At 41.8% G+C, this 115,343-nt stretch carries 117 protein-coding genes, 2 tRNA genes and 1 riboswitch (1 of these 120 running past the window's edge); of the genes, 51 read left to right on the top strand and 68 right to left on the bottom strand.

Annotated features, from left to right (window positions below; all coding sequences use genetic code 11):
* Positions 1–202 precede the first annotated feature (202 nt).
* The gene (locus tag Q8J82_RS07735; protein WP_305328067.1) at positions 203–2,335 is read left to right on the top strand and encodes a hypothetical protein; all 2,133 of its coding nucleotides are present in this window, start codon (positions 203–205) and stop codon (positions 2,333–2,335) included.
* A gap of 470 nt (positions 2,336–2,805) precedes the next feature.
* Here the strand turns inward: Q8J82_RS07735 and Q8J82_RS07740 are convergent, their stop codons facing one another.
* The 5 genes from Q8J82_RS07740 to Q8J82_RS07760 all read right to left on the bottom strand — a co-directional run bounded on the left by Q8J82_RS07740 (position 2,806) and on the right by Q8J82_RS07760 (position 6,382).
* Positions 2,806–3,207, bottom strand: a complete 402-nt coding sequence (locus Q8J82_RS07740) for a lysozyme inhibitor LprI family protein (RefSeq protein ID WP_304908437.1) — start codon at positions 3,205–3,207, stop codon at positions 2,806–2,808.
* Between the two features lie 219 nt (positions 3,208–3,426).
* Positions 3,427–3,870: a hypothetical protein gene (locus Q8J82_RS07745; RefSeq protein ID WP_305328068.1), complete on the bottom strand. Its 444-nt coding sequence runs from the start codon at positions 3,868–3,870 to the stop codon at positions 3,427–3,429.
* Positions 3,867–4,460, bottom strand: coding sequence for a hypothetical protein (locus Q8J82_RS07750; protein WP_304908439.1), 594 nt, complete (start codon positions 4,458–4,460; stop codon positions 3,867–3,869). The genes Q8J82_RS07745 and Q8J82_RS07750 overlap by 4 nt, the downstream gene beginning before the upstream one ends.
* A gap of 8 nt (positions 4,461–4,468) precedes the next feature.
* Positions 4,469–5,092 (bottom strand): hypothetical protein, encoded by a 624-nt coding sequence (locus Q8J82_RS07755; RefSeq protein ID WP_304908440.1) that lies wholly within the window; start codon positions 5,090–5,092, stop codon positions 4,469–4,471.
* A gap of 24 nt (positions 5,093–5,116) precedes the next feature.
* Positions 5,117–6,382: a hypothetical protein gene (locus Q8J82_RS07760; protein ID WP_304908441.1), complete on the bottom strand. Its 1,266-nt coding sequence runs from the start codon at positions 6,380–6,382 to the stop codon at positions 5,117–5,119.
* A gap of 593 nt (positions 6,383–6,975) precedes the next feature.
* Between Q8J82_RS07760 and Q8J82_RS07765 the strand changes: the two genes are divergently transcribed.
* Both Q8J82_RS07765 and Q8J82_RS07770 read left to right on the top strand, forming a co-directional pair.
* On the top strand, positions 6,976–7,254 hold the full coding sequence (locus Q8J82_RS07765) for a cupin domain-containing protein (RefSeq protein WP_304890594.1): 279 nt from the start codon (positions 6,976–6,978) through the stop codon (positions 7,252–7,254).
* A 108-nt stretch (positions 7,255–7,362) separates the two neighbouring features.
* On the top strand, positions 7,363–7,638 hold the full coding sequence (locus Q8J82_RS07770) for a cupin domain-containing protein (RefSeq protein WP_304890595.1): 276 nt from the start codon (positions 7,363–7,365) through the stop codon (positions 7,636–7,638).
* 23 nt (positions 7,639–7,661) lie between these two features.
* Here the strand turns inward: Q8J82_RS07770 and Q8J82_RS07775 are convergent, their stop codons facing one another.
* From Q8J82_RS07775 to Q8J82_RS07785, 3 genes are all read right to left on the bottom strand, one after another.
* The gene (locus Q8J82_RS07775; RefSeq protein WP_305328069.1) at positions 7,662–10,316 is read right to left on the bottom strand and encodes a [protein-PII] uridylyltransferase; all 2,655 of its coding nucleotides are present in this window, start codon (positions 10,314–10,316) and stop codon (positions 7,662–7,664) included.
* A 4-nt stretch (positions 10,317–10,320) separates the two neighbouring features.
* Positions 10,321–11,130, bottom strand: coding sequence for a type I methionyl aminopeptidase (map, locus tag Q8J82_RS07780; RefSeq protein ID WP_305327455.1), 810 nt, complete (start codon positions 11,128–11,130; stop codon positions 10,321–10,323).
* 63 nt (positions 11,131–11,193) lie between these two features.
* Positions 11,194–12,030, bottom strand: coding sequence for an HDOD domain-containing protein (locus tag Q8J82_RS07785; protein ID WP_305327456.1), 837 nt, complete (start codon positions 12,028–12,030; stop codon positions 11,194–11,196).
* A gap of 372 nt (positions 12,031–12,402) precedes the next feature.
* On the opposite strand from Q8J82_RS07785, the gene rpsB reads away from it, so the two are divergent.
* From rpsB to rnhB, 15 genes are all read left to right on the top strand, one after another.
* Positions 12,403–13,149 (top strand): 30S ribosomal protein S2, encoded by a 747-nt coding sequence (gene rpsB / locus Q8J82_RS07790; RefSeq protein WP_304891601.1) that lies wholly within the window; start codon positions 12,403–12,405, stop codon positions 13,147–13,149.
* 146 nt (positions 13,150–13,295) lie between these two features.
* Positions 13,296–14,171 carry a translation elongation factor Ts gene (tsf, locus tag Q8J82_RS07795; protein WP_304891602.1) on the top strand — a complete coding sequence of 292 codons (876 nt, stop codon included), beginning with the start codon at positions 13,296–13,298 and terminating at the stop codon, positions 14,169–14,171.
* Positions 14,172–14,375: 204 nt separating this feature from the next.
* On the top strand, positions 14,376–15,092 hold the full coding sequence (gene pyrH, locus Q8J82_RS07800; RefSeq protein WP_304891603.1) for a UMP kinase: 717 nt from the start codon (positions 14,376–14,378) through the stop codon (positions 15,090–15,092).
* 104 nt (positions 15,093–15,196) lie between these two features.
* Positions 15,197–15,754 carry a ribosome recycling factor gene (gene frr, locus Q8J82_RS07805; RefSeq protein ID WP_304891604.1) on the top strand — a complete coding sequence of 186 codons (558 nt, stop codon included), beginning with the start codon at positions 15,197–15,199 and terminating at the stop codon, positions 15,752–15,754.
* A 70-nt stretch (positions 15,755–15,824) separates the two neighbouring features.
* Positions 15,825–16,583 (top strand): isoprenyl transferase, encoded by a 759-nt coding sequence (locus Q8J82_RS07810; protein ID WP_304891605.1) that lies wholly within the window; start codon positions 15,825–15,827, stop codon positions 16,581–16,583.
* A 31-nt stretch (positions 16,584–16,614) separates the two neighbouring features.
* Positions 16,615–17,442 carry a phosphatidate cytidylyltransferase gene (locus Q8J82_RS07815; protein ID WP_305328070.1) on the top strand — a complete coding sequence of 276 codons (828 nt, stop codon included), beginning with the start codon at positions 16,615–16,617 and terminating at the stop codon, positions 17,440–17,442.
* Positions 17,432–18,637, top strand: coding sequence for a 1-deoxy-D-xylulose-5-phosphate reductoisomerase (ispC, locus tag Q8J82_RS07820; RefSeq protein ID WP_305328071.1), 1,206 nt, complete (start codon positions 17,432–17,434; stop codon positions 18,635–18,637). The genes Q8J82_RS07815 and ispC overlap by 11 nt, the downstream gene beginning before the upstream one ends.
* A complete protein-coding gene (rseP, locus tag Q8J82_RS07825) occupies positions 18,631–20,025 on the top strand; it encodes an RIP metalloprotease RseP (protein ID WP_304908446.1) in 1,395 nt (464 codons plus the stop codon). The genes ispC and rseP overlap by 7 nt, the downstream gene beginning before the upstream one ends.
* A 52-nt stretch (positions 20,026–20,077) precedes the next feature.
* On the top strand, positions 20,078–22,378 hold the full coding sequence (gene bamA, locus Q8J82_RS07830) for an outer membrane protein assembly factor BamA (RefSeq protein ID WP_304908472.1): 2,301 nt from the start codon (positions 20,078–20,080) through the stop codon (positions 22,376–22,378).
* Between the two features lie 128 nt (positions 22,379–22,506).
* A complete protein-coding gene (locus Q8J82_RS07835; protein ID WP_304908447.1) occupies positions 22,507–23,010 on the top strand; it encodes an OmpH family outer membrane protein in 504 nt (167 codons plus the stop codon).
* A gap of 49 nt (positions 23,011–23,059) precedes the next feature.
* Positions 23,060–24,097 (top strand): UDP-3-O-(3-hydroxymyristoyl)glucosamine N-acyltransferase, encoded by a 1,038-nt coding sequence (gene lpxD / locus Q8J82_RS07840; RefSeq protein ID WP_304908448.1) that lies wholly within the window; start codon positions 23,060–23,062, stop codon positions 24,095–24,097.
* Positions 24,098–24,142: 45 nt separating this feature from the next.
* A complete protein-coding gene (gene fabZ / locus Q8J82_RS07845) occupies positions 24,143–24,619 on the top strand; it encodes a 3-hydroxyacyl-ACP dehydratase FabZ (protein ID WP_304908449.1) in 477 nt (158 codons plus the stop codon).
* A 3-nt stretch (positions 24,620–24,622) separates the two neighbouring features.
* A complete protein-coding gene (gene lpxA, locus Q8J82_RS07850) occupies positions 24,623–25,405 on the top strand; it encodes an acyl-ACP--UDP-N-acetylglucosamine O-acyltransferase (RefSeq protein ID WP_305327412.1) in 783 nt (260 codons plus the stop codon).
* 9 nt (positions 25,406–25,414) lie between these two features.
* Positions 25,415–26,548 (top strand): lipid-A-disaccharide synthase, encoded by a 1,134-nt coding sequence (gene lpxB / locus Q8J82_RS07855; protein WP_305327413.1) that lies wholly within the window; start codon positions 25,415–25,417, stop codon positions 26,546–26,548.
* Between the two features lie 18 nt (positions 26,549–26,566).
* On the top strand, positions 26,567–27,142 hold the full coding sequence (rnhB, locus tag Q8J82_RS07860) for a ribonuclease HII (protein ID WP_305327414.1): 576 nt from the start codon (positions 26,567–26,569) through the stop codon (positions 27,140–27,142).
* Here rnhB and Q8J82_RS07865 read toward each other — a convergent pair.
* From Q8J82_RS07865 to Q8J82_RS07885, 5 genes are all read right to left on the bottom strand, one after another.
* Positions 27,131–27,853 (bottom strand): SAM-dependent methyltransferase, encoded by a 723-nt coding sequence (locus Q8J82_RS07865; protein WP_305328072.1) that lies wholly within the window; start codon positions 27,851–27,853, stop codon positions 27,131–27,133. The genes rnhB and Q8J82_RS07865 overlap by 12 nt on opposite strands.
* On the bottom strand, positions 27,854–29,236 hold the full coding sequence (locus Q8J82_RS07870) for a DUF4139 domain-containing protein (protein ID WP_370868635.1): 1,383 nt from the start codon (positions 29,234–29,236) through the stop codon (positions 27,854–27,856).
* Between the two features lie 189 nt (positions 29,237–29,425).
* On the bottom strand, positions 29,426–30,007 hold the full coding sequence (locus Q8J82_RS07875) for a Maf family nucleotide pyrophosphatase (RefSeq protein WP_305328140.1): 582 nt from the start codon (positions 30,005–30,007) through the stop codon (positions 29,426–29,428).
* Positions 30,008–30,076: 69 nt separating this feature from the next.
* Complete coding sequence (gene oadA / locus Q8J82_RS07880; protein WP_304908455.1) at positions 30,077–31,933, bottom strand: sodium-extruding oxaloacetate decarboxylase subunit alpha; 1,857 nt, start codon at positions 31,931–31,933, stop codon at positions 30,077–30,079.
* A 60-nt stretch (positions 31,934–31,993) separates the two neighbouring features.
* On the bottom strand, positions 31,994–33,412 hold the full coding sequence (locus Q8J82_RS07885) for an acetyl-CoA carboxylase biotin carboxylase subunit (RefSeq protein ID WP_304892095.1): 1,419 nt from the start codon (positions 33,410–33,412) through the stop codon (positions 31,994–31,996).
* A gap of 96 nt (positions 33,413–33,508) precedes the next feature.
* On the opposite strand from Q8J82_RS07885, the gene Q8J82_RS07890 reads away from it, so the two are divergent.
* The 16 genes from Q8J82_RS07890 (at position 33,509) to Q8J82_RS07965 (ending at position 46,285) form a co-directional block, all read left to right on the top strand.
* Positions 33,509–34,036: a DUF177 domain-containing protein gene (locus Q8J82_RS07890; RefSeq protein WP_304908456.1), complete on the top strand. Its 528-nt coding sequence runs from the start codon at positions 33,509–33,511 to the stop codon at positions 34,034–34,036.
* Positions 34,037–34,189: 153 nt separating this feature from the next.
* Positions 34,190–34,369: a 50S ribosomal protein L32 gene (gene rpmF, locus Q8J82_RS07895; RefSeq protein WP_304892093.1), complete on the top strand. Its 180-nt coding sequence runs from the start codon at positions 34,190–34,192 to the stop codon at positions 34,367–34,369.
* A gap of 208 nt (positions 34,370–34,577) precedes the next feature.
* Positions 34,578–35,633: a phosphate acyltransferase PlsX gene (plsX, locus tag Q8J82_RS07900; protein WP_304892092.1), complete on the top strand. Its 1,056-nt coding sequence runs from the start codon at positions 34,578–34,580 to the stop codon at positions 35,631–35,633.
* On the top strand, positions 35,630–36,580 hold the full coding sequence (locus Q8J82_RS07905) for a beta-ketoacyl-ACP synthase III (protein WP_304908457.1): 951 nt from the start codon (positions 35,630–35,632) through the stop codon (positions 36,578–36,580). The genes plsX and Q8J82_RS07905 overlap by 4 nt, the downstream gene beginning before the upstream one ends.
* A 107-nt stretch (positions 36,581–36,687) precedes the next feature.
* Positions 36,688–37,614 (top strand): ACP S-malonyltransferase, encoded by a 927-nt coding sequence (gene fabD / locus Q8J82_RS07910; protein WP_305328074.1) that lies wholly within the window; start codon positions 36,688–36,690, stop codon positions 37,612–37,614.
* 48 nt (positions 37,615–37,662) lie between these two features.
* Entirely contained in the window at positions 37,663–38,403 is a 741-nt protein-coding gene (gene fabG / locus Q8J82_RS07915) for a 3-oxoacyl-ACP reductase FabG (protein ID WP_304892089.1), read from the top strand.
* Between the two features lie 131 nt (positions 38,404–38,534).
* Positions 38,535–38,771 carry an acyl carrier protein gene (gene acpP, locus Q8J82_RS07920; RefSeq protein WP_015832083.1) on the top strand — a complete coding sequence of 79 codons (237 nt, stop codon included), beginning with the start codon at positions 38,535–38,537 and terminating at the stop codon, positions 38,769–38,771.
* Between the two features lie 140 nt (positions 38,772–38,911).
* Positions 38,912–40,144 (top strand): beta-ketoacyl-ACP synthase II, encoded by a 1,233-nt coding sequence (gene fabF, locus Q8J82_RS07925; protein WP_305252539.1) that lies wholly within the window; start codon positions 38,912–38,914, stop codon positions 40,142–40,144.
* A gap of 108 nt (positions 40,145–40,252) precedes the next feature.
* The gene (gene pabC, locus Q8J82_RS07930) at positions 40,253–41,086 is read left to right on the top strand and encodes an aminodeoxychorismate lyase (protein ID WP_305328075.1); all 834 of its coding nucleotides are present in this window, start codon (positions 40,253–40,255) and stop codon (positions 41,084–41,086) included.
* On the top strand, positions 41,083–42,078 hold the full coding sequence (mltG, locus tag Q8J82_RS07935) for an endolytic transglycosylase MltG (protein WP_304908460.1): 996 nt from the start codon (positions 41,083–41,085) through the stop codon (positions 42,076–42,078). Before pabC ends, mltG begins: the two co-directional genes overlap by 4 nt.
* Before the next feature lie 25 nt (positions 42,079–42,103).
* Positions 42,104–42,724: a dTMP kinase gene (gene tmk / locus Q8J82_RS07940; RefSeq protein ID WP_370653584.1), complete on the top strand. Its 621-nt coding sequence runs from the start codon at positions 42,104–42,106 to the stop codon at positions 42,722–42,724.
* A 15-nt stretch (positions 42,725–42,739) separates the two neighbouring features.
* Positions 42,740–43,753, top strand: coding sequence for a DNA polymerase III subunit delta' (gene holB, locus Q8J82_RS07945; protein WP_305328076.1), 1,014 nt, complete (start codon positions 42,740–42,742; stop codon positions 43,751–43,753).
* 44 nt (positions 43,754–43,797) lie between these two features.
* Positions 43,798–44,169, top strand: coding sequence for a PilZ domain-containing protein (locus Q8J82_RS07950; protein ID WP_304892084.1), 372 nt, complete (start codon positions 43,798–43,800; stop codon positions 44,167–44,169).
* 15 nt (positions 44,170–44,184) lie between these two features.
* Positions 44,185–44,964 (top strand): TatD family hydrolase, encoded by a 780-nt coding sequence (locus Q8J82_RS07955; RefSeq protein WP_304892083.1) that lies wholly within the window; start codon positions 44,185–44,187, stop codon positions 44,962–44,964.
* A gap of 31 nt (positions 44,965–44,995) precedes the next feature.
* Positions 44,996–45,760, top strand: a complete 765-nt coding sequence (locus Q8J82_RS07960) for an MBL fold metallo-hydrolase (RefSeq protein ID WP_304892082.1) — start codon at positions 44,996–44,998, stop codon at positions 45,758–45,760.
* A 129-nt stretch (positions 45,761–45,889) separates the two neighbouring features.
* Positions 45,890–46,285, top strand: a complete 396-nt coding sequence (locus Q8J82_RS07965) for a hypothetical protein (RefSeq protein WP_304892081.1) — start codon at positions 45,890–45,892, stop codon at positions 46,283–46,285.
* Between the two features lie 177 nt (positions 46,286–46,462).
* On the opposite strand, the gene Q8J82_RS07970 is transcribed toward Q8J82_RS07965, so the two are convergent.
* The 9 genes from Q8J82_RS07970 to Q8J82_RS08010 all read right to left on the bottom strand — a co-directional run bounded on the left by Q8J82_RS07970 (position 46,463) and on the right by Q8J82_RS08010 (position 49,724).
* A complete protein-coding gene (locus Q8J82_RS07970; protein ID WP_305328077.1) occupies positions 46,463–46,786 on the bottom strand; it encodes a hypothetical protein in 324 nt (107 codons plus the stop codon).
* 300 nt (positions 46,787–47,086) lie between these two features.
* Positions 47,087–47,518, bottom strand: a complete 432-nt coding sequence (locus Q8J82_RS07975; protein ID WP_305328078.1) for a VC1465 family Xer recombination activation factor — start codon at positions 47,516–47,518, stop codon at positions 47,087–47,089.
* The gene (locus tag Q8J82_RS07980) at positions 47,515–47,736 is read right to left on the bottom strand and encodes a hypothetical protein (RefSeq protein ID WP_305328079.1); all 222 of its coding nucleotides are present in this window, start codon (positions 47,734–47,736) and stop codon (positions 47,515–47,517) included. Before Q8J82_RS07980 ends, Q8J82_RS07975 begins: the two co-directional genes overlap by 4 nt.
* 2 nt (positions 47,737–47,738) lie before the next feature.
* Complete coding sequence (locus Q8J82_RS07985) at positions 47,739–48,005, bottom strand: hypothetical protein (RefSeq protein WP_305328080.1); 267 nt, start codon at positions 48,003–48,005, stop codon at positions 47,739–47,741.
* A gap of 214 nt (positions 48,006–48,219) precedes the next feature.
* Positions 48,220–48,486: a hypothetical protein gene (locus tag Q8J82_RS07990; RefSeq protein WP_305328081.1), complete on the bottom strand. Its 267-nt coding sequence runs from the start codon at positions 48,484–48,486 to the stop codon at positions 48,220–48,222.
* A 2-nt stretch (positions 48,487–48,488) separates the two neighbouring features.
* Positions 48,489–48,776 carry a hypothetical protein gene (locus tag Q8J82_RS07995; RefSeq protein ID WP_305328082.1) on the bottom strand — a complete coding sequence of 96 codons (288 nt, stop codon included), beginning with the start codon at positions 48,774–48,776 and terminating at the stop codon, positions 48,489–48,491.
* A gap of 44 nt (positions 48,777–48,820) precedes the next feature.
* Positions 48,821–49,237 (bottom strand): VC1465 family Xer recombination activation factor, encoded by a 417-nt coding sequence (locus Q8J82_RS08000; protein WP_305328083.1) that lies wholly within the window; start codon positions 49,235–49,237, stop codon positions 48,821–48,823.
* Positions 49,234–49,437, bottom strand: coding sequence for a hypothetical protein (locus tag Q8J82_RS08005; protein WP_305328084.1), 204 nt, complete (start codon positions 49,435–49,437; stop codon positions 49,234–49,236). Before Q8J82_RS08005 ends, Q8J82_RS08000 begins: the two co-directional genes overlap by 4 nt.
* Positions 49,434–49,724: a hypothetical protein gene (locus Q8J82_RS08010; RefSeq protein ID WP_305328085.1), complete on the bottom strand. Its 291-nt coding sequence runs from the start codon at positions 49,722–49,724 to the stop codon at positions 49,434–49,436. Before Q8J82_RS08010 ends, Q8J82_RS08005 begins: the two co-directional genes overlap by 4 nt.
* A 175-nt stretch (positions 49,725–49,899) precedes the next feature.
* Between Q8J82_RS08010 and Q8J82_RS08015 the strand changes: the two genes are divergently transcribed.
* Positions 49,900–50,256 carry a hypothetical protein gene (locus Q8J82_RS08015; RefSeq protein WP_305328086.1) on the top strand — a complete coding sequence of 119 codons (357 nt, stop codon included), beginning with the start codon at positions 49,900–49,902 and terminating at the stop codon, positions 50,254–50,256.
* A gap of 212 nt (positions 50,257–50,468) precedes the next feature.
* On the opposite strand, the gene Q8J82_RS08020 is transcribed toward Q8J82_RS08015, so the two are convergent.
* From Q8J82_RS08020 to smc, 18 genes are all read right to left on the bottom strand, one after another.
* Positions 50,469–51,377, bottom strand: a complete 909-nt coding sequence (locus Q8J82_RS08020; protein WP_305328087.1) for a hypothetical protein — start codon at positions 51,375–51,377, stop codon at positions 50,469–50,471.
* Positions 51,374–51,841 carry a hypothetical protein gene (locus Q8J82_RS08025; RefSeq protein ID WP_305328088.1) on the bottom strand — a complete coding sequence of 156 codons (468 nt, stop codon included), beginning with the start codon at positions 51,839–51,841 and terminating at the stop codon, positions 51,374–51,376. The genes Q8J82_RS08020 and Q8J82_RS08025 overlap by 4 nt, the downstream gene beginning before the upstream one ends.
* Positions 51,841–52,185 (bottom strand): hypothetical protein, encoded by a 345-nt coding sequence (locus tag Q8J82_RS08030; protein ID WP_305328089.1) that lies wholly within the window; start codon positions 52,183–52,185, stop codon positions 51,841–51,843. The genes Q8J82_RS08025 and Q8J82_RS08030 overlap by 1 nt, the downstream gene beginning before the upstream one ends.
* Positions 52,186–52,251: 66 nt before the next feature.
* Positions 52,252–52,623, bottom strand: a complete 372-nt coding sequence (locus tag Q8J82_RS08035; RefSeq protein ID WP_305328090.1) for a hypothetical protein — start codon at positions 52,621–52,623, stop codon at positions 52,252–52,254.
* A 171-nt stretch (positions 52,624–52,794) separates the two neighbouring features.
* Positions 52,795–52,995, bottom strand: coding sequence for a hypothetical protein (locus Q8J82_RS08040; RefSeq protein WP_305328091.1), 201 nt, complete (start codon positions 52,993–52,995; stop codon positions 52,795–52,797).
* 41 nt (positions 52,996–53,036) lie between these two features.
* On the bottom strand, positions 53,037–53,405 hold the full coding sequence (locus tag Q8J82_RS08045) for a M15 family metallopeptidase (RefSeq protein ID WP_305328092.1): 369 nt from the start codon (positions 53,403–53,405) through the stop codon (positions 53,037–53,039).
* Between the two features lie 102 nt (positions 53,406–53,507).
* On the bottom strand, positions 53,508–54,074 hold the full coding sequence (locus Q8J82_RS08050) for a hypothetical protein (RefSeq protein WP_305328093.1): 567 nt from the start codon (positions 54,072–54,074) through the stop codon (positions 53,508–53,510).
* A gap of 169 nt (positions 54,075–54,243) precedes the next feature.
* Entirely contained in the window at positions 54,244–54,465 is a 222-nt protein-coding gene (locus Q8J82_RS08055) for a hypothetical protein (protein ID WP_305328094.1), read from the bottom strand.
* Positions 54,450–55,979, bottom strand: coding sequence for a replication endonuclease (locus Q8J82_RS08060; RefSeq protein WP_305328095.1), 1,530 nt, complete (start codon positions 55,977–55,979; stop codon positions 54,450–54,452). Before Q8J82_RS08060 ends, Q8J82_RS08055 begins: the two co-directional genes overlap by 16 nt.
* Positions 55,976–56,317, bottom strand: coding sequence for a hypothetical protein (locus Q8J82_RS08065; protein WP_305328096.1), 342 nt, complete (start codon positions 56,315–56,317; stop codon positions 55,976–55,978). The genes Q8J82_RS08060 and Q8J82_RS08065 overlap by 4 nt, the downstream gene beginning before the upstream one ends.
* A 135-nt stretch (positions 56,318–56,452) precedes the next feature.
* On the bottom strand, positions 56,453–56,971 hold the full coding sequence (locus tag Q8J82_RS08070; protein WP_304908461.1) for a DoxX family protein: 519 nt from the start codon (positions 56,969–56,971) through the stop codon (positions 56,453–56,455).
* A gap of 136 nt (positions 56,972–57,107) precedes the next feature.
* Positions 57,108–57,755 carry a sulfite oxidase heme-binding subunit YedZ gene (locus tag Q8J82_RS08075; protein ID WP_304892073.1) on the bottom strand — a complete coding sequence of 216 codons (648 nt, stop codon included), beginning with the start codon at positions 57,753–57,755 and terminating at the stop codon, positions 57,108–57,110.
* 26 nt (positions 57,756–57,781) lie between these two features.
* Positions 57,782–58,828, bottom strand: a complete 1,047-nt coding sequence (gene msrP / locus Q8J82_RS08080) for a protein-methionine-sulfoxide reductase catalytic subunit MsrP (protein WP_305252525.1) — start codon at positions 58,826–58,828, stop codon at positions 57,782–57,784.
* Between the two features lie 110 nt (positions 58,829–58,938).
* Positions 58,939–59,841 (bottom strand): lipopolysaccharide assembly protein LapB, encoded by a 903-nt coding sequence (locus tag Q8J82_RS08085; RefSeq protein ID WP_305328097.1) that lies wholly within the window; start codon positions 59,839–59,841, stop codon positions 58,939–58,941.
* An 83-nt stretch (positions 59,842–59,924) separates the two neighbouring features.
* The gene (gene cysQ, locus Q8J82_RS08090) at positions 59,925–60,737 is read right to left on the bottom strand and encodes a 3'(2'),5'-bisphosphate nucleotidase CysQ (protein WP_304908465.1); all 813 of its coding nucleotides are present in this window, start codon (positions 60,735–60,737) and stop codon (positions 59,925–59,927) included.
* Between the two features lie 20 nt (positions 60,738–60,757).
* Positions 60,758–62,779 carry an NAD-dependent DNA ligase LigA gene (gene ligA, locus Q8J82_RS08095; protein ID WP_305327422.1) on the bottom strand — a complete coding sequence of 674 codons (2,022 nt, stop codon included), beginning with the start codon at positions 62,777–62,779 and terminating at the stop codon, positions 60,758–60,760.
* A 49-nt stretch (positions 62,780–62,828) separates the two neighbouring features.
* On the bottom strand, positions 62,829–64,349 hold the full coding sequence (locus tag Q8J82_RS08100) for a cell division protein ZipA C-terminal FtsZ-binding domain-containing protein (protein ID WP_305328098.1): 1,521 nt from the start codon (positions 64,347–64,349) through the stop codon (positions 62,829–62,831).
* 73 nt (positions 64,350–64,422) lie between these two features.
* Positions 64,423–67,968, bottom strand: a complete 3,546-nt coding sequence (gene smc / locus Q8J82_RS08105) for a chromosome segregation protein SMC (RefSeq protein WP_305327424.1) — start codon at positions 67,966–67,968, stop codon at positions 64,423–64,425.
* Between the two features lie 94 nt (positions 67,969–68,062).
* Between smc and queF the strand changes: the two genes are divergently transcribed.
* The 5 genes from queF (at position 68,063) to Q8J82_RS08130 (ending at position 69,860) form a co-directional block, all read left to right on the top strand.
* Positions 68,063–68,509: a preQ(1) synthase gene (gene queF / locus Q8J82_RS08110; RefSeq protein WP_305327425.1), complete on the top strand. Its 447-nt coding sequence runs from the start codon at positions 68,063–68,065 to the stop codon at positions 68,507–68,509.
* A gap of 162 nt (positions 68,510–68,671) precedes the next feature.
* A tRNA-Ala gene (locus Q8J82_RS08115) sits at positions 68,672–68,747 on the top strand.
* 88 nt (positions 68,748–68,835) lie between these two features.
* Positions 68,836–68,911: transfer RNA gene (locus Q8J82_RS08120), tRNA-Glu, on the top strand.
* A 297-nt stretch (positions 68,912–69,208) separates the two neighbouring features.
* Entirely contained in the window at positions 69,209–69,535 is a 327-nt protein-coding gene (locus Q8J82_RS08125) for a type II toxin-antitoxin system RelE/ParE family toxin (protein ID WP_305326218.1), read from the top strand.
* A 4-nt stretch (positions 69,536–69,539) separates the two neighbouring features.
* Complete coding sequence (locus Q8J82_RS08130; protein WP_305328099.1) at positions 69,540–69,860, top strand: DNA-binding protein; 321 nt, start codon at positions 69,540–69,542, stop codon at positions 69,858–69,860.
* A gap of 237 nt (positions 69,861–70,097) precedes the next feature.
* On the opposite strand, the gene Q8J82_RS08135 is transcribed toward Q8J82_RS08130, so the two are convergent.
* The 22 genes from Q8J82_RS08135 to Q8J82_RS08240 form a co-directional block, all read right to left on the bottom strand.
* Positions 70,098–71,372, bottom strand: coding sequence for a cyclopropane-fatty-acyl-phospholipid synthase family protein (locus tag Q8J82_RS08135; RefSeq protein WP_305326216.1), 1,275 nt, complete (start codon positions 71,370–71,372; stop codon positions 70,098–70,100).
* A 2-nt stretch (positions 71,373–71,374) separates the two neighbouring features.
* Entirely contained in the window at positions 71,375–72,154 is a 780-nt protein-coding gene (locus Q8J82_RS08140) for a DUF1365 domain-containing protein (protein WP_305326215.1), read from the bottom strand.
* The gene (locus tag Q8J82_RS08145) at positions 72,141–73,394 is read right to left on the bottom strand and encodes an NAD(P)/FAD-dependent oxidoreductase (RefSeq protein WP_305326214.1); all 1,254 of its coding nucleotides are present in this window, start codon (positions 73,392–73,394) and stop codon (positions 72,141–72,143) included. Before Q8J82_RS08145 ends, Q8J82_RS08140 begins: the two co-directional genes overlap by 14 nt.
* Positions 73,395–73,417: 23 nt before the next feature.
* Positions 73,418–74,347, bottom strand: coding sequence for an acyl-CoA desaturase (locus tag Q8J82_RS08150; RefSeq protein ID WP_304909175.1), 930 nt, complete (start codon positions 74,345–74,347; stop codon positions 73,418–73,420).
* A gap of 8 nt (positions 74,348–74,355) precedes the next feature.
* Complete coding sequence (locus Q8J82_RS08155; RefSeq protein WP_304909176.1) at positions 74,356–74,907, bottom strand: lipocalin family protein; 552 nt, start codon at positions 74,905–74,907, stop codon at positions 74,356–74,358.
* 8 nt (positions 74,908–74,915) lie between these two features.
* Positions 74,916–75,545, bottom strand: a complete 630-nt coding sequence (locus Q8J82_RS08160; RefSeq protein ID WP_304909177.1) for a DUF6134 family protein — start codon at positions 75,543–75,545, stop codon at positions 74,916–74,918.
* Positions 75,542–76,324, bottom strand: coding sequence for a DUF1295 domain-containing protein (locus tag Q8J82_RS08165; protein WP_305326213.1), 783 nt, complete (start codon positions 76,322–76,324; stop codon positions 75,542–75,544). Before Q8J82_RS08165 ends, Q8J82_RS08160 begins: the two co-directional genes overlap by 4 nt.
* Positions 76,321–76,839 (bottom strand): DUF2878 domain-containing protein, encoded by a 519-nt coding sequence (locus tag Q8J82_RS08170; protein ID WP_305326212.1) that lies wholly within the window; start codon positions 76,837–76,839, stop codon positions 76,321–76,323. Before Q8J82_RS08170 ends, Q8J82_RS08165 begins: the two co-directional genes overlap by 4 nt.
* Before the next feature lie 3 nt (positions 76,840–76,842).
* On the bottom strand, positions 76,843–77,901 hold the full coding sequence (locus tag Q8J82_RS08175; protein ID WP_305326211.1) for a cyclopropane-fatty-acyl-phospholipid synthase family protein: 1,059 nt from the start codon (positions 77,899–77,901) through the stop codon (positions 76,843–76,845).
* A 332-nt stretch (positions 77,902–78,233) separates the two neighbouring features.
* Positions 78,234–78,488: a SemiSWEET transporter gene (locus Q8J82_RS08180; protein ID WP_304892199.1), complete on the bottom strand. Its 255-nt coding sequence runs from the start codon at positions 78,486–78,488 to the stop codon at positions 78,234–78,236.
* Between the two features lie 35 nt (positions 78,489–78,523).
* Positions 78,524–79,351, bottom strand: a complete 828-nt coding sequence (locus Q8J82_RS08185) for an HAD-IB family phosphatase (RefSeq protein WP_305252858.1) — start codon at positions 79,349–79,351, stop codon at positions 78,524–78,526.
* 443 nt (positions 79,352–79,794) lie between these two features.
* Positions 79,795–80,151, bottom strand: coding sequence for an amidase (locus Q8J82_RS08190; protein WP_304908982.1), 357 nt, complete (start codon positions 80,149–80,151; stop codon positions 79,795–79,797).
* Between the two features lie 77 nt (positions 80,152–80,228).
* The gene (atzF, locus tag Q8J82_RS08195; protein ID WP_304891505.1) at positions 80,229–81,551 is read right to left on the bottom strand and encodes an allophanate hydrolase; all 1,323 of its coding nucleotides are present in this window, start codon (positions 81,549–81,551) and stop codon (positions 80,229–80,231) included.
* A gap of 4 nt (positions 81,552–81,555) precedes the next feature.
* Positions 81,556–85,188 (bottom strand): urea carboxylase, encoded by a 3,633-nt coding sequence (gene uca / locus Q8J82_RS08200; RefSeq protein WP_305328100.1) that lies wholly within the window; start codon positions 85,186–85,188, stop codon positions 81,556–81,558.
* A 127-nt stretch (positions 85,189–85,315) separates the two neighbouring features.
* A complete protein-coding gene (locus tag Q8J82_RS08205) occupies positions 85,316–85,963 on the bottom strand; it encodes an urea amidolyase associated protein UAAP2 (RefSeq protein ID WP_304891361.1) in 648 nt (215 codons plus the stop codon).
* Positions 85,964–85,972: 9 nt separating this feature from the next.
* Positions 85,973–86,701, bottom strand: coding sequence for an urea amidolyase associated protein UAAP1 (locus tag Q8J82_RS08210; protein WP_304908657.1), 729 nt, complete (start codon positions 86,699–86,701; stop codon positions 85,973–85,975).
* 45 nt (positions 86,702–86,746) lie between these two features.
* On the bottom strand, positions 86,747–88,108 hold the full coding sequence (gene glnT, locus Q8J82_RS08215; protein ID WP_304908658.1) for a type III glutamate--ammonia ligase: 1,362 nt from the start codon (positions 88,106–88,108) through the stop codon (positions 86,747–86,749).
* Positions 88,105–88,887, bottom strand: a complete 783-nt coding sequence (locus tag Q8J82_RS08220) for a creatininase family protein (protein WP_305328101.1) — start codon at positions 88,885–88,887, stop codon at positions 88,105–88,107. The genes glnT and Q8J82_RS08220 overlap by 4 nt, the downstream gene beginning before the upstream one ends.
* Positions 88,888–88,896: 9 nt before the next feature.
* Entirely contained in the window at positions 88,897–89,850 is a 954-nt protein-coding gene (locus Q8J82_RS08225) for an ABC transporter ATP-binding protein (protein WP_304908678.1), read from the bottom strand.
* A gap of 22 nt (positions 89,851–89,872) precedes the next feature.
* Positions 89,873–90,838, bottom strand: coding sequence for an ABC transporter permease (locus Q8J82_RS08230; protein ID WP_304908660.1), 966 nt, complete (start codon positions 90,836–90,838; stop codon positions 89,873–89,875).
* Between the two features lie 33 nt (positions 90,839–90,871).
* Positions 90,872–91,873, bottom strand: coding sequence for an ABC transporter substrate-binding protein (locus Q8J82_RS08235; protein ID WP_304891898.1), 1,002 nt, complete (start codon positions 91,871–91,873; stop codon positions 90,872–90,874).
* Between the two features lie 52 nt (positions 91,874–91,925).
* Positions 91,926–92,031, bottom strand: a riboswitch (guanidine-I (ykkC/yxkD leader).
* 205 nt (positions 92,032–92,236) lie between these two features.
* The gene (locus Q8J82_RS08240; RefSeq protein ID WP_305252846.1) at positions 92,237–92,965 is read right to left on the bottom strand and encodes a proteasome-type protease; all 729 of its coding nucleotides are present in this window, start codon (positions 92,963–92,965) and stop codon (positions 92,237–92,239) included.
* 201 nt (positions 92,966–93,166) lie between these two features.
* On the opposite strand from Q8J82_RS08240, the gene Q8J82_RS08245 reads away from it, so the two are divergent.
* Both Q8J82_RS08245 and Q8J82_RS08250 read left to right on the top strand, forming a co-directional pair.
* Entirely contained in the window at positions 93,167–95,746 is a 2,580-nt protein-coding gene (locus Q8J82_RS08245; RefSeq protein ID WP_305328102.1) for a circularly permuted type 2 ATP-grasp protein, read from the top strand.
* Between the two features lie 15 nt (positions 95,747–95,761).
* The gene (locus Q8J82_RS08250; RefSeq protein WP_304908663.1) at positions 95,762–96,661 is read left to right on the top strand and encodes a transglutaminase family protein; all 900 of its coding nucleotides are present in this window, start codon (positions 95,762–95,764) and stop codon (positions 96,659–96,661) included.
* Between the two features lie 31 nt (positions 96,662–96,692).
* On the opposite strand, the gene ppc is transcribed toward Q8J82_RS08250, so the two are convergent.
* The 6 genes from ppc to Q8J82_RS08280 form a co-directional block, all read right to left on the bottom strand.
* Positions 96,693–99,488 carry a phosphoenolpyruvate carboxylase gene (ppc, locus tag Q8J82_RS08255; protein WP_305328103.1) on the bottom strand — a complete coding sequence of 932 codons (2,796 nt, stop codon included), beginning with the start codon at positions 99,486–99,488 and terminating at the stop codon, positions 96,693–96,695.
* A 73-nt stretch (positions 99,489–99,561) separates the two neighbouring features.
* Positions 99,562–102,930, bottom strand: coding sequence for a DUF2126 domain-containing protein (locus Q8J82_RS08260; protein ID WP_305328104.1), 3,369 nt, complete (start codon positions 102,928–102,930; stop codon positions 99,562–99,564).
* Positions 102,931–102,933: 3 nt separating this feature from the next.
* The gene (locus Q8J82_RS08265) at positions 102,934–104,166 is read right to left on the bottom strand and encodes a hypothetical protein (RefSeq protein ID WP_305328105.1); all 1,233 of its coding nucleotides are present in this window, start codon (positions 104,164–104,166) and stop codon (positions 102,934–102,936) included.
* Between the two features lie 85 nt (positions 104,167–104,251).
* Positions 104,252–105,082, bottom strand: a complete 831-nt coding sequence (locus Q8J82_RS08270; RefSeq protein ID WP_305328106.1) for a transglutaminase family protein — start codon at positions 105,080–105,082, stop codon at positions 104,252–104,254.
* A 22-nt stretch (positions 105,083–105,104) separates the two neighbouring features.
* Positions 105,105–106,103 carry an alpha-E domain-containing protein gene (locus Q8J82_RS08275; RefSeq protein ID WP_304891388.1) on the bottom strand — a complete coding sequence of 333 codons (999 nt, stop codon included), beginning with the start codon at positions 106,101–106,103 and terminating at the stop codon, positions 105,105–105,107.
* Complete coding sequence (locus Q8J82_RS08280) at positions 106,097–107,533, bottom strand: circularly permuted type 2 ATP-grasp protein (protein WP_304891389.1); 1,437 nt, start codon at positions 107,531–107,533, stop codon at positions 106,097–106,099. The genes Q8J82_RS08275 and Q8J82_RS08280 overlap by 7 nt, the downstream gene beginning before the upstream one ends.
* A gap of 384 nt (positions 107,534–107,917) precedes the next feature.
* Between Q8J82_RS08280 and Q8J82_RS08285 the strand changes: the two genes are divergently transcribed.
* The 9 genes from Q8J82_RS08285 to Q8J82_RS08325 all read left to right on the top strand — a co-directional run.
* Positions 107,918–108,640 (top strand): cytochrome b/b6 domain-containing protein, encoded by a 723-nt coding sequence (locus Q8J82_RS08285; RefSeq protein ID WP_305328107.1) that lies wholly within the window; start codon positions 107,918–107,920, stop codon positions 108,638–108,640.
* Positions 108,641–108,736: 96 nt separating this feature from the next.
* Positions 108,737–109,534 carry a transglutaminase family protein gene (locus Q8J82_RS08290; protein ID WP_305328108.1) on the top strand — a complete coding sequence of 266 codons (798 nt, stop codon included), beginning with the start codon at positions 108,737–108,739 and terminating at the stop codon, positions 109,532–109,534.
* Positions 109,535–109,539: 5 nt separating this feature from the next.
* Positions 109,540–110,394, top strand: coding sequence for a transglutaminase family protein (locus tag Q8J82_RS08295; protein ID WP_304908670.1), 855 nt, complete (start codon positions 109,540–109,542; stop codon positions 110,392–110,394).
* Positions 110,395–110,566: 172 nt separating this feature from the next.
* Positions 110,567–111,070 (top strand): hypothetical protein, encoded by a 504-nt coding sequence (locus tag Q8J82_RS08300; protein WP_305328109.1) that lies wholly within the window; start codon positions 110,567–110,569, stop codon positions 111,068–111,070.
* 105 nt (positions 111,071–111,175) lie between these two features.
* Positions 111,176–111,454, top strand: a complete 279-nt coding sequence (locus Q8J82_RS08305; protein ID WP_304891394.1) for an integration host factor subunit beta — start codon at positions 111,176–111,178, stop codon at positions 111,452–111,454.
* A 314-nt stretch (positions 111,455–111,768) separates the two neighbouring features.
* The gene (locus Q8J82_RS08310) at positions 111,769–112,290 is read left to right on the top strand and encodes a DUF3617 domain-containing protein (protein ID WP_305328110.1); all 522 of its coding nucleotides are present in this window, start codon (positions 111,769–111,771) and stop codon (positions 112,288–112,290) included.
* Between the two features lie 413 nt (positions 112,291–112,703).
* Positions 112,704–113,792, top strand: a complete 1,089-nt coding sequence (locus Q8J82_RS08315; RefSeq protein ID WP_304891396.1) for a hypothetical protein — start codon at positions 112,704–112,706, stop codon at positions 113,790–113,792.
* A gap of 14 nt (positions 113,793–113,806) precedes the next feature.
* A complete protein-coding gene (locus Q8J82_RS08320) occupies positions 113,807–114,634 on the top strand; it encodes a 1-acyl-sn-glycerol-3-phosphate acyltransferase (protein WP_304891397.1) in 828 nt (275 codons plus the stop codon).
* Positions 114,631–115,343 carry the 5' portion of a glycosyltransferase family 2 protein gene (locus Q8J82_RS08325; protein WP_305252832.1) on the top strand. 61 nt of this gene lie beyond the right edge of the window, so 713 of the gene's 774 nt are visible here — the first part of the coding sequence; it begins with the start codon at positions 114,631–114,633; the stop codon falls past the right edge of the window. The genes Q8J82_RS08320 and Q8J82_RS08325 overlap by 4 nt, the downstream gene beginning before the upstream one ends.

The following is a 115,343-nucleotide window of genomic DNA, read 5'->3' on the forward strand; positions in this document are numbered from 1 at the left end:
CATCATGCCACCATCATTCAGTGTGAAGGAGGCAGCTACCGAAGAAAATCATCTATGCAAAAACAGTAGTAAAAATCTCAGCGTCAACTAGACAAGATAATTGTCGCTGAACTGGACAAGATAGTTGACGCGCTACAGATATCTGCCTTTATGATCAATCATCTGACAGCCCCCGCCTAAAACTGCTACTTCTGTGTGCGATTTGTTAGGTGAAAATGCTGGATTGAACCTATTGTTAAGTCACTGGAATATACCTAGTGATAAATTAGAACCTCAAATTAGAAGTCAGCTAAGTTATCGTCAATATTCTAGCAATATCGGTGTTTTAATTAATTTTGCTAAAAAGTATGGTTATAAACCTGTCACTGGTAGTGCAAGAAGTAAACTAGAACCCCAACTAAGTAATATTCAATTGGAGGCTTTATTATGTCCAGCTGAAGCAGCTACAAAACTTAAAACTGCCATCGATAATTTTTTTTCATTCAACCAAAATACATATATCAGTGTTACAGCAGGGGCTGGTAAAACCAAATCCGTAATAAGCATTTTAGCTGATGCTGTTATGACAGGTAAAAAAGTGCTTTTCTTGGCAAAAGAACATAAGTTTGGTCAGCAGGTTGAAAGCGATTTAAATGTAGAAATTCTAAAGCGAAAAGCTCAGTTCATGGTTTTTTCACGTGAAAAATTCCAATATACAAATAGTGTGATAAGAATTAAAGGTAAGTCCCAGCCATTGTCAGAGGAGTCAGATATTAAAATTTGTTCAAATGAAGAACTTAGTAAAAGGCCATCTATAGCGCCTAAAGATTGTATCGAGCACTGTTATCTACAGGGTGAATGTAACTACACCACGCAGTTTTCCAGTAGTGCCAACATACGCATTATGACTCATAACGAATGGTTTAATAATCCTTCTAAATGGTTCAAAGGTTTGGAATACAAAACTGAAAAAATATATGGCACGCCATATGGTGAGAAGGAGCAATATTCAGTCAGCCCATCTGTAGAGGAAAGCTATTGGAAACCTGATTACATTGTCATTGATGAAGACATAATGACGCATGATGATGAGATTAATCGGGTTTTTGAAGATGAGCATTCCCCATATGCATCAATTCAATCAATATTAAAAGATTTGAAATTAACTAATAATTTAGAATCAGCGATAAAGCGTAACCAAAATTTAATCCTGCAAGATGCAACTCATAACTATAAAACTACTAATAGCGGAAAATATACAGAACTAAATCCGAAGTACTCGGAAATTCTTGCTTGCTTTAATAGTTTTATAAATTCAACTCAAATGTACTGGTTAGATGGTATTTATTTCAAAGATGACAAACTACACATTAATCGGCTAAAGCGAGTTGCCGAAAGATATAGAAATGTTCCAACATTGATATTAGATGCTACAGCAAATGGGCAAGTAATTAGAAAGGTTTATCCAAATTATAAGTACGATAAAATTGCAGTAAAATCAAACTCAGATATTAATGTTTACCAAATGTGTAATGCTAATTTGACTAAAAATCATCTTCAAAACCAAAAAAATATGGCTACATTAATTACAGGCTTTAAAACGATAGTCCGAAAGTATAGAAATGTTGGGTTGATTAGCTATAAAGCAATTAAAGGAAATGAAAACTTTATTGAAAGTTTGGCTAATGAATTAGGTGTTAGTATTTATGCGCATTTTGGCAATCTACGTGGACTTAATTTATTTGAAGATGTTGACTGTCTGCTTATTGTTGGAAGGTATTCATTACCACAAGAACGTACACAAGAAATTGCTCAGGCCGTGTATAACGTGAGTGAATTTGATAATATTGAACGCTCATATTTAGATGTACCAGTGCGGATGAAATCAGGACAGGCGAAGATATTAAACAACTACGTTTACAACAATTCAATGCTTCAATCTATATATGAACAAAAATCAATAGCTGAAACGATTCAGGCTGTAGGTAGGGGGCGGACGATATTCGGGGAACCTAAGGATATTTTCCTTTTCTCTAATGAGTCGCTTGGAGCTGATATAGAAATTACTGAATTTTTTAAATATGAAGACTATTTTGAAAAAAACAGATTAGACGAATCTACCGTTAATAAGCTACTTGATATTGGATATATCTTTATTAATAATAAAAACATTGTAAAAGTTTTAAAAGAAGTTAATTTTACATCCAAAAACAAGATTGAAAATTATGTTAAAAACCATAAGGATGAAATCATAAGTCAGCTAAAGGATGCTGGGTTTAGGTTACATCATGAAATGTCAAAGTGTCTTGTATCTAATATATTGAAGTTTGAGGAGTTTTTGCTGAAGAACAATTAGCCTCCTACTTATTCTTCTAGGTAGTCTATTTTAAATGTATAGATATTAAATCACCTAGAATTTATGTAGAAATCTGATTTTTTCAATTTAATTGCATATTCTGGAGCATCGTGAACACCCATTATGGTCGAACGTGAACGCTTTTTGCCTATTCACCAGAATAGGTGTTCACGATGGCAGAATGACCGTTCACGATGGCAGAACCTAGCGTGAATTGTGCTGGAACTTAACCTGTAAATGCTGGAGCATCTCCAAGTTTGGAGTTGTGATGCCAGCAGCAAGGAGTTCCATGCGCCAACGTCAGTGGTTCGATGGGGTGTGGGATAAGTCAAAGTCCTTCGACCTGCCAGTCACCTTCAGCCCTGTTTTTACGCCTTGAAAAATCCTAATGGAAAATCTGGGATTATACGAATTAATAATTGTATTGTTGAATTGCACTCAGAATTGGAGGGCGTCCGAGACTAAATTCTTTATCTAGGTAGTGTATTTTGGAGATATTTAACTCTTTCAGCAATAATTCCAGCCTTACAACTCCCGTATTGTAAATATGTGCCTTCCTGACCAAATGCAAGTGCACCATCGTTTTCTGCCAAAAAGTAATTGCATGCACTGTCTTTATATTTAATCCATAATCTTTGCTCAGTGAGAAGCTCATTATATGCATTTAAAGATATTTCTTTAATTTCCTTTGATATATCTGACCATGCTTTAGTAAGCATTTTTTCTTGATAACTCATTTCTTTTTCAGTGCATGTTCCAAAGTTTCTATTAGTTCCCGCCGATTTCATACATCTATCAAACTCATTGGATAAATCACTAGCGTATGAGTTGTTAGTTAATAATAAAAATACTATTAATGAAATTTGCTTCATGTTGGCCTCGTTGTATATTAAATAATAAAATGCAGAATGCACTTATAGGCTTATTTTCTATTCTTTGCTTTATCCAACCTACAAAATATAGATTTTGAAGTGTTTTAACAAAAATTAATGAAAGTCGCTTTCTCACTAGACCTGCTCACAGATTATACTTAACTGAACATATCGATATAATTCAGGGGTGGTGCAGACATATCGTTATACAACGTTATTTTATAAAGGATAAGCAATAGCAGTGTAATAAAAATTATCATTTACCCATTCGCCTAGATAGATATAAACACCCGTATCAGCTCCAGCATGTTCACTCTGAATACTTTGATAAGAATCATTTCTTTCATTATTACTCTGTGCTACTTTTGAATGTTCTTGAGTCGTAATTTTAGACCCTTCAAAGAATTTTATTGCGCCTTCCTCGGCACTTAGTTTAGAAGTTCTAATCGCATTGAGCTTAGATTTTTTTTGACCATCTTTTAAATCTGCCACACCTACTGAAATTAGGTATCGTCGGTCATTAATAGTTGTTAATTCCACGTTGGTTGATTTCAATATTTCACTAGACTGCGCTTGTTTTAAAAGCGCAGTTGTTACGTCTCCCGCATGTAATTGGGATAACGGCATGAGAATTGCTAGCATCATGATGTAATAGCGCATCATTGTGCGAATTTCAAACTCATTACTCTATCCATTGCTGAGTTAGCTTTATCCAAGTCACCAGTAGTGAAATAAAGGTTAAATAAATTCTTCCAAGCGTCTATAGCACTCGGATTAGTTTTTACTTTTAATTCCGATTCCGAAATTTCTTTAACAATGCTACTTTCTACAACATTTGCATCCAATGTATTAGAGGTGTTTGCTTTAGATAATGATGGGGTAATATTTGCAATTGGTATTTGTGATACTTGGTAATAGGCACCCTCATTTTTACCTAATTCAAGTATTTGCATTCCGCTTAATTGGAACTTTGAAGCGCCTTTATATTTGCGCTGTAAATGCTTTAATAACGTGAATCGTGTCAATAAGTTAAGCTTTGACCTTCGATACTCGACTGTCGAATTAAGGTTTCCATCTGAAAATATTGCTTGTATGAGATAGCAACTCTTTCCGTCTCGTACCAGCTCTGCTACAGCATTTTTATTATCATTAAGAAAGTATTCTGCTTTAATTGCTTCAGCATTAGCGTACAGCGGTTGAACCAATAAAATGCCAATGCTGAGAACGGTTACCTTAACTAATTGTTTGGTCAAACAACGCATTAGAAGTTATTGTAATTTTTGCTACGTTTTATCTCGTCGCCTACTTGGACTGACTCACTAGCGGAACTATTATTAGCTGAAGTAGCATTACTCATATCACTCTTAATATGGGCTTTAATTGAATCTGCTGCACCCATGCTTTTTCTGCTGATACCTACGGTTACTTTAACTACACCATTTTTAGTATCCACTTTTTGTTCCAGCGTCAGTACGCCTTTTAGAATTTGGTCTGCTGAGTTATGAATTTCAGTACTCATCGTTTCAACACTCTTACGTGTAGCTGACTCCGCGTCCGAACCATTTTTTTCTGCCAGCACTTTAGTTATGTCACTAATTGAATCTTGTGTTGATACCCGCTCATTGAGGAATTTTACAATTTCAGCTTTCGCTGACAATGTTGCTTTTTTTGTAGATAGAATCACATCCTGACGGTCACCAAATCTTAATGCAGCCTCGCCAACAGAACGAATCTTGAGCCAACTTGATGCATCATCAGCCATTTCTAATGTAACACCAGTAATGTCTTCATAGACAACAAATTTGTCATCAGCAGCTTGAGCAAAGTTTGAATTCAATGCAAAAAGCATTGTTAAAGTGATTGCTAATTTATTTTGTTTAAACACTTTATTTCCTTTATTAAACGTTAATTACGAACCATAGTGAGGGCAATCACCAATTACAATATCTACTGTTTTAAACTCTTTAATTATGTCCCGCTTAACAACCTCATTTATATGAAGGAAAAATTCATCACTATCTTTCGCCTCTAGCCAATATTTACGGCTTTCATAGTATTGTTTTTGTCTTATATCTAATTTAGAGCTATAAAAATCTAAACGCATATCCTTATATGGAAAACCATAAACATTCACACTGCCATTAATTATAAATGGGTTTGTTGCTTCCTTTTTATAGTAGTAATCCTTTGACAGGCAACTACTCACTTGATGAACAACTTGTCCAGCAGAGTTTTTTATATCGAGGTTAATTGACAGGCTCTTATTATTCTCACGAACCAGTTGGAAAATTTGGTGTAGTAAATTCTTATCATTTACTTTCAAGGATACGGGTCTGTCTTGAGATGTGTATCCCAGGCCAAGTAAAGCATCATGTTCACCATTAGAAATATCACCCGTATTTTTCATGATACTAATAAATTCATCACGGAATTTAGGTTCCCATCCAACCAGTGTAGTAAAGGCTATACGCACATCATCATCTTTAATTGGGTCTATTTTAGGTTTTCCAATTAGAACAGCCCTTACAGCGGACTGAGGAAATTTTTTCATCATACCAGCCCATAGGTCAAGTGTTGAGTTTGTATTATCAAGCTTTGTTAATGCCTCACCAAATAAACTTTCGGAATCAAGGTCGGTAGTAGCAATATTTTGGTCTTCAAGCGCTCTTCGTAATTTGGTGGATGTTACAGTCGCCCTGATTTTTGTTTCAAACAAACCGTCTTCACGCTTATTTTGTGAGATAACTTCTGTTTTTTCAACAAACGCAGCACTCAGGCTGATGACCTTATCTTTAATCACATCATCATTTTTAGTAATCAAATCTGATGAAACATAGCTTCCAACTGCTTTTTGAACAGCTTGTCTTATTGCATCTTCTTTAGAAGTTTCTAGAGATTCTCCAACACCAGAGACTTCTATTACTTTATTTGTTTGAGCTTTGTCTGAGGTTTTATTAGTGGATTTATCAAGATTAAAATCACTAAGTGTTGAATTGGAAGACGCATTGTTACTTTGCGTATTTGTTTGAGTTTTAATGCTTGGAGCAATGCTACCTATACTGTCCTGTAGCTCTTTCAAACCCTTTAAAATGCCTTCTAATCCACCAGCATAAGTTAAATTTGGGCTAAAAAAACACAGAAACCATGAACACAATAATATTTTTCTTATTTTCATAAATTATTTTCATATATTAATGAACGACTATATCAGACACAACTTGGTAATGAATACATTATGAACATAAATTTTTCAAATATATTCAGCAAGATAAGTCATTACTTCATTTTATTTTTAAAGTACTTTTGTTAAGCTCTGTTAAGAGCTTGAGAGGTATTTAATGATGCACTCTAGTTTTATATATTATTCAACTTAATACCTAAATTTTAGTACAAAAAATTTTTCAATAACACGCATGCCCACTAAAGGGCAACTTTGTATATGGGCTATAAGCTTTTTTCTAATAGCTTAACTATATTGCTTACTCTTAAAAGTTGCCTTTCTAAGCATTCAACAGAGTCTTTTTCGTATTATTTTAGTGTATTTAATAGTTAATTAATTTATAATTGCATCTTACGGAATAGGTAAGACATATAATTTTTTATATTTGTTGGTATTTCTGTTGGTATATTGTAACTAGAGTGCATGCTAACTAATTGGTTTTGTTAGTAATTATAGAGATTTATCACGGACACCTCTTCCGCCAAATTTTTAGTGCCGCTTAAAGCCAAGCGGCATTTGTTTTTAAGCCAACATTTTAAGGATTTATCATGAGCCAAATCATCATCGACCATAACCCATCACAAGAAAAATTAAAAGAACTAGGCGTTTCTAGCTGGTCAATTTGGGATTGCGCACCATCAAAATTTCCGCTTAACTTTGATTCAGCAACAGAAAGTGCATATTTGCTAGAAGGCGAAATCCACGTGACTCCAGTAGGTGGCGAAACAGTTGTAGTTAAAGCAGGTGACTTTGTTGTATTTCCTAAAGGTTTGAAATCAAACTGGGAAGTGACAAAACAACTGAAAAAACACTACAAGCACTCATAATTGCAATTTAGTAAGAGTGGAATACAATAAGCCTTGATGATTCAAGGCTTTTTTATTGCTTTTGATTTTTAGAGCTTTGATTTTTGCTGATCATTTCAGGAGAGCACTATGAGCAAAATTATTGTAGAAAAACCTACGCCAGAAAAATTAGCATCGCTTGGCGTGGCTCGCTGGCCAACTTGGTCAAAAGAAGCCTCGCAATTTCCATGGAGCTTTAGCACACAAGAAATTGCCTATATTCTTGAGGGTGAAGTAACCATTACGCCAAATGATGGTAGCGGTGCTGTGAGTTTTCAAGCGGGTGACTTAGTGACGTTTCCAGCAGGATTGTCTTGCACATGGCATGTTAAAAAAGCGCTAAGCAAACATTATCAGTTAGGATGATTGCGTACATAAGCGCTTAGTGTCTAAATTTCGCTAATAAGTGCTTCTTTAAGGGCTAGTATGCGAAGCGCATCAAGTTTTTGACCTTTTTTCGCTGAAATTAAAAAGGTGTCTTCAGCACGATTGCCCAGTGTATTGATTTTTGCATTATGTAATTCAATTTCATGCACCAAGAATTGGTGCGCCAGCGTGGCAAGTAAGCCTGGGCGGTCGTTGGCAATAATCTCCAGCTTATGATTGTTATTATCAGCCTCCTGCGTAATAGTGGCTTGAGCCAGTATGGGCATATGCTTTACTTGACGGCTAATACGACCTTGGAGTGGTGGCTCAAGCAGGCAATTTTTATCAAGTTTTTGTGTCAGTTCAACCTCGATAAATTTTAATAAACCACTATAACTAACTGACTTACCTGATTGATCTAAAACAATAAAACTATCTAAGGCATAGTCATGTTCTGTGGTGTAAATCTTAGCTTCTACGATGTTATAACCCATGCGATCAAAAAAATTACATATTCTGGCAAACAAGTCATTTTGGTCTTTGCTGTAAATCATCACTTGAATGCCATCACCGCTCGGACTTAATCGCGCACGGACAATCGGTTGGTTGGTATTTAAATGCGGGGTTAGAAGTCTGCTGTGCCACGCAATTTCATCACTTTCATGGCGAATAAAATAACTAGAACCGAACTTCTCCCATAAATGTTCATAGGATTGTGCACTTAAGCCGAACTTTTTTAATCTTTCTGCGGCTTCAGATTTGCGCGTTGTAATAGCTTGTTGTACATATAACAATTGGTTTGTTAGTGCGTGTTTAGTCGCGTTGAATAAGCTTTCAAGCAGCTTCGCTTTCCATGCGTTCCATACCAGTGGACTGGTTCCTCTAATGTCAGCAACGGTGAGCAAATAAAGTGCAATCAATCTGCGTTCATTAAGCACAAAGTGCGAAAATGTTTCGATAACAGCTGGGTCTGATAAATCAGATTTTTGTGCAGTAGAGGACATTTTTAAATGCGCTGCAACCAGCCATGCAACCAGTTCACCATCCGCTTTGGGTAGTCTGTGCAACTTGCAAAACCGAATGGCATCGATGGTACCTAGCTCAGAATGGTCGCCACCTCGACCTTTTGCAATGTCATGAAACAGCGCAGCTAGATATAATAAATGGGGTGCGTCAAATTCGGCAAATAATTGACTACACAGAGGAAATTCATGTTTAAGCTCAGGCTTTGCAAAGCGCCGTAAATTAGCCAGTACATTTAAAATATGTTCATCTACGGTATATACATGAAATAAATCATGCTGCATTTGGCCAATTATTTTACCAAATGCAGGAATATAGCTACCTAAAATACCATAACGATTCATGGCGCGAAGCGCATGATTGACCCCATTTGGCTGCGATAGTACTTCAATAAACAACTTCTTGTTATGTTGACTTTGTCTAAAGTCACGATTTACTAAACGTTTTACGCGTTGCAGATTACGCAATAAAGTTGCGCCCATCCCTTTAAGTTCCGGATGTTTCTGCAACAATAAAAAGGCTTCGAATATAGATGAAGGTTGTTGTTGTAATAAGCCCGCAGTTTTAGCTTCTAATAACTGATCACACGACTCAAAGTGTTCATTGATTGAAATAATCACTGGTGGTGTAGTAGAAATCATTTGCTGAAAAGATTTGAGCAGGACTTCATTTATTAAGCTGACGAATTTAACGCTGCGGTAATAACTTTGCATCATTTGTTCGCTGGCGCGTTTACGAGGTGTATTCACATAGCCTAGTGAATCAGCTAATTCATTTTGAAAATCAAACAACAATCGGTCTTCGCGGCGATTGCTCAAAAAATGTAATCGTATGCGTAGTAATTGAAGATTTCGTTGATGTTGCTGAATTTGACGGGCTTCAAGAGGCGTAATAATGTTTTGTTTTGTTAATAATGCCCAGGTATTACTTGACGTTGTTAGGCGTGAGCCACCCATATTTAAGCACTGCGTAACCCACAGTATCATGTGTATATCTCGCAAGCCGCCCGGGCTTTCTTTGATATTGGGTTCTAAATTATAGGCGGTGTCGTTAAATTTGTAATGACGGTTGTTTTGCTCTTTTAGTTTGGCGGAAAAAAAATTGGCTATATCTGTTGGTTTTTCAAGTGTGCCATTCACTCGGTTCAAAAAACTTTTGTAAAAATTAGTTTCGCCTGTCAGTAGCCGAGATTCAAGCAAATTGGTTTGAACTGTAATGTCTTTTTTTGCTTCATCTACACATTCGTTTAAACTGCGAACACTATGACCTACATTTAAGCCTATGTCCCACAACAAGCCTATTAGGGCTTCAAGCTTGTTATTGATGGAATTGCTTTGCTCAGTATCAGGTACGTTATCAGGCAACAAAATGAGCAGGTCGATGTCCGAGTAAGGATAAAGCTCACCACGACCGTACCCACCAACGGCAATTAAACAGCAACTTTCATCGATATTTGCTTTCGACCAAATAGTAATGAGCAGTCTATCGATTAGCTTACAATGCTGCCTAAATAGGTGCGTGTTATTAGGTTTTTTTAAGAAGTCTGCTTTTATTGCAGAAAAACCATCTTTTAGATATTGCCGCCAAGCGGCTATATTATTTTTATCAGACTCTTTTGACGTATATTCTTCAGTATATTGATTACCAGAATGCATAAAGTCAGACTGTTTTTTGGACAAACTCAGGAATAGCAGGCGAGCCGCTAGACAAGGTCATCACTTCATAACCTGTTTCAGTGACTAAAATTGTATGTTCCCATTGCGCGGATAAGCTACGGTCTTTTGTGACGATAGTCCAACCATCTGGCATATGTTTAATATCGCGTTTACCGGCGTTAATCATAGGTTCTATGGTGAACATCATGCCTGCCTTTAGTGTAGCACCCATGCCGGGCTTGCCGTAATGCAACACTTGCGGGTCTTCATGAAACACCTTGCCGATACCGTGACCACAAAACTCACGAACCACGCTATAACCACTTTTTTCGGTAAAAACTTGAATAGCCGAGCCAATATCACCCAATGTCGCGCCAGGCTTCACTTTGGTAATGCCTAGCCACATGGCTTGATAAGTGATTTCGCACAAACGCTTGGCTTGGGCTGTGACTTCACCCACATAAAACATGCGGCTGGTATCGCCATGGTAACCATCTTTAATGACAGTAATATCAATATTGACTATGTCACCATTTTTTAACTGTTTGTCACTCGGCACGCCGTGACAAATCTGCTGGTTTATTGAGGTGCAAATAGATTTAGGGTAGGGTCTATGACCATCTGGAGCATAGTTTAGCGGCGCTGGAATGGCGTGTTGTACATCTACAATGTAATCATGACAAAGTTTATCCAGTTGATCTGTTGTGACACCATGTACAACGTAAGGGGTGATAAAATCTAGCACTTCAGAAGCGAGCTTACCCGCGATGCGCATTTTTTCTATATCTTGCTGGTTTTTAATTGAGATTGCCATGAACTTGCTATTTTAAGAATGTGAAGCATATTTTAGCATAGCAATTATTCATCATTTATATTTCTATTGAATTCTTGGGACCCCTACGATACGCATCACTCTGTCAATATCCATCCGTAACAGTGCGGCAATATCACTGTAATCATCAGGCAAAGCTGCATCATCCCAACCATTTGCAGAGTGGCGTGCAAGGTTAATCGCTAGTATTACATTACGCACACGCTGTTCGCTTGAGGCATTGTCTTGCATTAGTTTAGAAAGTAGGGGGGGCAGCTGAAATATCTCCACTAGCTCCTTTTGTAAATCCTGCAATCTAAAACCCAGCACATCTTGCTGAACTGCGACACTTCTGAGTGTTTTGTCAGCATGCTGCATAGCATATATCGCATTCATTTTGTCCGGTGCGAAGCACCACATTAACATCTCAGCTAAATCGTGTAGTAAGGCGGCAGTTCTAACTTCCTCTGCATGAAGGTCTGCCAGATGGGTTGCCCAATCCGCAGCAAAATGTGCGGCTTGATGCGCACGTCGAACAAGCCTAAGCAGGTGCATTAAAGCGGGTAGATTAGACTTCAGTATATCTTCAACCAATACTTTGGGCTGTAGATTTAGGAAAAACGAACTCGTCCCCATCATTAATATGGCTTGGTCGGCTTGCACAAGATCTTGAAGTTGTTTTTTACCTTTATGCTTCTGTGAAAAAGTTAATACCTTAAATACCATCATTGGATCATTCAAAACAGCTGATGAAATAGCGCGAGCACTTAAGTTATCTTCATCTTCTTTCAAGCGTGCAATTTCGCGTGCAGTATGTTTAAGTACCGGAATTTCAGCCTTTCTAATAAAATCAATCCAGGCACTTATATCCCTGGTGACTAATTCTTGGGGTGTTGATGACATTTAACAATCTCCTTTGCTAGCTTCACAACATACAGGTTGTCGTAATGATTAAAAGCATTAAAAAGAACTATAAAAATAGCGCTTATTATTCAATGGCAAGGTTTATAGTGAATTTGCATTCAATATCGAGCCAAAATGAATTGGCGGTTAATCATTTGAAGTAATAAGCTAGCAAACTCAAATGCTTAGTGGTATTATTTCGCCTCTGCAATTTAGCAGAAACGTATTGAGAAATACGTTGTTTAAAATTTACATACAACCCAATCAAGGGTGCCTTAGACTTAAACCTAACTTTAATTAGAGTAAGGTTTTGTAAAATAAGGTGTTTTTGGAGTTGTGTGAATATATAACCCTTTTGAAAAGAGAAATATTATGTCAGTCACTATGCGTGATATGTTGGAAGCTGGAGTTCACTTCGGCCATCAAACCCGTTACTGGAATCCAAAAATGGCACCGTTTATTTTTGGTGACCGCAACAAAATCCATATTGTTAACCTTGAAAAATCATTACCAATGTTTGAAGATGCGCTTAAACACGTACGCACATTGGCTGCAAACAAGGGTCGTATCTTATTCGTAGGTACAAAACGTCAAGCACGCGATATCGTAAAAGAAGAAGCGAGTCGTTCTGGTTGTGCTTATGTAAATCACCGTTGGTTAGGCGGTATGCTGACTAACTTTAAAACTGTTAAACAATCTATCAAGCGTCTTCATGATTTTGAAGCGATGTTGCTGGATGGCAGCTTAGAAAAGTTTGGTAAAAAAGAAGCATTAGGCTATAAGCGTGAAATTGAAAAATTAGAGCGTTCAATTGGCGGTATTAAAGAAATGGGCGGTTTGCCAGACGCTATTTTTATTATCGACGTTGGTCATGAAAGCGGCGCGATTACTGAAGCGGCTAAACTAGGTATCCCTGTGATTGGTATTGTAGATACTAATAACTCACCTGATGGCGTTGCATTCGTTATTCCTGGTAATGATGACTCAAGTCGTGCGATTCGCTTGTATGCGCGTGGTATTGCTGACGCGGTGCTTGAAGGCCGTAACTCTGTTATTACCGAGCTTGTTAAATCTGCTAGCGAAGAAACTGCGGAAGCGGCTGAAGTAGCGGCTGCGTAATAGAATATACCTTAAAAGGGGCTTACAGCCCCTTTTTTAATTTTAGAATAGAGCTTTGACTTTCTTCTAAAATATTAAAAATATACATTTAAATCAATAAATTAAATCATAACTTTAATGTGATTTATGGAAATTAGGAGCTTAAAATGGCTGAAATTACCGCAAGCATGGTAAAAGAATTACGTGAGCGCACAGATGCGCCTATGATGGATTGTAAAAAAGCATTGACTGAAGCAGAAGGCGATATGACGCGTGCTGAAGAAATTTTGCGCGTACGTTTTGGTAATAAGGCAAGCAAAGCGGCTGGCCGCGTAGCTGCTGAAGGTACTGTGGGTATCAGCATTAGCGCAGATGGTAAATCTGGCGCGATGATCGAAGTGAATTCTGAAACGGATTTCTGTGCTAAAAATGAAGACTTTTTGAAATTTGTTAACGAATTAGCGGCTATTGTTGCGGCTAATACGCCAGCAGATATCGCTGAAGTTAGCACGTTAAAAATGCGTGATTCTACTGTTGAAGAAACGCGCGCGCAATTGGTTGGTAAAATCGGCGAAAACATCACGCCACGTCGTTTCGTTCGCCCTGCAGTACAAGGCAAACTTGCCAGTTATGTTCATGGCAGCAAAATCGGTGTGTTAGTTGATCTAGTGGGTGGCGATGACGCTTTAGCTAAAGACATTGCAATGCATATTGCCGCAGCTAAACCAAAATCATTAGATGCTTCAGGTATTGATGCCAGTTTGATTGAAGCTGAGCGCCGTGTCGCCATTGAAAAAGCTAAAGAGGCTGGTAAGCCTGAAGCTATGTTGGAAAAAATTGCGGACGGAACAGTACAAAAATTCCTAAAAGAAGTTACTTTATTGAGTCAAACATTTGTTAAAGATGACAAACTTACGATTGAGCAATTGCTTAAATCTAAAGGCGCATCAGTGGCTTCATTTACCATGTTTACTGTTGGTGAAGGCATTGAGAAAGTGGTCGTTGATTACGCGGCAGAGGTTGCAGCAGCAGCAAAAGTATAATCTTGAATATAAATTTTATTCAAAATACGAAATATCGTGACTTGAAAATATAATTTGTTAATATCAATTTGCAAGACCGAAAATGGATTAAGCATATTGCTTAATCCATTTTTTTTAGCAAAGATTTAATAATTTTTACACTTAATTTTGGCATGAATAGTGGTTTTTATGCTTAAATAAGCAAACTTAAAAAAGAGGAATATTATGGCTGCACCTGCCTATAAGCGCATCTTACTCAAACTTTCTGGCGAGGCCTTGATGGGCGATGATGCCTATGGGATTAACCGCGCTACTATCAGTCGCATCGTTGGAGAAGTGAAAGAAGTTGTTGATCTGGGCGTGCAAGTTGCCGTGGTAATTGGTGGTGGCAATATATTCCGTGGTGTAGCGCCAGCAGCTGAAGGTATGGATAGAGCGACTGCAGATTATATGGGTATGCTTGCTACGGTGATGAATGCTATGGCATTGCAAGATGCCATGAAAAATATTGGGCTCAACGCACGCGTGCAAAGTGCACTGAATATTGAACAAGTAGCAGAGCCTTATATTCGCGGCAAGGCAATTCGTTATTTAGAAGAAGGGCGTGTGGTTATTTTTGGTGCCGGCACAGGAAATCCATTCTTTACTACAGATACTGCAGCAGCACTTCGCGGTATGGAAATGAATGCTGAAATAGTCATTAAGGCCACTAAAGTGGATGGTATCTATACAGATGATCCTAAAACCAACCCCGAGGCGATGCGCTATAAAACTATCACGTTTGATGAGGCGATTACTAAAAATCTTAAAGTGATGGATGCAACGGCACTCACTTTATGCCGTGATCAAAAACTACCTATTTCAGTATTTAGTATATTTAAACAGGGTGCACTTAAAAAAGTGGTCATGGGTGAAGATGAAGGCACTATGGTTACTCCCTAAGGGTTACACCTTTATGGCTACGCCATAAGCAGTTTTTTGAAAGTTGAAGCTATAGCATCGTCAAGAATGTGTAAAAAATTATAAGTATTAAGTTGGAGAAAGAAATGTTAGACGAAATTAAAAAAACCACAGAACAAAAAATGTACAGGTCTCTAGAAGCGTTAAAGGCGGACTTAGCAAAAGTGCGTACTGGTCGTGCTCATACTGGTTTGTTAGATCATGTGATGGTCGAGTACTATGGCTCTATGGTTGCCGTCAATCAAGTTGCTAACGTTAATTTAGGCGATGCCCGCACAATTAACGTACAACCTTTTGAAAAAAGTATGATTGGTAAAGTTGAAAAGGCTATTCGTGATTGTGATTTGGGCCTAAATCCTGCCACTAATGGCGATTTAATTCGCGTTCCTATGCCTATGCTTACTGAAGAGCGTCGTCGTGATATGACTAAGATTGTACGGTCTGAAGCGGAAAGTGCAAAAGTTTCGGTGCGAAATGTCCGCCGCGATGCCAATGACACATTGAAGAAGTTATTAAAAGATAAAGAGATTTCTGAAGATGATGAGCGCCGTGCACAAGACGACATTCAAAAAGCTACAGATAAAGCTGTAGCTGAAATAGATAAAATGTTGCAAGCCAAAGAAGTAGAGTTAATGGCTGTATAAGCATCTATGGCTTCTGAAACTTCTACTACGATTAACTTTAAAAACTTAAACTCATCTGACTGGAGCGTGTGTGGCTTTTTTTACTAGCGCTACTCAGAACATCCCATCTACCGCTGAAATTCCTAAACACATCGCTGTTATTATGGATGGCAATGGACGCTGGGCGCGCAAGCGCTTTTTACCTCGAATAGCAGGCCATAAACGAGGCGTTGAAACTGTACGTGACCTGGTTAAATATTGCGCGAGTCTAAAAGTTGAGTATTTAACATTATTTGCCTTCAGTAGTGAAAATTGGCGCAGACCAGCAGAGGAAGTCACTTTTTTAATGGGCTTGTTTATGCAGGCGTTAAAACGTGAGGTAACAAAGTTACATCAAAACAATATCAAGCTGATTATGATTGGCGATCGTAGCCGTTTTGATGCAGAACTGGTCTCCCAAATTGAAGCATCCGAACAACTCACTGCTGGCAATACTGGTTTAATATTGACAATAGCCGCTAATTACGGTGGTCGTTGGGATATTCTACAAGCGGTTAATAAAATGCAATTGGCTACACCCCAACTGACAGGGTTTTATCGCGAAGACCATCTTAGCCAATATTTATCAATGAATTATGCGCCAGAACCTGATTTGTTTATCCGTACTGGTGGCGAAAAACGCATTAGTAATTTCCTGCTTTGGCAGCTTGCTTATACAGAGTTATATTTCACTGATACCTTATGGCCTGACTTTAACGAAGAAGCCTTTAACTTGGCCATTCAATCATATCAAAAACGTGAGCGTCGATTCGGTCGTACAAGTGAACAACTCACTGAAGCTAAAATTTAGCTTCATATAAATTATTTAACGCCTAAAAATCATGCTTAAAACTAGAATCATCACAGCCATTGTGCTTATTGTTGGCTTTACCGCAGCATTATTTAAAGCTTCTGACATGGCGTGGGCTTTTATTACTTTGGCGGCAACGCTCATTGCAGTTTGGGAGTGGTCAAATCTGATTAAGCTAGCAAAGCGTCAAATGTATCTCAATATGACCATTGCTTTGAGTCTTGGCTTGATGGTGATTTTTGCATCAAATATACCATTGGGTCATTACAAGGATGAGTTGGAGTTTGTTCTGTTATGTACTTCCGCTCTATTTTGGATAGTTTTAGCCCCCGTTTGGCTTATTTCAAGAAAGAAAGTTAGCCAAAAATTTATATTGAGCCTGCTGGGATTATCCCTGCTACTAGCTTTATGGGTGGCTTTGAATGGTTTGCATAGTATCAGTCCGTGGTTGTTATTGGGGGTGCTGGCAACAGTCTGGTTGGCTGATAGTGCAGCCTATTTTGCAGGAAAGTCTTTTGGGCGCCATAAACTTGCACCTGAAATTAGCCCTGGAAAAACATGGGAAGGTGTTGCTGGTGCAATTTTGGCTGCAACTTTTTATGGACTATTACTCTGCCACTACTTACATTACAGTCATTGGTTGATTGTAGGTTTATGGCTCATTGTTGTGCTTAGCGTGATGGGTGATTTGTTTGAATCACTATTGAAACGGCAGGCTGGCGTTAAAGATAGTAGCCAGCTACTGCCAGGCCATGGCGGTGTGCTTGATAGAATAGATGGGTTGATTCCCACCTTGCCATTGGTCTTGTTTTATATTTATTTCCCTCTTTTTTCAAATCTGCAATTACATGTTCGATAAACTCTCAGGCCAACAATCACAAAGTGTAACGATACTTGGTGCGACTGGCACTATTGGTTCGCAAACTTTAGACGTAATTTCACAGCATCCGGAACGTTTTAGTGTTTTTGCTTTGTCTGCAAATAATAACGTAAAAGGTTTATTCAGTTTATGCGAGAAATACACACCTAAATTTGCAGTGATGTTGCAGGAAGCCGCCGCCGCAGAGCTAAGTTTACAACTGAAGGCTATTCACTCAAATACTGTTGTTTTGCATGGCGAAGCGGCACTAAATGAGATATCTTCGCATGAACAAGTCGATATTGTAATGGCTGCTATCGTAGGCTCTGCTGGCCTGCATCCAGCCATGGCCGCAGCAAAAGCAGGCAAACGTATATTGCTTGCAAATAAAGAAACCTTGGTGATGGCAGGCAACTTGTTTATGCAAGCGGTTATAGATGGTGGTGCTACTTTACTGCCTATAGACAGCGAGCATAACGCTATATTTCAAGTGATGCCTCAACAACGTAGTAGGCAACTGGCAAATATGGGTGTAAAGCGAGTATTGTTAACTGCATCTGGTGGGCCATTTCGGAATGCCAGCCTGCAAGAGCTTAAAGTGGTGACCCGGGCACAGGCATTAAACCACCCCAACTGGGTAATGGGACCTAAAATTACCGTAGATTCTGCCACAATGATGAATAAAGGATTGGAAGTCATAGAGGCACATTGGCTATTCAATGCGCTGCCTGAGCAGATTGATGTGGTGGTACATCCTCAAAGTGTGATTCATTCTATGGTGGAATATATTGATGGCAGTGTGCTAGCACAGTTAGGTAATCCAGACATGCGCACACCAATCGCCTATGGACTTGGCTATCCTGAACGGTTAACCAGTGGTGTTAGCAGCTTGGATTTACTGACAGTTGGAAGATTGGATTTCTGCCCACCTGACTTAGAGCGCTTTCCATGCCTGAGAATTGCTTATGATGCATTGAATATGGGCGGCACTGCACCAGCCATTTTGAATGCAGCGAATGAAATTGCAGTGGAAGCATTTTTGGCGGAAAAAATTGGTTTTATGGATATTCCGCATATCATTGAGAATGTGTTAACCGCATCCAGTATCGGGCAAGTGGAATCCATTGAACAGTTAGTGGCTATAGATGTTCAGGCAAGACGAATTGCTAAACAATACATAAGCACCTTATGTTAACCGCACTCGCTTTTATATTTACGCTGGGCTTGTTAGTGACTGTGCATGAATTTGGTCACTATCAGGTGGCCAGATGGTGTGGAGTGAAGGTGCTAAAATTCTCTATTGGATTTGGTAAGCCGCTTTGGTCTAAACAATTTGGGGTAGATAAAACAGAGTTGGTGATTGCAGCAATCCCATTAGGTGGTTACGTAAAAATGCTCGATGAGCGCGAGTTTGCAGATGAGCCGAATGCAGACTTGCAGTTATCACAAACAATTTACTCAGAAACCGAGTTGAAACGAGCGTTTAATCGGCAATCAGTCTATAAGCGCATTGCCATTGTGCTTGCAGGGCCGCTGGCAAACTTATTGCTCGCTATATTTTTATATTGGCTTTTATTTATGATGGGAATCGTTGGCATAAAACCCATAATTGGTAAGGTTATTGAAAATAGCCCAGCCGCTGCAGCTAACTTTGTACTAGGTGACACTATACAAAAAATCAATGGAAAACATGTTGCTTCATGGCAAGATGCCGGTTGGATTTTGTTAAATGAATCATTTAAGAGTAAAAGTGTAGAAGTGGAAGTGTTAAGCCGCAGTCAAAAAACGCATACGCATCAACTTGATATATCTAACATTAATTCCGAAAGTAATAGTAAAGATGTTTTGAGTGGACTAGGGTTAGCTATTTACCAGCCTGATATTCCTGCAAGAATAGATGAAGTGATTAAAAATAGTCCGGCATATTTAGCTGGATTTAAATCACAAGACTTGGTGCTTAGCATCAATAAAATCAAAGTGAGTACAAGGGATGATTTTGTTCAAGAGGTTAGGCAGCATCCTGACGCGACGTTGGATGTAGTAGTCGAGCGCGATTCGGTAGAAGTTCAACTTTCAGTTACACCAGAGCAGGTAATCGAGAATGGCAAAATAGTGGGGCGTATTGGCACTTCGTTCAAGCAAGAACAACGTGTGATTGATGAGTTTTTTGTCACCACACATTATTCCACGCTCGGTGCATTCGTTAAAGCGACTGAGAAAACTTGGGACAACTCAATATTTACTTTAAAAATGCTTGCTAAAATGTTAACGGGTCAAATTTCATGGAAAGGTGTAAGTGGCCCTGTGACTATTGCCAGTTATGCTGGACAAAGCGCCAACATGGGCTTGAAGGTATTTATTGGTTTTTTAGCGATAATCAGCATCAGTATTGGTGTACTTAATCTACTGCCTATACCGGTATTAGATGGCGGACATTTGATGTATTATATAGTTGAAATTTTTACTGGAAAACCGACACCTGAATCAGTCATGATTATCGGGCAAAAAATTGGGTTTTCCCTGCTAGGTTTTATGATGATCTTAGCGCTTTATAACGATATCAATCGATTGATAACAGGCTGACTGCATGGCAACATTAAATTTAAAAAAACTAAAAAAATCAGACAAGTCATTTATGAATTTTAAGCTTAAGTCTGCTCTTGTCTTGATTTCTGGCTTATATGCAAATTCTGCATTAGCGCTTGAACCCTTTGTCGTTAAAGACATCCGTGTCGAGGGTATACAGCGCACCGAGGCTGGTACGGTATTCACTTACCTACCAGTAAAAGTCGGCGAAACCATGAATGATGAGCTTGCTTCTCAGGCTATTAAGTCGTTATATAACACTGGCTTTTTTAAAGACGTACGTATCGAAGCTGAAAATGATGTCCTAGTGGTCACGGTACAAGAGCGTTCATCCATTGCTCAGATTGATTTTAGTGGTAATAAATCATTTCCTACGGACAAAATGAAAGAAGGTCTCAAGCAGATTGGTATCGCTGAAGGCCTGATATTCGATAAGTCACAACTTGACCGCGCTGAGCAAGAGGTCAAACGGCAGTATTTATCTCAAGGTAAATATGGTGCAACTGTTAAAGCGGTGGTATCACCGCTAGAGCGTAATCGCGTAGCGGTTCGTTTTGATATTGAAGAGGGTGCTGTTTCAAAAATTCGCAACATTAATATCGTCGGTAATCAAACATTTTCCACCGATGATTTACGTGCAGAGTTTTTACTTACTACGCCCAATTGGATGAGTTGGTGGAATAAAGATGACCAATACTCCAAACAAAAATTAAACGCAGATCTTGAAACGCTGCGATCATTCTACTTAAATCAAGGTTATCTTGAGTTCAATATTGATTCAACGCAAGTGTCAATTTCACCTGATAAAAAAGATATATACATTACCGTGAATGTCACTGAAGGTGAAAAATATACTATTTCAGAGGTGAAGATTGCTGGTGAAACAATAGTCTCGGATGAGGAAATACAACAACTCATTACCATCAAAAAGGGCGATACCTTTAGCCGTGAGAAGGTCACACAGTCGAGCAAGGCGATTAGCGATCGATTGAGTAATGATGGTTATGCATTTTCAAATGTAAATCCAGTGCCTGAAGTAAATAAAGAGCAACATACTGCCGCATTTACTTTTTTTGTTGATCCCGGCAAACGGGTTTATGTAAGGCGTATCAATATTGCAGGCAATACCAGAACACGTGATGAAGTGGTTCGTCGTGAAGTACGCCAGTTAGAGTCTTCTTGGTACGCTTCAAATAAAATCAATCGTTCTAAAGAGCGCTTGATACGTACGGATTTCTTTTCGGATGTGAATGTAGAAACGCCTGGCGTTCCAGGCACAACGGATCAGGTGGATTTAAATATCAGCGTGACTGAAAAATCTACTGGCAGCATACAATTTGGTGCTGGATTATCAAGTAATGAAGGTGTAGTGCTGGGTATTACCGTTAACCAGAATAACTTCTTAGGTACTGGTAACCGTGTCAGTGCGCAAGTAAATACGGGTAAGGTTAATACCACATACTCTCTATCCGTCACCGATCCCTATTTTACGCCAGATGGTGTTAGCCGAGGGTTTGATGTATATCGTCGTGATGTGAACACAAGTTCGCTTAACGTTGCTTCTTATAATACATCTTCATATGGTGGAGGTGTGCGATTTGGTATACCCTTAAATGAGCGTGATGGTATCAATTTTGGCCTTGCAGCAGACTTTACAACGGTAGATTTAAACACTCAAAGTCCTACTCAGTATCAAAAATTCTGTGGCAATACTACTGGATGTAGTAGTAACTCTGTGGTTGCATCAGCGGGTTGGGCACACGATACGCGCGACAATATTATGTTCACCACAAATGGCGTATTGCAAAAGTTGTCTGGTGAGATTTCATTGCCAATATTAGATTTAAATTACTATAAAATTGATTACAAACAAGCGTGGTTCAAGAACGTTTATAAAGATTTTACTTTTATGTTAAATGGTGAAATTGGTTACGCTGATTCATATGGTAATAAAAATTACCCATTCTTCAAGAACTATTTTATGGGTGGTGTAAACTCTGTTCGAGGTTATGATAACGGATCACTTGGCCCTAAAGATATTGACCCAATTACGGGCCAAGACTTTGCAGTGGGTGGTACTAAGCGTTTGTTAGGCAATGCGGAGTTATTTTTTCCAGTGCCAGGTTTAAAAGACTCTAAGCAGTTTAGATTAAGTGCCTTTGTTGATGGTGGTAACGTGTGGGGTACTGAATCAGGCTATAGTTTGAGTGATTTACGTTATTCAGCAGGTGTCGGTATTAGTTGGCTCTCACCATTTGGCCCTTTGAAACTGGTCTTTGCTAAGCCGTTGAACAGTAAAGATGGCGACAATACCCAGAACCTGCAATTCCAGCTAGGCTCTCAATTTTAGAGCTAACTAAATTCTGATAAGTAAATTGCAGGCATAATATTATTCGGTTAAATGTTGCAGCATAATTGACCATGTGTCTTGTGGCATAATAATAGAAATAAAGAAGTAGTTGTTTTAGGAGATTTTAAGTGAGTAGTATCTTAAAAAAATTAGTGTTAGCTAGCTTTCTGACGTTTGCAGTCATTGCACATTCTGCTGAATTAAAAGTTGGGTATGTACAAGTTGATAAAATCTTACAAGAGGCACCGCAAACTGCCGAAAGTGGTAAAAAGCTAGAACGTGAATTTAGCCCGCGCTCACAAGAGCTAGATCGTATGGCTAAACAGATTAAAGACTTGGAAACTGCTTTAGATAAAGACGGTTTGACCATTACTGAGGCAGATCGTCGTAGTAAAGAACGTGATATTCAAAATATCAAGACAGAGTTTCAACGTAAGCAGCGTGAACTGCGTGAAGACATTAACCTGCGTAAAAATGAAGAGCTTGGAAGTTTGCAAGATCGTATCAATAAAGCGGTTCAATCTGTTGCTAAGGCTGAAAATTATGATTTAGTAATGTATAGCGGTGTAGCCTATGCAGCAGACAAAATTGACATCACGGATAAAGTGCTGAAGTTATTAGGTAAAAAATAATCTACCTTAAGTTTTTTAGTCATAAGATTTATTTTTCAAGGCCATACTAATGAGTAAAAATTACTCACTTAGTGATATTGCAAAGGCGTTAGGTGGCCGCATAGTAGGTGATGAGGCCACTTCAATATCCCGTGTTTCATCACTGCTCAATGCGCAATCTGGCGACATTTGTTTTATTAATGACGCCAAATATCAAAAGTCGCTTGTTTCAAGTCTGGCAAGTGCTGTTGTATTAAGAGAAAAAGATTCAGCTTTAACAACGCTGCCTAGAATTATTGTAGAAAATCCTTATGCTTATTTTGCTAAGCTATCTGCGTTTTTAAATCCACCAGCTATACATCAATTGGGTGTTGCGTCTAGCGCAGTTGTAGATTCTACAGCCAGCATTCCTGCATCATGCAGCATTGCGCCGTTAGCGGTGATTGGTGCAAATGTAGTGCTGGGTGAACATGTTATTATCGGTAGCGGATGTGTTATTGAAAATGATGTATCGATTGCTGATAATACTTGTTTAGAGCCTCACGTCACCATTAAGCATCATTGTAATATCGGGAGAAATTGCCATATATTTTCAGGTGCGATTATTGGTTCTGATGGTTTTGGTTATGCTGAAGAAGCTGGAAAATGGCTAAAAATCCCTCAAGTTGGACGGGTTTTCATTCATGACAATGTTGACATTGGCGCAAATACTACAGTCGATCGTGGTGCATTAGATGATACGATTATCGAAGAGGGCGTTAAGCTCGACAACCTGATTCAAATAGGTCATAACTGTGTCATTGGCGCGCATACCGTAATTGCTGGATGCACTGGCATAGCAGGTAGTGCCAAAATCGGTAAGCACTGTAAAATAGGCGGTGCCGCCATGATATTAGGTCATTTAGAGATTGCTGACCATGTGACAATCTCACCTGGCAGCATGATTACCCGATCTTTATCAGTTTCAGATACTTACACGGCACTTATGCCATTTCAAACGCATAAAGCATGGTTAAATACCGCTGCAAAAATTCGTCATTTAGATGAACTTTCGGATAAAATTAAACAACTTGAAAAAGAGGTAGCTCTGTTAAAATCTAACAAGTGAAAACTATAAAATATAGTGAACCAAAAGAAATGAGCTGAGACAAAAATGACCAATAATACCGAATCTAGCAGTATGGATATTCATGAAATCCTTGATCACCTTCCGCATCGCTATCCTTTTGTACTGATAGACCGTGTTATTTCTATGAAAATAGGTGAGGAAATCACTGCATTGAAAAATGTCACAATTAATGAGCCTTTCTTCCCTGGCCACTTTCCTTACCACCCAGTGATGCCAGGTGTATTGATTGTTGAGGCGATGGCGCAAGCTGCCGCAATATTGTCATTTAAAACCATGGGTGTGAAACCGAGCGATGATTCAGTATATTATTTTGCAGGTATCGATAGCGCTCGTTTTAAAAAACCCGTATCACCAGGTGATCAAATCATCCTTAATGTAAAAATCGACCGCATCCTAAAGGGAATTTGGAAGTATTCTGGCGTAGCCCGAGTAGATGGCACAATAGTTGCTGAAGCACAAATGATGTGTATATTAAAAGCTATCGATAAAAAAGAGAAGTAGGCAATGCCAGCATCAAAAATTCATCCAACGGCAATCATCGATGCCACAGCCGAACTTGATTCTAGCGTAGAAATCGGTCCTTATTCAATTGTTGGTGCTAACGTTAAAATAGATGCAGGCACACGCGTAGCTGGCCATGTGATAATCAACGGGCCTACGATTATTGGTAAGAATAATCATATCTTTCAATACTCATCTCTTGGCGAAGCGCCGCAAGATAAAAAATATAAAGATGAACCCACGTTACTTGAGATTGGTGATAACAATACCATTCGAGAGTTTTGTACATTTAATCGCGGCACGATTCAAGATAAAGGCACCACTAAAATCGGCAACGATAATTGGATCATGGCCTATGTACATATTGCGCATGACTGCCAAATAGGTAATCACACGATTTTCGCTAATAATACATCTCTTGCGGGCCATGTAGATATTGATGACTATGCCATTTTAGGCGGATTTACGCTCATTCATCAATTTTGTAAAGTTGGCTCGCATGTAATTACCGCTGTTGGTTCGGTGGTATTTAAAGATATTCCACCTTATGTGACTGCAGCTGGTTATGACGCTAAACCGCATGGCATCAATGCTGAGGGATTAAAACGCCGTGGCTTTAGCGCTGAGAGTATTTTGCAAATTAAACGCGCCTATAAGGCTTTGTATCGGAATGGTCTTACATTAGATGAGGCTAAAATTGAACTTGCTGCAATGCAAAAAACCACGCCAGAAATTGGTTTACTCACTGATTTCTTGAAAATTTCCACTCGCGGCATCGTCCGTTAAGTTGCTATCATGGTAAGAATTGGTATTGTCGCTGGAGAAGCTTCGGGTGATTTGCTTGGCAGTCACCTTATTCAAGCATTAAAGTCAAAACGTTCAGACATTGAGTTTGTTGGGATTGCAGGCCCTAAAATGATGGGAGAAGGCGCTCAATCTCTTTTCCCTATCGAGCGCTTATCAGTACGTGGTTATATAGAAGTTATCAAACACCTATTTGGCCTGCTTAAATTACGTCGCCAGCTGCTTAAGCACTTTTTAACTAACCGCATTGATTTATTTATTGGCGTTGATGCCCCGGATTTTAATTTTTGGCTGGAAAAAAAGCTTAAAAATAAAGGTATCAAGACTATTCATTATGTTAGCCCTTCAGTTTGGGCATGGCGAAAAAATAGAATCAAAAAAATCAAACATGCTGTATCACATATGCTGGCATTATTTCCATTTGAACCCGCGTTATATCAAGGTGCTGGTATACCTGTCACTTATGTTGGCCATCCTTTGGCGGACATATTGCCAATGGAACCAGATACTAACGCAGCGCGTGACGGTTTAAGACTAAAGTCATCTGCCTTGGTCATCGCTATGCTGCCAGGTAGTCGCCAAAGTGAAGTGCAGCAACACGCAGAACTATTTGTTAAGACGGCAAAGCTGATTTACGCCGACTATCCAAATGCAATTTTTTTAGTGCCTTTAATTACGCGTGAAACTAGACAGATTTTTGAATTGGCCATTTTTCACGAGCATGAAAACTTGCCTATTCAGATATTATTTGGGCACGCACATGATGCCATGGAGGCCGCCGATGTCGTGATTGTAGCGTCTGGTACAGCTACGCTTGAGGCGGCGCTTCTGAAAAAACCTATGGTTATTACCTACCGTATGTCTAAATTAAGCTGGCAAATCCTTAAACGCATGCGTTTGCAACCTTATGTGGGTTTGCCCAATATATTGGCAGATAAATTTGTGGTGCCAGAACTTTTACAGGATGATTCTACACCTGAAAAACTTGCTGAGGCTACAATAAAGCTGATTAGTGATACTGGTTACGCCGCTGAAATTAAAGCAGAATTTACAAAAATTCACCTCAGTTTACGACAAAATACCGCAGAAAAAGCAGCGGTGGTTATTCTCTCTCATTTAGCATAAATATCAGCCGCAAAACTAATGCAGCTAATTTGTGGTGTAGATGAAGCAGGACGAGGACCATTGGCTGGTGCGGTTTACGCGGCAGCAGTTATTTTAAATCCTGAACGTCCGATATTCGGTTTGGCAGACTCAAAAAAGCTATCTGAAAAAAAACGCGACTTATTAAACGTTGAAATCAAACAACATGCGCTGGCTTGGGCAATTGCTAGCTGTAGCGCTCAAGAGATTGATGAAATCAATATCCTGCAAGCTAGCTTATTAGCCATGAGGCGCGCTATTGAAACTATGCAAACACAGTTCGATATCATTCCTGATTTAGTACAAGTTGATGGCAATCAATGTCCCGAAATCAGCTTACCTTGCCAAGCGATAGTGAAGGGAGATAGTAAAGTGCAAGCCATTTCAGCGGCTTCTATACTGGCAAAGGTGGCGCGAGATGCTGAGTTATATGAATTAGATAAAATCTATCCGCAATATGGCTTTGCTCAACATAAAGGCTACCCAACTGTCTATCATTTAGAAATGTTGAATTTGTATGGTATTACGCCACAGCATCGCCTCAGCTACGCCCCAGTAAAACGTTTATGCCAATAGTAAAAATACCGTTGGCCTTTTGTGTAAATCTGGCAATGGTGATTTTTTCCAAGTTGCAATTGATTTGGTTACTATCTTCTCAGCCGCTAAACTAATATCACAAGCTAAACACAACCTGGTATTAGGCTGGCAGACGCTTAGTATAGCTTCCAGCATATGCTGGTTACGATAGGGCGTTTCAATAAATAACTGCGTTTCTTTGTGCGTAAGTGAGCGTTTTTCAATTTCTTTGAGCTTTTGGTTGCGTTGAGATTTATCCACTGGCAAATAGCCTAGAAACGCAAATTGCTGTCCGTTAAGGCCTGAAGCCATTAAACTCAATAAAATCGAGCTAGGGCCTACAAATGGCACAACGCGGATGCCTTTTTGATGGGCTAGTTCGACTAGTTTTGCACCTGGGTCTGCAACACCAGGACAACCTGCGTCGCTCATTAAACCTATATCTTTGCCAGCTAATAGTGGTTTGAGTAAATCAGGTAACGATTTGTCTTCGGTATGTTCATTCAGCAGGTTCAGGCTTAGTTCACGGACTGGCTTAATGGTTTTAATGGTGCTTAAAAAATGACGCGCTGATTTTTCGCTTTCCACCACAAAGGTATCCAGTTGCTGTGAAATACTGACGACGTCAGGCGGCAACACTTTGGCGATGTTGTCTTCACCAAGGGTTACAGGAATTAAATACAACGTGCCTAATTGAGGTGATTGCGCCATTTAGTACTTAACAATCGCTCTGTAGCTTAAAGTGGTACTGCCCTCAGCTGGAATCTCGACTTTCCAAACTGCTAAATGGCTATTCACTTTTTTGTGTGCTTGGCTCTCTGAAGTAATCGTCCAATCACCTGAAATGGGCTCTTGAACGGTGACTGTTATTTTTTCCTTTTTTGCGTTTTTTAAGGTGATTTCATAAGCACTCTCAAATGCACTATTGCCTTTAGAGGGACGTGGCAGCGTTTTGAAATCAGTTTGTTTCTTATCAGCAGTGACATCAAAAGATTCACCTAATTTGAGTCTAATCACTTCATTTTTTGGCGTGTGGTCTATATTGTCTTCGCCCACAAATTGCGCGTTGCCAGCACTATCCTTTTTGTAGACGCGCATGATTCCTTTGGGTAAGGGCATGCCTAATTTTGCTGCTTCTTTGTTATCAAACTCAACAAACACAGCAACTTTCAGTTTTGAGCCCAAGTCACCGTAGCTACTTTGATAGTAATAATCTGCGCCACGCAATACCAGTTCTTTGCGTGCTGGTATATTAGTTGCTGAGAGTAGGGCCACTTGTTTGGTTTGATTTTCGGCAATTGTCGTTGGCCGATCCAATGAATATAAGTGATATTCCAACAGAGACTCTTCTGCCATTGGCGCAGCTGCCTCTGCCATCATTACCAGATCTTTACGCATGGTCTTCGCACGCGGATAGTGTTCTTGCACTCGATTTACATCCCCGGCCACTAATTGTAACTTAGCGTTTTTGTAACTCGTACCGCTAGTATTGGTAAGCGTTACCCAACCTGATAAATCCAGCATATTTTCTTTGCTATTGAGTTCAGCAACGTAATCTGCCTTCCAGCCTAACCCCCCTGTGAGGTAGCTCAGTTCTATAGTTTGGTCAGTTGCGCCTTTATTGTTTATTTGAGTAACTAATGTAGGTCTGTCACGAAGACTTTCTGGCACATCGTTATACACAATACGATTGCCATGGATACCTGATTCAATGCGGTTACCTACTTTTAAAACCACACCATTATTGGCTGATAGTACTGTGGCTTGCTCTGTGGTTTCTAAACCAGTTGCCGGGTGTGTTTTAACCAAACTTACTGTTTTACCTACATACTTTTCAAGTAATTTTTCAGGTGTAAGCAAATCGAAATCAAAATTCTGTTCAATTAAAGTCAAGCTGCCAGGTGCGTTTATGCTCCGTAGCAATGCAGTTTCCGGCCGGATTTGTGCACTTACATCGCGCAGTGCCAGTGCATTTAACCCAGTTTTTAGTTTCACATGACGAGTGTCTTTTACTAATGCCAAATCGCCGTTATAGATTGTTACCGCTACATTTTGCTGATCGCTTAATGAGCTTCGTGTTTCATCAAGCTCCATTGCGATAGCACCTGTATAAATAGTTGAAAGTGTAGCGAGCAACATTAGCTTGTGTTTATTTAGCTTAGTCTCAAATGGCATGTTTAATCTCCAAAATTGTTCAAATATTAGCGATTGGGAGTTCTACCCAATACGCTACGAATCACTTAACGCATCAACATGCAAAAGGGGTTATTTTTAAGAGATTTTTTATAAAACTGCTATTTTTTCATTTTTTAACATATTTATAAGCTTGATGAGCGGCAACCCTATGAGTGCGTTCGGGTCTTCGCCTATCATGCGCTCAATCAGTGCAATACCTAATCCTTCTGATTTTGCGCTACCTGCACATTGGTAGGGTTGTTCTTTATTCAGATAATTTTCGATTTCTTCGTCACTAAGCTGCCTAAAGCGCACTAAATAGGGTACTACTTCAGCTTGCATATTACCTGTAGCGGCATTATATAAGCAAAGTGCGCTATGAAAAGTGACCTCTCGACCACGCATTAATTGTAATTGCTTTGTTGCGTTTTGATGATTAAGTGGTTTGCCAAGTTGCTCGCCATCCAGCGTAGCGACTTGATCACATCCAATAACTAATGCATGCGGATATTCACTGCCAATTTTTCTGGCTTTAACTTGCGCAAGCCTTAAAGCGGTTTCGTGTGGTTTTTCGTTTGCTCGAGGTGTTTCATCTACGCGTGGTGATATGCTGCTAAAAGGGATTTGCAGCTTTTGTAAAAGATCGCGCCTGAATTCAGAAGAAGAAGCTAATATTAAAGTTTGTTTTATCATTTTATTTAAAAAAATAAAAGCCGACAGAGTCGTTTCTGTCGGCTTTTGGTTTAAATTTCAAACCATTTATTCAGGTTGAATTTCAAGTAGCGATTCATCAGGGGTGACGGTATCACCTTTGATGACATGCACTGCAACCACAATGCCTGAAGTCGCTGCTTGAATTTCATTTTCCATTTTCATCGCCTCAATCACCAAAACACCATCACCAGCATTTACTTTATCACCCACTTTAGCTTTAACGGCTACCACTGTACCAGGCATTGATGTTGTTACATGGCCAGCATGAGAAGGGCGCGGACGACCGCTTTTTGCTGAGTCCGACACTGCTTTCTTTTTACCTCTACCATTGCTACCACCTGATACTTCAATTTCACTCAAGGTTTCAACGATTACTTCTTCAGCAATACCATCAATAGACACATAGAATGGACGTTTCTCTTCGCCTGCGTGGCCACTTCCAGTAAGGTTGATATGGAAAGTTTCACCATGAAGCGTAATTTTGAACTCGGTAGGCGCAAAGCGTGAGGCAGAGGCCTTCATCGCGGCTTTGTCATGTAACGCTTCAGGTACTAATGAGCCTGCATTGCGTTCTTGTAAGTAAGTTTTACCAATGTCTGGAAACATTGCATAGGTCAGCACATCTTCTTCAGATTTGGCAAAACGTTCCGCTTCACTTGTGAGTTTAATCATTTCAGGTGTCAATAAATCTGCTGGCCTGCAGGTAATAGGTTCTGCATCACCAATCGCCAGTTTCTTAATATCGGCATTAACTGCGCTTGGTGCTTTACCGTATTGGCCTAAGAAGTAGTTTTTGACTTCGTTGGTGATGGATTTATAACGTTGACCTGTCATTACGTTCAACACAGCTTGTGTGCCAACAATTTGCGAAGTCGGCGTCACCAAAGGGATATACCCAAGATCTTTCCGTACCAAGGGAATTTCAGCCAATACAGCATCCATCCGGTCTAGCGCACCCTGATCTTTCAGTTGATTGCTAAGATTTGAAATCATGCCGCCTGGTACTTGGTTTAATAATACGCGCGTATCTACACCAGAAAACTCACTTTCAAACTGCCAATATTTTTTACGGACTTCACGGAAATAAGCCGTTACTTCTTGCATCGCGGCAATATCTAGCCCTGTATCAAATTCAGTGCCTTGCAATGCTGCAATCATGCTCTCGGTTGTTGGGTGGCTCGCACCTTCTGAGAACGCTGCACTACAGGTGTCTATCATCACTGCGCCATTTTCAAGCGCGCGTAGCATATTCATACTTGCTAAGCCACTGGTTGCATGGCTGTGCATGTGAATAGGTAAGTTAACATTCGCGCGCAAGGCTTTTACAAGGTCAACTGTGGCTTGTGGTGTGAGTAAGCCTGCCATATCTTTAATAGCAATAGTGTCAGAACCCATGGCTTCAAGTTCTTTAGCGATGCCTACAAAATGCGCGACATCATGCACAGGACTAGTGGTATAGCTAATTGTACCTTCAGCATGTTTACCGGCTTTTTTTACAGCTTCAATAGAAACTTGTAGGTTTCGGGTGTCGTTGAGCGCATCAAAAATACGGAAAACATCAACACCATTATCAGCAGATTTCTGCACAAATGCACGTACCACATCATCAGAATAGTGACGATATCCTAACAAATTTTGGCCACGCAATAACATTTGAATGCGGGAGTTTGGTAAGGCCTTACGCAATGTTTTTAAGCGCGCCCAAGGATCTTCTTTTAAATAGCGCACACAAGCATCAAAAGTGGCGCCGCCCCAAGCTTCTAGAGACCAAAAGCCAATCGCATCCAGCTTGCTGCAAATAGGTAGCATATCTTCTGTACGCATGCGTGTGGCAATGTGGCATTGATGGCCATCTCGAAGGACCAGCTCGGTGACGTGTACTTTTGGGGTTTGTTTTGTCATATTTAACTCTTTACTTTAATTTATATATTCAATTTATTGTTTTAATTGACTATTCTTAATCTAAATTCCTTCATGTGCGGCTATTGCTGCTGAAATAGCCGCAGCAATCATTTCGGGTGGTATCTCATTTGCATAATTTGTTAGCTCCGGGTGCGACTCAACAAAACTGGTGTTGAAATTAGCATCTCTGAAATCCTTATGCTTTAAAATCTCTTGATAGTAAGGAATGGTCGTTTTAACCCCATAAATCAACATATCATCTAGTGCACGGCGGCCACGCTCAATCACACTATCCCAATCCAGAGCCCAAACGGTGAGTTTGGCGCACATAGAGTCATAATAGGGCGGAATGACATAGCCACTATAAATCGCTGCGTCCATACGCACACCTGGTCCGCCTGGGGCATAGTAGCGCGTGATCTTGCCAAAGCTCGGTAAAAAGTCATTTTTTGGATCTTCCGCATTGATGCGAAACTCCATGGCGTAACCCCTAAACTGCACTTCTTTTTGCTGGTATTGCAATGGCAGGCCATAAGCAACACGAATTTGCTCTTGTACAATATCAATGCCGGTAATGGTTTCTGTCACAGTATGTTCAACCTGCAGGCGCGTGTTCATTTCCATAAAGTAAAATGTATTATCTGAGTCTAATAAAAACTCTACAGTTCCAGCATTCTCATAACCGACGGCTTTAGCTGCTTTTACCGCTAAACCACCAATGTATTCGCGTTGCGCTTGTGTAAGTTGCGGAGAGGGTGCAATTTCAATCAACTTTTGATTACGCCGTTGAATTGAGCAGTCACGTTCAAATAAATGAATGACGTTACCTTGTGAATCCGCCAGAATTTGTACTTCAATATGGCGAGGCGTTACAACACATTTTTCCAAAAATACTTCAGGTTTACCAAAAGCCTTACTCGCTTCAGAAATGACGCGGTCATAATTGCTTAAAAGTTCTTTTTCGCTATCACAACGGCGTATGCCACGCCCACCACCACCGTTGGTAGCTTTTAACATCACAGGGTAGCCAATTTTTTTAGCCAAAGCTACCGCCTCTTCCAAATTGGCTAAATTGCCATCACTGCCAGGTGTGCAAGGGATTCCAGCGCTAGTCATGGCGTTTCTAGCCTGAATTTTATCGCCCATTTGACGAATGACAGATGCGTTAGGTCCAATGAACTTAACGCCACGGCGTGCGCAGATTTCAGCTAATTCTGGATTTTCTGATAAAAATCCATAGCCTGGATGAAGCGCGTCGCAACCGGAGGCTACTGCAAGATTCACAATCTTATGGGCATTCAAATAACCAGCAACTGGATCCGCACCAATGTTGTAAGCTTCATCTGCCTTTTTAACATGAAGCGCTTGACGATCGGCATCCGCATAAATCGCCACAGACTTAATACCCATTTCTGAGCAAGCGCGTACAATACGCACTGCGATTTCACCGCGGTTAGCTACAAGAATTTTTTTGAACACGTTACAACCCTTAAATTTGATACTCAAACTCAGCAATTGTAACATGCGTATTCTTATTGCTAAATCCCCAACACTAATTTTTAGGGTACTAAAAAAATGAGTATGCATTCAATATTGATAGACAATCTTGCTTTTTCTAAAAAAAATGAATACCTAAAAGGCGAATTGTCCTTAGAAGACTGCCCTCGATTGTATGAACTTTTAAAACCTTCGAACGCCACTTCCGTGCAAAGCTCGAGCACCCTTGGTTCAATTGGCTACATATTGCAAGGTAAGTCAGATGCGGCTGGGCAGCATTTGTTGCATCTGTCATTAACTACAAATATAACGACCATTTGCCAGCGCTGTTTAAGTAAGATGCCACTTAAACTAAACCTAAGCTTCAATTATTTAATTGGTAATGTAAGTGATACCGATGCAGAGGCTGTTGATATTGATAATAGTGACGATTTTGACTTGCAGCAAGCCAGCAAGTCTATGGATGTTGTTGCGTTAATCGAGGATGAAATTATCATGGCCATGCCAATTGCACCCAAGCATGAAGAAGGTTGTATAGAGCTGGTAACCCAAAGCGGGGAAAACCCAAATCCATTTGCGGCATTAAAAGGTTTAATTAAGCCTTAAAAGCTGATTAAAAGCTGACAAAAGCTACGTTTTATATTATAGTGCCGCTCTAGCAGTTTAACGTAATCTTAAATTAGTGATGCAAAGTAGTATTTTATGCATTAGTTTGTATGTAATTGAGATGATGTTTTAATCATTTTATTGGAGTTTAATATGGCAGTTCAGCAAAACAAAAAGTCACCATCAAAACGTGGTATGCACCGTTCACATGACTTTTTAGTCAACCCAGCTTTAGCAGTTGAGCCTACAACAGGCGAAACTCACTTACGTCACCACATTAGCCCGAACGGTTATTATCGTGGTCGTAAAGTAATGCCGTCAAAAGGCGAATAACAGTACTATCGAATTTGATTTTCAAATTATATCTAACTAGAAAAATCTAGAATTAGAAGTTTGAATAGATACGCATCGATCTCATTAGCGCCGCGCCATTATTGGGGCGGCGTTAGTGTTTTTAGTGCGCTAATTAATACAGCTCATTGAATCAGCAAGTAGCTTGTATTAGCTAATGGCAAACTGAGTATAACTACCGAGTAAAATTATGGATATTACGCTCGCAATAGATGCAATGGGTGGCGATCATGGCCCACATATCACCATTCCCGCCGCGCTTAAAGCGCTTATAGAAGATGATGAACTCAATATTGTATTGGTTGGCTTAAAAGACGCTATCGAATCTGAGCTAAAAGCCCGTAAAGCGACTACAGGTCCCAGGTTACGTATTCATCATGCAAGCGAAGTAGTTACTATGGATGAGTCACCACAGCTTGCGCTTAAGAATAAAAAAGATTCTTCCATGCGCGTGGCTGTTAATTTAGTGAAGAGTGGCGAGGCGTCTGCTTGTGTCAGTGCAGGCAATACAGGGGCCCTTATGGCGACCGCACGCTTTGTGTTAAAAACCTTGCCTGGTATTGATAGGCCAGCGATTGCAGGTATATTTCCCAGTCAAAAAGGTAAGACTTATATTTTGGATTTAGGTGCAAATGCTGATTGTACAGCAGATCAGTTATTGCAATTTGCCGTGATGGGTAGCATGTTGGTTTCTTGTGTTGAGCACAAGCCGAATCCTACTGTAGGCTTGCTCAACATTGGCTCTGAAGAAATTAAAGGCAATGAAGTTGTAAAGCAAACAGGCGAGCTGCTGAGAAAAAGTCACTTGAATTTTTATGGCAACATAGAAGGCAATGATATTTTTAAAGGTACTACAGATGTCGTGGTATGTGATGGTTTTGTAGGTAATGTTACACTTAAAGCTTCAGAGGGTTTAGCTCAAATGATGGGGCGTTTCCTTTCGCAGGAATTTAAGCGTAATTGGTTAACCAAGCTCATGGGCTTGGTAGCTATGCCAGTACTTAAGGCATTTAAAAGTCGTATGGATCCCCGTAACTACAATGGCGCCAGCTTTTTAGGTTTGCGTGGTATCGTAGTGAAGAGTCACGGTGGTGCTGACGTCGTTGCATTTTTAAATGCTATTCATACGGCAGTTGAGGAATCACGTAGTGGTGTGCTAAAACGCATTACAGAGCAACTTGAAATAGAGCATATACAATCGCAACACGCCATTGCGTCCAATACAGATATTGTGGATAACGAATGACACACTCACGAATTACAGGAACAGGAAGTTATCTTCCGAAAAAAATACTCACCAATGCTGATTTAGAAAGCATGGTCGACACCACCGATGAGTGGATTTTTACACGTACCGGCATTCGTGAGCGTCACATTGTGGCAGATGACGAATCCACTAGCGATTTAGCGCTGCATGCTGCACGTAACGCCATTGAGTCCGCAGGAATAGTAGCTAACGATATTGATTTGATTATTGTAGCTACCACAACACCAGATAAGATTTTCCCTAGTACGGCTGTGATATTACAAAATAAACTGGGCATTGCTGGCTGCCCGGCATTTGATATACAAGCCGTGTGCAGTGGATTTGTATACGCACTTGCAACCGCTGATAACTTTATTAAATCTGGTGCTGCTAAATGTGCTCTGGTGATTGGAGCAGAAACTTTTTCCCGTATCGTTGATTGGACTAACCGTGGAAACTGTATTTTATGGGGTGATGGTGCTGGTGCGGTGATATTGCAAGCCAGTTCAGAGCCGGGTGTTATTTCTACTCATTTGCATGCGGATGGGAATTATGAAAAAATGTTACATGTGCCTCGAAACGATGACCCCAACGGTCGTGATACCGTGGTAATGGAAGGTAATGGTGTTTTTAAAGTCGCAGTGAATACGTTAGACGCAATCGTGGATGAAACTTTAATCGCCAATGGCATGCAAAAATCAGATATTGACTGGTTGGTACCACATCAGGCAAACATTCGTATTTTGCAAGCTACCGCAAAAAAATTAGAGATGAGTATGGATCAAGTGGTGGTGACGGTAGATAAGCATGGTAATACCTCTGCTGCCTCTATACCGCTGGCACTGGATGTAGCCGTTAGGGATGGACGTATTAAACGTGGTGAGATTGTTCTGATGGAAGCTTTCGGTGGCGGATTTACCTGGGGTTCTGCCTTAATTAAGTTTTAAACATCGAATTAAATGTTTAAAACGAAAAATCTATTTACACCAGTCTGTTAATAGCTACTGCAACTAAATTACTAGCACATTAAAATTACTAGCACATTAAAAATCATATGAAAAAATTAGCATTTCTATTCCCTGGTCAAGGCTCGCAATCAGTAGGCATGATGGCTGGTTTCGGAGACTCGGGTATTATTCGCAATACTTTTACCGAAGCCTCTGATATTTTGGGGCTTAATTTTTGGTCGATGGCTACTGAGCCGAATGAAGGCATTAACGAAACCACTAATACACAGCCCATTATGCTCATTGCTGGCGTTGCTACATGGCGTGCATGGCAAGCGACTACAGGCAAGCTCCCAAGTGTGCTTGCTGGTCATAGTCTTGGTGAATATACTGCGCTGGTTGCATCTGGCGCTATTTCATTCGCAGAAGCGCTACCCCTGGTTTCTTATCGGGCAGAAGTGATGCAAAGCGCTGTGCCTGCTGGCGTCGGTGCAATGGCGGCAATATTAGGCTTGGATGACGATGCTGTGCGTGCTGTCTGTGCTGAAGCTGCGTTAAGTGAAGTATTAGAAGCTGTTAATTTTAATTCACCTGGTCAAGTGGTCATTGCTGGCAACAAAACGGCGGTAGAACGCGGTATGGAGCTTGCGAAAGCAAAAGGTGCTAAACGCGCACTCCCATTGCCGGTAAGCGTTCCTTCGCATTGCGCACTTATGAAGCCTGCCGCTGTAAAACTTGCAGAATACTTAAAAAATGTAACTATACTTACGCCTCAAATACCTGTCATGCAAAATGCAGATGTCGTTGCATTTCAAGATGGCGATAAAATTAAAGATGCTTTAGTTCGCCAGTTATATAGCCCCGTCCGTTGGGTGGAAACTGTACAAGCCATTCACGCACAAGGTGTAACGCAAGCTGCAGAATGTGGGCCTGGTAAAGTATTGGCAGGTCTGACTAAGCGTATCGTCGCTGAGTTGCCATGCGTCGCATTAACGAATAATGAAGCTTTATTTGACTTGCAAGGTCAGTTGTAATTTAGCGCTGCTAATAATTAGTAAATATAATATATTCAGGGGATTACCATGTTAACTGGACAAATTGCTTTAATAACAGGCGCAAGCCGTGGCATAGGTGCAGCAATTGCGCTGGAACTTGGTGAACAGGGCGCAACTGTTATTGGAACGGCAACTTCAGCCAATGGAGCGGCGTCTATCAGCAAAGTTTTGGCTGGTGCCAATATCAAAGGTGAGGGCATGGCCCTAGACGTTAACGATGCTGCACAAGTGGAAGCTACTTTGAAAGCGATTGCTGAAAAGTACGGTGATGTAAGTATTTTGGTTAATAATGCGGGAATCACTCGTGATACTTTACTGATGCGCATGAAAGATGAAGATTGGGATGCTGTTATCAGTACCAATTTAACCTCAGTATTTCGTATGAGCCAGGCGGTATTGCGCCCGATGATGAAGGCACGTACGGGCCGTATTATCAGTATTTCATCAGTAGTAGGCCATATGGGAAATGCTGGTCAGACTAACTATGCCGCGGCAAAAGCTGGCATGACTGGTTTTACAAAATCTTTGGCCGCTGAAGTAGGTAGCCGTGGAATTACTGTTAATTGTGTTGCGCCAGGTTTTATTGATACTGATATGACCGCAGAGTTGCCTGAAGATATCACCAATAAAATGCTGGCGCGTATTCCTGCGGGGCGGTTAGGCAATGTTAAGGAAATCGCCGCTACGGTGGCCTTTTTAGCATCTCCAAATGCAGCTTATATTACCGGTGAAACGATTCATGTAAATGGTGGTATGTTAATGGTTTAAATCTGTTGATTAATTCATCAAATTAATTCAGATAAAATTTTTGTATTGATTAAGTTTTTGGTATTCTGTTCGAGTTTTGGTAGAATACTGTCTTAGCTGATAAAGCTATTTTTAATAAAAGGGGTAATTAGATGTCTGACATCGAACAACGCGTTAAAAAAATTGTTGCAGAACAACTTGGTGCAAATGAAGCTGATGTTAAAAACGCTTCATCATTTGTAGATGATTTAGGTGCTGACTCACTTGATACAGTTGAGCTTGTAATGGCACTTGAAGAAGAATTCGATTGTGAAATTCCTGATGAAGAAGCAGAAAAAATCACAACTGTTCAATTAGCGATTGATTACATCAATACTAACCTCAAATAAATATACGTAAGTTGTAAGCGCTTTTAAAGCTAATTACTTTGAAGCCATTTACAACGATGCAATCGCTTCAAAACCCAGTAACCATTTCACAATTTTTTGTAAAAGGTTTCTGGGTTAATCATTTTTAAGAGACTTTCTTTATGTCTAAACGCAGAGTCGTCGTTACTGGTCTTGGTGTGGTTTCACCTGTAGGTATTGGTGTTAAAACTGCATGGGATAACCTTATTGCTGGTAAATCTGGCATTACACAAATTACCAAATTCGATGCGAGTGCTTTTGCATCCACCATCGCAGGTGAGGTAAAAGACTTTAATCCAGAAGATTTTATAACCGCAAAAGACGCCCGACGAATGGATACGTTTATTCAGTTTGGTCTTGCTGCCGCAATTGAGGCGGTAAAAGATTCCGGAATAGTCGCTACAGAAGAAAATGCGGAGCGCATCGGTGTTTCGATTGGCTCTGGAATTGGCGGAATGCAATTTATTGAAGATACTGACATCCTTTATCAAGAGTCAGGTCCTCGTAAGATATCTCCGTTCTTTATTCCTGGCACGATTATTAATATGATCTCCGGTAACCTGTCAATTATGTTTGGCTTTAAAGGCCCTAATGTCGCCATTGTTACTGCTTGTACAACTGGCACGCATTCGATTGGCGATGCTTCTCGAATGATTGAATATGGTGATGCAGATGTAATGATTGCTGGTGGTGCTGAAGCTGCGATTACTCGCTTAAGTGTGGGCGGCTTCGCTGCCTCACGTGCACTTTCAACACGTAATGATGACCCTGCAACCGCAAGCCGCCCATGGGATAAAGACCGCGATGGGTTTGTTATAGGCGAAGGAGCAGGCGTAATGGTGCTTGAGGAGTATGAGCATGCAAAAAAACGTGGCGCAAAAATCTATGGAGAACTCAGTGGTTATGGCATGAGTGCGGATGCGTATCACATGACTGCGCCTAATATGGACGGGCCACGTAGGTCCATGCGTAACGCCATGAGCAACGCGGGTATTGACCCAAGTGCAGTGCAGTTTATCAATGCACACGGTACCTCTACGCCACTGGGAGACTCTAACGAGACCAACGCAATAAAAGCTGCATTTGGGGAACATGCCTACAAACTGGTGGTCAATTCAACCAAGTCTATGACTGGACATTTACTGGGTGGTGCGGGCGGTTTGGAGTCAGTATTCACTGTGCTTTCTATTTATAATCAAGTGTCACCACCTACAATTAACATATTCAATCAGGATCCAGAATGTGACCTGGATTACTGCGCAAATACCGCAAGAGATATGAAGATTGAATATGCGCTAAAAAATAACTTTGGTTTTGGCGGAACTAACGGTAGCTTGGTTTTTAAAAAAGTTTAAGCATTTAATAAAGATACACTCACTTTTAGCCTGCGAATAAAATCGCAGGCTTTTTTATTCTGCTTACATGTTGGTTAATTGACCTTTGCTATGGTTTAATTAGGGCTTATGAATAGCGCACATTCTTATATAATTAATGGTGATTTCAATCAGGTGATTACACCGCTAGATCGCGGTTTTGCTTACGGCGATGGGGTTTTTCGTACGATGTTAATGCGTAATGGGCAACCTGAATGCTGGCCATTACATTACCAAAAACTGGTGGCAGATTGTGCCGCAATAGGTATCGTTTGTCCAAGTGCAGAGTTGCTGATGAATGATATGCAGCAATTAATTTCAATCAAAGAGCTTACGGATAATCTATCGAGTGTCATTAAGGTGATTATTACTAGAGGCGAAGGCGAGCGGGGTTATGCCGTGCCAGCTGTTACAAACCCTACACGAGTGATAGTCAAATCAGCAATGCCGAGTTATGCGAAAGAAAACTTTGTGATAGGCGTCAATTTGCATGTGTGCAAAACGAGGTTGGCAGTGCAAACTAAACTTGCTGGTATAAAGCACTTAAATCGCCTTGAAAACGTGATGGCACGCATGGAATGGCATGATGAAAACATATTTGATGGTGTCATGTTAGACCAGTATGAGAACGTTATTGAATGCACTATGAGTAATATTTTTGCTCGTTTTGATAAGGTATTAGTCACTCCGGACTTAAGTCAGTGTGGCGTGGCGGGTATGACGCGACAGCGTATTATGGGGCTGGTTTCATCACTTAATTTAACAGTTGAAGTTGAAGCATTGCCCTTGATAAAGCTAACTCAAGCTGATGAAGTGATTATCTGCAATAGTTTATATGGCGCATTTCAAGTAAGTAAAATTGGTCAGAATACCTGGTCACTGCAGTCGTTAGCCAAAAACATCAGAAACCTTCTAAGCTCATGATAAAAATTATAAAAAAATGGTTTTTACTAACCCTGATAGCTATTTGTATATTGGGTGCATTGCTTGCTTATTATGCAGCTTCACCTTTAAGACTACAGCCTAACAGCCAGGAAATCGTCATTCAGCCTAACAGTGGGCTTAAAAGCATCGCGAATCAGTTAGTTGAACAAGGGGTATTAACTGAGCCTTGGCGCTTTATCATTATCGCTAAATTGCTTAATAAGGAAAAAAATTTGCAGGCGGGTAATTACACCTTAAATAGAAATGTTACGCCTTATCAATTATTACTTTCGCTAAATCACGGTAAGGCAACGCAAGGCAGCGCTACCTTTATTGAAGGCCGTACCTTTCAGCAAATGCGTGATAGAATTAAAAAAAATGATGCTATAAAACAAACAATTACAGTGTTATCTGAACCTGAAATATTAAAACTTATGGGCTCAGAATATAGCATTGCTGAAGGGTTATTCTTTCCTGATACTTACTATTTTGATCGTAATACTGCAGATACCGTTATTTTGAAGCGTAGTTATGATGCTATGCAAAGTAAGCTGAAAGTGGCTTGGGAAAGACGTGAAGCTGGATTGCCCTACAAGAATAGTTATGAAGCATTAATTATGGCTTCTATTGTTGAAAAGGAAACAGGTAAAGCGAGTGAGCGGCCAATGATTGCCGGTGTATTTATCAATCGACTACGTATTGGTATGCGCCTACAAACTGATCCAACCGTTATTTACGGTATGGGGGCGCAATATAATGGAAACATCCGTAAAAAAGATTTACTAACAGATACCCCTTATAATACTTATACGCGTAACGGATTGCCACCTAGCCCAATCGCGATGCCAGGTATGGCTGCCATTGAAGCGGCTTTGCACCCAGAAAAAACGAAGGCGCTTTATTTTGTTGGTAAGGGTGATGGTAGCCACGCTTTTTCGAACAATTTAGAAGACCATAACCGGGCAGTAGTTAAATACCAATTAAAAAAATAAGTTGATTAGAAAAAATATACGAAATATGACAGCTAAATTTATTAAACCTAAATTCATTACACTGGAAGGCATGGATGGCGCAGGTAAAAGCACGCATATTGCTAACATTATCGAGATTTTAAAATCACAAGGGCGCGAAGTCGTATCAACACGCGAACCAGGCGGTACCGCCCTTGGCGAGCGTTTACGAGAACTATTACTACATGAAAATATGCATGCAGAAACGGAGACGTTACTTATGTTTGCTGCCAGACGTGAGCATATTGCAACTGTGATACAACCTGCGCTGATGAGAGGTGCTTATGTATTGTCTGACCGTTTTACAGATGCTACTTATGCATATCAATCTGGTGCAAAAGGTGTTGCTGCCAGCAAAATCCAATTGTTAGAACAATGGGTGCAAGGGAGTCTGCAGCCAGACATCACACTTTTGTTCGATGTACCTGTAGAAGTGAGCATGGAAAGGCTAGCCAGCGCACGTACACCAGATAAATTTGAACGGGAAGGTGCGGATTTTTTTACCCGTATTAGGGGAGCTTACTTGCAGCGAGCCAAAGATAACCCAGTAAGATTTAGAATAATTGACGCTAACAGGCCTTTAGATAAAGTTAAGAAATCAGTTGAAGATATTATTTCAACCTTATGATTAATTTTAAAATAAATGAATAGTTTAACTAAAATTTACCCTTGGCAAGCTGATGTTTGGCGGCTTGTTAATCAAGATGATAAGCGCAGGGCACATGCTTTACTGTTGCATGGTCGAGCTGGAATCGGGAAGTATGATTTCGCAAGATGTTTAAGCCAAGCGCTTTTATGTGCGCATAAAGATGATTTGGGTCATGCTTGCGGAAAATGCTCAAGTTGTAATTGGTTTAATGAAGAAAGCCACCCTGATTTCCGTTTGTTAAGCCCGGAACAAGAGGCCGATACTGATGAAGAGAGCTCAGCTTCCAAAAAAACTAAGAAAAAAACACAAATTTCAGTGGCGCAAATTCGTGAGTTGAGTGATTTTTTAAGCCTATCCAGCCATCGTAGCGATGGCTTACGTATTATATTGATTCATCCAGCAGAAGCGTTGAATTTGGCTTCTGCTAACGCTTTATTAAAAATGCTCGAAGAACCAGCAGAAGGTGTCGTTTTTATTTTAGTGGCGCATCAATTGCAACGTTTATTGCCAACTATTATAAGCCGTTGCCAAAAAATCAATATGCCTATGCCTTCAGATATGCAAGCATTGGCTTGGCTTAACGAGCAGGGCGTAAAAAATGCCAAGGAACAACTAGCTTATTTGGAAGGTTCGCCAATCAAGGTGTTTTCTGAGCAATTACAGTTTGCGCAGCTTACAGAAATATGGCGGTTATTAGCCCTTGGAAGCAAATTGCAACCACATATTGCAGCACCAATGCTTATTGCCAGCTCAGTAGAAATAGGTGTAATTGCTTTGCAAAAATGGATTTATGATATTGTCGCTATTCGATTTTCTCAACAATTACGTTATCACGCAGCGCATGCAACAGCTTTGCAAGCACTGGCAGACAAGGTAAACTTAGCTAGCTTGTTTCAACTGCAAAAAAAAGTAGATAATTTACGTAAGTTGGCGCTTCATCCACTCAATCATGAATTGCAAATGGAAAGCCTGTTGCTGGAATATACTCGAATTTTTCAACCTAATTAACAGGTTAATTCACATTGCTGCATTTTAATTAGTAGGAAACAATAATGGCTGAAAATCTAGCAGATAATATTACAACCGCCCCGAAACCAGGAGTTCTATCACTCGCGATTAAAGAAAAAGCGGCGCTGTATGCCGCCTATATGCCTTACCTTAAAGGTGGAGGGTTATTTATTCCGACCAGTAAATCTTTTAAAATTGGTGAAGAAGTATTTATGCTATTAAGTTTAATTGATGACCCTATGAAACTAAAGGTTGTTGGGCATGTGGTTTGGGTTACACCAGCTGCTCAGGCAGGTAGGCCACAAGGGGTCGGTGTGCAGTTTAGTGATAGAGATGGTGGTTTAGAAGCCAAAAATAAAATAGAAAACTTATTAGGAAGCGCACTCAAATCATCACGTCCTACTAACACGATGTGATTTTGATATTTAGCCATGCTTGTTGATTCACACTGTCACCTTAACTTCCCTGAACTTTTAGAAAAACTGTCAGACATTAAGCAGTCTATGCTTGATAATGAAGTAGGGTATGCATTGTGTATTTCAGTCACATTACCGGATTTTCCGCAAGTATTAGCTTTGGCAGAAGCCAATGACAACTTTTTTGCCTCTGTAGGGGTGCATCCAGATTACGAAGATATAGATGAGCCGACCGTAGATGAGCTATTAAAGCTGGCAAATCATCCTAAAGTGATTGCTATAGGTGAAACAGGTTTAGATTACTTCAGGCTTACAGGTGATTTAGAATGGCAGCGCTTGCGTTTTCGTAACCATATTCGCGCTGCAATAGCATGCGGTAAACCTTTAGTGATACATACGCGCAATGCAGCTGAGGATACGTTACGCATCATGCGTGAAGAGAATGCACAAAAAATCGGTGGAGTAATGCACTGTTTTACTGAAAGTTTAGATGTTGCCTTACAAGCAATTGAGCTAGGGTTTTATATTTCATTTTCTGGAATTGTTACCTTTAAAAATGCGTTATCAATCAAAGAGGTAGCTCAGAAAATTCCTTTAGATAGACTGCTGGTGGAAACAGACTCTCCATATCTGGCCCCTGTTCCATATCGGGGTAAAATCAATCAACCAAGCTACGTCAAAAATGTAGCTGAAGAGATTGCAAGGTTAAGAGACATATCGTTTGAAGAGATTTCGATAGCTTCCACGGATAACTTCTTTCGTTTATTTAGCCATGCAACCGCATACAAAACATGACTAAAAATGCTGATATGAAATCGAGCGTAAAGTGCAATTAACCATGTTGGGTGTTGGTTCAAGCGCGGGAACACCAATGGTTGGATGTCTATGCGCAACCTGTACATCTAGCGACCGACGTAACAACAGAACGCGTTGTTCTAGCTTAATTCAGTTAAATAATGGCAAGGTAATATTGATAGACACAAGCCCAGACCTGCGGCAACAAGCATTGAGAGAAGGACTTACGCAAATAGATGCGGTGCTATACACCCACACGCATGCTGATCACTTGCACGGTATTGATGATTTACGCGGGTTTTGTCAGATTCAACGCAGTCAAATCCCCCTTTACGGCAGTTATGATGCCATGTCACATATATCTGACAAGTTCGGCTATACATTACGTGAGGCTAGTAACTTTTGGGATTTACCAGTACTGAAAGTTAATCCGATAGATGCACCATTTGAGCTATTTGGACAGCTCATAATCCCAATACCACTCAAACATGGTAACAGTGGTATTTACGGATACAGGATAGGTGATATGGCTTATCTGACCGATGTTTCAAGCATTCCAGAAAGTTCACTAGCGCTATTGTGTAACTTAAAAATATTGCTATTGGATTGTCTAAGATATACGAAACACTATACTCATATTAATGTTGAACAAAGTTTGTACTATGCTGGTCTTATACGTGCGAAATCAACTTATCTGATACATATGACTCATGAGCTTGAATTTGCAGCTTTAAGTAAACAGTTACCAAACAATGTTTTTGTAGGTTACGATGGACTTAAATTATTTATGGAATAGGTCAGCTAAACAAATTTATGTACGTTATGTAGGGTGATAGTTTTTATGTTTTAAGTACCTTTTTTGTTTTAATTAGGACTATTTAAAATATAAATGAGATAATTACAGCTTAATAGGGAGATTTAATAAATGCAGTTTACTTTGAATAATATAATATTGAAATTATGTATAAGTATTGCTACAGCAATATTTTTTACTACGGCTGTAGGTCAAGTTAACGCAGCACCAGTTAGTAAAACATATACTGAGGATCAATTTTTAGATACCTTTAGTGGTAAAACAAAAAAATTAGTTACTGCAAAATTAGGTGCGCCATTTAAAAAAGAATTATCTGTAAAACCAGCAGGCGCAGCTGGTTTTCTGGGTAAGGTTGGTGCCGATGAAAAAAACTCTAAGCGCGTGAATGTTGAAATGTGGTACTACAAAAATATAGTTAAATACGACCCTAAACGTACTTACAAAGAAACTGAAATTACATTTGTTAATGATAAGGTAATGAACATCGCTTTTTTCAATAACAGATAATTTTCTGGTATCGATTAGGTGGAACATAATAAAGCCAGTGCTAAACACTGGCTTTATTTACATGCAACTTACTTCGTATAATGTATAGGAATACAAATTCAATTTAACTGCTTTTAGTGCCTATTTTTAAAAATACAGGGTTAAATTTTCGATTGGTCATCAGCCGTTGAAAGATTTTCAGGCTCCCTTCGTAAAAGCGGAGTTTTCAAAATCGTTAATGTTCCGACTTTTTATACGCCTTTCGTATCGGTTATAACCCAGCATCGGACCGCGTTTACCCATGACGATTTGAAACGGGTAATTGATACGCCAGAGCTTGCCAAACTTAGTGCCTTTCAATTTCCCATCCAGCAGCATCTGACGGACACGCCGCGTTGAGGTGTGAAACAGCTTGGAAGCTAAGTCCACATTGACTGCAACCAGCTTACCATCAAGCATAAATTCACCGTCCCTTGTCGGCTTTGGTGTTTCATAGTTTGAGGCGGAATAGTTTTTTAGCATAAGAAACCCCTGAGAGCTAATACTGGCAACGGATACAAAGGGGTTGCCAGTAAATATGTTTTAACCCGTGGGTGAAGAAGTGTGCATGTTATAAGACACGCACACTGCCTAAAACACCAGGTTAAACCCAAAACCTTAAAACCGTCGGCAGGGCGCGCAATGACCTTCAGCAAGCTACCAACCTTAACCGCACGCGATAAACTGCGCCTCAATGCGAAATGGCGCAAGTCTACATGGGGGAACCGAGTTCCCCCATACCTCATAACACCATTTAAGGCGTTTTGAAGCGTTTTTAGGGGGTTAGTCATGTTTACCCCCTAACACCAAGCGTAAAAGCGGTTTAAAGTCGATTACGTGCGCCGCTTGCCGTTTTGTATTTCGGCGTTCATAATCCGCTTGCCAGTAACGCGCCATCGTAAAGTAATGAGAAATGTAAGTGAGTTCATGTTGTCGGAAAGGTCTACCCACGGGCGACCAAAGGGTGTCACCTTTGATTACCCAACCTTTCCAAGCCGACGACAACAATGCACCATTGGCAAGGCAGCGCAGCAGCTTAAACGCAGAATAGGGGATGCGGGTCGCACCGCATTCCCAATGCGCTATCGTTCTACTGGTCACCTGAAGCAACTTGGCAGCATCTTCAACACTCAATCGATTCATCAATCTAACTTCCTTAAATTTTTCTCTATCAATGGGCTTGTATGGCTTGCGTTTGTACTTTTTGCGCTTCACCAACGAAGTTGACTAGGCACAATTTTGGCGGGCGGGTAAATCCACCAATGCTTAGTCCTGACGTGTTGACGGGCACCAATAACGCGACCTTGATTGCAATATTTGCGTAGTAGATTGTATGAAAGACCGTTGCTATCAGCAAAGCTGCGCAGGCTAACTGGCTCACATTTGGAAGATTGGAAGGCAGCGTGATTAAGCCTAGATTCAGCGATAATCATAATCAAGCCGCCTTGACCAGATTTACGTCAGCTATGCGCTTGACGTAAATCTGGTCAATCCAGCTTTGCATGCGCATAAGCTTTTCTTCGGGGGACGGTTTCAGATGCTCCCAGAACACATCACAGGTGCGTTTTAGAAGCTTGGGGTTTTTGTGAGGAAATCCAGATTCATGAGCGTAAAGCCCTTCATCAATTAGTTTAGCGAGTAACTCTAATTGAAGTCTAGAAAGCTGAATATTGTAATTTTGTTGCGGTGTAGCGTTTGCCATTTTGGCTCCTTTTGGAAGAGACCAAAAGCAGGGTTGAAAATGAATAACTGTTCCGCAAAATAATATACTGTACTTCGTATAATGTATAGCGATTCAAGTTTAAATTTCCGCTTTTGGTGCATGGTTTAAAAAATACTGCGATTAAATTTTCGTTCGGTAATCAGCCGTTGAAAGATTTTCAGTCCTTTCGTTTTTTTTCTTTTGGAGTTCACTATCAAGTGTTCCGTTTATTCTTTGGCACATAATCCCTAAACAATCGACCTTCATTCTGCCTTTGAAGCATGTGTGGCCCACGTCGGCCAGTGGTTAATCGGTAGGGGTAGAGAATCTGCCAAGCCTTGCCCCTTTTATTGCCAGCCAAACGACCGTCGCTTAATAATTTGCGGATGCGTCGAGTAGAAACCGAGAAATAAATAGAGGCTTTTTCAACCGTCACAAAGCTAAATTGAAACAGATTATTTGCGGAATAGTTTTCTAGCATAGTTAAAAGCCCTCAAAGTCAATATTGGCAGGGATTACAGCAGGTTTTAAGAGCTGGTACAGGTTCTCCCGAGGGAGAACTTGTACGGGTGTTACAGTAAACCCGTCGCCCCAATTCTGCCCGCCGTCTAAAGCCGTCGAGCAACCCCTCAAACCCTTAAACCCAAAACCGCTAGCAGGGCGCGAAATTACCTTTGGCAGAATACGCCAGGTCAACTCACGCGAAATAATGCGCAGAAGGCCGTTATAGCGCTGTCTACATGGGGAACTGCGTTCCCCATACCCCAGCATCAAATTCGCGCCTTCACCCTGCGGGAAGGCAACAACAGCAAAGTTCATACAGCACCCCCAATAATCAAGCGAAGCGGAGTTTTTTTCGGGTCTTGTCTTGCGGTGTTTCGTCGTTCATAATCAGCTTGCCAGTAACGCGCCATCGTAAAGTAGTTAGAAATGTAGGTGAGTTCATGTTGTCGGAACGGTCTGCCCACGGGTGACCAAAGGGTGTCGCCTTTGATTACCCAACCTTTCCAAGCCTGAGGCAACAAGGCACCATTGGCTAGGCAGCGCAAAAGCTTAAACGCGGAATAGGGGATGCGGGTCACTCCGCTTTCCCAGTGCGCTATCGTTCTGCTTGTCACCTGTAACAGCTTGGCGACTTCATCAACACTTAATCGGTTCATCATTCTCACTTCTCTGAATTGCTCTCTATCAATGGGTTTGTATGGCTTGCGCTTGTATTTTTTGCGCTTCACCAGCGAAGTTGACTAGGTACAATTTTGGCGGGCGGGTAAATCCACCATTGTTTAGTCATAACGTGTTTACGAGCGCCAACGATACGACCTTGCAGGCAGAACTTGCGGAGCTGGTCGAGCGATAAGCCAGTGGTAACAGCAAAAGTGCGTAAGCTAACAGGTTCACATTTGGGAAGTTTGGGCGCATGGTTTGTCATCATGCAGCCCCAGATAATTCAGCATGTGCGCATACGCCCGCTGACGCGAATCGACTGCGCCCCCGCTGAATTTTTTTGACCCAGTTCTCAAAACGTTTTTGTTTTTCGTCGGCAGAGGGTTGGAGATGTTCATAAACCGCATCAAAGGTGCGTTTTAATAACTGGGGATGCGGATGTGCATAGCCGGATTCAAGAGCAAAAATTTCTTGCTCAAGCATTTTTTCAAGAAGCTCCAATTGTGAGCGAGTGAATGAAACATTAAATCTTTTTTGCGGTGTAGCGTTTGCCATTTTGTACTCCTAGAGGCATACGCCAAAAGCAGGGTTAAAAATGAATAACTGTTCCGCAAAATAATATACTGTACTTCGTATAATGTATATTATGTAAAATAATACACCTTCAACAAAATCACATAAAAGGGATTATTTTATGTGCTATCACACCGACTTATTCGGCGATGTTATCGTGTTAAAAAGTGACGTTCTATTATGGCTTGATGAGGTTGCGCATTTGCGCAACCGCACTAAATCCACGCTAGAACAATACTTTAAAAACTTTGATGTAATAAATAAAATAAAGTTATCAAAACTTAATGGTTTATTCTATTCTGTTATATCAAAATATGAATCATCCGAAAAATATAACGATTGCGAATTACAAGTGCTTGAAACTGTTTATAAAAAAGTTTTAGACGAAAAAAAACCAGCTTGTCCTAGCTGGTTCCATGTGTGTAATAATTTTGAATGTGTGGTATTTAAACAACAAATAAAACGCGATAAAGCCCGCGCTAAATATTTAAAACGTACTATTTTAAAGTCTTAGTTTTTTTTGCATTAGTTCTATATTCTAATAGCTTATAAAACGCCAGCATTGATATAAGGTAACACCATATAAATGATTGTTTAGTATCACACTCATAGAGGTATATTGCTGATAAAAACAATGTAGAAAATATAGCTATCGTTGGTAACACCACACTAATTATAATTTTATTTAGTTCCATTTTTATATTTTAACCCTTGTTTTTAAAAATACTATCCCTTAACCCATCGCCTTTGTTCTCTATGTGTTTCCCTGTATTTTCTCTGCCTAAGTTTATTGCCTTCACGCCTTGTTAATCTCTGACCGTATGCCGATGATGTTAGTTTATATCCAAAAATAGTTTTAGTGTCCATTTTATTCATTATCGCCATGAATGTATTTTCTGCTAATGTCCAGTATCTGAGAAACTCTTGAAAATCTTTAATATATTTCTTTTTCGCCGCCGCCAAGAGTTTGCCTTTTTCTCTATAGGCAACTTCCGATATTTTTAAAGAGAACTTATCTATCATCTGAGTTTTAACTTCTCTAATTAGTTGTGTTGGCGGCGTTTCTAATATGCTTCCTACTTGTAAATTAAGTCTTGTATTTAATTCTGCCACTAAAAAACTATCTATATCGCTCTTTATGTTGTCAGGCGGGAATAATGGGCTAAATATTATTGTTTCTTTTCCCATGGCTTTTGATATTTTCTCGTTTACAATGTCTGCCATCCATTCACCTAATTCCTCTGCTAGGGTTTCACTGTAAAAATTATCAATGTCGCAAGTTATGCCATATTTTAATTCTAGTTTTTCTGAAAAAGTTTTAGCCGCCGCCGCGCCCGCCGCCGTTAATATCGCCTCTTTATCTAAACTTTCTACTACGTTACCCAATATCTTAGAAAGCCACTTTCTAACCGCCTCTTTCATATTTAAAATTATTTCAGATCCCTCTACAGCCCCTTTTACATAAACAAGTGCCTTTAATCCTGCCTTGCCCGCGCCTCCAAATATAGGCGCGATTACATCAAGAGTATCATTCACCGCCGCGTCGTGGTCTTCTTTAGATGAATACGGATACCATCTTTGCTCTTCGGTTAGTTCTTCTTTCCTTGTATATAATTTTTTAAACGGGTTTATCATAATGGTTTAGCTACCAAAATTAAATCCCATGATGCTAATACTACCGTGCCAGTTCCACCCCCTTTTAATAATAATACCACCGAAGAGTTAGAGGCTGATTTGCTTATATATAAATTTGTTGAGTCTGCCGATACACAAATATTAGCTGTTGTTGTTGGTCTTGCTAAATCCCCTACAGAATAGCCTAATGCCGCCACTTTACATTCAGCGTAGATCTCTAATGACAATGGTCGCCCACCCATTCCATGCGCCATTGATGTTTGCAGGGCTGTTGATGTTAAAGGCATTTTTAATATAACCGCCGCTCCTGCCAAACCCACTAATTGATTCCAATTGTTAACGCCATTGCCTATTTTTAATAGCTTTCGCGTTTCGTCATATGCCAATTCTCCATCCTGCAAAATTGGATTGACGCTTGAAAGATTAACTCCACTATCGCGCCTTAATCTTATTATGTTTGCCATTAACCCGCCGCCCCGCCGCCGTCAATTACAATTAGCGTTAAATCAGGCGCGTTTGTTAAATTTAAATAATTGCCATCAAACAATTCAGGTTTGCCTGTTAAATTTGCATAAGCACCATCAAACAATTCAGGTTTGCCTGTTAAATTTGCATAAGCACCATCAAAAGCTGTTAATGCGGGTGCATTTAATAAATCGTTATAATCCGTTTTTAGCCACACTAATTCATTCCATGTGGTTGACCCATCCCCGACCTTCTGCCTCTTGCTCGTTTTATCGTAACCGATTTCTCCATCCTGTAAAATCGGGTTTTGCGCCGACCAGTTAGTATCACTATCTCTTCGCATTCTAATTCTTTGACCCATTTTCATTTTCCTCTAGTTAATTATAAAATATTGCTATTTACTTGATTTTTAATTTATTGCATTGCCGCCATCAATAAAATAATCTTCATTATCTTGCCACTGCCCTAAATTTCTATCTGTTAAAGTTTCAATCTCTAATGCCAAGTAATCTTTTGGAGTGTTTGCGTTTTTGACTGTTAGCGCATCAATGTGAACCTGTTTCGTTAATCTGCTTTTACTTGCGCGTATAAGGTTGCTCTCAATCCAGTATTTTGCATTTACTTCATTTTTAAACGAAAACTCATTGCCGTTACTACCCACTAAAATATAATTTATGCTTTCTAACTGCCAAAATCCATTTTTCTCAATTGGCAAAAAAACTTCATTCTCAAAATGTAATTTTAGGCATGTGAACGGTAAAACTTTTATTTTTAAAGCCATTTTTTTCCCCGTATTCAAAACTATTAAAAAATCACTTTAAATTTTGAAAAATTATGTTTTTTTTCATTTTTTTAAATGAAGCCAGTTGTCGAGGGATATTAAAATTGTATCGTTACGCGTAACGAAGTTTTAAACAAGTTCCTAGGGACGATTTTTCGCTTGCTTGCTTATTTAATCATTATTATCATTCCGCGCTATATCAGTCACGCCTAAAATAGTGCCTATCGCCCCTGCAATTAGTGTGATTTGTTCAGGGTTTGAGAAAATACCTAAAGCACCGCCTAATAAAGCAATTCCGCGCCATGTTGAATGTTGTTTTGATTGCCTAATCGCCCAAGGACATACGGACGCGCAAAATGTTGGTATTTTCATATTTTATTTTTCACTTTTTATTGTAATTTTTTATTAAAATTCTAAACTTCAAAATGTCCTGTTTCCTTTAATTTGCCAGTCCATCGCCCCGCCCAAAGCAAGCCCACACTTTCGCCAATTTTTCCAGCCTCTAAGAATGCGTCTTTATTATTCCAGTCGCACTTTCCATTTGCCAAAACGCAAAAATCGAAAGCCAGCCCAAAATTATGCTTACTTTTACCGCCTTTTAAATTTGTTAAAATTTTGCCCGCTTTTGTTCTTCCACTTTGCCAAAGTTCGTCTTGTTCTTCACTTGTTCGCAACGTGCATACTATCAATATATCTATGCCTTTCTGCTTGCATAGCTCGACAAACCTCAAAGCCTTCATTTTAATCTCTGGCTTTAAATCGTTAATATCTCTTGATGACATAAACTACCTATTTATTCCTAAATAAAAAAAGTGGCGAGTCCCTTTGTTTTAATCGCTTTCACTCGAAAAACGCCAATCCCCGCCACTTAATACCGCACCTACTTAAACGATTGCGTTAAATCGCGCAATTTCATTTGTATAGTACGTTTCAATTGCTAAAACGGCGTTCTTTTTAGTAACTAAGCTTGCGTACAATGCCAATAATGCCGCATTTGGGCTTGTGTGATAGCCTTGCGCCTCTGCCGCTTGCACTTTAGCAAGTGCATTTGTTTTATTGTCTAATAAGCCATCTTTAAGTTTTTGAAACTTAGTTTTTTGTTTTAGCGCATCTGCAATAGGGTCAGTAGGTGGCACAAAAGCTTTAGATAGCTTCACCGCTTCATCTATGTTAATGCTTATTGTCTGAACATCATTAAACGCGCCATTAACCCATTTGATAATGTCATCAAGTGCGCTAAATGTCTTAACTTCACCGTCATCCGTAGAAGGCGTGAATGTTTTATATGGTGACGCAACATCGCCAGTTTGAAATGTTACATTTGCTTGAAACTTTAAATTTTTAATATCTGTTACTTTGGCATCAATTGCAATTCCACCACTAAATAACCCACTTGATAACCCAATTGCGCTTTTCTGATTAGCGCGGTTTGCTGACAATACCATAGGCATATAAATCCTTTTTTAAATTAAAATTATTTTACATCTGCCTATTTTTTAAGCAGTTGTAAAGTTAATCTATCCTAACAAATAAAAATGATTTTGTGTAAGTTACAGTTATTTACACAAGTCCGAGGGCGCAAGCGGCTTTCGCCGCTCGCTTAAAAACAAAGTCAAAACCTTAAATACAAAACAATAAATATTGATATTCTGCTAATTTTTTACGAAAATTGTTAATTCCCATTACAACTATCACATAGTCAATATCTTTGTTTTGATATAACCTGTTATCCCCATGTTCTACTTTTCTATACCCCGTCATACCAATTGCAATAAGTTTTGCCAACAATAAATCTTCGGCGCTTATATAAACTTCCATTTTTCTCCTCATGCCTGCACCCATTCCGCTCGATTAGTTGCCACTACTTCAAACCCAAATCGCTCCCCCACGCCTAGCACTTTAAACGATAGCGTATCACCATACCGACCATGCACATTTAAAACGTCATAATCAACCATAAACAAACTTTTACGCGGCGGCGTTTCAAGCCCGCCCATACTTTCAATAAATTGCGCAAAGTTTGCCTTTATGTCGCCGTTCTTTTGGCACGCTTGCCATGCTTTTACAAATTCAGGTCTTTTGCCCTCCAGCTTGCCCTCATCCACTCGACGCAACTCTCTCCACACTGAAACATAGTGCCCGCCAATCTGCTGAAACTGCCTAATGCGCCAACACGCCGCCCACGCTTCAACACGCTCGTACAAGGTCTCACTCGAATGCATCTCACTTTCATCCGACTTCTCTCCATCGCCTAACCCTCCGATATTTTTTAATACATACTTAAGAACATAACCAGCCGCGCTACCTTTAAGCGGGTTAATACTCACAAATTTAACTCTATTCTGTTTAGCTCCTGCTTCATCACCACTATCCGCCAAAAAATGCAACCTAAAAGCCCCGCGTATTTTTTCTTTCAACTTATCGCACTTGCGATAAAATAAAATTAAATGCCAGTGTGGTGTTCCATCATGATGCGGCTCTGCAATTCTCAAACCATAAAATCTAACGCCATTTTTTGCCAGTAAAGCCCTAACCCGCGCCCAGCATTCAACTAAATACTTTTGCGCATCGTCTGGCTTAGTTCCATCATATTTTTGATTAGCTTTTCCATTTGCAAGTACCGCGTGCATTCTTGAGGGAGTTGTCACCGTTACAAATTCAGAGCTATGCCCATACTTTGTTGCTAATTCCTCAAACCCTCGCATGCGGGTAACAAGTTCCGCTCGTCTATTCTCATGGTTAGACGTGCCAGTCGCCGCTATTGCGCCTAAACTCATTACTTCACCATTTGCCGTGTTTACCATATTGATATTTTCTAGAGTTTCAATATTGCGCCTACGTTGTGCCTTTCGCCTTTCTAACGCATCGTCTGAACAGTAAACTTCCGCTCTTTTTGAAACTAAACCCGCGTTCAATGCCGCACCCTCTGCTCTTTTATTATGCGCAACCCGCAACCCGCGCAACCACCAAGATGCATCACTTAACCGCGCCAAAATCTGCTTTCTATCGTGTTCAATTGGATAGCGCACGTTTAACTCAAAACATAAAGCCTCTAGAGTTTCATATAGGTTAAATGCTTTAGACACACCCCCCCTAGTGGTTTGCTCGCTCATAAGAACCCTAACCCGCGCTACCATATCAACCGATAATAAGATTAAATCGTCATCTGACGCACCAATATCAATAGACCCCTTAGTGGCATCACTTAAATCCAGTAACCATAAGTTTGCCTCTTTTAGGCTTTTTTCAGCTTTTATAGCGTGTTGCTTGCGTGCGGTATTTCCCCACTTTCTAGGTAATTTCAAAATGATATTATCAACAAATTGCACTTGTTCACGTTCACGGTTGTATTTCATTTCGCGCTCGCTTTATTGCTATACGCGTAATTCGCAACTCTCTTGTTTTTCTCTAAAGATAAAGTTGTATCTAAAATGTATATATAAGAATTGATAGTGTTAAGCGCAAGTAAAAATGACCTATGTTCTATCTCGTTACCCTTCAATATTGGAATTATCGGTAATAATTGCGTTAAGTTATGGCGCATCAATTCCACAGCTTCAGCTAAATATGCCGCGCCTCTAATATCTAATGTAGGGTGATTGCTGTTATTCATGGGTGAAAGATTGTTACCCATGTTTAAAGCTGGTATTTTTTCAGGTGATAAAACTTTGTAAACTGCACTATCTCGCAACATAAAAGCCTTTCTTATGTCGCTTTACAAGCCCGCATGATTAGCGCACTATTTAATGCTTATTACAAGATTTTGCTGTGTGTGTATATTATGTAAAATCACGCACTTACACTAAAATCGCATATAAAAAGGTAGTCGTTAATTAATTTTATATTTTATGAGTCGATCAATACTAAGTTTACCCGCCCCGCCGAAAAAGAGTGGCAAAAGCATCACAAGATATATTAGGGGCAATTTGTAATTTCCAAATCCATCACCTTCTTCATCAATAAATCGATAGCCATTCAGCAGTTCGTTCAAGCTAGTCAAATTCTCAGGCAAGTGCACCGTTACTATAGCGACAACTGTAAGAATCATTAATGACAGTGTAAAAAACCTTGTGGCGAAACCGAATACCAAAGCAAATGCGCCAACTATTTCAAAAAATGTAGCAATACCCCAGCTAATATCTGGAGGTAATAAGTTAAATGGAAACGGGAAATCTAAATCAGCAAACCAATTTGTACCATGCAGCTTTTCAAAGCCAGCTTCGCCAAACTCCCATGCTAAAAATAAGCGCACTAATAACGGGGGGATGCTATCTGAAATGGCAATAAAATAGTTTATGACTGTTTTGTATAGGTTGTATCCAGTTAATAATAATTGGTTATTGAGCATTTATGTCCCCTTGCATCTCTCTAATAGTGAATTAACCCGAGTAAGAAGATTTATTTACTCGTGTGATGCAAATTAGTCGGTGGGAAGTCTATATACTTACAACATATTTTGATTTGAGTTAAGTACTAACTAGAATTTACACTTGGCTAGTTCGAACTTTATTGACGGATTTCGTGGCTTTTAAATATTTATAATAGATTCTGATACCTAGCAGAACTACTAAAATAACTGCATAGAATAATGGCTCGCGTATATCTTTTTTTACTAGCCACCAAAAATGTACTACGGCTAAAATTGCAATAACATAAACTAACTGATGTAATTGCTTCCAGTGATTGCGTAAGCGCTTCATCATGGCGTTATTGGATGTTATTGCAAGCGGAATCGTCAAAATAAATGCGGCAAAACCCACTAATATTCGTGGGTGCTTGGCTATGTCTTTAGTGATTTCAGCCCAATCAAAAGAAAAATCAAGCCATGCATAAGTAATAATATGTAAGCACGCATAAAAAAACATGAATAAACCTAACATACGCCTAAGTTGAATTTGCCAACTGCGTCCAGTAAGCAGTCTAATGGGCGTTAGACTTAAGGTTGTCAATAGTATGAATAATGCCCAAAATCCCGTGGAACGCTCAATAAACTCAACTGGGTTGGCAGACAAATTATCTTGGTAACCTAACCAAATCAATCGAGAAAATGGGATAAAACAAAGTATAAAAACAGATACTTTAATCCAGAGTATTTGCCTTTTACTAGGGATATTCGACAAAGAAGTTAACATGTCTGGCTGGTTTTAAAGTTTTTAATTCAGAAGTTTTTACGCAGATCTAAACCCGCGTACAACTGCCCTACTTGTTCGTTATAGCCGTTAAACATCTGTGTTTTAATGCGACCTGCAAACAAACCTGCACCAATACGTTTTTCAGAGGATTGCGTCCAGCGTGGATGCTCAACTTGTGGGTTTACATTTGCATAAAACCCATATTCTCTTGGTCCAGCTTTCATCCAACTTGTCATTGGCATTTTTTCAACAAAGCGAATTTTTACAATCGCTTTTGCTCCTTTAAAGCCATATTTCCAAGGTACCACCAAGCGCATAGGCGCACCATTTTGATTGGGCAGTTGTTCACCATATAACCCAACAGCCATGATGGTTAGTGGATGCATTGCCTCATCCATGCGAAGCCCTTCTATATATGGCCAGTCAAGCACTTGAAGATTTTGACCTGGCATTTGCTGTTTATCTGCTAGAGAGATAAATTCAATGTATTTAGCATTTGCATTGGGTTCAGCCCATTTCACCAATTGAGCCAAAGGAAAGCCTATCCATGGAATCACCATAGACCAGCCTTCAACGCAACGCATACGATATATGCGTTCTTCTAGCGGAGCAAGTTTATAAATATCTTCAATGCTAATGGATTTATTTTTTTTAACCTCACCCTCAATGCTCACTGTCCAAGGATGAGGTTTGAAAAGTTTGGAGTTATTAACTGGCTCACTTTTATCGGTGCCAAATTCGTAATAGTTGTTGTATGTGGTTACATCTTCATAAGCTGTAAGTTTTTCGCCCATACCATAAGTTGTTTTTGTATACCCCATAATTTTCTGGTGTCGAGCGAACTCAGTAGCTTTTATTATAGCAGGCGCATTTGCCCGGCCTAACAGTTTTCCAGCCCCTTCAGACGTAGTGCCCGAGTTTAATGTAGCGGCTTTAAGAGGATTGCTAAGTATGGACGCAGTACCAGCAATTAAGCCAAGGCCAGCTTTTTGGATAAATTCTCTACGGTTATCAAAAACTGATTTAGGTGTGATTTCAGATGGGATGATGTCAGTTTTTGTTTGGATAATCATGGCCGCTCTCAATTAGGTTTGTGGTGAGATAGTGCTAGTGCCGTTTAGTCGAACTGAAATAGACTTCCTTACAAAAATGCCATGATTATTTAGCAGACAATCTATACAAGCTAAAATAAACCAGCAGTCTCTTGATCTATCTCTTGGGCTAAAGCTTTGTCATTGGTAGTTTTTGCGATGGATTTGGCATATTCAACTAAAGTCTTCGCTGCTGGAATTTCACCTTTAGCCACTTTAACTTTAGCTAACACATAACTACCTTGTGCTTCATAATATGCACCGCCCTGCTCTTTTGCGAACTTTATGATTTTATTCAGCACATTTTCTGCACTCGTATAATTTTTAGAAATATTGTAATAACGGCCGAGTTCTATGCTCGAATGAGCGTATTGATCTAATGTTCCAACTTTATCGTACATTAGATAGGCCTTGATTTGATATTCAAGCGCTAAATCATTTTGGTTCATTTTATGATGTGTCAATGCAGCTTTCTCATAACTCTCCCCACGCTCGTTATCATTGGCTGCCAGCTTGCTACCTAGCATATATTCAGCCAAAGCCTGTGCTAATTGATTGCTTTCAAAATAAACATCTCCGATTTCATTATGCCCCATACGCTCAAACGCTTGATTCTTTGCTGCTTTTGCATTGATTATGGTTTGCTGAAAACTGGCAATTGCTAGCTCATTTTGCTTGAGTGAGCTGTAAGTACGGCCTATTAGTAAAGCAGATATTGTTTTATCAAAAGCATCAGTTGATTGTGCGTCAGCTGATTTGTATGAAGCCAATGCAGCGTCAAAGTCATTTTTGGCAGTCAATGCGCGACCTTGGCAAATTAAAGCATCTTTGTCTGAATTATTATTACTTAACGCTTTTTTTGCCTGAATTAATGCGTTATTTAAGTCGCCCTTTTGAACAGCCTGATTACAAGCATCTACTTCACTAGATGCAGCATGAATACTATTAAAAAACAATGTGATAATTATAGAACTTAAAGTAACTTGTAACTTCATTTTTGTATCTCTTTCTGATTATTTTTTATTGAAATCAAACTTTTCATGTATCAGGAAAACAATTTCGCACAACATTTTAAGTCTTATAAGTACGTAGCCCAATTATGCATACTGCCACTAGCAAAAAAGCTTGGGTTCAACAAAGAACTCTTGCTGTTATAACTTAAACTAGCACCAGCTTCATCCACAATATCTCCACCAGCTTCTAGCAATATGCAATGCGCTGCGGCTGTGTCCCATTCTGATGTAGGCCCTAATCTAGGATAGACATCCGCTAGCCCCTCTGCCACCAAGCATATTTTTAGAGAGCTACCCAAGCGGATTAGTTCAGGTTTTTCTCCAGTGGCATTTTCAAGATTCCTCATAAAATTTTGCATTTTTTCATTAGAATGCGAGCGGCTACCAGCGATGATTGGTATTTTTATATTTAACAATCTAGTTTGAATTTTTTCCGGATTATTTGATTTTGCGTGTTTGTAAGCACCGTATGATTGGCTGGCAAAATATAACAACTCTGTTACTGGTGCATATACCACGCCTAATACGGGCTTTTTCCCATCAATCAGGGCGATATTAACGGTAAATTCACCGTTACGTTTTACAAATTCTCGCGTTCCATCCAGTGGGTCAATCAACCAATATTGCTGCCATTTGCTGCGTATTTCATAATCTATTGCTTCAGACTCTTCAGTCAGAATTGGAATATTTGGTGTGAGTTTACTTAATGATGCAACTATTACATGATGCGCGGCTAAATCCGCTTGAGTCAGCGGTGAATTGTCATCTTTTCTGACTACATCAAAATCCGTTGAATATACTTGCATGATTGCATCACCAGCAGCTTTAGCAATAGCGATGGCTTGTTCTAGATATTGATGATAGTTTTGATTACTCATTGTTGTCATTTAATGGCAATTTAGCCCAGTAACTCAAGTAAACCTGCTTCATCTAAAACAATTAAGCCTAGCTCTTGAGCTTTATCTAGCTTGCTCCCGGCATCGCTGCCAGCAATCACATAATCAGTTTTTTTAGAGACGCTTCCACTCACCTTGCCGCCGGCAGCTTCTATAAGCTCTTTTGCGCTGTCACGCGATAATGTCGGCAATGTGCCAGTCAGCACAAATGTTTTGCCTATAAGATGACCTGAAGCTGTTTGCCTGCCTTCGCTTTCAGACCATGCAATGCCAGAAGCCAACAACTGCGAAATTACTGCCTGATTATGTGCCTCTGAGAAAAAGTTACTAATGGACTCTGCAACTACAGGACCAACATCATTCACGGTTAATAATTCATCTATACTGGCCTGCATTAACGCAGACAAATTACCAAAATGTTTAGCTAAATCTTTGGCTGTGGCCTCACCGACATTTCGCATACCAAGCGCATAGATAAAGCGTGCTAGCGTGGTTGCCTTATTGCTTTCAAGTGCATTTAAGATGTTTTGTGCAGACTTTGTTGCCATGCGATCCAGGTTGCTTAAAGTGTGCAAATCTAAATGATAAATATCAGCCAACGTGTGAACTAAATTGGCTTCCACTAATTGATCTACCAGCTTTTCACCTAAACCTTCAATATCCATCGCACGACGCGAAGCAAAATGAGTGATAGCCTGCTTACGTTGTGCGGGACAAAATAATCCACCAGTGCAGCGCGCCACGGCTTCGTCAGCCTGCTTTAAAATATGCGATCCACACTCTGGGCAGGCGATGGGCATTTCAAAACGGCGGGCATTGATAGGCCGTTTTTCTTGCACTACGCCCACCACTTCAGGAATCACGTCCCCTGCCCTGCGTACGGTTACAGTATCGCCGATATGCACGTCTTTTCGTCTCACTTCATCTTCATTATGCAGAGTGGCATTAGTGACAGTCACGCCGCCCACAAACACTGGTGCCAACCTTGCAACAGGGGTAATTGCCCCTGTGCGGCCAACCTGAACGGTGATATCTTCAACTATGGTTAGTGCTTCCTGGGCAGGAAACTTGTGGGCTATTGCCCAGCGTGGTGCACGTGACACAAAACCTAGTTCATTTTGCTGATTGAACTGATTAACTTTATATACAACGCCATCAATATCAAATGGTAATTTGTCGCGCACCTGCCCAATTTTTTGGTAGTAAGTAAGTAAGCCAGCTAATCCAAGCACCACGGTTCGCTCGTTACTAACAGGAAAATATAATCCTTCCAGATAGTCCATGGCGGCGCTATGGCTGTTTAATGTAGGTAGGCCTTCTGATGCACCTAAGCCATATGCAAAAAAGCTTAAAGGACGTGTTGCGGTAATTTTGGCATCTAATTGACGAAGGCTACCAGCTGCGGCATTTCGTGGATTAGCAAACAATTTTTCGCCCTTAGCCAGCTGTGCTTTGTTGAGTTTTTCAAAATCACGCTTAAACATGAGCACTTCTCCACGCACTTCCAGTAACTTAGGCGGCTGTACACAATTAAGTCGCATTGGAATTGAACGCAAAGTGCGTAGATTGTGCGTGACATCTTCACCTGAGTAGCCATCACCACGCGTTGCTCCTTGAGTAAACAGGCCATTCTCATAGGTAAGTGTAATTGCTAAACCGTCAAATTTAGGCTCTACTGCATATTCAATAAGGTCTTGCCCAAGTGCATCGCGTATACGTTTGTCAAAGGCCTCCAGTTCGTTTTCTGCAAATGCATTATTGAGAGATAGCATTGCTTGTTTATGCGTAATACTATTAAAAGCATTGACTGCAGAGCCGCTTACCCGTTGGGTTGGGGAATCTGTAGTAATTAAGTTTGGGTGTTGATTTTCTAGCGTTTGTAGCTCGCGATAGATGCGATCATATTCACTATCCGGCACAGTTGGCGCATCTAGCGCATAATATTCGTGGTCATATTGCGCAATAAGTTGGCGTAACTCCTGACAGCGCAACGCTAAGTCGAGTTGCTCTACATTGTCTAACATGTGATTTGTACCATCTGAAAATTGTAATTAATTTACAACGGTTGAATTTTTAAGAAAATAATCTGTGTGCGCAATCAGAGCCTGGAACGATACCGCGGACTAACATAGTGGCTTGAATCACTTTAAGTTGCTGACGGATTTTTTCAATCTGGATATCACCCAATACTCTATTGTTATCATCGACCAGTACAGAATTTAAGCCTATTTCCATCTGCCTTGCGACTTGCACCATATGACTGAATACTTCTGCTGATTGTTTTACATGTGGAATATCCAACTGGAAGGTCACGCCTTTTACAACGGAAGTTCTTAGCATTTCAGGGCTAAATGGATTGCCATCGCGGTTAAACATCACAAATGATGGATGTAATTGAGGATTAAGCGAAGCTTGCGTATTACTTGGTTGATTGTCAGATAATTCATCAAAATATTTAAAACCACCATCTGCAGTCAGTTTAAGGCCTTGAGACTCAGCTAAACCTCTTAGTTTAGTGCCTGTGAACGCGCCGCTTTCACCATGTACTAAATGGAAACCTATGGTTTTATCAACCTCTATACAAAATAAATCTAGCGCATTTGCTACTGTAAGTGCATCGCCAGCTCCTTGCCATTCCACATGGCCGTTTATATCCAGACCTAATGTTTCAACAGCCAACTGAAAGCGATTTAAAGTGTTACGCGTCACTGCTCCACCACGATCTGCCAGTTGCATGCTACACGCCACTTTTGATATTTGTTGATTGAGGGCTTCTTGACTGGATTGTAAGTCTTTAAGTAGATGCCATTGTTTGTTCGAATCCAGTACATGTACAAAAATGGGTTTATCAAAGTCGTCAAATAATGAATTCAGCGCATTATTCAATGTGCTGACCGAAGTTTCTGTCGCCAGATACAATAATGCTGTTAAGTCAATTTGTCCATGCAACATGGAAGGTAGGCTTACTGCTGAGTCTGAGGTGTCTTTTTGTTGGGCATTAACTTCAATACTCGCACCTGTGTTTTTAGCAACCTCATTGTTTTTAGTAAACTCATTTTTTGGATTAATTTCTTCATCAAACACAGCTCTAAACGCATTTGTTTGCTCGGGATTGACTTTAATTACCGATTCTTGATGATGGCTAGCAATAGATTCTGCATTATTGGGAGACAGTTTTTCTAACTTGGATTTTTCTAATTTGGAATTGACGAGCTGATTGTAAGTTGCTTCTATAGATTCATCTTCGCGCAATGCGGTTTCAGATGCATCGCCTTGAGTTAAGTGAACAAAACGTTCACGGTCATCATGCTTCACTGGTGCTTGATACTTGGCTGACTGTTGCGTTGCAATTTCAGCCGGAATTGTATCAATAGAAAAGTGATCGGTCGCCCGATTATCAAAACGGTCACTTAAAGCGTCATTAAAATCACTGGTATCTAAAGCTGGATCATCTAATAAAGCATCTCTTTGCATCGGAGCAAAATTCTCCTCCACTTGACGATGAAATCGTCTCTCTTGCCACCAATTAATAATGAGCACTGCTAATATAATCAGTGCACCAATGGCTATTAGCGCTATTTGCAAATCACTCATTTAAACTTAACTTTCAAAGTTGCTGTCATCATTCAGGCTTTCTACTTTTTAGGTGTGTGGCATTAACTCATCATCAAGCCGTTACTTCGTCTATCATACGCACCGCCGCTTCCATGTCTACATCTACAATACGCGATACGCCAGACTCTTGCATAGTAACACCTATCAATTGCTGCGCCATTTCCATGGTTATTTTATTATGACTTACGTATAAAAACTGTGTTTTTTCAGACATTTTTTTTACCATCGAACAAAAACGTTCGGTATTACTATCATCTAATGGCGCATCCACTTCATCCATTAAGCAAAATGGTGCCGGATTCAATCTAAACAAAGCAAATACCAAGGCCAACGCGGTTAAAGCTTTTTCGCCGCCAGATAACAAATGGATAGTGCTATTCTTTTTGCCAGGCGGCTGTGCAAATACCAGCATGCCTGTATCTAAAATCTCTTCACCAAGCAGTTCTAACCTTGCCTGCCCACCACCAAAAAGTGTAGAGAACAGTTCACTAAAATGTCGATTAGCCTCATCAAAAGTTGCTTGTAAACGCCCTCTGGTTTCCCTGTCAATTTTACGAATCGCATCTTCAAGCGTTTCGCTGGCTTCTCTCAAATCTTTACATTGACTATCTAGATAGTGTTTGCGGGTTTGTTCGGTATCCAGCTCATGAATTGCCGCCAAATTCACAGCACCAAGCGCTTCTATCTCAATCGCTAAATTATCCCGCTTTCTTTCAAAATAAGGCACTTTAAGCTTATCTTCATTACCGTTTGCCATTAGCGCTTCTAAATGTTCAGCAAGATGTAATTCACTAATATTAGAAGCTGTTAGCTCAGCTTGGCAATGCTCAAAATATAAACGCGATTCTTGTTCTACTAGTCTGCTTGCTTCTAATTTGTCTCTTAATGGGTGCAGCAATTGTTCATTCTGCATACGGGAACGTTCTTGTTGTTGTAATGCCGTTTCAGTCTCACTCATTTGATTGCGTGCTGACGCCAAGGCCAGCTCGTGTTGTTGCTTGTGATTCAGTGCATTTTCTAAATTGGTTTTTAATGCTTCCATTTTGGTGGCAGATAAAGTGGCTTCAACTTCATTGCAGCGTAATTTAAGGCTGGTATTTTCTTCAAGTAAAGAGTTAATTTTATTACTTAATTCTTTGATATTGTTATTATTTAATCTTATATTAAAAGTTTTTTCTTGATGTGCCCGTTCTAGTGTTTGTAATTGATTACGCGCTTCATTAAAAGCAGTTTCAGCAGTAATCTTATATTCATTCGCAACTGTTTTCTCGCTCTGCAAATGGTCTAAACTCTGTGAAATTTCTTTAATCAACTGCGCTTTAAGTGCAGACTCAGCAATAAGTTTTAACCGTTTTTCATCAGCTAATGCAATATCGGCTTGCAATACCTTTTGCCTTTGCAGCGCATTTGATTGCTGCTGCTTGAGTTGCTGAAGTGCCAAATTGAATTGGTGTGCCTGCTGAGTAGCAGTTTTTAGTTGCTGATTACGTGTTTGATGTTCTGCACGTAACGAATGTAGCTTTTGTTCCAACTTAATGACATGCTGATTAGTCTGAGCTAAACTTTTCTGTAAATCAGGTAGCTTTATCTGTAGCTTATCAAGCTGCGCTTGTCGCTCCAGCACACCATGCAATAACGATTGTGCACCAAAGTAGCTAACGCTTTGCTTGGTGTAAATGTCGCCTTGCCTATTCACCAAATATTCACCGCTTGCTAAGGATTTGCTCGCAGCAATTGCATCCACGCCATCTTCAAGAAAATACGCATTTGCGAGCCAGTCTTGCAATACGGCTTGCAAATTTGGCTCAATTTTCTCCACCAATGAATAAAGTGGTGATTGTTCAGTTTTAGCAGATATTTTATTAGTGACAACAGGGTTTGTTGTAAATGCCAGGCTTAACGCGCTTGGCGGCCTGTCTGCCTTAGCCATTTCGTACGTTGCAAATGCGTTCAGCCTAGCCCCTAATGCTGATTCAAATGCGGTTTCCCAGCCTGACTTAATACTAATCTTTTGCCAAATACGGGCACTATTATTTAATCCGGCAGTTTTTAGCCATTTGGACAATGCAACCTCATTGTTGCCATTTTGCATGGCTTGCTGAATTTTCATCAGCGAGCCAATCTCAGCTTCAAGTAAATTTAGCGCTCTTTGATTTGTTCCATGCAAATCGCGACCTTCTTTAAGTGCCAAATTAATGGAATGCTCATTTTGCAGCAGCTCTGATACATGTTTTTCGATAGACGTAATTTCTGCCTCGGCTAAAGCAAGCTGCGCCTCTTTTTCCGCAAGTGCCTCGTCTGATGGAAATTGCAAATGGGTTAAACTTTGCTGCAAGCGCAGTAAATGTTCGTTAGTTTCAGTCACCGTACGTGTTATATGCCCAATATTCGCCTGCTCCAGGCGTAATCGCTGTTCTGCATGGATAAGTGCCGACTGGCTAACATTAAATGCAGCCAACGCTAGCTGATATTGATTTGATAATATTGGGACGGCATCTCTTGCCATCTTAATCACTTGCTCGGCAGCTGAAAAATCAGTGTTTGCGGCCTGTATTTCATGTTGGGCACTTAATAAACTGTCTTGAAAATGATCATGCTGAGCGATATTTTTATCCAACTGTGCCGTAAGTTGCTGCAGTTGCAATTGCATACGTTCTCGAGCTTCAGCGGTATTTTTAACCTGATTCTCAAGATTAGATACTTCGGCATTAACTTCGTAATACTTAGTTTGTGCCTGATTTACGGTTTCTGCTGCATTAAAATTTTGTTGCCGTGCAAGCTCTAATGCGCTTTCGTTATTACGCAAACTTGCCATTTGCGCTTCTAGCTCATTAACTAGCTTTTCAACATGACGTTGCGCTTTTTCCCATTGCGCACTGGCATCACGTTTTTTTAGAAGCCATACTTGGCCTTTGGTAATATTTAATGCGTCCTGTAAACGGTGGTATTGTTCTGCCACCACCGCCTGAGACTGTAAGTGCAAAATCTGCTTGTCCAACTCACGCAGAATATCTTCTACCCTGGTTAAGTTTTCACGTGTGTCACGCAAACGCGATTCGGTTTCGCGCCGCCGTTCTTTATATTTACTAATGCCTGCGGCTTCTTCTAAAAAAATACGCAGCTCTTCCGGTTTGGCTTCAACGATGCGGTTTATAGTATTTTGACCAATAATGGCATACGCTCTACCGCCCAAGCCTGTCCCTAAAAACAAATCAGCTACATCGCGACGGCGAACAACGGTGTTATTGATATAGTAAGTAGAGCCTTTGTCACGCTCAATCACACGTTTGACTGATATTTCAGCGTATTGTGACCATTCGCCTGAAGCGCCGCCCAAACTGTTATCAAATACCAGTTCAACACTGGCACGGGAAATGGGCTTGCGATTACCAGAGCCGTTAAAGATGACATCATCCATGCTATCGCCGCGCATTTCTTTGGCAGATGATTCGCCCAGCACCCAGCGTACAGATTCCATAACATTGGATTTTCCGCATCCATTGGGCCCAACAACGCCCACGCGCTGACCATGAATATGCAGCGTCGTTGGATCAACAAACGATTTGAAACCGGCAAGTTTTAAGTGAGTTAAACGCAAATTGAATTTATAAAGTTAACAGTAATTTGTTAAGCTAAAATTTTTATAGAATTTTATAAGCTAGTATAATAACTTTTTTTAAGCAAAAACACCTATGACAACACAATCAATTGGCGGAAAACCAACCGCGCAACCCACTAAAACTTTAGAAACGTTTGATAACCCCAACCAAATGCGTGATTTTCATATTCATATGGAGATCCCAGAGTTTACATGCCTATGCCCAAAAACTGGCCAACCTGATTTTGCGGTAATTTATTTAGACTATATTCCTGATCAAACCTGCGTAGAGCTTAAAAGCTTGAAGCTATACATGTGGTCTTTCCGTGATAAAGGCTGTTTTCACGAAGCTGTCACCAATACTATATTAGATGATTTAGTGACAGCAACAAATCCTAAATTTATGCGAGTAACCGCTAAATTTTATGTGCGCGGTGGCGTGTTTACTAATGTAGCAGCAGAACATCGCAAAGCGGGATGGCAACCATTACCACGTGTTGAACTAACGCAGTTTGAGAGTCAATCAAATACACGTGGTTAATTTGCAACTTCAACTTGATTTAATTTTCGAAATTAATGAGTGAGTAAATATTTAGTATTGATTCTTAAAATCACAGTGAAAATCATTGACAACACAGCGCGCCATCTTTAATATGGCGCCTCGCTGACAGTACAAGCAATTAATAGCGAAGGATGTAGGTACGGGGGTATAGCTCAGCTGGGAGAGCGCTTGCATGGCATGCAAGAGGTCAGCGGTTCGATCCCGCTTATCTCCACCAAAATGTAAAGATTTACTAAAATCCGCTTAAATAAATGAGTGTTTTGTAGTAGAATGCTGCACTTGTAATACGGTATAGAAATTCTTAGGTCCCCATCGTCTAGAGGCCTAGGACACCTCCCTTTCACGGAGGCGACCGGGGTTCGAATCCCCGTGGGGACGCCAATACAACCTTAAGTGGTTGATTCGCAAGCAAAATCACACGTAGCAAGCCTTTTAGAGCATCTTATTGGATACAAAGCTGGATACATTCAGCTACAATAAGGTATGAATTCTATGTCTACTCAAGGTCTTTTAGAGCGTTCAAACGGCTATTACTTCCAGGCCCGTATTCCCAATAGTAACTTAATTTATAGCCTACATAGTTAGCTACGTCCTACAAGATGCTAAAAAGTCAGTTTAAATTTGCAATATTACATGATGTGACTTGTTATTTGTTTAAAATTGAGTCAATACAGAGTCATGGAGCTGAAGCCAAACTATAAACCACCGTTTAGTAAATTTGTTAAAAAGGCGCATAAGCCGTTACAGCTTGCTATTGAGGATGCTACAGAGGATATTTGCGCGGACCCAGAGATCGGCGAGGCTATGTTAGGCGATCTCATTGGAATAAGAGTTTATAAGTTTCGCTTTAATCGCCAAGAATACCTTGTTGCTTATCGTCCACCATTACAGGGGTCGATTAACAAAGGGGTCGATCTGGAATTATTGTTTATCGACTTCTATCAGGTTGGTTCGCACGAAAACTTTTATGATGAACTTAAGCGGTATTTAAAATTAGAGGAGTAGAGAAATGGCGCACACAATGACCGCAGAGGATCTATTTCAAGATCTAAAACATATGCCAGCTAACGAGAGGCAAAAATTCTTCGTCATACTGTCCACGAATGCTTTCCGTGATGAGGATATGAGTCATGAGCAGCTATTTGGCCAATTGGCTGGTGACGAATTCACCGCGCAGGAAGCTGTTGAATACTTGGATATTTCAATGTCTACATTTCGGCGTTATGTAACTGCGAGTAAATTAATTCCGAGCTCAAACGTTGGTCGGAATCAGATGTTTGCTGTACTAGATTTAAAGAAACTTAAAAAAGTATTAACGGCATATAGGTAGCAGCCATCCAGCACATAACAGCATTTGATTGACATTCATGCGACGCAATAACGATTGCGCCCTACACGGGCTGATTTCAGAATTGTGAACCTCCAGCTAAACACTGGATGGTGACATACTGAGGTGGAAACTATTGGACACTGTTTCCACCTATAATCTGGAAAGTATTGCACGCTGATTAACAAATATGAATCTTTTTGGCATGTAAAATAAGGCCTAATTGAAAAATCAAACCTGCTACACCCTTAGTCGAACACTTCGATTAAAAGGTTTGGCTAATAGTAAATGCATATCACCTAAAGCCCGTTCCTCAAAACCACCTTCGCAATAACAAAAGTAGAACTCCCACATTTTAATGAACTCTTGAGAGTATCCCAGTTTGCTGATCTGCTCTATGTTAGTGAAAAAATTTTCACGCCACATACGTAAAGTAGTTGCGTAATGCGGGCCAATATCTTCCAAGTCGACCAGGCGCATATCTGTCATGTTTGTAATGCTATTCAACATAGCAGTATTAGACGGAATACATGAGCCTGGGAAGATGTAGCGCTGAATGAAATCTACAGATTTTTTAGCGCTTTCGTAGCGTTGGTCAGCAATTGTAATTGCCTGAATAAGTGCCAGGCCTTCGGGCTTTAACAGTGAGCTGACTTTTGAGAAATAGGTATCATAGAACTGATAACCGACAGCTTCAATCATTTCAATCGAAACCAGCTTGTCAAATTGTCCGCTTAGGTGCCGGTAGTCATCCAGCAACAGAGTGATTTTGTCGCTTAAGCCAGCCTCTTCTACCATTTCTTTAGCGAGTTGGTGCTGCTGCTCTGATATTGTAGTGGTAGTAATCTTGCAACCGTAATTTTTTGCGGCGTAAATTGAAAATCCGCCCCAGCCAGTACCAATTTCAAGCACATGGTCCGTTGGCTTGAGTTTCAGCTTGTCGCAGATAGTTTTCAGCTTCAGCTCAGATGCTTGCTGCAATGTTTTTGTGTCTTCAGTAAACATGGCGCTGGAATACATCATGGTTGGATCCAAAAACAGCTGGAACATCTCGTTGCCAAGGTCATAATGGGCTGCAATATTCTTACGACTGCCCTCAGTGGTGTTACTGTTGAGCCAGTGCAGCACGCGCATGATTGGTTTCGTCAGCCATTGATAGCCACCCTCAAGGTTATCCATCACCGACTGGTTGATACACATCAGGCGAATCACGTTGGTGAGGTTATCCGCACTCCAGTAACCCAGCATGTAAGCCTCCCCTGCACCAATGCTGCCGCCAAAAGCGATCTCGCCGTAAAAGCGCTGGTCATGCACATGGATAATCGCATGCAATGTATGGCTTGGATTGCCAAAAAAATAGTTTTCGTTACCATCAACCAACGTCAGGCGGCTGGCTTGCAGATTGCCTAGATGGCTTAATATTTGTGATTTGGCGAAACGTGCAACCCATTTTGCACGGCTCTTCTCTTTAAGACTGCTGGTGAGTGTTTCTTGCTGTAATACTGAAATGGACATAATTATTTCTTTTTCAGGTTAGGATTTTCGTAAAAAGGAACACGCTTTAGCCATAACAACAAAGCATTCCAGTAAATACCTGCAATTACCTTAAGTGTCATGAACGGGTAGGCAAACAGCGTTTTGTTTAATGTGTATTCACTGAGTTCAGTGCGCTTCAGGTTCAGTAACGCATTGAAAGTCTGCTCACCGTTCTGCAGGTTAAGCATGTGGATAAGGATTTGCTCGCTTTCCAGTTTGAATGACCATTCATATTGAACGTCCATCGACATAAAAGGCGACACATGAAAGGCTTTACTGAATTTGAATGTAGAAGTTGCGCCATTTTTCATGGCCGTCTTTTCAAAGTCATGCACGTAAACATGGTCTTCACCCCAGGGCGTATTGGTAATATGACTGACTATGTACTGAATTTTTTGACTTTCAGGCTCAAAGCAATAATAAAATGTGACCGGATTAAAGCAGTAGCCAAAATAGCGCATATTAGTGAGCATGCATATCTTGCCTTCAGGACGCTTGCCGGTTGAATGGTGTACTAGATTAGAGATGGACTCTTTGAGGGGTATTTCAGGATGTCCGTAATAATCGGCACGGTTGAACCAGGCAATATTTTTGCGCTGGTAAGACCAGAATCTAAAGCAGGTAAACAGGCTAGGAAGTTCATCCAGATTTAAAAACATCATAAACACTTTATAGTTAAATTTATGCCGTTTTGGGTGGCACCTCTGATGTGACACCCAGCCGCTATAGATCGCACTCCTCGGGTTATTAGCGTTTGCCATTACAGTAGCGTTCAAAATGTTTCAGAGCTTGTAGTGCACTGACTACGCCATCCTCGTGGAAACCGTTGTGCCAGTACGCGCCGGCAAAACCGGTGCGGTTTACTCCGCTAATCTCAGCATGCCTTGCCTGAGCGACTGAACCAGCCACTGTATAAACTGGGTGCAGGTAATCAATACGTTTAATTACCTTTTTAGGGTCGATCTTGCCCGTGTGATTTAACGTCACCAGCAATGGCTCACGTGTCTGCAACCCTTGCAGGATGTTCATGTTGTAAGTAACGGCAACACGCTCTGACGCTGGGTTGGTGACATGATAGTTCCATGCCGCCCATGCCAGCCTGCGCTTAGGCAACAAAGTCTTGTCATGATGCAGGAATACGGTGTTGTTCTGATAGGGAATGGCGCCAAGAACTTCAGCTTCGGCTGATGACTTGTCACTTAATATGTTTAGCGCCTGATTGCTATGGCAGGCAAAAAACACATAATCAAAACGCTCCTCCTCGCTAAACTTAGGCTTTAATATAACCGCATCCTGCAGGCGACGAACGTTCTCAACCGGGGTATTCAGGCGTATGGATTGCTTAAATGGTTTCGTAAGTGCTTCTACATAGTTGTCAGAGCCGCCAGCAATGGTGCGCCATTCCGGGCGGTCATTCACAGTTAGCATGCCATGATTATGGAAGAAACGCACAAAGAAGCGTGCCGGAAAGTCCAGCATCTGCTTGGCATCTGTCGACCATATCGCAGAACCCATCGGTATGATGTAATAATCGATGAATTGCTGACTGTAACCGCCATGCTTCAGATAATCGCCTAGCCTGATCTCGCTGCCGTCCTTCAATAACTCAAGAGAGTTTTTGTTGAACTTCAGAATGTCTCGAATCATGCGGTGGAATGAAGGTTTGAAAAGATTGATGCGCTGTGCAAACAGACTGTTCAATGTCGTACCATTATATTCAAGACCGGTATCCTCGCAGCGCACACTAAAGCTCATACTGCTGGAACGCCAAGCGACGCCGAGTTCATCCAGCAATGCGATGAAATTGGGATAGGTGCGGTCATTGAATACGATGAATCCGGTATCAACTGAGATAGCCTGACCCTCATACCGGATCTGGTGGGTATGAGTATGCCCGCCGATGTAATCGTTAGCCTCAAATACCGTAATATCATGTTCTTTATGCAATTTGTAGGCAATCGTATTTCCCGCTATGCCGCTACCTATAATGGCGATCTTCAATCTTGTCGTCTCTGAAATAATGGTTAATGAATATGGATTTTTTTAGACTCGCGGATTGCAACTGGAACTGTTCTAAGTTTCCAGATTAGCCCAAGTGCTGAGAGTACTTTCAATCCGTAATAAGTGAGGTCAATCTCCCACCAGTAAAACCCCTGGTTTGCAGATGCTGGATAGTGATGATGGTTGTTGTGCCAGCCTTCGCCTAGTGTCAACAATGCAATCAGGAGGTTATTCCTGCTCTGGTCTTTAGTTGCATAGCGGCGTTTACCCCATACGTGTGCTAAAGAGTTGACGCTAAACGTGGCGTGATAAAGCACCACTGTCGAGATGACGAAACCCCAGATGAAAAGCTGCATACCGTTAGTGCCGAGACTAGGATGCGCAATGGCAAGCCAGTCGCCAAAGTGATAGATGCCAATACCCAACAGAATCGGCACGACACTATCGAAACGATCTAACAGGCGCAGTTCTACGAAAGCCGACAGTTCCTTGACCCTGTGTGTTTGCGTAGAAAAATTCCTGGACGCTAAAAACCAGCCAATATGGCTCCAAAAAAAACCATGCTGCAATGGAGAATGTGAATCTTTATGGTTATCCGAATATGCATGGTGATGGCGGTGATGAGAGGCCCACCAAAGCGGACCGCGCTGCACGGCAGTCGCCCCCATAACGGCCAGAATCAGCTGGAACGCCCGTGATGTATGGAAAGCCTTATGTGAAAAGTAGCGATGATAAAACCCTGTTACGGCAAACATTCGTACACCATAAAGTACAATGGCAAAGCAAAAAGCAAACCAGCTAAAGCCTACCCAGAACACAGCAAAGCAGGCAAGGTGAATTAGCACGAACGGGATTACCCGAAGCAAGTCAATGTCAGACCAATTGCCTTCTGCAACCGAAGAGTCAGCATGCACAACCTTATTGTCAAACCATGAGATTATTTTATTAAACATAATGCGTTCTATCTATTTTCGCGTTGATTGTGAGGGACTTTGCGCAGTTGCGTAATGTCGTAACCCATATCAGCAACTTTTTTCCTCAGAGTTGCATAGGCCTCATCGCTGATTTGGGGCGTTCTCGCCATAATCCATACATAGTCTCGGGCGTTTCTGGCGATAATGGTCTGTGTATATCCCTCATCCAGATGTGCTATCAGAAATTCCGATTTGATTGGCCAGATGAACTGCATGCCCCAGCGTGCATTTCCACTACCCTCAACAACAAATCCACGAGGCGTATAGGTCTTCATTTTTCCACCAAAACTGCCTTTGTTGAAAGTGAACGTCGTTGCAATGGTGCCATCAGCATCCAGTCTGTAAGTCTCGATCGCATTAAAAGACTCTGTTTCTATTACTGTCGGAATCGCTGCTATCACATACCATGCGCCCATGAATCTTGGGATATCCACTTGCGGTACCGTAGCTATCTGCGGTTTTTGATTGGTAGCACATGCGCCCAATAGGCTTGCGAATATCGTCATAATCAATAGATTCTTTAAGATTTGAATAGTCATTATATAAATTACCTGAGTTTGTAATTGATGGTATAGCCTTCAGGGGTAATCGACTTGAGGGCGACCCACTCCTGATTGTCAGCCCGATACCACAGGTCGATATTGAGTTTAGGTTTACCAGCAAGGCTGGCATCTAATTTATAGCGCAGAGCCTCAACTTTATTACCTTTCACATCAAGCATCTCGCTACCGATCCTGACGATCCTAGTGTCAAGCCATTCTGCATTCTGCGGATTGAGCAACTTCGTCTGTTCCAGTACCTTCTGGTTCCAGTAAGCGAAAGTCATCGGGCAACCTGGTAATACTTGCTTTGCCTTGCCGTCATTTACCACAAACTCACCGTCACTTGATTCACCCTTCACTCTAGTCGAGATATTGTTTTCTAAGGTGCTAGACTCAAGACTTTTGAGACAGCCGTCTTTCCAGTGCTCAACTGTGTTGTGGTTGTATTTGTAGGCGTTAATAAACAACACTTTTACATTGAATTTTGCCTGGCTGATAAGCTCGTTACCCTCACTCAATCTGAATGTATGCTGACCTATTCTGGTTTTATCCAGATAGACATCAAAGTTCCATTCCTTTGCGTACCCGATGTTGGGGATTATTACAGCCAGCAATAGCGGAAAAGTCTTCTTCATTTTTTTACCACCTTTAACTTGCCCGGAATGAAAGCGTTGGTTGACTTGATGTAGTCAACATATTCTGGACGGCGCACTGCGATGTCCTTTTCAAGCAAAGACACGCCGCTCACCTTCAGTAGCAGGAACGTCATCAGAACTGCCGAAGGAATCGCCCACCAAGCGCCGGCTGCCAGCGCAATCAGGTAGAAACCCCACCATACACAGCACTCACCGAAGTAATTAGGATGACGGCTGTAGCGCCAAACGCCTGTATTCAGCACATTGGACTTGTTCGCGGGATTGTGTTTGAACGCTATCAGCTGCCAGTCCGCTATGGTCTCCCAGATAAATCCAAAAGTAAAAACCGTAACACCTAACATGTCCAAGGTATTTATTGGCTTATCCGAACTTATAGCGCCTAGGATAGGCAGTGAGATCACCCAAGCCAGCATAGCCTGCAGCCCGAATATGATATAGATACTTTTAAGGGCAAAGCCTGGAGAATTATTCCTGCGTATTTCAGCATAGCGGTGATCTTCGTGCGGATCCCAGTTGCGCCATGTCAGATATACGAATAGTCGGACAGCCCATATAATCAACAGGGTCATCACAATCAGTGTTCTTGCTGTCAGCTCTACCGTTTGGCTCGCATAAGTGAACCCTGACAGCACAAAGAAAAGGCTCCACATACTGTCCACATGGGTGACGTTGTTACGGTACAGGCTGAAAACCCAGCCTAAGAAACCAAAGGCAAGCATAATGTACAGGCCATTCAGATATGCATACCAATTCATCATGCACGCTCCACTTTAAATCCATTCAGATGACTGGCAAGATGTAAAAGTAGCGGTGTGATGACAGCCCAACCAACAGCGAGCGCGATATAGGAGGTATTTCCATCTAATGAAACTGCGCCGATCTTCTCGGCACCTAGATAAGCCAATGGACCACCTGCAGCACCAAATAGCACAGAGATCATATATCGCTGCTGCATCCATGCCAGGCTTAAATTCAGTGTAGAAGCAAAGCTTCCCCACAGCGCTAGTATCCATACGGGAACAAGTGAGGTGCTCCAGCCGTGCTGCTGATACTCTACCCATTTCATTGAAAGCATTGTCTGGTCGAAACCGGCACCTATCAACAAGGCAGCAACAATCAGCAATAGCTCAGTCATAGCGCGTTTAGCTTTGAACAGATGCCAGCCAAGCACAACAATCGTGACAGTAACGCCAAGCCATGGCAACCCTTTAGCTGCACCAGCAACACAAGCCAGCCAAGCCATCTGAAATAGAATAAAATTAGTTAACAGCATAAGTCATAGTCGACGTTCGAACTGGTAATGGGTGACCCACCATTCCTGTCCATGCTTATAACCAAACAGCTCCGCACATGCCATGTAGAATATACGCCAGCGGTTACGCCACTTCTCTGCGCTTTCAAGTCCATATGTTTCTTTAAGAATTGCATCAATCTCTTCGCGATGCTTATCCATATTTTCGAGCCAGGCATTAGCGGTTTTTTCGTAATGGGTACCGTCCCAGCGCCAGCGTTTTGAAAGCTTCAGGTCATCCTGAAAGTGCAGGGGAAGATCATCGCTTGGCATCATTCCACCTGAAAAGAAGAACTGACTCATCCAGTCATCGTCACCCTGAACTTCGAAGAAGTAAGGTGTATTACGATGCACAAAAATATGCATCATGAACTTGCCGCTGGGTGCTAACCAATCATGAATCCTCTTATATAACACCTTGTAATTACGCATATGTTCAAACATCTCTACCGATACCACGCGGTCAAACTGAGAGTCGATATCGTAATCTGCAGGATTGAATTTATTCATGTCACAAGTGATCACGCGTACATTTGTCAAGCCGCGCGTTTTTGCCATTGCCATGATATGCTCACGCTGCGAGTTGGAGTTTGACACAGCTGTAATGGTGCTGCCCGGATAGCGCTCCGCCATCCATAAGGTCAGCGAACCCCAGCCACAGCCTAGTTCAAGCACATTCTGCCCATTTTTGAGATCTGCATGTTCACAGGTCAGAGCAAGTGCGTTCGCTTCAGCCTCATCCAGAGTTTCGGTTTCCGGAAGCCAGAAGCAGCTGCTGTATTTCCTGTGAACACCAAGGCACAACTCGAAGAATTTTGTCGGCAATTCGTAGTGCTGCGCATTTGCAAGTTCCGGCACCAATGCAATTGGTGCGTTATTCATTGCTGATACGAATGCGCTTAGTCTTTCAATACCCTTTTCACAATTGTCTGCATGAATCTCCTGAAGACGTTTTTCAGATAGATTGCTGATCCCTTGCCGGATAAGATAGTCAGGAATTAAACTTTTTTCTGCCAACTGTATGGCTAGGCTGGTGAGCTGCATTCTTACCCTTTTTTGTTTTTTAAGATTAGTATCTTGGTTACTGATTAAATATATTCGAGATAGTTTCTTTTTTTTATTAAATTATTAGGATTTCGGCTCTGAACTTCTGTTGCTAAGTTCGAAGAAAATCTATTCAATAAGCTTTGAATCACTTAAGCTTAATGCAGATTGATAGGTAAGATTGCTATTGCCACATACAAATATGGGTATATCTCAGCTAGAGCATTGGAATGGAAAACATAACCGTCCCTAAAGGACTACACATTAGTTCTCATTGATACTACTTTTAAGAATGCATCGCCATGCCAGACCAGACCATTACAATAGATAATCTAGCGGTGTTTTAACTTTAGGCAAAGCACTGCGCAGGCTAATACAAATGTTACGATGTTTGCCAAGATGATGGGCCAGCTAACAATCATTACGCCATAAACTATCCAACCCATTACCCCCAAGCTAAATATACTGTACATAGGCAACGAAACCCCTGATAAATCACGTGTCTTCCATGAATGAAGTGCCTGTGGCACAAATGCAAGGGTGGTTAGAAATGCGGAGAAATAACCAATAAGATTAGTCGTATTCATGTCTGTTTACTCGTAATATTAAGTAATAATCCACATTAGCTTACTAACGTCTTATCACCGTTGTGGAAGGTTATCCAGTCGGTATGGATTTTGTCCCAATCCTGAAGTGCTAAACCATGTAAGGTAAACAATTCGCGCACCTGATGTGAATCCCATTTAAGAACATCTTCAAGAATTGGCACTAACACACTGACCGCATTGTTGCTAAGAACTGTTCGGTGCGCAATGCGGCCGATGGATTTTGTTTCCGACACGGCGATGGTATGACCGTCTCGGCTATTCACATCGTGCATGACATAGAGATCAGAACTTCCATCCCCGATATAAATTACCCGGTCAGAACTCATTTGATGTTTAAGTTCTAATTCCTGCAGCACTACAACCTTACCATTACCTGCCGGTACGCGTAGAATCGAGCAAATCTCGCCCGTTTCAGTATCGAATTCGAATTCTGAACCAAATATATTCTCTGGTGGGACGATGCCTTCAAGCGCTGAGCGCACCACTTCACGTGGGCCAGCAGATATCACAAAGAATTGAAAGCTGGAACCATCCAAGCCGTCACTCAATATTTCCGCAAATAACTGCACATTGTCTTTTAGACGGACACGTTTGCCTGTTTCAATCAGGTGTTCAAGACGGACACCGCGAAATGCAGGATCATGCCGCAACAAATATGCAAGTTCGGCGCCCTGTTGAACGAGGTTTGACTGAGCAAGTCCTTTAACCTTATCTTCAAAATCAGCAATACCAAGCATTTCGGCCAGCACCAAACCTGAGTCATTAAAGCTCAGCGTCTGATCGAAGTCACTGGCTACAAGATAGTCAATTGTTGTGTCGGACTTGTTAGTGATAATCTTCATAACAGATATACTCCATTTGCCAATGCTGCCCAATGTGTAACAAAGTACTATCAAATAAGGTTTTCATTTTGTACATTCCCAATAATGATTAAGATTTAACTCATGCACTGTCCCTTAATTAAACAGCATAAGCCGTGCCAATTACAATTTTGTGGCATACAATTAAATTAATTGGATGAGAAACCTAAAGGAATGGTCTAGAGACTGCCCTATCAGACCAGGGGATATTTTATTTTTGAGAAATAATAGGCGCCGATTATGCCTGTTTGATGTGCGCAATGTATTAAAACAGTGCGTTATTCAACTTTCTTGTATTTAATATGCTATCAATTTAGGCGATTCCGCAATTGAGTCAATCGTCATCGCCTACGATTGCAACTTCGGCAGGGTTAAGCCCTATATCATCTAAAGCATATACATCAACTTGTTAAGAAATTTCGAATTTATAGGGATTCTTTGAGGTAATTACGCCAGTTGCCGTATCGAGATATATCAACCGCATCTAGCGTGGCATAAGCCTCGCACATAAATCCCTGCACTAAGCTACCATCTGCCAATTTTAGAGTACCAAAACCCAATGGCGCTGGTATGCTCGCTACAAATTCCCCATAATTTTTTAGTGGTATTTGCCAAATCTCTAACCCTATTGCGCTACCATTTTCAACGACTCTCAACAAGCCTGGGCGCGGTGGTATAAAGCCGTTTAATTTGAATAGCTTGTAGTCTGGTGATGTTTGCGTAGCTTCCATAAACTTGCCGTCTAGCGCAGTAAGCTGAGGATTAAGAGGTAAATCTTTCATATGAGCGCCACAGACAGCGACTTTTATATGATTTTCGTCGATTATATTTTCAGTCGTCATGATGATTATTTTTCCAGTTATAAACGGTTGGCTAAATTTAGCAGTGCATCATCACTAAAAGCCGGTGCGCAGATAGTCACGCCAAAACCTAAGCCATTACTTTGAAAACCCATAGGCACAGCAACTGCTGTCAGGTCTAGTAAGTTCATAAAATTAGTGTAGTAACCCAAATTGGTGTTTGTTTGAATTGGATTATCTTCAACTTCTGCAATGGTATAAATTGTGCCAGCTGTAGGTGTGATGATTATATCTACGTTACTCCAGACTGCCTCTGCTTTGCGTTGTAACGCTTTTAACTTATAAAGTGCGGTATAAGTATCAGCCGCACTGAATTTTTCCGCATTACCGATAATTTGTTTGGTAACAGGAAATATGGCTTCCGGTTTCGAATCAAAGAACTCCCGAATGGCTGCATAACGTTCAGCAACCCATGGCCCTTCATATAAAAGCTGTGCCGTCTCTAAAAATGGTGAGAAATCTATTTCAATAGCTTTTCCACCAATTTTTTCTATTTTTTGAATGGCCTGCTTAAACAAAATTGGTGTTTCAGAATTACCGAAAAACGCTAGCTGTTCCGGTTTAGGTACGCCAAATATAAAATGATTTCCTAAGTTTGACATTACATTGGCAGGTGTTTGACGAGAATAAGCGTCATCAGCATCAAAACCTTGTGCACTTTGCAGCACCAACAAGGCATCATCCGAGCTCTTAGCAAATATTGATACACAATCTAACGTGCGACATGCTGGCACAACGCCTAAAGTGCTCAATAATCCGCATGTTGGTTTATGCCCAACCAGGTTATTAAAAGCTGCAGGCACACGGCCGGAACCAGCAGTATCTGTGCCCAAGCTAAAACTAGCCATGCCTAACGCTACTGAAACTGCAGATCCTGCACTTGATCCACCGGAAATATATTCTGGGTTAATACTGTTTTTACAAGCGCCATAAGGAGAACGAGTACCGACTAAGCCAGTAGCGAACTGATCCAGATTAGTTTTTCCGATGGGAATAGCGCCTGCATCAATCAATTTCTGCACTACAGTGGCACTTTTCGTCGGGGTGTATGCGTATTCTGCGCAGCCTGCAGTTGTTGGAATACCCGCTAAGTCAATATTATCTTTAATCGCAAATGGGATACCATACAAAGGGAAGTTAGCAGGGTCTTTGCCTTCAAGTTGTTGTGTATATAAAAGCAACTCATTCAGATTTAAGCGCCGTATCCAAATGTGGTGGCTATCTTCAGTGCCAATTTCTGCATCGAGTTGCTTTACCAGCTCGGTAGGTGTGAGCGCACGAGAAATATACAGGTTACGAAGATGAGAGATTAGTAAGTTCATATTTTTATTCCTCTGCTATGACGATTAGATTCTGACCGACCGTGACAGCCATCCCTTCACTGCATAAAATTTGTGCCACCTTGCCGTTACAACTGGCAGTTACTGCAATTTCCATTTTCATTGATTCAATAACTGCCACGACATCACCTTCTTTCACAAAGTCCCCCACTTTCAGTTTAATCTGCCAAAGGTTGCCTGCCACATGAGATCTGAATGCATAGCTGCCTGTAGGTATATCTAAAATATCATTCGCTACGGCTGATTCGGTTTCACTACTGTAATTGGCCTGACCTGTTGCAATCCAGCGCTCACGTTCTGCATCAAAAGCAGCCTGTTGTCCTATTTTAAATGCATCAATCGAACTGGCTTCATCAGTTAAGAATTGGTTATAGTCTTTTAGACGGAAAGTCTGCTCTTCAATATTGAGTTGAAACTTTCCATTTGGAAAATCTTCACGCATTTGCAACAACTCTTCAGCTTCTACCGGGTAAAAACGAATTTGATCGAAGAAACGTAATAGCCATGGTTTGCTGTCTTTAAAATCCTTAATCTGGCTTTCTGATCTTAATGAAGCCCAACGATTCCACATCTGTATGGTGCGTCCAACAAACTGATAGCCGCCAGGACCTTCCATGCCATACACACACATGTACGCTCCTCCTATACCCACTGCATTTTCAGGCGTCCAAGTACGTGCGGGGTTGTATTTGGTGGTAACTAGACGGTGGCGTGGATCTACTGGAGTAGCAACCGGTGCGCCTAGATAAACATCGCCTAGACCTAAAGTAAGATAGCTTGCGCTAAACACAATTTTCTTAACATCTTCAATACTATCTAAACCATTTATTCGGCGAATAAACTCGATATTACTAGCGTTACCAGATGAAAAGTCACACCACGGCGCATCTTTGCGCACAGACTGCATATATTTTTCAATCGCTAACTGAGTCGCCACATCATCCCAAGACAATGGTAAATGCACGATACGTGTTGGCACCTCCATCTCTTCAACGCTAGGTAACTCAGCTTCAGCTCGTTGCAAAATCTGTATGAGTCGATTAATAGGCAGTATCAGGCTGTCAAAATGTACTTGTAAGGAACGGATACCGGGCGTTAGATCAATAATGCCTTTTATATCTTCTGCTTGTAGCCACTGCATCAGTGCGTGCACACGAAAGCGTAAATTGAGGTCTAGCACCAGTTCACCATATTCAATTAGCAGATACTTATCGCCTGATTGACGATACACTACCTTGATCTGATTTGATGTTTCTGAAATTTCAGTCAGAATCGGACTGTGACTAATTACCTTTGTTTTAATAGCAACTTGCTCTCCAGCTAAATTGGCCGCTATTGCATTTTGTGCCTGTTCATAAGCACAGGCATCTTCTTGACTGACCTTTTTGAAGCGAATTGTATCGCCCGCCTTGAGTTGCCCCATTTTCCATAGTTCTGCCTGAATAATAGTCGCCGGGCATACAAAACCACCCAAACTCGGGCCGTCAGGGCCTAAAATTACAGGCATATCGCCGGTGAAATCAATTGCGCCGATTGCGTAAGCGTTATCATGAATATTTGAAGGATGTAGACCAGCCTCTCCGCCATCTTTACGTGCCCATTGTGGTTTGGGACCAATCAGCCTGACCCCTGTGGTATTGGAGTTGTAATGCACCTCCCAATCGGTAGAGAAGAACATTCCAATGTCGGCATCAGTAAAAAAATCTGGTGCGCCATGCGGGCCATATAACACGCCTATTTCCCATTGGCTGGCATAGTTTGGCTGCAATTTCTGCGGGAGTGATTTTGCAATGTATTCAGAGTTCGCTTGCTTAGTAAGATGTAGCACATCGCCAACCCGTAATGCTCTGCCGCCATGCCCGCCAAACTGACCTAAAGTAAACGTAGATTTACTGCCAAGATAATCTGGCACATCGAACCCACCTTGCACCGCTAAATAGGCACGACATCCTGCACCGTTAATCTTACCTAGTTTAAGGACGCCGCCTGCTTTAATCGCAAGCGATTGCCACAAGTTAATTAACTCACCATCCAGCGTGGCTTCGATAGGTGCACCAGTAATGGCAACTACAGAATCTGTATTAAATTTAAGTTTAGGGCCGATAAGTGTAATTTCTAACCCAGCAACACCTTCAGCATTGCCAACCAATTTGTTTGCAAAACGAAAAGCCAAATGATCCATCGGCCCTGATGGCGGCACGCCAACAGCCCAGTAGCCGATGCGGCCAGGATAGTCCTGTATGGTCGTCATCACCCCGCCGTCTTGTACATCAATCGTATGCGGCTTGTATTCAAAACCATTGAGGTAGCGGGTAATTTGCCTGCCTGCCGGAAAAACAGTATCTGCAAACACTTGGCGTAGATATTCCAAGTTGGTCTCAATGCCACTTAAATGCGTTTCTTCTAATGCAGTACGCATTTTAGCGACTGCGCTATCTCTATCTGCAGCATGGACCAGTATTTTGGCAATAAGCGGGTCGTAGAATGGTGAAACATCAGTACCCGTTTCTACCCAGCTATCGTTGCGCGCTGCAGATGAAAATTTAACCTCAGTGAGTACTCCGCTAGAAGGTTGAAAGTTTTTATTCGCATCTTCCGCGTAAATGCGTACTTGGATTGAATGTCCTTGGGGTTGGTGACGATAACCATCTAAAGCATCAGCTTCGCCCGCAGCGATGCGTATCATCCATTCCACTAAATCGACGCCAGTGACCAGTTCGGTCACGCCGTGTTCTACCTGTAACCGAGTATTTACTTCTAAAAAGTAAAACTCGCCTGAGGCATTATCGTATACAAACTCTACTGTTCCGGCTGACCGATAATGTAACGCACTGCCCAATTTAATGGCAGTTGCACATAATGCCTGACGAACTTCATCAGAAATATGCGGTGCTGGCGTTTCTTCTATCACTTTTTGATTACGCCGCTGCACAGAACAATCGCGCTCGCCCAGCGCAATGACTTTGCCTAAACCGTTACCAAAAATCTGTACTTCTATATGCCTTGCAGCTTGTACATATTTCTCTAAATAGAGGCCAGTTTCTTTAAAATTTGCGCGTGATAAGCGCTGTACCGATGCAAATGCAGCATCCAGTTCATCTACACTCCAGATGAGTTGCATGCCAATGCCACCGCCACCTGCTGTACTTTTCAACATCACTGGGTAGCCAATTTTTGTCGCTTGAGTATGCGCATCGGCGACATCGGCTAATAAGGCAGTTCCTGGTAACAACGGTACGCCATTTTTCTCGGCTAATTCTCGCGCTGTGTGCTTTAAGCCAAAGTCACGCATCTGCTTAACGGTTGGGCCAATAAAGGCAACCCCTGATGCCTCGCAAGCTTCAGCAAAGTCTGCATTTTCAGATAAAAATCCATAGCCGGGATGAATGGCTTCTGCACCAGTTTCAATCGCCACTTGCAGAATCTTGTCTGCATTCAGATAACTTTCAGCTGCCGGCGCCGGACCAATACAAATCGCTTCGTCAGCATCAAGTACATGGCGTGCGCCAGCATCAGCCTTTGAATAGACTGCCACAGACTGTATGCCCATTTTTTTTAAAGTGCGAATAACACGACAGGCAATCTCACCACGATTTGCAATTAGGATTTTTTTAAACATGATTATTTCTCAATGCGTTGCGAGCCGTCTCGCTTGTTTCAAGCTATAGCAGGTCGTCCTGCTATAGTTGCTAAACTTAAATAATTACCAATCAACAATAATTTACAACCAATCAATTCCAGACCAATCAATTCCAGACCAATAACTGGATAGGCGTGGGATTGTAGGCATTGCATGGGTTGTTGAGTTGCGGGCAATTTGAGATCAGCACCAATACATCCATTTCAGCGCGCATTTCAACATACTTGCCAGAGCCGGAAATGCCATCAGCAAAACTTAACCCGCCCTCTTCCGTCACAGGCACATTCATAAAAAAATTAATGTTGGCGCTAATGTCACGCTTGGTAATTTCAAGGTCACATACATGGGCTGAATGGCTAATCGCATGCATGAAGTTATCACGGCAGCTATGCATAGGGCGTTTAGCCAAGTCGTACCGTACCGTATTGCTTTCTGCGGCACAGGCACCGCCTAAAGTATCATGGCGACCACAAGTATCAGCGATAATGGTGAGCATTGGATTACCTTCGCTTGAATAAAGCACTGAACCAGTAGTGAGATAAATCTGCCCCTGGCGTTGGATGGTATCTGTCGCGCTATAGCGCTCTTCGGTATTGTTAGCGTTATAAAATAAGGTATCGACGGCCTGATTACCTTCTGAATCTAATATGCGAAATGTCTGACCTTTTTTAACTAACCCAGACCACGGCTCGCCTGCCGCACAGATTTCATTGATAACAGCCTGATCAATTTTAAGTTTGCTTTCAGTTAACATGCTTAACTCCTAATTGGCGAAATAACGCTCTGTGTTAATAAAACCACGCTGATTCTGTTCACACGAATTGCGGCAAACATCATTATCAGTGGCTACACCAGCACGCCATGCGGTGAGCATGACATTACCCGGCGAGTAAGTCTTTGCAGTATCTAAAGGGTGTGGCGCAGTGGATAGCACCACTAAAACATTCATATCAAAGCGCAAATCCACTGCATTGCCAGCCTTGCTGTTGCCTGACTTAAAAGTTAACAAACCATCATTATTCGCACTGACTTTGCTAAAGAGATTCACATTGGCAACCATATCAGGCTTACCTAAACCGTATTTTGCCAATTCAACCAGTAGGCCATCTTTTGCATTGCGGTACATCTTATTTCGATGGGTTTGGTAATTGGCAACACCATATTTTTTTTCGATTAAATCAGCATCTGAAAGACCGCATATCGTGTCGTGCCAGCCTGTGTCATCGTGAACAAATGAGCACATCACCCGTCCCATATCCGAATAACACACATTGCCTGTGGTTAGAAATGCTGTGTGCTGCGCTTTTAAAGTGTCTGGCATGTTGTAGCGCTCTAGCTTTTCTTCCATGTTGTAAAACAAGAGTGAAACATTGGCGCCGCCTTGTAAATCAGTAAATCTTAACGCGCTACCACGGCGCATGGCGCCAGACCAATGATGACCACCTGGCACGGTTTCTTCCCATAGTATTTTTGTTGGATCAAAAATTGTCATAGTATTTTTTAATTACTTTCTTTTTTTATGAATTTCATTTAACACCTAAAACATATAGCTATAGCGGTCAATTTCCCATTGGCTTACGGTTAGGTGGTAAGTTTCCCATTCTTCCGTTTTATATTTTATAAACTCGTCGCTGAGCTCTTTACCTAATGTTTTTTCGACCAGCGGGTCAGCAGCAAATGCTGCAACAGCTTCTTGCAAAGTTTGTGGTAAAAATTTAATGCCTCTGGTACTGCGTTGCGCTTCGTTCATATCATAAAGATTGTCTTCATTTGGCTTACCCGGGTCTAATCCTTCACGAATCCCTTCTAATCCAGCAGCCAAAGCCAAGGTGGCTGCCAGGTATGGATTAACTGCGCCATCAGCATTACGTGATTCGCAGCGCCCACCACCCATAGGCACGCGCACTGAATTAGTACGATTATTAGAGCCATAAGAGTTAAACACAGGTGCCCAGCTGAAATAGCTCATTGCACCGCGGCGGACGAGTCGCTTATAGCTGTTTACGGTTGGCGCAAATGCTGCACATAATGCAGGCCCATGTTTTAAAATACCGGCAATAAACTGGTAACCTAAAGTTGTCAGACCAAGTCCGCGAGGATCATCTTTGGGGTCACAAGCAAATAAGTTTTCTCCTTTTTTTAAATCATAGAGTGACATATTAAAGTGCGCGCCCGTACCTGTTTTATTTGCGAATGGTTTAGGCATCATAGTGGCGACTAGCCCATCTTCTTTTGCGTAATGTTTAGCCATATAACGAAAGAAAATCAATCGGTCGCACATGGTAAGCGCATCGCTGTAATTAAAATCAAACTCAAATTGGCTATTAGCATCTTCATGGTCAAATGAATATAAATCCCAGCCTAAACCGTTAATCGCTGTAGCCATCTTATCCAGCCAGGCAAAATTATCCATAAAGCCACGCACGTCATAACAGGCTTTATCAAGCTTATCGTCTGGGTTAGGTACACTCAAACTACCATCAGTATTTTGTTTTAATAAATAGATTTCGCACTCAATCCCTAGATTCATGCCGAACCCCATTTCGGCAGCCTGTGCTAAAACATTTTTCAACGCCACACGCGTATTGAGTGGGTATGGATTACCCTGAAAATGATTATCTGCTGGCATCCACGCTACTTTAGGTTCCCAAGGCAATTGAATGATATGGTCTAAATCTGGCACAGAATTTAGCTCGTCATCACTGGGTGCTTGCCCCAAGCCATCAAGCGCATAGCCCGTATAGCGCTCAGAGCCTGCAGCCATCTGCGGCAAATGGTCTATCGGTACGACTTTGGCTTTAGGGATACCGTGAATATCTACATAAGCGCCTATACAGTATTTAACGCCTTGGTCTTGCAGTTTTTGTTGAATTGCGGCAATTTCTTTTGCTGTTTTCATTCGTCACTCTTTTCTAAAGGCTCATAATTGGAAAAATAAGAGTTTGGTAAAGGCGGTTTTTCTTTTAAACCCTTGTGAATCAATTCACTCAGGTCTTCAACCATCCACTGAAACCATTGCTGCCCTTTTTCGGCAGTTGAAATACTGGGCATGCCTGTTACGCCGTTAGTACTGGTACGATTCACCGGATGCGAAAACACCAATCCATCCGTACGGTCTGGATCATCAGCAGTTGACAGCAACTCACCTCGAACCATATGCGGTGCTGTGGCGAGCATGAGCGATGTCTCGGCGTCGTTGGCGTGCCAGTCATCGCCGTCGGCATGGTGGAACTCCTTAACGCGTTCGCTAATGTGGGCAGAGTTAAATACGGCAACCATCATGTCATCATGCTCAGCCCGTAACATTTCCAAAGCACAACGCAACGGCGCAGCGTTAGTTACATGGGTATTCACAATAAACAAACGGCGAATACCGCTGTGATAAGCCCAATCGCCAATGTCTTTAATTAAGTGAATGAGTGTGATGGGCTGAACAGCCAAAGTGCCAGGCCATCGACGGCTATGGCCTATAGAGCAGCCATATGGCATGGTAGGCAACATGGGTACATGGGTCTGCTGTGAGACTGCATTACACAAAATGTCTGCCAACACATAATCCATACCGCACCCCATGTGCGGACCATGTTGCTCGGTAGCACCAATCGGCAAGATGGCAGCTTGATTAGAAGCTGAAATTTTGTCAGGCAATTCCGCCCATGTAAGTTGTGACCAGAACATAGTTATCTGTTACTCCACATTATCATCAACATTGACAAAACGAATCATGCGTGGCGTTGCAATATCATCTTCAATACCATGCTTAACTTCTGGCGCTGGCGGATGAATTAAATACTCCAGTCTGGCTTTTGTCGCCAAAAATTCTTGGCTGGTAAACTGACCGGCATTGCGCGGGCGCTGCACTGGGACTTCAATCAACTCTTGTACTTCACCAGGATGCGCTTTGAGAACTAAGATACGATCAGCAAGAAAAATGGCTTCATCCAAATCATGTGTGATGAACAAAATAGTAATGTCGATATTGCGCCATATTTCGAGCAAATGAGCCTGCATCTTCGCGCGTGATTGTGCATCCAGCGCACCGAAAGGCTCATCCATCAACAGAATACGCGGCTGATTAGCTAATGCACGGGCTATCGCCACCCTTTGCTTCATGCCTCCTGAGAGTTCATGGGGATAAGCATTTGCAAATTTATCCAACCCTACCAGCTCTAGCCACAAATCCGCTTCGCGCGTGGCTTCATCCCCCTTGATATTGTTCATTTCCAAACCAAACATCACGTTTTTTCTGACATTTAACCAAGGAAATAAGGTGTAACCCTGAAATACCATGCCACGATCACGTCCAGGGCCAGTCACTGGTTTACCATCCAACAAAACATCGCCAGAAGTATGCGGTTCAAGTCCTGCTAAAATACGGATAAGCGTTGACTTTCCACAACCTGATGGCCCAATCACGCACACAAATTCGCGTCTGTGCGTTTTAAAGTTGATGTCCTTAAGCGCCGTGACTTCACCTTTGGTAGTTTTATATACCTTACCAAGCTGCTTCACTTCTAAAACCACTTCTCTTGCTTTAAGACGATCAAAGCGATTTTTTACTGCTTCAGATTGTTGCAGATAACTGTGTTCCGGACCGCTGTGGTCTGGACTGCTGTGGTCTAAACTACCAGATAGATTTATTTTAGAGTTCACGATGTGTCCTTTACTCTTTATTGGCCGAGCGAGCCCAAGGGAACAAATGCTTACCAAGCCAAGCCAATATTAAATCTCCCCCCAAACCAATCACACCAATAATAATGATTGCGGCATATACATTATCAAAATGCTGATAGCGCGCCTGTTGAGTAATAAACCAAGTGATACCTGAAGACGTACCTATTAACTCTGCCACGATTAAATAAGTCCAAGCCCAGCCTAACAGTATCCGCTGATCACGATAGAGCTCAGGCAAAATACCGGGGATAATGACGTGTAATAGTAATTTGAGTTTGCTTGTTCCCAGCGTGAGTGCAGCCTCCAGCAACGAGTAATCCAGCTTGCGCGTGGTATTGGAAATAATCAGGATTTGTTGAAACAAGGTACCAATGACAATGATGGCAATTTTAGGGCCGTCATAAATACCCAGAATCGCAACAGCTAACGCCCCAAACGCAGGTGCAGGCAGGTAGCGAAAGAATTCGATGAATGGCTCAAAAAGTCGTGATATCGCCGTGTAAGTACCACATAAAATCCCGAGTGGCACACCAATCAATGATGAAATTAAAAATCCCCAGAATATAACCTGAATGCTATGCCATAAGCTTTCATGTAGCCATTTTCCGTCACGTTGCTCAGGCGCCGTTGTAAACCCTGTATATAGAGCCTTAGCCACTGCATGTGGTGCAGGCAAGTAAATGGGATTGGCAGGGTTACCTTGTGGGATAGCTTTACCAGCCGATTGCATATTGACGAGTTCGTCTTTAAATACAGCCTTATCAACCAGCATGCCACCCTGAAAATAATCTACATCACCAGGGTTACTCACCATCACCATGGGATGCCAAATAAATGGTACATAACTGACTGCACACCAAATAATCAAAGGCAACAGGAATGAGCCTATTCCTAAAAATGTACGCTTACGAGGTGATAACTCTCTTCGTACCACAAACCAAGATGAAAGACTCATTCTGATTCCTTATGCCGATTGATTTTTAGCTACTTATTTAGTAGCAAGCGAACCATCGATGGCTTTAGTTAAATCCATTGGCGTTTTATAAACGCCGTATTTAACATTAAAGTCATCGGCAATTTTTGAAGATCCGTATAGAGATTTAAAGCCATTTGCTTTAACAAATACTTTCTTCCCCTCCTCAAGGCTAAGCAATTTAGTGCCTTTTAATAAAGGTAAGTAAGCTTCTGGTTTAATGCCAACCCGTGCTGCCATAATTTTTACAGCATCCGGTTGTGTTTTAGGATCATTGATATACACCACCACTTTATCCCACACTTTTATGACTTTTTTCCAATCTGCCTTACGTGTAGATAAACTGACTGGACTAACGGTTAGCACATCATAGATTAAGCCAGGCTCATCGGCAGAAGTGTAGATTGGCTTTGCACCGGGGACTCGGCTCATCGCCTCACCAGAGTTTGGTTGCCATGCGCCAATCGCGGCTAAATCGCCTGAAGCTAAAGCCTGTGGCGTTTCATTGGTTTTAGTATTGACGATGGTGACATCAGATTCTTTCATGCCAACTTTTTCTAAGCCATTTAATAGCAATAAATGCTCTACAAATCCTGTTTCCAGACCTACCTTCTTACCTTTTAAGTCTTTCAGGCTTTTAACACCTGGCTTACCTACAATCATGTCATTGCCATTAGAGTAATCGGTGATTAGAATCATGACATTCTTGGCACCGCCAGAACCGGTAACCAAAGCATCTCCATTGGTCACCGTTACACCATCAATTTTCCCTGCGGCAAAAGCATCCATTGAAGCGACATAATCAAACCACTCGAACTGAACATCCACACCAGCTTCTTTAAACCAGCCTTTTTCAATGGCAACTTGCCATGCAACCCAGCCTGGCCAGTCGCTATAGCCCACTTTAAGCGGTGCGGCGGCGCTAGATATTCCTGTGAATAATAAAGATGCGGTGAATGCAGTAGCAGTGAATAACTTGCGTGCTGAAAAGCGTGTGAATAAACTTGAAGTATGCATGGCTGGCTCCTAGGTTGGTAAAAAGTCGAGAAGGCGGCATTTAAAAAACGCATCCTCCCGGGCTTTTATCCCTCCGTGTAGCCAATCAAATGATGGCCGACAACTCTTGGACCAGACACTCTTAATCAATAAAAGCCGGAACCCTAGTTATCTTTTTGAAACTTTAGCGGTTAGTGATCAAATTCACCGCTTTCTCGCTGATTATAGATAAGCAATCTGTATGCCAACAGTAAGGTTAATTAAATATCATTAAAATTCAATTGGTTAGAATTTTAAATTCACATTAGCTACTTAAATATGAATTGTTTTGCACCACTTAAGTGCTTTAAAAAATGGCATTGCACTATGTAGGGGGCGAATTGATTAACACCAATCAGGATTAGGAATCTCGGCAAAGACTTTACGTAAGCCCTCCCCCCAATGTTGACGGACAGAAAGGAAATAAGGGTCGTCTTTAGCAACACGATGACGATAATCAATAATTAACTTATCCTTACGATAAACCAACACATCAACCGGCAAATCAACTGAAACATTACTGCGTATCGTAGAGTCGAATGAAATCAGCACACACTTAAGTGCATCTTCAAGGCTACAGTTGTAATTAATCACTCGGTCTAGAATAGGTTTGCCATATTTGGTTTCACCTGTTTGAAAATAAGGTGTTTCCTGGCTAGCCTCAATGAAATTACCCGCAGAATAGATATTGAAAAGTCGTGGTCGCTCGCCGAGTATTTGTCCGGCAAAAAGTACAGAAATATTAAAATCCGTATTGTGATGTCGTAGATACTCCGCATCTTCTCGATGCACGGTTCGAATGGCTGCACCAATAATGCGCGCTGCATCGAACATATTGGACACCTTGAGAAGGTTTACTTCATCATCGGCATCAATGGCCTTATGCAAATGCTGCAACACCGCTTGAGTAACCGCAAGATTGCCGGCTGTAAGCATGACCATAGAACGCTCACCCGGCACTTCAAACGTAGTCATTTTAGGAAAGGTTGCAACTTGGTCCACTCCCGCATTAGTGCGAGTGTCCGACGCCATCACCAACCCTGATTCGAGTAGCATTCCCACACAATAGGTCATAAAAGCAACTTGGTAAGTAAAGCATTAATAATAGCTTCATAAACAGCATACAGGCAACACTTTAACTGGCTATTTAACCTGAATCGCTTCTATAGCGCTAATGGCACTGATATTGCTTAATGATATGGTTAACTTCAACATTCAGCTTCACCCTAAAAATGATTTTGAGCATAGAATATAGTAAAGCTTTCGAGATTTAAGATGTCAACTTTAAGTCAATACTCAAACACCGCAGAAGATAGCGCCTGGCTAAAGGGTGTTGCTGGGTATACGCCTGAAGCCAACATTGTTGATGAGATGCTCGACAGCACAGGGAAAGTACGACCGCATTGGGAATATTTTATACAGGCATTGCAAAAACTTGGGCATGATGAAATTAGGTTGAGGCAGAATGAAATTCTCAAACTGTTGCGCGAAAACGGCGTTACTTACAATGTCTATGGCGATCCTGATGGCAGTAACCGACCATGGCAATTAGATCCTGTTCCACTACTCATTGAAAATGACGAATGGACCAATATTGAGACTGGGTTATTAGAACGTGCAGAACTGCTCAACCTTATTCTTGCTGATATTTACGGCCCGCGCGAACTTATTCAAAAAGGTTTATTACCTGTAGATCTGCTTTTCAGCCATAGCGGATTCTTAAGGGCTTGCGATAAAGTCAAAATTCCAGGTAAGCATCAATTAGTGCTTTATGCCGCCGATTTGGCACGAGGTCCTGATAATCGCATGTGGGTGATTGGCGACCGCACGCAAGCGCCTTCAGGCGCTGGTTATGCTTTGGAAAACAGATTAGCCATGTCGCGTGTATTTCCAAATATTTTTCGCGATTCACGTGTGCAGCGATTAGATGGTTTTTTCCAATCATTGCGCAATGCGCTGCAACAAATTGCACCGCAAAATGCTGATACTCCCAGAGTTGTTGTTCTGACACCAGGACCTTTTAATGAAACCTTTTTTGAGCATGCCTATCTTGCTTCACACCTTGGGTATCCTTTGGTACAAGGTGATGACCTCACCGTACGAGATGGCTTTGTTTGGCTCAAGTCACTTAATGGCTTGCAACGTGTTGATGTCATTATGCGTCGTGTTGATGACAGTTTTTGTGATCCGCTAGAATTACGTGAAGATTCACGTTTGGGTGTTCCAGGTTTACTCGAAGTTGCAAGGCGAGGCAATGTCACCATTGCCAATCCTTTAGGCAGCGGTGTGTTGGAAAGTCCTGGTTTATTGCCCTTTCTGCCCAAGATTGCCGAGCATTTTTTTGGCAAGCAATTACGCTTACCGAGTGCTGCAACTTGGTGGTGCGGTCAAGCTAAAGAGCTTAACTATGTGCTTAGCAATTTGCACAAACTGGTCATCAAGCATATTTGTCGAGGCTCGATGACTTCAGTATTTGGCCACCTCCTCAGCCAACAGCAAATTATCGGTTTGCGTGACCGCATTCGATCTAATCCCGCATTATTTGTTGGTCAAGCGCATGAAAGTTTTTCTACCGCGCCATCTTTTGTCGCTGGTCATTTGGAGCCGCGCCAAGCATTATTGCGCTGTTTTCTGGTAGCCCAAGGGCAAGGTTACAGTTTGATGCCTGGAAGCCTTACACGCAGCGCGGCACAACAAGGTAATGTGCCAGTATCAAACCAGATGGGTGCCATCAGTAAAGATACTTGGGTGATTGGGGGTCAAAATCCGAATCAAGCAAACACCATTGAAACACCGCATTCAAAACTATTAGCCAGCAATTACACCAGTACATTGTCCAGCAGGGTCGCTGAAAATTTATTTTGGGTAGGTCGCTATGCAGAGCGCACTGAGGGTAGCATCCGCTTACTGCGGACGACTGTTAAAAAACTTTATATCAACCCAGACATCAATAACCCGTATTACAAGAATAGTTTGTACGCAGTACTGCGTGGACTGACCAATATTACTAATACCTATCCAGGATTCCTTAATAAAGAGTCAGATTCCTTACTTAAAACACCAGACAGTGAACTACTTTCGCTGATGCTGGATGAGGAGAAAGTGGGAAGTATTGCTAATAACCAACGCAGCTTGATACAAGCTGGTTATTCAGTACGTAATCTCTGGTCTTCTGATACTTGGCGCGTCATGGATGAGATTAAATGCCATCTTGAGCGGTCGCAACAGCTTACCGAATCCACACTATGGAATATTCAGGAACACATGGATAGGCTAATTACTGCACTCTCGGCCTTCAGCGGGTTGATTATGGAAAGCATGACTCGTGGAAATGGTTGGCTATTTTTAGATATGGGTCGCAGATTAGAGCGAGCGTTATTGCTCATCTCATTATTACGCAGTGGTTTTTCTTCTGCACAGGCAGAAGGTACTGAGATTCTTTTGATGGAATCTTTGCTGGATACCAGCGACAACCTTATTTGCTATCGCCAGCATTACCGTAACAGTATTGAACTGCCTTCTTTTATCGAATTACTGATTCTGGATAAAAACAATCCGCGCTCTTTGGCCTATCAATTCAATCGTATTCAAGAACACGTTAGCAAAATGCCACGAAAGCAGACAAATACCCAGCTGAGTATAGAAGAACGGCTGATTCTAGAAGCAAACAGCCTGCTTGATCTGACCAATTTAAGCGACCTAATTAAAGTTTCTGACGGAAATGTACGGGAAAAGTTTGACCAAACTCTAAGTCGACTTTATTACTTGCTGGCTACATTATCTGACACTGTTACCGCTACTTATTTTCAACACGGTCAGCCGCAGCATTCACTCGTCGCCGTGAAACCAGCGTAATAAGAGGCGTTGATAATGCATTACAAAGTCACGCATGTTACTCAATATGATTATAGCGATACAGTCGGTCTTTCCTACAACGAGGCTAGACTGATGCCGCGTAATTGTGTGAATCAGCAGGTCATATCATCAACGCTGAATGTTGAGCCTTATGCGGCTGACTTCCGTATCAGAGAAGATTTTTTTGGCAACCGAGTGGCATATTTTTCTATCCAGCAACCGCACCATGTTTTCACCGTCACGGCTGTGAGTGAAGTGCAACTGATGGAGAATACATCCCAACTGGATTTTTATCAGGGATTTGCCTGGGAAACAGTGCGAGAGATGTTATCGCAGCAGCATTCGCACTACTTAAAACAAGCATCTGATTTGATAGAAGCACGTCAGTACACGCTGGATTCCCCGCTAATTGAAACCAGTTTACAACTGGCTGAATATGCAAAGCCATCGTTCACTCAAGGCCGATCAGTTACCGATACAGTAAATGATTTAATGCAACGTATCTATCGTGATTTTACATTTGACCCAGACTTCACAACCCTTGCGACTCCGTTAGCTTCTGTGTTGGAACATCGGCGCGGTGTTTGTCAGGACTTTGCACACCTGGCGATTGGTTGTCTGCGTTCACAAGGTCTGGCAGCTCGCTATGTCAGTGGCTACATAGAAACTTTACCGCCCCAAGGCGAAGAAAAACTAGTAGGCGCTGATGCATCGCATGCTTGGTTTTCAGTATATATACCCGAACAAGGCTGGCTTGATTTTGACCCTACCAACAATATCATCCCTAATACTCAGCACATCACTTTGGGTTGGGGTCGCGATTATGGTGACATCGCACCACTAAAAGGCGTGATTTTTGGCGGCCAAAATCACGAGCTGGAAGTATCAGTTCAAGTTGAATGTTTGACGAATTAAAAGTCACCAAACACTTAAACCTCTCTTTAGTTCAACCCGTATTTCGTAAGCCAGCCGCTATGCCATTAATAGTTAAATGGATAGCACGCTTGATGAGCACGTCTGTTTCACCGTTACGGTGTCTTTTAATCAAAGCGACTTGCAGATGATTAAGTGGATCAAGATAAGGCAGTCGACTCCTAATCGAATTGGCCAATGCTGGATTGTTGGCAAGACGCTCTGTGCTTTGCAGAATCAGATTAAGTGCCTGGCTGGTTAAAGCGTGCTCTTTTTTTATACGCTCGAAAACGGTTTTTCTAAGTACTTCATCCTCCACCAAATCTGAATAGCAGGCGGCTATGGTCAAATCAGTTTTAGCCAAAATCATATCCATATTGGAAATCAAAGTTTTGAACAATGGCCAATCTGACAGCATGTCTCTTAATACATTGATACGCTGTTCTTTTTCAGAGGCATCTTTGCTTGTGTTTAAATAAGCGTCAATAGCGCTACCGAAGCCATACCAGCCAGATAACAGCAGGCGACATTGTCCCCATGAAAATCCCCAAGGGATTGCGCGCAGGTCTTCTATGCGTTGAGTGGATTTACGAGAGGCCGGGCGGCTTCCAAGATTCAATTCGGCGATCTCTGAAATTGGTGTTGAACTAAAAAAGTAATCTGCGAATCCTGGTGTTTCATACACCAGGTTACGGTAAGTAGTCATTGCGGTAGCTGACAACTGATCCATTAACATTTCGTATGCCCTGCGTTGAGGTTTTGGCAACTGATCTTGAGGAAATAAAGAAGCATCTATTGTCGCAGCAATGAGCGCTTCTAGATTCCGCCTTGCAACCTTAGGGTCAGAAAATTTGTTGGCGATGATTTCCCCTTGTTCAGTCAAGCGTATCTGTCCAGCTACGGTGCCAAGTGGCTGAGCCATAATGGCCTGATAGGTAGGTCCGCCACCTCTTCCAACTGCACCGCCACGTCCATGAAATAAACGTAACTTTACGCCTGCCTGACAGAATAGCTCAACTAAGTAAACCTCGGCTTTATACAGCTCCCAGTTTGAAGTCAGAAATCCACCATCCTTGTTGCTATCAGAATATCCAAGCATGATTTCCTGCTCATTACCTTGATAGCGAATCAAATGACGGATACCAAGCAGACTCAGCCATTCACTCATAATTTTTGGCGCATTGCGCAAATCATCAATGGTTTCAAACAAAGGCACTATATTCAGGTCCATTTGCACGCTGCCAGAACCCCATATGCCTCGTAATAACCCTGCCTCTTTTTGTAATAAAGCCACTTCTAATAAGTCTGATAAGGTTTCAGTGTGCGAAATAATGTAGTGGCGAACTGTTCTCGCCCCAAATTTAGCGCGCATTTGGCTGGCTTTTCTAATCACTTCCATTTCTGACATCAGTAATTCTGAATATTTTTGAAATGGTGAGAATAGAAGTCTTGGTTGCTTAAGTTCTTCTAAAAGTACATTTATCTTTTCCGTTTCAGTCAATACAGCATAATTAAAACTGTACCCCGCGTTAAACAATAATTCTTTTAATACAGCTTCATGAACATCTGAACTTTGTCTTAAATCTATGGTGGCTAGATGAAAACCAAATGTTTCAACTGCCTTAATAAGCTTACCTAATCTAGGATAAACCAGTAGTTCACCATGATTTTTAATCAGAGAGTTGGCGATAATATTGAGATCAGAAAGCAACTCTTCCGGTCCTGAATAAGGCAATAAGGATTCTGTAAGATGATTATCAATATGCAGGCTTGCTTCATTTCCTGTTAATTGCTGAAAACTAAGCGATAGCCGAGCAATAATGGAGGTAATTGCCAGGCGATAAGGCTCATCCTGCCGATGTGGGGATTGATCTTGTGAGGTACTAGCTAAATTGAGCAGCTCTTGAGTCACGCTGACTAACCGTGTCGTAGGAGTCAGTTCTCGTCGCAAACTGCTTACTTCTTTTAGATAATGCTCAATCGCAACCGTGGATTGCTGTGTTGTAGCCATCTCTAATGTTGCTGCATTCACATTGGGGTTACCATCACGGTCGCCCCCGATCCAGCTGCCCATCTGTAAAAAGCTAGGTAGCTGATAACGTTCTATACCTGATTGGCTGAATAGATCGCCAATATCCTGCTCCAAATCCTGCAATAATTCAGGGATTGCATCCAATAAGCTCAACCGATAATAGGAAAGTGCATTGTCGATCTCATTGTTCACCGTCAGCTTGTCAAACCGGAGCATTCTGGTTTGCCATAAAGCGGTCACAGCCGCATAGAGCATTCGAGAGTTTTTCTCCGTTTCCTGACGCGACATGAGTAGCGCTTTGTTTGCCAGCAAGGATGAAATCACATGTTCAGTATCAAGCAGGCTTTTTCTTTGAACTTCAGTGGGGTGTGCGGTTAATACTGGGGAAATTAAGGCTGACTTAAAAAAAGCATCAATCTCGTTCAAATCAAGATTGGCTTTTTTGAAAGAACTCATAGAATGGGCTATTCCACCCGGTGTTTCAGCATTTTCTTCAATCCTGATTTGGTGATTGCTATAGAGATCTTCAGCAATATTGACCAGATGTTTAAAATAGCTGAAGGCTCTGACCACCGCGATTGTCTGGCTGGTTGTGAGATCTTTTAGCAATACATCTAAATTCCTTGTGAATTCTTGATCACCCTCACGATGAAATTTCACGGCTGATTGGCGGATTGCTTCAATGACATCAAAAGTTTTTTCACCTTCATTATCTTTGATTACTTCGCCAAGAATACGCCCAAGATAACGGATATTTTCTTTTAAAATGTTCTCAGCAAGCATCGCAGGCGCATACATTTTTTCATCTCCCAGTAAGTTTTTTGAATGGCAGACTTTTTATATCAGTCTTTTCATATCAAGTTTTATGCTGTCAATTTGCATGCCATCTCAAATCTAAAGTGAATGGAAAGTCATGATTGATGTTCTCTGTAATTGGCGTCATTAACTTTACGACTTCTTGCTCTTTAGCGAGTTTTTTAGGGGGCTTTTTCAGCGGTTTAATATTTTCTGGTGTATGTTCAAGTACAGTAAAACGACTTACACGTCGACCCTCAGCTTCATAAGCGTTGACTGGCAAGGTGTCGTAATTGCGGCCACCAGGGTGGGTGACATGATAAGTGCATCCGCCGATAGAGCGCCCGTTCCATGTATCAACTACATCAAAGACCAATGGCGCTTGTACGCCGATACTAGGATGCAGTGCAGAGGGTGGATTCCAGGCGCGGTAGCGTACGCCAGCAACCATTTCCCCTTGTGTACCAGTTGCACGCAACGGTAGACGACGACCATTACAGGTGATCACATAGCGCTCACCTGTAATACCAGTCAACTTGACTTGTAATCGCTCAACAGATGAGTCAACGTATCTAGCTGTACCTCCACTGGTAATTTCTTCGCCCAAAACATGCCAAGGCTCAATGGCAGTTCGCAACTCTAATTGCAAGTCTTGAATACTCAGAGTGCCGCAACGTGGAAAACGGAATTCAATAAATGGCGCAAACCAATCATTCGAAAAAGCATAACCAGCGGCCTGTAAGTCCTGCGCAACATCTTCAATATCACGCGCAATGAAATGCGGCAACATGAAGCGATCATGCAATTGGGTACCCCATCTGACAAGGGGTTTTTTATAGGGTTCTTTCCAGAACCTTGCAACCAAAGTTCTCAATAGCAACATCTGCACCAAACTCATTTGCGCATGTGGCGGCATTTCGAACGCCCGTAATTCCAATAAACCTAGCCTGCCAGTATCAGTGCCTGGAGCATAAAGTTTATCAATACAGAATTCGCTGCGATGCGTGTTGCCAGTCATATCTACCAGCAGATTTCGCAATAATCGATCAACAAGCCATGGTGCCGGCACTTCACCGTCTGGCATTTGCTGGAAGGCAATTTCAAGTTCGTAGAGGCTATCATTACGCGCCTCATCCACACGCGGCGCCTGACTGGTTGGCCCGATGAATAAGCCGGAAAACAAGTAAGATAACGACGGATGGTGTTGCCAATAAGTAATCAGACTACGCAAAAGATCTGGGCGGCGTAATATTGGACTATCTGCAGGTGTGATACCGCCTAGTGTGACGTGATTACCTCCGCCAGTGCCTGTATGGCGACCGTCCAGCATGAATTTTTCAGAACCTAACCGAGTTAATCGCGCTTGTTCGTAAAGCGTGTTGGTATTATGAACCAATGCATCCCAACTTGCCGCAGGGTGAATATTGACTTCGATAACACCGGGATCTGGTGTGACAGGCAAACGTGTCAGACGTAAATCGTGAGGTGGTTGATAGCCTTCAATCACTACGGGCATCTTAAGCGCACTTGCTGTGGCTTCAACAGAAGCAATAATATCGAGATAATGTTCTAGTGTATGCGTTGGCGGCAGAAACACATGCAGCCGCCCTCCTCTAGTTTCCACACATAATGCAGTATGTGGCGTAAATTCAGGATCCTCCAGAACATCATCACCGTCTGAAACTGCCATTTCATTGGCATGCATATTTTCTTTAGTAAATTTGCTATAACGGCGGCTGACTTCAGAATCAATATCTTCTAGCGGCTCAACGGGTTCGTACAAGCTGCGCTCGTGAGTATGGTCTCTATCTTCAAATGGTACCCAAGGCAATGAGTTTAAAGGCAAACGTAGACCCATGGCAGAGTCTCCGGGTGCAAGAAACAACTCACCACGCCTAAACTCCCAAGCACTACTGCTCCATGAACTGCGCTGATGACTCCAGTGCAGCGGAAGCAAATAGCCCACAGGCACCCCAAGGTCACCAGTCAGCACTTTTGTCAGGCGTTTACGTTCTAAATCGTCTTTCAGGTCTGATTTAAGCGGATTTAGATTATTCGGCACTAAGCCTTCTGCAAGCAAGTAGTATAGCGGGTCTTCATACCCAGCGCAGATATGGCTACCCTTGAGTCCTAGGCGATTTGCAAGATCCAGAATGAATATATCCGCATGTTTGCGATCAAATCCATAATCTTTGTTTTCATCTGCCAGCAGTTCCGGGTTGCGCCAGACTGGCTTGCCGTCTTTGCGCCAGAAACAGGCGAGCTGCCAGCGCGGCAACGGTTCACCCGGATACCATTTTCCTTGCCCAAAATACAACAACCCACCGGGTGCAAAACTATCACGCAGACGTCTTACCAGTTCACCTGCCAGCTTACGTTTTTGCACACCGTCTGCATCAATGTTCCACTCTGGCGCATCCATATTGTCGATAGAGATAAAAGTTGGTTCACCGCCCATAGTCAAGCGCACATCACCAGACTTAAGTTCTGCATCAACTTTATGACCAAGCTTGTCTATTTGCGTCCATTGCTCTTCACTATAAGGCTTGGTCACACGCGGATCTTCGTGAATGCGGGTGACGTTATTGCTAAAGCTAAACTCAATGTTAGCTTGCCCAGTATAGCCACCAGTCACTGGCGCAGCGCTCACGTAATCAGCCGTGCATGCCAATGGAATATGGCCTTCACCAGCAAGCAGGCCAGATGTTGGGTCTAAGCCTATCCAACCTGCCCCGGGAATATACACTTCAGCCCATGCATGCAGGTCTGTAAAATCTACATCGGTACCCGATGGACCATCTAATGACTTAATATCGGCCGTGAGCTGAACCAGATAACCTGAAACAAAACGTGCTGCCAGGCCCATGTGGCGTAGTGCTTGCACTAATAACCAAGCAGAGTCACGACAAGAACCAAGCTGCTTCTCCAGCGTTTCTTCGCAAGTCTGAACACCAGCCTCCATGCGGATTGAGTAATTAACTGTTTGATTGACACGCTGATTCAGGTAAACCAAAAAGTCTACAATGGCTTTCTGGCCGCCATCCACCTCAGCCAGCCAAGATGCGAGTAATGGCCCACCTTCCCGAATTTCAAGGTAAGGTGCCAGTTCTTTAAGCAATTGCTCAGGGTAGGTAAAAGGGAAATTCTCTGCATATTCCTCAAGAAAAAAATCGAAGGGATTAATCACCGTCATCTCGGCTATTAAATCAACCTCAATAGAAAGTTCGGTTGATTTTTCAGGGAAAACTACGCGAGCTAAATAGTTGCCAAACGGGTCTTGCTGCCAGCTAATAAAGTGGTTTTCTGGTGTGATTTTCAGCGAATAAGCGGTGACTGGCGTCCGTGAATGTGCCGCTGGACGAAGCCTGAACACATGCGGCGAAAGCTGTATCGGCTGGTCATAGTGATAAGCTGTTTTATGATGAAGTGCGACCCGTATAGTCATAAATTAACCAGCACTTTCGGCTTGCAACAACCGTAAATTCTCTTCAACACCAGCCGCTTCAGTCAGTTCTGCTACATTTTGTTTGGTAAAAAAACCATCAAAATCGCCAAAGCGTTGCACGTATTCAATGATGAGTGACGAATGTTCTGAAGCACTGGAGAAAATCTGTTTGAGGCCTTCTTCACGTGAGCCAATCACATCCAATAAAAAGTCTTTACCTTTCTCTCTGATTGCATCGACTACATAGTCAATGTTGATTTGACCTTTGGTCTCACCATCAGCCACACCAAGTGCAATATGATGTAATCGAGGACCGTAGTTGCGCACGAAATTTTCGGTGGGCGATGGCAAACCTACTAAATGATTCACAAAATAAGGATGATTAGCAGCGGTAAACACCTTGGCTGGACTATGTCGTTCATCGTCATAGTGTGCACTTTTAGTGACGTTGGTTGAAGAATTTTGACTGGTAATGTCGTACGAGCCCCAGTAGTAATAGCTGGAAAGCGTCAAGTATTCAAGTATCGCCACTTCACGGTTTTGGCTATAGATACGCGTAGCTAAATGATCTATCGGCAGAATTAACTTATCTAAGCCAAGTTTTGCTTGTGTTTCTTTGGCTTCAAGATAACCACGATTCACATCGTTGTGAATAACACTGACTCCCAAAGCATATACACGGATATCCTCGGGTGGACGTTCCCAATAACCTGCAATATTATGCGTATAGGGTGACGGTTTAACGATTGCCATATTGCCAGGCAGTTCCAGTTTACGAATTTGATCCTGATTAAAAAAACGGATCTCCCGTGCTTTTTGTAGTTCTACAACCTCATGCAGATTGGTGACACGGAAAATCTCGCCCATATAACGCGAATTGGGTTTATGTGCCCCTATCGGATAGACGTCATTTAGACTGCGAAATATTCCGTGTAAATTTGGATCACGCACTTCTCTCACAATAATATCAGGTGAATTCATGTCGATTCGCAAAACATGAGTCCAGTGAGATTCTGACTCAAGCGTAACCAAGTAATGATAAGGCGTCATCAATGCCAGTTCGCTGATATAGGCTACTGAACAGCCTGGCTCAACGGTAATCATCATCGCGTCTATTTCATGCACCATATCAGTTAAACCGATACGATCGCGATCTTCTAATAGCTTGGGCAGAAATTCTTCAAACCAAGGTGAATTGACCTTGTCGCCGTGACGCTGAAATTGCAGTGAGTTCATTAAGTAGCCTGTAGTTGAAAAACTATATATTTTGAAAAATAGATTGAATGCCGAGTTTCAGTTACTGCTGTATTTACTGCTGTATTTACTGCTGTAATTGCTGTTGTACTTGCGACATTTCCTGTACTTTAAAATTGACGGACATCTGCTGATGGCCAATATCGCGCATTACGCTGCTAATTGGACAGGCATCCCGGTAATCCAGTCCTGTGGCAAGCCGCACATGCACGCCGTTTGAAGGTACATTATTAGCCACATCAAAGCTTTGCCAACCAGCGCCAACCAGCCAGGCGTCCGCCCAGCTATGGTTTTCAAGCTGATTGCTGACTGGATTAAAACAATAACCATGCACAAACCTTGCAGGTACTTTCAATACTCTACAACAAGCGATAAAAAGGTGTGCCAAACCCTGACTCAACCCTTTGCCACTCGATAGCGCATCAATGGCAGATTGCTGACTATCATCAGCATCTTTAGTCCACTTCACGGTTTGTGAAATGCCATTCATTAAAGCCATCAGCAGGTCTTTATCGATTATTTGACCTTGTGGTAAAAATCCATGCGCAAACTGGCGAATTTCTTCATTCACTTGTGTAAGTCTGGTATGACGAAGGTAGACAGGCAATGCCAAATCATCTGGTCTTATTACAGGGCTTACTGGCACTTCAATATCAGTTTCCACCTCTCCACTCGCAGTAATAATAATTTCCTGATGAGGAGAATCCATCACCAGCGTATGCGTTGCATTGCCAAAGGCGTCAATCTGCGGTGAGGTTTTACCACTTACTTTGACATGCCAATTACTCACACGCTGACCAAAACCATCCTGCGGGGTTAGACGCAGTTGTTGAATGGTATAAGCGACGGGCTTGTTAAATGCATACCGGGTGCTGTGCTCTATATTGAGTTTCATCATTACTCTCTCATTCAATTATTATTTAGCTTTGGTACTGTTCCAGTGTACTCACTGATTCATCTAGACCTGCTTCATTAAGGCTAGGTGCATTTAGATAAGTGCGTTGAATCTCTATGCCCAGGCGGTTGTTATGCCTGAGGAATGACTCTAAAAATTCATGCAGCCCACCCCGGAAAATGTCTTCAATGCGCCCGTAATGCAGGCTAGAGTGCATCTCGCCTGCCTGACGTTTACATTCACGACCGGCATCACCACTCAATTGGTCCAGGATATTGGTAAGTTCATCCATACAAGCATGCAGTGATCGTGGCATGTCGTGACGCAAAACAAGTAGTTCAGCCACGCGCAACGGCATTACGGCATCGCGATAAACTTTTAAATAGGCTTCATAAGCACTGGCAGAACGCAATAATGCACTCCACTCGTAATAATCCACCGCGCCGCCCACATCACTAGCTGAAGGTAATAATAGGTGGTACTTAACATCCAGCAGGCGTGCCATATCATCTGCCCGTTCGATAAACCCGCCCAATCGGGTAAATCGAAAGCCATCATCACGTAACATCGTGCCGTATGTAACTCCGCGGAATAGATGCGAACGTGATTTCACCCAGTCACAAAACTCTGACAAGCCGCTATCCAAAATAAGCAGCTTGTCCATTTGCTGGAATTCAAGCCATAGGCTATTGATGTTCTCCCACATTTCTGAAGACATCGCCACCCTTACAGCGTGCGCATTTTCGCGTGCAGCACGGAGGCAGTTGTAAATGCTGGATAAATTACGCTCATCCATTGCAATGTAATAAATCACATTGCGTGCAGTAACTTCGTCATAAGTTGCTTGGAAATCTTCAACGGTATCTGATATATGCAAAAGTGGTACCCAAAGTGCGGCTTCACTTTGAGCGGCATTTTGTACTAACGACATGCGATAGGTAACATCAAGCATGCGCGCCATATTTTCGGCACGCTCAATATAACGTGCCATCCAGTAAAGGTGATCTGCGGTACGGCTTAACATTGCAGCACCCACGTATCTTTCGTACCGCCGCCTTGCGATGAGTTCACCACTAATGAACCTTCATTCATGGCGACGCGACAAAGTGCACCTGGTACGACGGTAGTTGTTTTTCCAGTCAATACATACGGACGCAAATCTACATGCCGAGGGGCCACGCCTTGTTCTACCAAGGTTGGACAGGTTGAAAGCGCCAGCGTAGGCTGGGCAATGTAATTGTCTGGATTGGCAAGGATGCGTAGACGGAAATCTTCAATCTGTGATTTACTTGAGGTAGGGCCAACCAGCATGCCGTAGCCACCTGAGCCCTGTACTTCTTTAACGACTAACTCAGCCAGATGCTCTAATACGTATTTTCTGTCATCTGCTACACTAAGTTTATAGGTAGGTACGTTAGACAATATCGGTTCCTCACCCAAATAAAAACGGATCATTTCCGGCACATAGATATACGTGGACTTATCATCCGCCACCCCTGTACCGATGGCATTTGCAAGTGCAACGCCCCCATTGCGATAAACTGAAATCAACCCCGGTACACCTAGCATTGAATCTTGCCTGAATGCCAGCGGATCAATAAAGTCATCATCGATACGGCGATAAATAACATCCACCTGTTTTGGGCCCTCCGTAGTGCGCATGAATACAGCGTTATCTTTCACAAACATATCCCGACCTTCGACTAATTCAATGCCCATCTGCTGCGCAAGAAAAGCATGTTCGAAGTAAGCACTGTTATAAGCTCCAGGCGTCATCAGCACCACGGTCGGATTGTTTGCTCCGCGCGGGGCAACGGCACGCAAATTTTCCAGCAACAGTTGCGGGTAATGCTCAACTGGTGCAATTGGATAATTGCGGAATAATTCTGGAAACAAGCGCATCATCATGCGTCGGTCTTCCAGCATGTATGAAACGCCAGAAGGTGTGCGTAAATTATCTTCCAGCACATAAAACGTATCGGCTTCGGTACGTACAATATCAATGCCGGCAATATGCGCATAGACGCCGCCTGATACGTCAACGCCCTGCATTTCTGGCCGATACATTTCGTTGGTTAGAATGCTTTCCGGCACAACACCAGCTTTAATGATGTCTTGTCCGTGATAAAGGTCATTTAAAAACATATTGAGTGCCCGTACCCGCTGACATGCACCATCTGATAGCCGCTTCCACTCGTTTGCAGCTAAAATACGTGGGACAACATCGAATGGAATCAAGCGTTCAGCACCCTCTTCCTCACCATAAACTGCAAAGGTGATGCCTACCCGACGAAACAACAGCTCAGCATCACGTGATTTTTGAGCAAGTTGTGAGAAGTCTTTTCCAGCTAACCAGTCAGCATAAGCTGCATATACTGGCCTAACCCCTTTTTTAGAGTCGAATGACTCGTCAAAGGCTGTCAGTATTTTATTTTTATAATCAATAGTAGCCATAATGATTAGCTACTTGCAAGGCGCGTGCCAACTACATGCAATGCCATTGCCTTCTATATAGAATGCGCCTTACAGGCTTATTCAAGGCTAATTTTATTGAATTAGCCCCTTGGGTTTTGCAAGCCATGAGACATAGCGCGCAGTTTTGGTGCAAGGCTAACTATTCAAGCCTATTGTTAGTGCGCCAGTATTAGAGCTAAACCTAGCAAGCCCAAGGCTAGCGTCATCTAGCAAGCAAAAAAAAACCATTTTATAAAATTCTTTTGCTGCCAATCGCAAAATAAAACATGTCCGCGAATTTTTTCAGCTACAGGGTGTTGGTACAATTATTGCAACGTTTCTTATGTAGCATCTCATGCTAATGCATGGAATAAGGAGTTTTTTATGATTAAAGTATGGTCTATACCGACTCGATTGCTGCATTGGATTTTGGTGGGTGCCTTCTGTATCGCCTTTTATACTGCTACTTCAGAGCTAAAGCGTGACATTCATGTGGAGGCAGGCTATGTAGCTGGTGCTGTGATAGTAATACGCTGGCTATACGGATTTTTAATGAAAGACTTTTCTGCATTTCGCCGATTTCCGCCCAATCCTGGTGCGGGATTCGCTTACATCACCAGTATTTTGACAGGCAAGCCTAAACGATACCTTGGTCATAATCCTGCTGGTGCGCTGGCCATCTATGCCATGCTTACCCTTGGACTGTTAACGATTTTGACTGGCTTCATGTCGTTTAACGACATCGCAATTCCATTTGGGTTGATGGATGATGACCAGATTAAAGATTTTCATGATTTTGTTGCATATGCATGGTTGTGGACCGTTGGACTGCACTTGGTTGGCGTGGTCGTTGGCAGTTTGGTTCATAGAGAGAATCTAATACTAGCGATGATCACTGGATTTAAACGCCGCAGACTAATCGGTGCAGGAAACCACTTACCGCCACTGCCGGCACATTATGAGATTTCTGACTCGCTGCATATGCAGTATATTGAAGAAGCTGCCTATTACATAGCTGAACGACAGGGATTTCAGGCGGATCATTCTTGGGAGTATTGGCTACAGGCTGAAAAAGAAGTGGCACATATGCTGAAAAATATTAAATAATAAAAAGTTTAGTGAATTCAAAATTCCAGCTAACTCCTTTCTAAAAATGAAAACGAGATAGAATGCGCGGCTTATGTAAGCAAAAGGAGAATCACCGTGTGGCTTAGGACTAAATGCGAGATTAGCTTTGACGTCAGTATTGCTACACCGTTTATCCTTATGCTTCGTCCGCGTAGTGGCTTACATCAATGGGTAGCGCGTGAATCATACACATTAAAACCCAGTGTGCCTGTGGTCGAATATACCGACAATTATGGCAATCTTTGTCAGCGGCTAATCGCCCCGCCAGGTGAGTTTTGCATACGCACATCAGCAGATATACTCACCGCCGACAGTATTGACGTTTGTCCAGGAGCGCCTTTTGATGAAGTGCAGCACCTGCCTGATGAAGTTCTTACCTATCTTTTACCTACACGCTATTGTGAATCTGATCGGTTTATAGACCTTGGTCAGGAAATAGTGGCTGGTGTAGCGCCAGGCTATGACCAGGTAGCCACCATCGTAACGTGGATACGTGGCAATATTCGCTTCAATCCAGACTCCATCCACTTTCAGTTATCAGCGGTAGAAGTCAATCAACAACGTGAGGGAGTTTGCCGGGAACTCGCCCATTTAGGCATCGCCTTATGCCGAGGGTTGTGTATCCCTGCGCGTATGGTTGTTGGTTACCTGCATGGACTTGAACCTATGGATTTTCATGCCTGGTTTGAAGCCTATGTAGGCGGTCGCTGGTATACCTTTGACGCAACCCAGCCTTATCCAGTAGGTGGGCGTGTCACTGTAGCCTATGGAAGAGACGCAGCTGATGTTGCTATATTTAATCAGTTCGGCCCAGCTTTGTATCCTCAAGAAATGTCGGTTCACGTTGAGATGCTTGATTCAGCGCCGGATTAAACGTCATGCAAAGGTTGCGCATTAAACATTTGACGGAATATCTCTTTCCAACGCAGGTGACGTTAAATCAGCATAGGCTTCTATTACGACCACGCGAGGGGCATGATGTACGCATTGAGTCTTCCAAGTTAGAAATAACGCCTGCGTATAATATTCAATGGCAGCGTGATGTATTTGATAATTCCCTGGCAATCGTCAACTTCCTGGAGCGTTCAAACAAACTAACCATTGCCAGTGAAGTGATGATTCAACATTACGATCAAGCGCCTTATGACTTTATGGTTGAGCATTACGCAGTCAGATATCCTTTTGCATATGCGCTGGATGAACAAGTTGATCTGGCGGCATTTCAGCAGCCTATCTTTTATAAAGATCAATATATTGTTAACAGTTGGCTGCAACTACTCGGATTAAACGGCATGGAGACCTTTGGCTTGCTGATGAAATTAAATCAGATGATTAGCCAGCAGTTCCGTTACCAAATAAGAGAAGAAGCTGGCGTACAATCGCCGTCACAGACGTTATCGCAGCGTAGCGGATCATGCCGCGATTACGCTACACTTTTAATAGAAGCTTGTCGCTGTCTTGGTTTGGCTAGTCGATTTGTCAGCGGTTATTTACACGCGCCCGCAACCGAGGCTGGCAATGCGACCACCCATGCCTGGGTTGAGGTCTATTTGCCAGGCACAGGCTGGAAGGGTTTCGACCCTACATCAGGCGAGGTAACGGGCAATCGGCATATTGCAGTAGCAGTAGCGCGAAACCCGGAAGCAGTTCCTCCAGTCTCAGGTAGCTTCATAGGATTAGGTTTGATAGCACCAAAGATGGTAGTTGATGTACAGGTTAACTTGCTTGCCTGATTGTTTTAGTCTTAGCATAACTATCAAAACGAATAGAGTAGAACCCACCCTCTTTCGCCTGATACATCGCTGTGTCATCATATAGATTCCACAGAGTTAACAACGTCAAAGGTCACTAACCGTGAGAACAATATTAAATAAGCCGATTGTGAATAGCTTGATGGTCTTTGGTTTGGCTTTAAATATGCCAGTTGCAAATGCTCTGGATAGTAAAGGTTCTGTCATGATAAACGGGCTTGGCCAGCGCGTTTGCTCAAAAATGACAGCGCATGTTAGCGAATATCCAGAAGCTTCAGATGTATATGCTGCATATATTGACGGTTTCGCTTCTGCCATAAATGTTACAGTTCACGGAAAGGCAAATTATCTTGAAGGAACCGATAAAGAGTCGCGTTATATGTTTGTGCTGCAGCATTGTGAAAACAATCCAGCTGACACACTCTTTCAGGCTATAAACCAACTTTACGTTAAAGAGACCGGCCAACCGATTAATGAGCTCTCAGCCCAACGCAGCCCTCCCCCATCTAAATCAGCAGTTAGCGCTGGCAAGCCAGCGATTAAGCCTACAAAACTAGCAGTTAAAGCTAAGAAGCCAGAGGTTAAAGCTAAGAAGCCAGAGGTTAAAGCTAAAAAGCCAGAGGTTAAAGCTAAAAAGATAGTAAAAAAAAGTAATTAGATTTTAGGCTATTAGAGATTCCTATAGCCTTAATGGGTCATATCGGATTGAGGTATTAACTTATAGAATTATTTATACCGACTTACTTCTATAGGCAGAAAAAGAATGACTCGTTCTGAATTAATTCAAAACCTTAGAGATAAGTTCTCACATCTTACATTAGAAGATGTAAACATCAGCGTAAAAGTAATTCTTGATGAAATTTCAAACAAATTAGCTGAAGGCTCCAGGGCTGAAATTAGAGGTTTTGGTACTTTCAAGATTAACTACAAACCACCGCGTATTAGCAGAAACCCACGGACTGGGGAAAGAGTTGAAGTTCCTGAAAAATATGTCCCTAATTTTAAAGCCGGGCATATCTTACGTGACAAAGTTAATCAGTAAGCTAAGTAAGTTTAATGTTTAAATAAACCTAAATCAGCAAACCAACCAGCAGTTAGACTGCCAATATTTTCTTCATAACAGGCAATTTTCCAAAAAACCTCGTATACACTCGATATTCTTGCTGAATTAAGGCAACATAACGACCTAACGCATTTCTCAAAGCACTACAACTCAAATTTAGATAGAAAAAATAGCACAAGTAGCCGCACAAAAAATTCACTGGATGACTAAATATTGATTCAGAAACATTCTGAACTTCCTTCGAATTAAGTTCTCTGAAAATTGTATGACTTCAAATTGCATCAGGAGAGTAAATGTATAAATCTTTATTTGCTGTAGTTTCAATTTCTTTATTTTTTCCAACTGCAAATTCAGCGGAAACCAATATGCGGCCGGGGTTATGGGAAATAACAACCACTTCAGACCTGCTATGGCTTGTGCCACAAATCCCGCAAGATCAAATGGATAACTTAAAAGATATCGCCAAGGAATACGGCTTTGATATGCCACAAATTCAGAATGGCGCAGCTACGTCCAGTGCTTGCATTACGCAGGAAATGGCAAATCAAAAAAATCCGCCTGATTTTTATCAAAATCAAATGGGGTGTACAGCTAAAAATGCCACCATTTCAGAAAACAAATATCGACTAGATTTCTTTTGTACAAATGCACAACTGAAAGGAAATGGAACTGCAGAAGGAACTTTTGTCAGCATGGAGAGCTTTAAAGGACAAACTCAATTTAAAGGCCTTGCACAAGGTAATCCAATCAATGAAAAGGCAGATATCAGTGGTCGGTGGATTAACGCAAGCTGCGGAAATGTAAAGCCACTTTAACAATAGAATGTTAAAAAATTTATAGCCATTTTTTGGTTATATTGAGCTGATTCATCCATCAATAGCCTTGCCAGACAACTCACTCCATATACCGCACACTCTCGATGATTTGGTATGCGGGCATTTATTTACCGAGCGGTAGATAAACAACGAAATACGTTTCACAAAGCCTCAAACATCTATGTAGAATATAATCAGATTGTCAGTCGACAAAATTGCGTTTAGCCCTGTATTTCCGCTTGTATAAAACTAGTTAAATAAATGTTGAATGCGTATTTTAGAGCAACCAGACTCGATTTCGAATGCACACCTACAGCGATGCGATATAATACAGTTGATTGCTAAAGAATCTTAACTCATGAATATCTGCCTAGCATCAAGCCGTATCATTTTTTTCGTCTAACGTTCACCGAATGAGTTTGCCGATATTGCCTATAAAAACCGCATACATGCCTCTTTCTGGCATTTTTCAACAGCCGCAGTCTTGGCAAGACAGCATTCTTGGTGTCATCAGCTTTGCTGAACCTTCAACAGACAACATTACAGAGGCTGTTAAATTTCCGATTTTTCAATTGCATGCGCCTATTCTGGATGGAGCAGACGCAGCCTGTGAAATCTGGTTGAGCAACACAGATTTATCGTCAGATAAACTTTTAAGACATGGTAATAATGGTGCAATTCAATATCGTTATAGTGACGAATTTTTATTTGGCTTCATTAACTTGCCTGAGTTGGCGCCTAGTCAAAATGAGGCGGGTCAAAATATAATGAATATAGCGCCATTACAACATACTACGGAATCTGCTTACCGTCAGATATTTGCGCTAATGGATGAACTGGATTATCCGTACATTTGCCGCTTCTGGAATTACATGGCAGACATCAATGGCCTTGACCATGGACTGGAGCGCTATCGCCAGTTTAATGTAGGCCGTAAAGATGCTTTTCTGGCTTGTGACCGTGAAGTGGCTAGTAAATTACCAGCCGCTTGCGCACTGGGCCTAGCAGACGGGCCGCTATCCATCGCTTTCCTGCTTGGACGTAAAGCGCCGGTCGCCATTGAAAATCCACGTCAGATCAGTGCATATGAATACCCTGAAGAATACGGCCCGCGAACGCCGAGTTTTTCCCGTGCGACTTTGCTGCACGCTGAACTAGAAGATCTCTTGCTGATATCAGGTACAGCCAGTATTGTTGGCCATCAGACACTGCATCCGTCAGACGTGGTGGCACAAACCAGGGAAACACTGGTAAATCTGGATGCTGTGATTGCTGAGGCCAATCGTATACTTGGTGAGCAGAAGTTTGATGTGCAAAATATTTTTTTCAGAGTATATATCCGCCATGCTGCAGACCTATTATTGGTGCGTAATGAAATGCAGCGTACTCTGGGTGACACAATTGAAGCTGTTTTCATTCAAGCCGATATCTGCCGCCGTGAGTTGCTGATGGAAATTGAAGCGACTGCCTGGTATAAATCGGAACTCTCATGTGTAAAATAAGGCTGCAATCTATCATGAAATTATTACTCATGGGTTATGATTATCTTGTCTTGTACCTTGGATTGCTGTGGCTGGGCTTACTCACCTTGGGCTGGACGTTGGTGGCTGTTCCCCTTTATCCATTATTGCCAGCACGCTACGCCATGCATTTAGGCCGTTATGCCATCATGACTTTGTTTAGAACCTATATTGCCAGTTTAAGTGTTTCACGTCGTTGCAGTTTTGATTTAACAGAGTTGGATGCATTACGGAACGAAGCTCCGCTAATCATTGCGCCTAATCACCCTAGCCTGCTGGACGCAGTGATGATTATTTCCCGTTTGCCTAATGTAGCTTGCGTCATGAAGTCAGAATTAATGAATAATATTTTTCTTGGTGCTGGTGCGCGACTGGCGCGTTATATTCGCAATGAACCGGTACGGCAGATGGTACTTCAGGCCAGTGAAGATTTTAAAACCGGTAGCCACCTGCTCTTGTTCCCGGAAGGAACCCGCACTACGCGTCAGCCCATAAACGCCCTGAAAGGCAGTATTGCCTTGATCGCCATGCAAGCGCAAGTACCCGTGCAAGCCGTATTGATAGAAACTAATTCACCTTACCTGAGTAAAGGCTGGCCTTTATTCCGCAAGCCCACTATGCCTGTCAGCTACAAGATAAGATTAGGCAAACGCTTCGACCCGCCTGAAAATGCCCACCGCTTTATGGAAGAACTAGAATGCTATTTTTCCGAGATACTAAAGCCTACATTGCAACCAGTCCCTGCTCAAGGCTCATTATTTCCGATGCCTACGCAAAATGTAGCCATACTTGGCTTTAACCCACATGGAACGCCTTTGTTATGATTACTGCTTCTACCAGCCATATCGTTCTTATTCCCAGTTACAATCCAGGCCCTAAAGTGTATGACACGGTACGCGCAGCGCGCCAGCACTGGAAACCGGTATGGGTGGTGATTGACGGTAGCACCGATGGCTCGGAAGTGGCTTTACAAGCCATGGCAGCCGAAGATTCAGGCTTGCGCATCATCCATTTACCACGCAACAAGGGTAAAGGCGCGGCCGTCTTGCATGGATTAAATCTGGCCGCCGCTGAGGGCTACACGCATGCGTTGACTATGGATTCAGACGGACAACATCCCCCAGAGTTAATCCCAGTTTTTATGGCTGAGTCAATCAGGCAGCCAAACGCTATGGTGCTGGGCATGCCGATATTTGATGCCAGCGCACCAAACCTGCGTGTACAGGGTCGAAAAATATCTAACTGGTGGGCTAACCTGGAAACCTTATGGGCTGGTATTGGCGACTCTTTGTTTGGTTTTCGCGTTTACCCGATTGACCCGTTAAGAAAAGTCATGCGTTACCAACCATGGATGCGCCATTTTGATTTTGATCCGGAGGCCGCAGTCAGGCTAAGCTGGCACGGGGTCAAAGTGGTGAATCTGCCTGCACCGGTGCGTTATTTCAGGGCCGATGAAGGTGGCGTTTCGCATTTTCGCTACCTGCGCGACAACATATTACTCACCTGGATGTATACGAGGTTATTTTGCGGCTT

Origin of the sequence: Methylotenera sp., from assembly GCF_030684185.1 — a bacterium.
Lineage (GTDB): Bacteria > Pseudomonadota > Gammaproteobacteria > Burkholderiales > Methylophilaceae > Methylotenera.

Excerpts from the sequence above, each read along its gene's own strand:
- frr (WP_304891604.1), top strand. The coding sequence starts at position 15,197 with ATGTTAGACGAAATTAAAAAAACCACAGAACAAAAAATGTACAGGTCT.
- fabZ (WP_304908449.1), top strand. The coding sequence starts at position 24,143 with ATGACCAATAATACCGAATCTAGCAGTATGGATATTCATGAAATCCTT.
- Q8J82_RS08190 (WP_304908982.1), bottom strand. The coding sequence starts at position 80,151 with ATGAAAGATTTACCTCTTAATCCTCAGCTTACTGCGCTAGACGGCAAG.
- Q8J82_RS07815 (WP_305328070.1), top strand. The coding sequence starts at position 16,615 with ATGCTTAAAACTAGAATCATCACAGCCATTGTGCTTATTGTTGGCTTT.
- Q8J82_RS07965 (WP_304892081.1), top strand. The coding sequence starts at position 45,890 with ATGCAGTTTACTTTGAATAATATAATATTGAAATTATGTATAAGTATT.
- fabG (WP_304892089.1), top strand. The coding sequence starts at position 37,663 with ATGTTAACTGGACAAATTGCTTTAATAACAGGCGCAAGCCGTGGCATA.
- Q8J82_RS08150 (WP_304909175.1), bottom strand. The coding sequence starts at position 74,347 with ATGTTTAATAAAATAATCTCATGGTTTGACAATAAGGTTGTGCATGCT.
- tsf (WP_304891602.1), top strand. The coding sequence starts at position 13,296 with ATGGCTGAAATTACCGCAAGCATGGTAAAAGAATTACGTGAGCGCACA.
- Q8J82_RS08240 (WP_305252846.1), bottom strand. The coding sequence starts at position 92,965 with ATGACCTATTGTGTGGGAATGCTACTCGAATCAGGGTTGGTGATGGCG.
- Q8J82_RS08165 (WP_305326213.1), bottom strand. The coding sequence starts at position 76,324 with ATGATGAATTGGTATGCATATCTGAATGGCCTGTACATTATGCTTGCC.
- Q8J82_RS08295 (WP_304908670.1), top strand. The coding sequence starts at position 109,540 with ATGCAAAGGTTGCGCATTAAACATTTGACGGAATATCTCTTTCCAACG.
- Q8J82_RS07865 (WP_305328072.1), bottom strand. The coding sequence starts at position 27,853 with ATGGCGCAATCACCTCAATTAGGCACGTTGTATTTAATTCCTGTAACC.
- Q8J82_RS08305 (WP_304891394.1), top strand. The coding sequence starts at position 111,176 with ATGACTCGTTCTGAATTAATTCAAAACCTTAGAGATAAGTTCTCACAT.
- Q8J82_RS08250 (WP_304908663.1), top strand. The coding sequence starts at position 95,762 with ATGCATTACAAAGTCACGCATGTTACTCAATATGATTATAGCGATACA.
- rpsB (WP_304891601.1), top strand. The coding sequence starts at position 12,403 with ATGTCAGTCACTATGCGTGATATGTTGGAAGCTGGAGTTCACTTCGGC.
- Q8J82_RS08070 (WP_304908461.1), bottom strand. The coding sequence starts at position 56,971 with ATGCTCAATAACCAATTATTATTAACTGGATACAACCTATACAAAACA.
- Q8J82_RS08025 (WP_305328088.1), bottom strand. The coding sequence starts at position 51,841 with ATGGCAAACATAATAAGATTAAGGCGCGATAGTGGAGTTAATCTTTCA.
- fabF (WP_305252539.1), top strand. The coding sequence starts at position 38,912 with ATGTCTAAACGCAGAGTCGTCGTTACTGGTCTTGGTGTGGTTTCACCT.
- Q8J82_RS08235 (WP_304891898.1), bottom strand. The coding sequence starts at position 91,873 with ATGCATACTTCAAGTTTATTCACACGCTTTTCAGCACGCAAGTTATTC.
- Q8J82_RS08170 (WP_305326212.1), bottom strand. The coding sequence starts at position 76,839 with ATGCTGTTAACTAATTTTATTCTATTTCAGATGGCTTGGCTGGCTTGT.
- Q8J82_RS08050 (WP_305328093.1), bottom strand. The coding sequence starts at position 54,074 with ATGCCTATGGTATTGTCAGCAAACCGCGCTAATCAGAAAAGCGCAATT.
- Q8J82_RS08265 (WP_305328105.1), bottom strand. The coding sequence starts at position 104,166 with ATGAACTCACTGCAATTTCAGCGTCACGGCGACAAGGTCAATTCACCT.
- pabC (WP_305328075.1), top strand. The coding sequence starts at position 40,253 with ATGAATAGCGCACATTCTTATATAATTAATGGTGATTTCAATCAGGTG.
- mltG (WP_304908460.1), top strand. The coding sequence starts at position 41,083 with ATGATAAAAATTATAAAAAAATGGTTTTTACTAACCCTGATAGCTATT.
- Q8J82_RS07990 (WP_305328081.1), bottom strand. The coding sequence starts at position 48,486 with ATGCTAGAAAACTATTCCGCAAATAATCTGTTTCAATTTAGCTTTGTG.
- Q8J82_RS08155 (WP_304909176.1), bottom strand. The coding sequence starts at position 74,907 with ATGACTATTCAAATCTTAAAGAATCTATTGATTATGACGATATTCGCA.
- bamA (WP_304908472.1), top strand. The coding sequence starts at position 20,078 with ATGAATTTTAAGCTTAAGTCTGCTCTTGTCTTGATTTCTGGCTTATAT.
- Q8J82_RS07870 (WP_370868635.1), bottom strand. The coding sequence starts at position 29,236 with ATGGAGCTTGATGAAACACGAAGCTCATTAAGCGATCAGCAAAATGTA.
- Q8J82_RS07985 (WP_305328080.1), bottom strand. The coding sequence starts at position 48,005 with ATGGCAAACGCTACACCGCAACAAAATTACAATATTCAGCTTTCTAGA.
- rseP (WP_304908446.1), top strand. The coding sequence starts at position 18,631 with ATGTTAACCGCACTCGCTTTTATATTTACGCTGGGCTTGTTAGTGACT.
- Q8J82_RS08205 (WP_304891361.1), bottom strand. The coding sequence starts at position 85,963 with ATGTTAACTGAAAGCAAACTTAAAATTGATCAGGCTGTTATCAATGAA.
- Q8J82_RS08135 (WP_305326216.1), bottom strand. The coding sequence starts at position 71,372 with ATGTCCATTTCAGTATTACAGCAAGAAACACTCACCAGCAGTCTTAAA.
- ispC (WP_305328071.1), top strand. The coding sequence starts at position 17,432 with ATGTTCGATAAACTCTCAGGCCAACAATCACAAAGTGTAACGATACTT.
- Q8J82_RS07970 (WP_305328077.1), bottom strand. The coding sequence starts at position 46,786 with ATGCTAAAAAACTATTCCGCCTCAAACTATGAAACACCAAAGCCGACA.
- ligA (WP_305327422.1), bottom strand. The coding sequence starts at position 62,779 with ATGTTAGACAATGTAGAGCAACTCGACTTAGCGTTGCGCTGTCAGGAG.
- Q8J82_RS07980 (WP_305328079.1), bottom strand. The coding sequence starts at position 47,736 with ATGATTATCGCTGAATCTAGGCTTAATCACGCTGCCTTCCAATCTTCC.
- Q8J82_RS08075 (WP_304892073.1), bottom strand. The coding sequence starts at position 57,755 with ATGTTAACTTCTTTGTCGAATATCCCTAGTAAAAGGCAAATACTCTGG.
- atzF (WP_304891505.1), bottom strand. The coding sequence starts at position 81,551 with ATGAACTTACTAATCTCTCATCTTCGTAACCTGTATATTTCTCGTGCG.
- Q8J82_RS08160 (WP_304909177.1), bottom strand. The coding sequence starts at position 75,545 with ATGAAGAAGACTTTTCCGCTATTGCTGGCTGTAATAATCCCCAACATC.
- oadA (WP_304908455.1), bottom strand. The coding sequence starts at position 31,933 with ATGACAAAACAAACCCCAAAAGTACACGTCACCGAGCTGGTCCTTCGA.
- rpmF (WP_304892093.1), top strand. The coding sequence starts at position 34,190 with ATGGCAGTTCAGCAAAACAAAAAGTCACCATCAAAACGTGGTATGCAC.
- Q8J82_RS08320 (WP_304891397.1), top strand. The coding sequence starts at position 113,807 with ATGAAATTATTACTCATGGGTTATGATTATCTTGTCTTGTACCTTGGA.
- Q8J82_RS07785 (WP_305327456.1), bottom strand. The coding sequence starts at position 12,030 with ATGTCATCAACACCCCAAGAATTAGTCACCAGGGATATAAGTGCCTGG.
- Q8J82_RS08260 (WP_305328104.1), bottom strand. The coding sequence starts at position 102,930 with ATGACTATACGGGTCGCACTTCATCATAAAACAGCTTATCACTATGAC.
- Q8J82_RS08020 (WP_305328087.1), bottom strand. The coding sequence starts at position 51,377 with ATGATAAACCCGTTTAAAAAATTATATACAAGGAAAGAAGAACTAACC.
- Q8J82_RS08085 (WP_305328097.1), bottom strand. The coding sequence starts at position 59,841 with ATGAAGTTACAAGTTACTTTAAGTTCTATAATTATCACATTGTTTTTT.
- Q8J82_RS08315 (WP_304891396.1), top strand. The coding sequence starts at position 112,704 with ATGAGTTTGCCGATATTGCCTATAAAAACCGCATACATGCCTCTTTCT.
- lpxA (WP_305327412.1), top strand. The coding sequence starts at position 24,623 with ATGCCAGCATCAAAAATTCATCCAACGGCAATCATCGATGCCACAGCC.
- rnhB (WP_305327414.1), top strand. The coding sequence starts at position 26,567 with ATGCAGCTAATTTGTGGTGTAGATGAAGCAGGACGAGGACCATTGGCT.
- Q8J82_RS08220 (WP_305328101.1), bottom strand. The coding sequence starts at position 88,887 with ATGTTCTGGTCACAACTTACATGGGCGGAATTGCCTGACAAAATTTCA.
- Q8J82_RS08285 (WP_305328107.1), top strand. The coding sequence starts at position 107,918 with ATGATTAAAGTATGGTCTATACCGACTCGATTGCTGCATTGGATTTTG.
- holB (WP_305328076.1), top strand. The coding sequence starts at position 42,740 with ATGAATAGTTTAACTAAAATTTACCCTTGGCAAGCTGATGTTTGGCGG.
- Q8J82_RS08125 (WP_305326218.1), top strand. The coding sequence starts at position 69,209 with ATGGAGCTGAAGCCAAACTATAAACCACCGTTTAGTAAATTTGTTAAA.
- tmk (WP_370653584.1), top strand. The coding sequence starts at position 42,104 with ATGACAGCTAAATTTATTAAACCTAAATTCATTACACTGGAAGGCATG.
- lpxD (WP_304908448.1), top strand. The coding sequence starts at position 23,060 with ATGAGTAAAAATTACTCACTTAGTGATATTGCAAAGGCGTTAGGTGGC.
- Q8J82_RS08270 (WP_305328106.1), bottom strand. The coding sequence starts at position 105,082 with ATGATGAAACTCAATATAGAGCACAGCACCCGGTATGCATTTAACAAG.
- Q8J82_RS08060 (WP_305328095.1), bottom strand. The coding sequence starts at position 55,979 with ATGAAATACAACCGTGAACGTGAACAAGTGCAATTTGTTGATAATATC.
- Q8J82_RS08140 (WP_305326215.1), bottom strand. The coding sequence starts at position 72,154 with ATGGCAAACGCTAATAACCCGAGGAGTGCGATCTATAGCGGCTGGGTG.
- uca (WP_305328100.1), bottom strand. The coding sequence starts at position 85,188 with ATGTTTAAAAAAATCCTAATTGCAAATCGTGGTGAGATTGCCTGTCGT.
- Q8J82_RS08230 (WP_304908660.1), bottom strand. The coding sequence starts at position 90,838 with ATGAGTCTTTCATCTTGGTTTGTGGTACGAAGAGAGTTATCACCTCGT.
- Q8J82_RS08180 (WP_304892199.1), bottom strand. The coding sequence starts at position 78,488 with ATGAATACGACTAATCTTATTGGTTATTTCTCCGCATTTCTAACCACC.
- glnT (WP_304908658.1), bottom strand. The coding sequence starts at position 88,108 with ATGAAAACAGCAAAAGAAATTGCCGCAATTCAACAAAAACTGCAAGAC.
- Q8J82_RS08055 (WP_305328094.1), bottom strand. The coding sequence starts at position 54,465 with ATGGGTGCAGGCATGAGGAGAAAAATGGAAGTTTATATAAGCGCCGAA.
- Q8J82_RS08010 (WP_305328085.1), bottom strand. The coding sequence starts at position 49,724 with ATGGCAAACGCTACACCGCAAAAAAGATTTAATGTTTCATTCACTCGC.
- Q8J82_RS08210 (WP_304908657.1), bottom strand. The coding sequence starts at position 86,701 with ATGACAATTTTTGATCCAACAAAAATACTATGGGAAGAAACCGTGCCA.
- Q8J82_RS08035 (WP_305328090.1), bottom strand. The coding sequence starts at position 52,623 with ATGGCTTTAAAAATAAAAGTTTTACCGTTCACATGCCTAAAATTACAT.
- Q8J82_RS07740 (WP_304908437.1), bottom strand. The coding sequence starts at position 3,207 with ATGAAGCAAATTTCATTAATAGTATTTTTATTATTAACTAACAACTCA.
- Q8J82_RS07760 (WP_304908441.1), bottom strand. The coding sequence starts at position 6,382 with ATGAAAATAAGAAAAATATTATTGTGTTCATGGTTTCTGTGTTTTTTT.
- lpxB (WP_305327413.1), top strand. The coding sequence starts at position 25,415 with ATGGTAAGAATTGGTATTGTCGCTGGAGAAGCTTCGGGTGATTTGCTT.
- Q8J82_RS08065 (WP_305328096.1), bottom strand. The coding sequence starts at position 56,317 with ATGTTGCGAGATAGTGCAGTTTACAAAGTTTTATCACCTGAAAAAATA.
- Q8J82_RS07770 (WP_304890595.1), top strand. The coding sequence starts at position 7,363 with ATGAGCAAAATTATTGTAGAAAAACCTACGCCAGAAAAATTAGCATCG.
- Q8J82_RS08045 (WP_305328092.1), bottom strand. The coding sequence starts at position 53,405 with ATGTCATCAAGAGATATTAACGATTTAAAGCCAGAGATTAAAATGAAG.
- Q8J82_RS07890 (WP_304908456.1), top strand. The coding sequence starts at position 33,509 with ATGAGTATGCATTCAATATTGATAGACAATCTTGCTTTTTCTAAAAAA.
- ppc (WP_305328103.1), bottom strand. The coding sequence starts at position 99,488 with ATGTATGCGCCTGCGATGCTTGCTGAGAACATTTTAAAAGAAAATATC.
- Q8J82_RS08040 (WP_305328091.1), bottom strand. The coding sequence starts at position 52,995 with ATGAAAATACCAACATTTTGCGCGTCCGTATGTCCTTGGGCGATTAGG.
- acpP (WP_015832083.1), top strand. The coding sequence starts at position 38,535 with ATGTCTGACATCGAACAACGCGTTAAAAAAATTGTTGCAGAACAACTT.
- msrP (WP_305252525.1), bottom strand. The coding sequence starts at position 58,828 with ATGATTATCCAAACAAAAACTGACATCATCCCATCTGAAATCACACCT.
- Q8J82_RS07905 (WP_304908457.1), top strand. The coding sequence starts at position 35,630 with ATGACACACTCACGAATTACAGGAACAGGAAGTTATCTTCCGAAAAAA.
- Q8J82_RS08245 (WP_305328102.1), top strand. The coding sequence starts at position 93,167 with ATGTCAACTTTAAGTCAATACTCAAACACCGCAGAAGATAGCGCCTGG.
- queF (WP_305327425.1), top strand. The coding sequence starts at position 68,063 with ATGACAACACAATCAATTGGCGGAAAACCAACCGCGCAACCCACTAAA.
- map (WP_305327455.1), bottom strand. The coding sequence starts at position 11,130 with ATGGCAATCTCAATTAAAAACCAGCAAGATATAGAAAAAATGCGCATC.
- pyrH (WP_304891603.1), top strand. The coding sequence starts at position 14,376 with ATGGCTGCACCTGCCTATAAGCGCATCTTACTCAAACTTTCTGGCGAG.
- Q8J82_RS07995 (WP_305328082.1), bottom strand. The coding sequence starts at position 48,776 with ATGCTGGGGTATGGGGAACGCAGTTCCCCATGTAGACAGCGCTATAAC.
- Q8J82_RS08280 (WP_304891389.1), bottom strand. The coding sequence starts at position 107,533 with ATGGCTACTATTGATTATAAAAATAAAATACTGACAGCCTTTGACGAG.
- plsX (WP_304892092.1), top strand. The coding sequence starts at position 34,578 with ATGGATATTACGCTCGCAATAGATGCAATGGGTGGCGATCATGGCCCA.
- Q8J82_RS08005 (WP_305328084.1), bottom strand. The coding sequence starts at position 49,437 with ATGATGACAAACCATGCGCCCAAACTTCCCAAATGTGAACCTGTTAGC.
- Q8J82_RS07775 (WP_305328069.1), bottom strand. The coding sequence starts at position 10,316 with ATGCATTCTGGTAATCAATATACTGAAGAATATACGTCAAAAGAGTCT.
- Q8J82_RS07765 (WP_304890594.1), top strand. The coding sequence starts at position 6,976 with ATGAGCCAAATCATCATCGACCATAACCCATCACAAGAAAAATTAAAA.
- Q8J82_RS08185 (WP_305252858.1), bottom strand. The coding sequence starts at position 79,351 with ATGAAGATTATCACTAACAAGTCCGACACAACAATTGACTATCTTGTA.
- Q8J82_RS07950 (WP_304892084.1), top strand. The coding sequence starts at position 43,798 with ATGGCTGAAAATCTAGCAGATAATATTACAACCGCCCCGAAACCAGGA.
- cysQ (WP_304908465.1), bottom strand. The coding sequence starts at position 60,737 with ATGAGTAATCAAAACTATCATCAATATCTAGAACAAGCCATCGCTATT.
- Q8J82_RS08100 (WP_305328098.1), bottom strand. The coding sequence starts at position 64,349 with ATGAGTGATTTGCAAATAGCGCTAATAGCCATTGGTGCACTGATTATA.
- Q8J82_RS08130 (WP_305328099.1), top strand. The coding sequence starts at position 69,540 with ATGGCGCACACAATGACCGCAGAGGATCTATTTCAAGATCTAAAACAT.
- Q8J82_RS07745 (WP_305328068.1), bottom strand. The coding sequence starts at position 3,870 with ATGATGCGCTATTACATCATGATGCTAGCAATTCTCATGCCGTTATCC.
- Q8J82_RS08275 (WP_304891388.1), bottom strand. The coding sequence starts at position 106,103 with ATGTTAAGCCGTACCGCAGATCACCTTTACTGGATGGCACGTTATATT.
- Q8J82_RS08310 (WP_305328110.1), top strand. The coding sequence starts at position 111,769 with ATGTATAAATCTTTATTTGCTGTAGTTTCAATTTCTTTATTTTTTCCA.
- Q8J82_RS07955 (WP_304892083.1), top strand. The coding sequence starts at position 44,185 with ATGCTTGTTGATTCACACTGTCACCTTAACTTCCCTGAACTTTTAGAA.
- fabD (WP_305328074.1), top strand. The coding sequence starts at position 36,688 with ATGAAAAAATTAGCATTTCTATTCCCTGGTCAAGGCTCGCAATCAGTA.
- Q8J82_RS08030 (WP_305328089.1), bottom strand. The coding sequence starts at position 52,185 with ATGCGAAGAGATAGTGATACTAACTGGTCGGCGCAAAACCCGATTTTA.
- Q8J82_RS08175 (WP_305326211.1), bottom strand. The coding sequence starts at position 77,901 with ATGCAGCTCACCAGCCTAGCCATACAGTTGGCAGAAAAAAGTTTAATT.